Raw genomic sequence first — 113,323 nt, forward strand, 5'->3', positions numbered from 1 at the left:
ACCTCGACCTACCCGCCGCCACCACCCACCTCTTCCCCCACCTCACCCCACCACCACCCGACCCCACACCGTCACCCGCACCCGCCGCGATCCTCGCGACTCCGCCGCTGCCGGGCACGAGCGAGCGCGGCCGGCGGCCCGCCACCCCGCCGAACGCCTTCGTCGTCCGGCCTCTGCGACGCCCGGAGAGACTCCCGGACCAGCTCGAGGCCATCGCGAAGGCCGACGGGCCGTTTCCGGGAGGCTCCTAATGCGTCTTCGCCGTCGCCGCTGCCTGGTCTGTTACTGGCACGAAGGCGCGTTCGTCGCCCACCCCTACCCCGGTGCCCTCGCCGTCACGCTGCCCGCGGTCGGCGCCGAGATCCTTTCCGTGTTCGATGAATGGACCAGCATCGAGCAGGTCGGCGCCCCCTTGGAACACCTGGACGGCACGACCGTCGCGCAGGCCGTCGCCGCCCTACGGGAAAACGGGCTCCTGCTGGAGGAGCACAGCGCCGAAGCCGACCGTGACGACCGCATCGCCCACCAGTGGCGATCCTGGGAACCGGAGGCGACCTTCTTCCACTACGCCACTCAGGACACCCACACCGCCGAAAGCCTGGCCTCCCAGGAACCACCGGAGATCGAGAAGCTCCCGGCTCTGTTCACCACCTACCCCAACGCCGATCGCATCTTGCTGCCACGTTACCCCGCCGCCCTAACGGCACCGCTCGGTGAGGTCCTCTACCGCCGCCGCACCCACCGCGACTTCACCGAGACCCCCGTCGCCTTGCCGACCCTGGCCGCCCTGCTCCAAATCTGCTTCGCCCCGGTCGACTACCTCGACTCCGCCGAGCTCGGCGCGGTGACCCGCCGCACCAGCCCGGCCGGCGGTGCCCGCCAGGAACTCGACCCCTACCTGGCCATCGCCAACGTCACCGGAATCCCCGCCGGTATGTACCACTACAACAGCCTCGAGCACAGCCTGGAACTGCTCAGTGAGGGCTTCACCCGCCAGGAGGCCGTCGCCATGTGCGCCGGGCAGGACCACTTCGGCGGGGCAGCCTTCCTGGTCGTCCTCGTCGCGGTGATCGAGCGCATGCGCGTCAAGTACCGCTCCCCGCGCTCGTACCGCGTCAGCCTCTTGGGCGCCGGGCACCTGGGGCAGACCTTCGCCCTGACCGCCACTGCCCTCGGCCTGGGCCCATTCCAGACCGGTGCCTTCCATGACGCCGCGGTCGTCGAACGACTCGGCCTGGACAACACCTCCCGTACCCCCGTGTACGTACTGGGCGCCGGACACCCACAATCCGACCCAGAACACAGCCCCACGCCCGCCGGGCTTGACGCCTTCCGCCGCACACCACTGACATGAGCCGACCACCCTGAAGGTTCCAAAGAACGTGCCCTGAGCTTCCCCCGTGGTTACGGACGGCTACAGTAGTTGACCTTGTGTCAGCTGGAGGGGGAGCTTCGTGCCCGGACCGCGCCCGACCGAGTTCCGTGAGGGCGCCGTTGCGTTGGCTCGTCTCGGCGATAAGCCTGTGCCCGAGTTGGCGAAGGAGCTGGGGATCAGCGAGTCGTGCCTGCGGAATTGGGTGTCGCAGGCGGATGTGGATGCGAAAGGCGGCCGGGACGGTCGTTTGACGAGCGAGGAGAAGCGTGAGCTGACGTGTCTTCGGCGCAAGAACAAGCAGTTGGAATTGGAGAACGAGATCCTCAAGCGTGCGGCGGCGTACTTCGTGCGGGAGAACGTTCTCCCGAAATAGCGTACGGGCCGGTGCGTGAGCTTTCCGATCAGGGTGTTCCGGCTGCGGTGGCCTGCCGTGTGCTGGAGGTCTCTCGTTCCGGATATCACGACTGGCTCGGACCGGCCCGCTTCCAGGCGCTGTCAGGAGAATGCCGATCTGCTCAAGCAGATCCGCCGCATCCATGCCGATTCGCTTGCGGATCGCGGTCGCCGACATCCCGTACTCGCCGGCCTTGAAAAGCGCCGCGGCCTGTTCATGCTCGGTTTGGGGTGGCGGAGGATAGGTTGACTTGGCCGTAGCTCTCGGCGTGTCTGTCGGGTGTCGCTCCCGGGCGGCGCCCTCGGCCGCGTCGTCCTTAGGCGACGGGGCCGTGGGCGCAGAGGTGCTGAAAGGGCGGAACCGGGAGAACCCTCGAGCACAAGGCTGCCGGGTGAGAGCCCGTTGGTCGCGCCCCAACGGCGCAAGCTCACTCCGTCCAGGACACTGGGCCGAGGCCGTCCGCTTCGCCACCCTCACCCGTCTGGGCGGTGCGGGCGCGGGTGCCCTGCCCGCCGTCGCTCGCAACCCGGTCTCCGGTGCCCGCCCTGCTCAGGCGAGGGCGTCGAGTTCCCAGGGGTCGTGGGCGCTGATCAGGGTGACGTCGCCGGAGTGCAGGCGGGCCAGTTCGCGCAGCCGGGCCTGGTTGGCCATGCGCAGCGGGCGGTCGACCTCGGTAGCCTGTTCCAGCAGGTCCATGCCGGGGTGGCCGTGGGGCTGGTCGGGATCCAGGGTGCCGTGGAAGTAGTAGGCGTCGCCGCAGTGCAGGATCCAGCGGTCTCCGGCGTTGACGGCCACCGCGCTGTGGCCCCGGGTGTGGCCGCCGAGCGGCACCAAGAACACCTCGGCCGACACCCCGTCCAGGGGACGGACGGCGTCGAACCCGAACCAGGACTCACCCCGCAGCTCGGGCGCGGGAACCCAGCGGGGACGGTGGGCCCAGTGCGCGTGCCGGTAGCGGATCCGGTCCTCAGGGTGGCCGGGACCCGGCTGGAACGCCGCCCGCAGTTCGGCTTCGGCGACGTGGACGCGGGCCTCGGGGAAGTCGGGCAGGCCCCCGGTGTGGTCCAGGTCCAGATGGGTCAGGACGATCTCGCGGACGTCGCGGGCCTCGAACCCCAGCGCCTCGACCCTGCTCAGCGCGGTCTCGGCCGGGTTCAGGACCGGCTGGGCCCGTCCGAGGAACTCCTGGCTGAGCGTCTCGTCCGGGCGGGCGACATCGTCGGTGCCGAGGCCGGTCTCGACCAGGATCAGCCCGTCGGAGTCGGTCTCCAGCAGCAGGCAGTGGCAGACCGCAGGCAGGGTGCCCCGGTCGGAGGTGATCTCGCGCATCGACCCGCAGTTCAGGTGATGGATCTTCATGACGAACACCCCTTTAGATAACGAACGATCGTACGTAATTGGCGAACGATCGTTAGGTTAAGCTGAACTCATGAGCCCGCGCAAGTCCGCCGCCGAAACCGTCGCCACCCGCGCCCGGATCCTCGACCACGCCCTGCGGGCGGCCGCCGACCGCGGCCTGGAAGGAGTCACGATCGGCACACTCGCCGCCGACCTGGGCATGAGCAAGGCGGGCGTCATCGGCCATTTCGGCACCAAGGAGGCGTTGCAGATCGCCGTGCTGCAGGAAGCCGTCGACCGGTTCCGGCGGCGGGTCCCAGTACGGGCCGCCGCCGCATCCCCGGGCCTGCCGCGGGTGCTGGCCGCCCACACCGAGTGGTTCGCCCACATGGCCCACGACAGCGCCGGATGCCTGCTGTCGGACGCCGCCGCCGAGTTCGACGCCCGCCCCGGACCCGTCCGCGACACCGTCCTGTCCGCCCTGGACGCCTGGACGTCCTACCTGCGCGGCGAGCTGGAGACCGCACGGGACGGCGGAGACCTGCCCGACGACGCCGACCTGGACCAGATCCTCTTCGAACTCGGCGGCGCCGCCCTGGCCACCGCCCGCGCCATCGGCATAGGGGACGCGGAAGACGGCACCCGCAGAGGACGCCTCGCGATCGAGAAGATCCTCACCGCGCCCCTCCCGACCACCCCCCGCTAGCGACCTGCCGCGGCCATCCGGCCCGCGACGGCCGCGGACCGGATGCACTCGGAGACGCAAACGAGGTGCCGGGAGGCCCAGCGGACATCAGGATCCACAGTGGGGCGGGATACGCCGGATTCGCGGCACAGTTGCCGTGCGTGGCGTTGATGGTGGCGGGGGCAGTGCCTTCGGGGTGGAGCCGACCGCCGTCCGAGCCCCTCTTCCACGTCCCCATGCCAGAGATCGTCGGCTGGAGTGGCGAGCACGAGGGCGCAACCCTTCACGCACAGGTCACGCACAGCGGCGGGGCGGTCGGGCCGGCCGCGGCAGCACCACGGCCTTCCGCGCGGCCGCCACGCTCCTGCCCGCACGCAGCAGGCCCGCCGCACCGGCCGTCCCGCGTGCCGCACCCCGTCGGCGTCCACGAGCCAACGACGGCCCATCAGGTCCCGGTCGGCGTGTGCGCCGAGCGAGGCGCACAGATGGCCGGTGACGTTGAGCGCCACCCCGGCGCTCAACGTCGAGGCGAGCACCACTACCGCCTTGTCGGCCCGGTAGTCGTAAGGCTGGTCCACTGACTGGGGTTCCTCGATGCCGTGCGCACGTTCCTCAGCTTGATCTAGCCGATCTTCATCTGCTGCTCTATCGGGCTTCGCCGCCGTCGTCACGTTCGGCCCTGACTCGCCGCCGCGGCCGGCCTCGGCGACGGCTCTGTCAGGGGCGAGCGGCTCTCGGTCTGCCGGAGGCGGGCTGCTTCGACCTGATGTCCCGGGAGGCCGGGCGGGGCAGGGAGTTCAGGAGCGGTCGCGTGGGGGCGCTTGTTGAGGAGGAAGAGACCGGCGATGATGACGAGTCCGCCGATGACCGCTGCCGGCCGGGGGTGTTCGCCGAGCCAGAGGTAGGAGATGCCCAGTGTGGCGACGGGAACGAGGTAGAGGGCCGCGGTGGCGGTGGTGATGCTGAGCCGTGCGACGGCGTACCCCCAGGCGACGAAGCCCGCGGCCGAGGGCAGAAGGCCGAGGTAGAAGGCGGCGGCGGCCGATCCGGCCGGGGCGTCGAGAAGGGCCCGGAAGGTACTGGGGGCGAGCGGGACGAGCAGGGCCGTGCCGGCCCAGGTGCCGTAGGCGGCGACCTCCAGCCCCGTGTGACGCCGGAGCAGGGGCTTGATCGTGAGGTGGTAGACGGCCTGGCAGAGGGCCGCGCCGAGGACGGCCCAGGCTGCCGCGGTGTACCCGTGCTCCTTGCCGGACACCGCGATGAGCACCGCGCCGGTGAGCGCGACCAGTGATCCTCCGGCCTTGGCCCGGGTGAGCCGCTCCCCGGCGAAGCACACGGCCAGCAGGGCGCTCATCGCGGGGACGGCGGCCACGATCAGGCTGGCGGTACCGGCGGGCACATGGACCTCGCCCCAGTTCAGGAGCAGCTGGTAGGCGCTCATCCCGGTCACGCCGATCACGGCGATACGCCACAGGTCCGCGCGGGCGGGACGTCTCACTCCCAGCACGGGGGCGACGGCCGCCAGGGCGGCGGAAGCCACGGCGAGACGCAGGAGGGACAACTGGGCCGGCCCGAGACCGTCCAGGGCCACCCGGATCGCGGGGAAGGCGGAGGCCCACAGCAGCACGGTGGCGGCCAGGGCGAGCAGGGTCTTGTCGAACTTCACCCCACCGAGCTTGCCGGGTAGAATCCATTAGGTCTAGTTATCTTTTCTTCCCCTAACCTTAATTGGATCTTTTGTGTTGGATGTTCGCCGCCTCCGCGTGCTGGCCGAGTTCGCCGCCCAGGGAACCGTCGCGGCCACCGCCGAGGCCCTCCACCTCACCGGACCGGCCGTCTCCCAGCAGCTGGCCGCGCTGGAACGGGAAGCCGGCCTGCAGATCCTGGAGAAGCGGGGACGGACCCTGCACCTCACCACCGCCGGACAGCGCCTCGTCGACCACGCGCGGATCGTCCTCGGCAGCCTCGCCGCGGCGGAGTCGGACCTGGCGGCCCTGCGCGGAGGCGGACACGGCACCGTCCGCATCGCGGCGTTCCCCTCCGCCGCCCGCACCCTCGTCGTCGGCCTGTGGCCGGCCCCCGGCACCGCACCGGACCCCCGGGACCCCGTCCTGCACCTCACCGAACACGAGCCCCCCGCCGCCGAAGCCGCGCTCCTGCAACGCCAGGCCGACATCGCCATCACCCACTCCTACAGCCTGCTCCCGCGCCCCCTGCCGCCCGGCTGCGAACAACGCGCCCTCTTCGACGAACCGGTCCACCTCGTCATGCACTCGGCGGACGCCGCCAGGCACCACCTCTCCCCAGGCGGCGCGGCGGACCTGCGCGACTTCGCCGACGCCCTCTGGCTGCTCCCCGACACCCGCACGGCCTGCCACGAGATGACCCAGCGCGCATGCGGAGCCGCCGGCTTCGCACCCAAGGCCACAGCCGTGGCCGGCGACTTCGCCGTCCTGTCCGCCCTGGCCCGCCGCGGCGCGGGCGTCGCCCTCATCCCGCACATGGCCCTGCCACCGCACGGCCCGGACCTCAGCGTCCACCCCCTGCGCGTCCCCGTGCACCGCAGCATCCACGCCCTGTACCGCTCGGGAACCGCACAGCACCCCGCGATCCGCAACGTCCTCGACCGCCTCCCCACGACCAGCGGCTGAGACAACACCTCCGGGTCGATCAGGCCCCGGGACTCGACGAAGGGGTGCAGTAATGGTAGGGCCCGGTGATCGAGTGATCGGTGTTCTTTCTCGACCATCACTCTCTGTCATTGATCCTGGTCTGGGCGGGAGCGGGATCCGGCTTCGCATGCACGGCGTGCCTGCTGCCAGACGCTCTCGAACTCCTCCTTGTCGGAGGGCTGCGGATCCTCGTGGTCTCCGCGGGTGAAGCTCCATTCGTCGACCATGCCGTAGGTCTCGTAGTACTGGTCGCTGGAGCCGTCGCGGAGGGCAGCCTCCCACTCGTCCATCGAGCATGCGGTGTTCGCCTCGCGATCGGGGCCTTCCAGCTCGACTTGGCGCTGAATGAATCCTTCGTCATCGAGTTCGAAGTAGCGCCAGAGGTTGTCGTCCGCCCAGTGGTCGCGCATCCATCGCATCTGGCCAGGATCCCACCTAACTCCTTTCAGCCCTCATGGTCGCCGGGGGCGTAGCGGCTCCAGGGGGTGCCGGCGGCCGCAGCGTGGCGGTGGGTGGTCTCGTTGTGGAATCCGAGCATCCCGGCGATGACGGGGGCGGGGGCTTGGAGGACGAGTTGGCGGAGGGTGGCGGCGCGGGCGTTGGTGCGGTGGAGGCCGTGGGAGCCGAGGCGGCCGCTGATGGTCGCGGGGTGTAGAGGCTGTCCGGCGCGGCGGCCGGGGAAGAGCCAGCGGCTGTCGGGGTTGGTGGCGGTGAGGGTGTTCGGTCTGGCCGCGACGTAGTCGAGGAGGAGCGCCGCGAACGGTTCGGGGACGGGGGTCGGCGGGTCGCCGAGGCGGAGGAGGACAGCGCCGTCATCGATGGCGAGGTCGTCGGCCCCCAGCACGGATTCCTCACCATCAACACCAACGGTCACCACCTGCCGGCCAACGGGAGCGACCGGCGCCCCCATCCGACCCGCTGCCGCCATCCCCTGCCCCGCGTCAGACGCCCCCGACACCCCACCGCTCACTGCGACGCCGACCTCACCGCAGCTCCGGTACCATCCGTGTCACTCCGTGAGCTAGCCGTCCTGCTGACCTCAAGCAAGAACTCTTCTAGATCATCGGCACTGGCGAAACCCCTGAAACCAGCACCGCCACCGGCCTGCGCACCCTCGGCAACATCGCCGCCTACACCCTGCTGACCTGGCCCGAAGCCCAAGGCCACTGCCCCCACCCCTCCATGACCCGAGCCCTCCACGAGGAAGTCGCCCGACGCTATGCTCGCATCCGCCGCGGAAACTCCCTGAGCCGGCAGCGCTACGGCCGCAACTCCCCCTTCGCCGCCCCTCCAGCCGAACCGCAGGCCTGCGCAACCGCCCTCTACATCGCCCGGCAAAGTACCAAGATCACTCATCATCGGGCCTATCGGGAACAGATCAGCCGACTCCACCGGGTCGGGAGAGACATCTCCAAGGCCATCTCCAGGGCCATCGAAGACAAGACCGAGCTCCCCGGCCTCACACCAGGGACTGTTCTGCGAAGGGCTCTGACTCACTTTCGGTGGTGACCGAACGTGAGGTCGGACGACGGGGCGAACTCCGGGCGAAATGCCTGCGGTTGGGCTACCGGGCGGAGGTCCCGGACCGGACGAAGCGAGCAAGTCGAGCGCCCGCTGGGCTGCTTGGTCAGTCCTCCGTAGGGTTACGCTCCGCTACCACCGAAAGCGAACCAGAGCCGTTCGCTAAACAGACCCACCGTGGGGCGGGCGAGGCTCCGATCGGTCCGTCAGGGCGGGAGAGGTCGGTTCCGTTCCTTGAAAACCGAATAGTACTTAGCTTTGGGTTGACGTGTGCGCTGTGTCACATCTAAGGTCGCGGGAAGAGGCGTTGTTAAAACGTTTTAAGAAACCTTCGGCTCAACCACCCCATCAGGAGCCACATGTTCCCGTCGCCCCGTGGACGGCTGGTCGGCGGCGCCTTCGCGCTGACGCTTGCCCTGTCCCTCGTCACGGTGCCCGCCGCTGCGGAAGCTCCCTCGACCCCGTTCGGCACCTCTTTCGCACGTGACTTCGCCGCCCCTCCCTTCGACGCACGGCCGAAGATCCGGTACTGGTGGCCTTGCGGCCAGATCAGCCCGGAGGCGATCGAGGCCGAAGTGAAGCAGATCGCGGACCGCGGCTTCGGCACCGCGGAGATCGTCTGCATGTTCAGCACCGACCCCGCGCAGTACGGCTGGGGCAGCCCCGTCCTCTCCGAGCGGCTGGAGCAGGTCGTCGCGGCGGGCCGCGCGCACGGAGTCGAGATCGACCTGACGGTCGGCCCCTCCTGGCCCCTCGTCGTTCCGGGGCTCACACCTGACAGCCCGCAGGCGGCACAGGAGATCGCCTACGGACAGACCGCCGTGGCGGGCGGTGCCGCCTACACCGGCCCGGTGCCCGCCGCGCCCGGCGCACGTCCGGGCGTCACGGAGCAGAAGCTGGTCGCCGTGCAGGCGATCCAGTGCGTCGCGAGCTGCACTGCGAACGCACCGGTGCGGCTGCGCAAGGACACGCTGGTCGATCTCACGGCGTCCGTACGCGAAGGCACCGTGTCCTGGAAGGCCCCGACCGGAGCGCAGTGGCTGCTGCTGGGGTTCTGGCAGCGTGGCACCGGCCAGACGACGGTGGCCGGGCAAGCCGTCTCCGGTCGACCCGCCTATGTGGTCGACCACTTCAGCGCCGCCGGCGCCCGCGCCGCAACCGGGTACCTGGACTCCCACGTGCTGACCCCGGAGCTGCGCGGACTGCTGAAGCAGAACGGCGGCGACCTGTTCGAGGACTCACTGGAACTCGACTCGAACCAGCACTGGACCGGGGACCTGCTCGACCGCTTCCGCGCGCTGCGCGGGTACTCCCTTCGCGAGAACCTCCCGGCGCTCTTCATCGACGGGATCCACCGCCAGTACACGTCCGTGACCCCCGATGCGGCGCCCGCCTTCGAGTTCGACGACGGCAGCGGAACCCGTGTCCGCGACGACTACTACCGCACCCTGACCGACCTCTACGTCGACGCCCATGTGCGACCGCTCCAGGACTGGGCCCACGCGCGGGGTCTGCGGTTCCGCGCCCAGCCCTACGGCACGACCATCGACACACCGACCGTCCAGGCCGCGCTGGACGTGCCCGAGACCGAATCGCTCGGCATGACCGCGGACTACGACGACGAACCGTCCCGATGGATCTCCGACGGAGCGGTGCACCTGTCGGACCGGAAGGTCTACTCCCTGGAGTGCTGCGCCTCCTACGACAACGCCTACGCGCAGACCTGGCCTCAGATGCTTCGGCACTTCAACACGGCCTTCGCGAACGGTGTCAACCAGATCGTCTATCACGGCTTCTCCACCGAACAGGCGCTCGGAGCCCCCTGGCCGGGCTTCTCCCCGTTCACCGCCCAGGGCGGTAACGGCTTCTCCGAGGCATGGGGGCCGCGCCAGCCCACCTGGGAGGACACCGACGAGATCACCGGCTGGACGTCGCGCATGCAGTACGTGCTGCGCAAGGGCCGCCCTTCGGTCGATCTGGCCGTCTACCGGCAGGAGTACGGCAAGAAGGTGCGGGTTCCCGAGGGAGCCGCGGCGTTCACCTACGATTTCACGGGTCCCGATCAATTGGACGGGACCCAGGTGCGGGACCGTCGATTGGCTCCCGAGGGTCCGGCGTACCGGGCGTTGATCCTCGACCGCCAGCCGACCCTGCCGCTCAAGACCGCGCAGAGGCTCCTGCGGCATGCCAGGGAGGGGCTGCCCATCGTCGTCGTCGGAGACCCGCCGACCAGGACGCCCGGCTCCGACCCTTCCGGACAGCAGGACGGAGAGCTCGCCGACCTGGTCGAGCAGATTCTCGGCCAACCGTCCGTCCGCCGGACCGACGACCCGGATCGCCTGCCCGCGGTGCTCGAGGAGCTGGGTGTCCGCGCGGCGGCCGAGAACGCCGGCGGTCTGGCGACCGTGCGCCGCGCCCTGCCCAAGGGCGAGCTGTACTACCTGAACAACCCCACGGCCACGGAGGTCTCCACCCAGATCTCCCTGGAAGGAGGCGGCCGGCCCTATGCGCTGGACGCCTGGACCGGACGGATCACCGCGATCGGCCGGTACGCGACCGAATCCGGACGTGTCCGCGTACCGGTCGTCCTCGCACCAGGAGGCTCCGCCGTCATCGCCCTGGGCGCCGGAAGCGATCGCCACGTCACCTCCGCCTCAGGAGGTGAGATCGCCGTGCGCGACGGCGTCCCGCACCTGCGCGCGAGCACGGCGGGCATCTACTCCGTGACCCTGGCCGACGGCAGGACGACCCGGGTCGCGGTGCCCGAGGTACCCGCGCCCCAGCGGCTGGACGACTGGACTCTGATGGTCGACGACTGGCATCGCGGCGCGGATGGGCAGCGCGAGATCACCCGTCACTCGCTCGATGTCGACGGCCTGAAGTCGTGGGCGGACATTCCGCAGCTCCAGGACGTGTCGGGCGTCGGTACCTACACCACCACCGTCCGGCTCGGCCGCGCCGAAGGCGCCTACCTCGACCTGGGCCAGGTCACCGACACCTTCGAGGTCACGGTCAACGGGCAGGTGCTGCCGGCGGATCAGGTGAGCAGGCGGATCGACCTCGCCGGCCACCTCAGGGCCGGCACCAACACGATCACCGTGCGCGTCGCCACCACGCTGCGCAACCGGCTCCGGGTCACCGACGGCTTTCCCGCCCAGGCGGGCAGGCCCCGCCAGCCGTACGGCTTGATCGGGCCCGTCGTGCTCAGTCCGTACCGCCAGGTGCCTGTCGGGAGTTGACGACGGTACCGCCCGGCTCCGGGTCCAGAACCGGAGCCGGGCACCGTCAGCGCTCCTCCGGGCGAAGCGCCGCCGAGCGGGGGCTTGGGCCGTTCCGGTGATGATGCGAAAGCCGGTGTCGCCGTTGGTGCTGTCGGGGTGGTGCGGCTGCGGGCGGCGACGCGGTAGTGATCGTTCGGGAAGCCGTCCCGGTCGTCGTGCCCATGAGGAAGGCGCCGTCTGGGAGCGTGCCTTCGCTGTCGAGTGTGCGTTCCGACAGCGCGGAGACCGGCCGGTATCTGGCGGCGCTCATCCTGTCCGAACTGGAGGACCGTGAAAGGCCTGAGGCGGTCCCGGTCCTGGGCCTGTCGGTGATTCCTCGCGAGTCCACAGCGGCCCCCGGTTCCTGACCCGCGTCACCTGGGACGGGCGGCGGTTCGATTCTTGCCCCAAGCGGCGGAGTAAGCGTGCTCGACGAGGGCGACGAGGACGTCCCGGGCCGAGGAACGCCGCCGTACATCGCACAAGACCATGGGGATGCCGGGCGAGAGACCGAGGGCGTCGCTGATCTCCTCCGAGGTGTAGTCGGCGGCGTCGTCGAAGACGTTGACGGCGATGAGGAAGGGCGTGCGGCGCTGCTCGAAGTAGTCGATGGCCGGGAAGCAGTCCGTGAGGCGTCGGGTGTCGGCGAGGACCACGGCGCCCAGGGCACCGTAGGCCAGGTCGTCCCACATGAAGCCGAAACGGTCCTGGCCCGGGGTGCCGAACAGGTAGAGGACCATCTTGGACGAGAAGGTGATGCGTCCGAAGTCCATCGCCACGGTCGTCGTCGTTTTGCCTTCGATGCCGGCGACGCTGTCGACGCCCACGCTGCGTTCGGTCATCGTCTCTTCGGTGCGCAGCGGACGGATCTCGCTGATGGTCCCGACGAGGGTGGTCTTGCCCGCACCGAATCCACCGGCGACGAGGATCTTGATCGAGGTCGGCAGATCCTCGGGATCAAAGCGCTCTGAGTCCATCGAGGATCTCCCTGAAGATGCGTTCCGTCGGGGGGTATGAGGTGGGGCCGGATGCACTGACCCGAAGGAATCCGGCATCGAGGAGGTCGGCGAGAAGAACTCGCACGACCGGCAGGGGAAGGCCCATCTCGGAGGCGATGTCGGCGACGGCCGCAGGCATGCGGCACAGATCCCAGGCGGCCAGATGCTCGGGATCGAAGTCGGCCGAGCTCCTCGCGGGCATGCCCACCGCCATGACGATGCTCGCAAGGTCGAAGGTCCGGCCCGTCGGCCGTGTCCGGCCGCGGGTCATCGCGTACGGCCGGACAACGGGGCCTGCCGCGTCGTCAGCCCATCGTTCGCGGCGATCTTCCATCGCTACGGTCTCGCTTCCAGCGCGTCGGATCGTTGCCGTGCGGCGAGGTGGCGACCGACCTTCTGAACCAGCGTCGCCATCTGGTAGGCGATCAGGCCGATCTCGGCGTCCGCGGTGGCGACGACGGCCAGGCAGGTGCCTTCACCGCTCGCCGTGACGAAGAGGAAGAGGTCGTCGAGTTCGACGACGGCCTGGCGAACCCTGCCGCCGTCGAACTGTTCGCCCACCCCGCGGGCGAGGCTCTGGAGCCCTGCCGCGAGAGCGGAGAGCCGCTCGCTGTTGTCCCTGCCGAGCCCGCGAGACGAACCGACAGGGAGACCGTCGCGGGACAGGACGATGGCGTGCTGCACGTGGGCGACCCGCGTGACGAGGTCGTCGAGGAGCCAGTCGATCTGGGAACCTGCGGTGTTGGCGTTCATTGCCCGTCCTTCAAGGTGTCGTCCGTATCGATGTCACGGGCGCGGCGCCAGCTGTTCTGGAGCGAGCTCATGAGCTTCTCGGCCTCCTCTGGAGATCTGTCCGGACGCCGGTCGCGTCGGGCCGCCTGATCGGGGTGTTCGACTCCCGTGAGCGGTTCTGATCGGGGGACCCGGCGCGGGAGCGCGGGCCTGCCTCCTTGCGGTGCCGGTCGCGGTGACGGAGCGGAGCTCTCCTGCCGCGGAGTAGCGGGCACCGCCGCGAGGGCCGTCACGGTGGCGGTGCGGTGGCGGCCCTGCTGCGGGAGGGCGGGCTCGGGTCGGCGTGCCGGAGCGTCAGCCTGATCCTCGCTCTCGGCGACGAGGTCTTTGGGAAGGATGACGACGGCGATGACACCGCCGTACGTCGAGGCGGAGAGCGTGACCTTGATTCCGTGCCGCGCCGCGAGCCGGGCCACGACGAACAGGCCCAGCTGGTTGCTCTCGGAGAGGTCGAATTCGGGAAGGTCGGCCAGTTTGGCGTTCAGCTGCGCGAGATGGGCGTCGTCGACGCCGATGCCGCGGTCCTCGATCTCGATCGCGAAGCCCTTGCCGACGAGTTCGCCGCGGACGCGTACCTCGGTGCTCGGTGGTGAGAACGTGGCCGCGTTCTCGATCAGTTCGGCGACGAGGTGGATGACGTCGGTGACCGCCGCTCCGGTGAGGGCCGCCGTGGTGGACGTGGTGACCTTGACCCGGGTGTAGTCCTCGACCTCCGAGGCGGAGGCGCGAAGAACATCGATCAGCGGGACGGGGTGGCGCCAGGTCCGTCCGGGGGTGGTTCCGGACAGGATGATGAGGCTTTCGGCATGGCGCCGCATCCGGGTGGTGAGGTGGTCGAGTTTGAACAGGTCGTCCAGTGCGTCCGGATCCTTGGTCTGCTGCTCCATCGTGTCGAGAAGCGTCAGCTGGCGGTGGAGCAGCGTCTGGTTGCGCCAGGCCAGGTTGAGGAAGACAGAGCTGATCCCCTTGCGGAGCTCGGCCTCCGCGACCGCCGCGGCGACCGCCGCGTGCTGTACGGAGGTGAAGGCCTGGCCGACCTGACCGATCTCGACCGTCGAGCCGGTCGCGATGGGGGTGAGCTCCGCCGCGGCGTCGACCTCCTCGCCCCGCCTCAGCCGGTCCAGGACCGCGGGCAGGTGCTGTTGCGCCAGCCTCATGGCGCCGGCCGTCAGGTCCGTGAGTTCTCGGGTGAGCCGGCGTCCGAGACGGGAGACCATGAACAGCGACGCGATGACCGCGAGGAGTCCCAGGCCGCTCGCCGCTAGCAGCTTCACCAGCGAGGAGCGGTACGCGTCCTCTCCTCGGGCGGTCAGATCGGTGCCCATGCGGGTGAGTTCGCTGGTCGAAGTGGTGCTGATCTCCTGCACGGTCGACTGCCAGACCGCCGCATCGAAGGGCAACGGGCGTCCCGACGGGCTCTTGACGGCCTTGGCCTGAAGGGAGCGGAGCTTGACGAACGCGGGTGACTCCCGGAGCGAGGTCCACGCCGCACTTCCACGATCGAGCTGGGGAATCGCGATGTCGAGGAGGTAGAGCTGCGCCCCGGCGCTGGTGGTGAACGCGGTTCGGGCGGGAGCGGTGAGGCCCGTCTGCGGGTCCGCGGCGGCGACGAGGGCCTGCTGTCGGGAAAGCATCTCTCCCGACCGCATCAGCGTCGTGACCGCCATGATCTGATGCCGCACGGCCGGGGCCGCGGAATCGATCAGGGCCTCCGACCCGGCCATGACGCCGTCGTAGATCGAGTTGTACTCGTTGAAGGCCTGGAGGACATCTGACGTGCCCGCATCGACCGCGGCACGTACGGCGGCGAGGCGGCCAAGGTAGGAGACGGCCTTGTCGACACGTGCGAGCGTTCCGTTTCCGGTGACCGATTCGCGCAGATCGGCCGATGAGGCCGCAGACCTGGCGATCTCGACCGCCTGGTCGGTCGCCGTGCGCCGCTCGGTGAGAGCGGCGCCGCCGGTCTGGCCCGTCCCGAGCGCCGGGAGCGTGGCCAGGCGTTCGTTCTCGACCGAGATGGCGGCGAGGCCGATGGGCGTGGCGAGTTCGCTTTGCAGGTTGTGCAGCCGCAGGTAGCTGAGGGTGTCTCCGACGGTGATGCTGGTGATGAAACCCCAGAGGGCCGTCAAGGAGACCAGGGGGATCAAAAGCAGAACGAGAATCTTTCTGCCGATCGTTCGTTGACGTTTTCTCATCGCACCTATCGCTGTCGATCTGGTTTTCGCCGCCTGAGTGCCCGGGCGTGATGGGGACACTAGCGAACAGGTGCGAGTGGTGGTCAACCTATCGTCACGAGCGTTTCGGTAGGAGTGTGAATTGGCCATCCACGGTGAGGTCGGGTGCGGAGAATTCCATGCTTTGCAAGCCCTGCATGGTCTGGTTCGCGCAGGTCAAGAGCTGATCCCGCTGAGTGGGAAGGGTGACGGGCGAGTGTGGTCGCTCCGATTCTGGCAGACCTGGTAATGGCTTGAATGGGCTGATTCTCGTGCTCTTTCCCCCTGCTCTCCCGTTGATCGGGAGTGGCCTCGCTTTTCAGTGGAATGCATTGTGTCTCAGGTCGATAAAAGACCGGTGCGGCACAGCCGCAAGGGGTACGAACGGCAGACCCCGAACGTCGAACGCCGGGGTCCTGCCGTAGCGATTCAGGTGACCGATGGGCGCGCCGTAGGCACGGTGGCGGTCCGCCGGCTCCTCGCCTGCCGGCCGTGAGTCAGCGGGGGGCCATGCGGAGAGCTCCGTCCATGCGGATGACCTCGGCGTTGAGGTAGTCGTGGTCGACGATCGCCATCACCAGCGAGGCGAACTCGTCGGGCCGGGCGAGCCGGTGGGGGAAGGGGACGGACGAGGCGAGCGCGTCGAGATAGGAGGGTGAGAGGGTGGTCAGCAGAGGCGTCTCGACGATGCCCGGGGCGATCGCACAGACACGGATGCCGTGGGAGCCGAGGTCGCGGGCGGCGGGAAGCGTGAGGCCGACGATGCCGCTCTTCGAGGAGGCGTACGCGGCTTGGCCGATCTGGCCCTCGTAGGCGGCGATGCTCGCCGTGTTGATGATGACGCCCCGCTGGCCGTGCTCCAGAGCCTCGGTGCGGGAGATCTCCTCCGCGGAGAGCGCGAGGACCGTGAAGGTCCCGATGAGGTTGACCTCGATGGTCTTCCGGTACAGGTCGAGGTCGTGGCCACCGGTCCTGCCGAGGATCCGCGCCGAGGGCGCGATCCCGGCGCAGTTGACCACCGTGCGCAGGGGCCCGGCGGCGGCCGCGGCCGAAACGGCGGCGCGAACCTGCGCAGGCTCGGTGACGTCGGCCGCGACGTAGCGAACGCCGTCGACCTGCGGGGCTTCGGCCATCGCATCGGGCAGGTCGACGGCGAAGACGCGCGCTCCGCGTCTCGCCAGGGCGGCTGCCGTCGCCGCCCCCATCCCCGAGGCGCCCCCGGTGACGAGGGCTGCCGTGTCGGCGACTTGCACGTGGTTCTCCTCCACTGAATCGGCCAGGAACGTTGAGCTGTCTACCCGGGGCTGAGGTGTCGTGTCCCCGGCGATCCCACTGCCCGGGACCGCAGGGGCCGGTCCCACTGAATGGGACCGGCTCCGTTCCTGTGTCAGCCGTCACATCACAGTCATGGCGACGCAGTGCGGAGCGAAGGAGCGCGTCATGAGACACGGCAGTGCAGTGAAGACGGCGGGGGCGGCGTTCGCCTTGGTCGTCCTGGCCGCGGGGTGCGGAGGCGGTCGCTCAGGTGAGGCGGTGACCGGCGAAGGCACCGGTGACCCGGCCGCGGGAGCGGCGGCCACCTTCGGTGAGCTGGCATCACCGTGCGGTCCGGGCGAGGCGAAGACGGCCACCGGGCAGGGGGTCACCGCCACCGAGATCCGGATCGGCTACGGCGACGATCGGGGCTTCGCCGCAGCGCCCGGCCTGGGCGAGGAGAACGGCGACGCCGTCGACGCGATGGTGAAGTGGTGCAACGAGCAGGGCGGCATCCTCGGGCGCACGATCGTCGGCACGCGTTACGACGCGGCGCTGACGAACGCCGCGTCCGTGATGCAGAAGGCGTGCGCGTCCGACTTCATGCTCGTCGGGCAGGGCTTCGCCTACGACGAGGCGGCCGAACCGGTCCGGGTCGGCTGCGACCTGGCCACGGTCCCGTCGTACACGGTCGGGCCGAACGCGAACATGGGCCCCGCCAAGGTCGAGCCGATGCCGTTCCCGGTCGACCGGTTCAATGCGGCGGGCCTGGCGGCCGTGCTGAAGCTCGTCCCGGAGTTCGGGAAGAGCCCCGCGATGGTCCTTTCGGACTCGCCTCCGATCAAGGCCGCGAGCGCCAAGACCGCCAGCGCCCTCGGCGAACTGGGCGTGACGGTGAAGGACTGCGGCATCACGATCAGCCAGAACGGCGAGGCGAACTACGTGCCGTTCGCGCAGAAGCTCAAGGACTGCGGCGCTTCGGCGGTCTGGACGAGCAACGGACCGATCCCGAGCCAGATGGGCTTGTTCGAGGCGTTCGGCCGTGTCTCCTATGCCGCGCCGAAGGTCGCCGAGGCCCAGTGGTACGGCGAGGCCGCAGCCCAGTGGAACGGCAAGTCCGGCGCGGGCGACGGGCTGGTCACCGCGCTGTACTTCCAGCCGTTCGAGAACGCGGCCAAGGTCCCCGCCGTCAAGCAGTATCTGGACCTCGTCCACGCCGACGGAGGAAAGACCGCGACGCTGGGCATGTCCGCCACCTCCGCGTTCCTTCTCTGGGCGACCGCCGCGAAGGGGTGCGGTGACGACTTGACCCGCGAGTGCGTCCTCAAGGGCCTCTCCGAGGTGCACGAGTGGACGGGCGGCGGTCTGCACGCACCGAGCGATCCGGGTGCCAACCTGCCCAGCCACTGCGCGCTCGTGGTCCAGCTCAACGGCGGTGCGTGGAAGCAGGTGTACCCCGAGACGGCCGGCGAGTTCGACTGCGACGAGAGCAAGCTCGTCGAACTCGACCCGAAGCTCTCGGGCGTGACGCTCAACTCCGACCGTCTCTCGACGGCCTTCCTCAAGTAGTGATCCAGCCGTCGGCCCTGGACCGGGCCCCGGCGAACACGGCCCGTGCCCGCGGTGGACACCGCGGGCACAGGGCGAGAATCGGGATGGGACCGTGACCACGTTCCTCACCTACACAGCCCTGGGCCTGGTGCTCGGTGCGGTGTACGCCATCGCCGCCTCAGGCCTGGTGCTCACCTACAACACCTCGGGCGTGTTCAACTTCGCCCACGGCGCCCAGGCCATGATCGGCGCCTTCACCTACTACCAGCTCGACGTCACCTGGGACCTGCCCGCCGGCGTGGCACTCCTGCTGGTCCTCGGCGTGCTGGGCCCGGGCATGGGCCGGCTCCAGCACGCCCTGATCATGCGGGGACTGCGCGACACCGAGCAGATCACCAGGATCGTGGTGACGATCGCGATCATGCTCGGCCTCGTCGCCTTCGCGCAGTGGATCTGGGACCCCGAAGAACCGCGGGTGCCCGAGATGTTCTTCGGCGTCGACCGGACCGTCTCGGTCTTCGGTGTGGTGCTCCGATACCACGAGGTGATCTGCCTCGTCATAGCCCTGGTCCTGGCCGTCGCCCTGCGCACGCTGTTCGTCCGGACCCGCCTCGGCGTCCTCATGCGGGCCACCGTCGACGATCCGGATCTCCTGCGCCTGGCGGGTCACGACCCGGATCGGGTGTCGGCCGCCGCCTGGATGCTCGGCTCGACGCTCGCCGTGCTCGCGGGAGTGCTGATCACCCCGGTCGTCGGCGGTCCGCTGGAGGCCAACGCGCTCACCCTGCTGGTCATCGACGCGTTCGCGGCGGCGCTCTTCGGAAGGCTGAAGAGCATCCCGCTCACCTTCCTCGGCGCGATCGTGCTCGGCCTGCTGAACAGCTACCTCGTCGGCTACGCGCCGACCGAGTGGCCCTGGGTGGGCAACCTGCGCCAGGCACTCGCCATGATCATTCTTTTCGCCGTCCTGCTCATGTTCCGGCACGAGCGGCTGCGCGGAACCGCGACCCGAGCCCGAGAACGTGCCGAGCCGCCCACCGTTCGCCGCGCGGCGCTCTGGGGAGCGGCCTTCGTGATCCTGGTCCTGGCCTTCCGCCAGATCATCGACGACTCGTCGGTCGGCGTGCTCACCCTCGGCATAGCCTTCGCCGTCATAGCGCTGGCCCAGACGCTGCTCACCGGTTATGCCGGCGAGGTGAACCTGGCGCCGTTGGCGTTCGCCGCCATCGCGACGATCGCGGCGTTCCACGTGGGGATCGAAGGACAGGGCCTGGACGCCCGCCTGAGCATCGGCGGCCTCGCCGCCGGAGTCGTGGCGGCGGTCGTGACCGGAGCACTGGTGGCGATACCGGCGTTGCGGCTGCGCGGCCTGTACCTGGCGCTGGCGACGCTCGCCTTCGGAGTGCTCGTCTCCACGATGGTCCTGCGGGACATCCAGGAGCACACCGTCTTCGGTAAGACCTTCGCCCTCTTTCCCAACGGCAACCTCCTCTTCCCGAGGCTCACGGTCGGTCCGGTCGACCTGGCTGACGACGACGTGTTCCTGCTCTTCTCCGCAGTGGTCTTCGCCGGGCTGGGCGTCGGCCTGGTGGCGATCCGCAACAGCGGCTACGGCCGCCGCCTCACCGCGATGAAGGACAGTCCTGCGGCCTCGGCCATGCTCGGCCAGCGGCTCCTCTGGCTGAAGCTGTCGGTCTTCGCCTGTTCGACCGCGATCGCCGGGCTCGGCGGGATCCTGATGGCGATGGCGCTCACCTCGGTCACGAAAGAGCATTTCGTGTTCACGATCAGCCTGTCCCTGGTGATGCTGGGAGTGGTCGGGGGGATCGGCTACGTCAGCGGCGCCCTGTTCGCGGGCCTGGTCGCCGGCGCGGGTCTCACCGCGGTCACCGCGATGCTCGGCGGTGCGGCGACCGCCCATCCCGAGTTCGCCGACTCCCTCGGAGTCGTTTCGCACCTCGTCCTGGTGAGCGCGGCAGTCGCCGGCATCGGCGTCGCGAGAAGCCCGAGCGGCTTCCTGCACGACCTGTTCACCGCCCATCGGAAGCTCGCTTCGGCGCCGTACCTCAGGTACGGCGGCCTGGCGGCCCAGGTCGTGCTCTACGCGCTCGCCTGGTGGGGCGTGCTCAGCACCGCGGCATTCATCGTGCTCAGCGCGGTGCTCTGGTTCGGGCTTCCGAGCCTGGGCGCCCGCAGCCCGCAGCAGGCGCGGGAGACACCGCCGGAACTGGTCGGTGTGGACGAGCCCCTCACTCCCGGCGTCGTGCACCGGATCGACGATCGGCTGGGCATCGCGGAAATGCTGCGTGAGAGTGCGGCCCCCAGCGCCGTCTCCATGGTGAAGGAGGTGACCCATGGGCGTGCTTGAGACCCAGGGCGTGACTGTCAGGTTCGGTGGGAAGACGGCGTTGGAGAGCGTCGGCATCAGCATCGAAGCGGGTGCGGTGACCGGGCTCATCGGCCCCAACGGGGCAGGGAAGACGACCCTGTTCAACTGCATCACGGGCATGCAGCCCGTACGCACGGGCAAGGTCGTCTTCGACGGTGAGGACATCACGAGGCTCGGGTCCGGCCGGCGGGCCCGGATGGGCATGGCGCGTACCTTCCAGCGCCTCGAGTTGTTCCTGTCGCTCAGCGTCCGGGACAACGTCAGGGTCGCCGGGGACATCGTCCGTGCGAACACCCGGCGCCGGTTCGACGTGGCGGCGGAGACGGACCGGATTCTCGCGCTGGCCGGCCTCACCGACATCGCCGACAAGGACGTCTCGGCCATCCCGACGGGCCGGGCGCGCGTCGTCGAGGTGGCGAGAGCGCTCATGACCCATCCCAAGCTTCTGCTGCTCGACGAGCCGGCTTCAGGACAGACGGAGCGGGAGAGCGAGCGTTTCGCCGAACTCGCGCGGAACCTCGCGGAGGACGGGATGGCGGTCTGCCTCGTCGAACACGACCTGCCCATGGTCATGTCGCTCTGCTCGACCATCCACGTTCTCGATCACGGCGCGCTCATCGCCTCGGGAACGCCTGCCGAGGTCCGCGCGACGCCGCAGGTCATCGCCGCCTACATCGGGACGGAGGAGGGCTCATGAGCGCCGGCACCGCGGATCCGGTGATCGAACTGCGAGGGGCGCACGCCGCCTACGGTGAGATCGAGGTTCTGCACGGAGTCGACCTCGCCGTCCCGGCGGGAGCCGTGGTGGCTCTCCTCGGACCGAACGGTGCGGGTAAGACCACGCTGCTCAAGGTGGTGAGCGGCCTGCTCCCGACCACGGCGGGCGCCCTCCTGCTCGCGGGCAGGGACGTCACGGGGATCACCGCCACCGAGACCTCCGGCCTCGGCGTCTGCTCGATCCCCGAGGGGAGAGGCGTTTTCGCCAACCTGACCGTCCGGGAGAACCTGTGGATCGCGGCGGGCGAGAAGACGTCTCTGGCGGAGATCGAGGAAGTGGCGTACGGGCGCTTTCCGAAACTGGGGGAGCGGCGCCACCAGCTCGCGGGGTCGATGTCGGGCGGCGAGCAGCAGATGCTGGCGCTGGCACGCGCCCTCGGCACCGATCCCGCAGTGCTGCTGCTGGACGAGCTCTCCATGGGCCTGGCCCCGCGCATCGTGTCGGAGATGTACGAGGTCGTCGCCGGGCTAGCCGCAGGCGGCGTCTCCGTGCTCGTCGCGGAGCAGTTCGCCCGGGTGGTCCTGCCGATCGCCGATCACGCCGTCCTTCTCGCGGGCGGCAGAGTCGTCTGCACGGGCGCTCCGGGCGAGATCGAACAAGAACTTTCCACCGTCTACCTGGGAGGCTGAAAATGCTCACCGAATCCCGCCGCGAAGAGTTCCATGAGGCCGTCGCGGAACACCGGCTCAAGACCAGCGCGTCACGCGGCGACAAGCCGCTCCTCGTCCTCGGCGGCCTTCTGCTGGCCGTCGGGATGGTGGGGGCCTTCGTCGCCTACAGCGCATCGCTCTCGCAGAGCGATCTGCGCGATGTCGCGTCGAGCCAGGTCCTGGCGACCGCGTTCCTGGTGACCGCCGTCGCGGGCGCGGCCATCTACGTCTCCGCCTCCGTCGCGCGCGTGCTGCGTCTCTGGCTGCTCCGCCAGATCATCGAAGGCCGGGAGCAGGCCGAGCGCATCAGCGCGGCCCTTTCCGCTGAGCAGGACTGAGCGCGCCCGGCGGCGCCGTTGCGCCTAGCGTTCGCACCGGCATCGACCACGATGAGAACGGGAACACTCCACCATGCGCACTGACGCAGACACGACGGCGCCGACCACGGCCGCGCACGACACGTTCGCCGAGATCGTGCGCGCCCGAGCCGGAGACGGCGAACTCGGCCTCATCTTCGAGGACCGGCGCTGGTCCTGGGCCGAGATCATCCAGGAGGGCGCCGACAGAGCCGCCCTGCTGGATTCGGTCGAGACCCCCGGGGGCCGTCCCCCGCACGTCGGTCTGCTGCTGGACAACGTGCCCGACTACGTGTTCTGGGCGGCGGCGGCCGGGATGAGCGGCGCCGTGCTCGTCGGCATCAACTCCAGCCGCAGCGCGACGGAACTCGCGCACGACATCCGGCATGCCGACGTCGATCTCGTCATCACCGAGGCCCGTCTGCGGCACCTCGTCGACGGCCAGGACCACGGGGTTCCGGCCGAGCACGTCCACGATGTGGACCGTCAGGAGTATCAGGCGGTCCTCGGTCCCTTCCGGGGTTCTCCCCTCCCGGACGCCCGCCCCGCTCCTGAGGACCTGTTCGCCCTCATGTACAGCTCGGGATCCACCGGTGCGCCGAAGGCGGTCATCCTCAGCCAGGGGCGGCTGGCGCGGCTGACTCCGGTGCTCACCGGCCGGATCGAGCTGACCCGCGCGTCGACCACATACCTCTGCATGCCGCTCTTCCACGGCAACTCGCTGATGATGAACCTGGTTCCCGCGATGGCGACGGGGGCCACCGTGGGGATGGTCCGCAAGTTCTCCGCCAGCAGGTTCAGCAGCGACGTGCACCGCTTCGAGGCGACCTATGTCAACTACGTGGGACGGGCCCTTTCCTACGTTCTGGCCCACCCCGAGGATCCGCGCGACCGTGCGGGCACGCTGCGGCTCGCCTTCGGAACCGAGGCCTCCGACGCCGACGTCGCACGTTTCTCCGAGCGTTTCGGCTGCCGGGTGCTGGAAGGCTACGGGCTGAGCGAGGGCGTCTTCCGGCTGAACCGGACCTCGGACACTCCGCCCGGCTCGCTCGGCCTGCCCGCCGGCGGACTCGACGTCCGTGTCCTCAACGAGGAGACCGGCGAGGAATGTCCGCGAGCCGCGTTCGACGCGACGGGGCGCCTGACCAACGGAGAGGCCGTCGGCCAGATGGTCGCGATGGGGGCGGCGCACACCTTCGAGGGCTACTACAAGAATACGGCCGCGCGGGCCGACCGCGTCCGCGGAGACGACTTCTGGTCCGGCGACTTGGCGTACCGGGACGCGGCGGGCTACTTCTACTTCGCCGGACGGTCCTCGGACTGGCTGCGCGTCGACTCCGAGAACTTCGCCGCCGCCCAGGTGGAACGGGTGATCCTCCGCCACCCGGACGTGGCCGCGGCACCTGTGTTCGCCGTGCCCGACCCCGTCACGGGGGACCGGGTGATGTGCACGATCGAACCCGCACCGGGCAACGCATTCGAGCCGGAGACCTTCGGTGAGTTCCTGGCCGGCCAGCCCGACATGGGCGCCAAATGGTGGCCGTCGTTCCTGCGCGTCACGCCCGCTCTCCCGCTCACCGGCAGCGGCAAGGTCGACAAGGCGCCCCTGCGCAGAGCCGCTTGGAACACCGACGACCCGGTGTACGTGCGGGTGGGCCGCACCCATGAGTACGTCCTTCTCGATCGTGAGGCGCGTGCACAGCTGGAGAGCGGATTCGCCGAGCACGGCAGGACGGCGCTGCTCCCCGCGGCGTCAGGCAAGTGAACCGGCTCCCACGGAGGTCACCATGACGCAACCGCTGCTCGGGCACCAGAACCGGATCCACCATGTCGGCATCACCGTCAAGGACATCGAGGTGTCCCTGGACTTCTATGAGCGGCTGCTCGGCGGCGACCGCCTGGGCCCCTGGGATCGCAGTGGCCCGCGCGTCGACCAGGTCACCGGGTACCCGGGGGTGGTGGTCCGGCAGGCGTTCGTCCATCCCGCCGAGGGAGACGCGGTGATCGAGCTGCTCCAGTACGTGGGAGGCTCGCCGGTGGTACTCGATCCGGACAACGGCCACGTCGGGGCCGTGCACGTCGCGCTCACCGTCACCGACCTGGACGGCGCGCTGCGGCGGCTGCGCGACCACGGCGTCGAGGCTCTGTCCGACCCGATCATCTGCTCGGCACCTCTGGAAGGCTACCGGGCCGTTTACGTCCTCGACCCGGACCTGGTGCGGGTCGAGCTGCTGGAACCGCCGTCCTGACGCCGGTTCCACGCCGAAGGCCGAAGGCCGCCCCACCTGGTGCTCCGAGCACCAGGTGGGGCGGCCTTCGAGCTGCACCGATCGTCAGGTGCGGAAGCCGGTCAGCCTCTTGAAGTTGCCTGCGGCGACGCCGGCGCGTTCCTCGTCGGTGAGCGGCAGCTCCTTGAGGACCTGGACGGACTTCCAGACCTGGGTGAAGCGCGGGTCCACGCCGTCCGGGGCGGGCCGGTGGGCCGGTCGCTCCGGCAGCAGATCGGAGAACACGTAGTTCGAGCCGAACATGACGCGGTCAATGCCGAGAGCACGCAGGTGCTTCACCATCTCCTCCGCGCCGACGCTCCCGTCGGCCACCTCGTGGAGCCGCAGCGAGGTGTCGGTGTGGACGCCTTCGTAGGCGCGGGCGAGTTCGAGGACCTCCTGGTCCAGCGGGCCGCCGAACTGCTTGTCGTGGCCGAAGTGCGCGAAGACCAGCTGCAGGGAGGGGAACGCCGCGAGCGCCCCGGCGAAGCCGGACGGCCGGCAGTGCGGGCTGTGCCCGCCGGTCTCGGTCAGCACGGGGAAGTCCTGCTCCACGCAGTACTCGTAGACCGGGAACAGACGGGGGTCGGATCCGGCCACGCCCAGGTCGGAGGGGACGATCTTCACCCCGAGCGCGCCCTGACCGCGTTGCGCGGCGATCTCGGCGACCGCCTCTTCGGCTCCCATGACCACGGGATTGACCCCCGCGAAGTAGCCGACCTCGGGGTGCTGTCGTGCGACGGACGCCGCCCAGTCGTTGTTGTCGCGGATCCTGCGCGCGACCCGCCCGCGCAGCGCGGCCTCGCCTTCGGACCGCTCGGCCGGGTCGTCGGGCAGCGTGAAGAGGCCGTGCCGGAAGTAGCGCCCGCTCCAGGTGAACATGAGCGCGTTCATGGCGCTGATGCCGGTCAGGGCCATCAACTCCTGGAACTCTCCCAAGGTGCCGAGGTTGGGGGCGCCGGGCTTCACCAGGTGCGGGGTCAGGAAGTAGTCCCGCATCTCCCGGCCGTGCTCGGCATCGCGCTGGAGGTGGCAGTGCATGTCGATGATCTCAAGGTCGCCCATGACGGTGCGTCCTCCTCGGGGTGGTTCGCCGCTATCGCGCGGCGAGGTGGTTCTTGAGGGCCTCGGGGACCTTCGCCTCGCCGAAGGCCGGGCGGGCGGTGGTGTGCAGGATCCCGCCGTCGGAGACGACGGAGTGCCCGGTCATGTAGCTGGACAGGTCCGAGGCCAGGAAGAGCGCGACCCCCGCGGTCTCCTCGGACTCCCCGAGCCGTCCGAGCGGAGTGACCTTCTCGGCGGTGGCGAAGAACTCGCGTACGGCGGCCGGCGACTCGGGGCTGGTGGCGTTGCGCCGGGTCCCGGCCGTCCAGTGGGTGCCGGGGACGATGCAGTTCACCCGGATCCCGTAAGGGGCCAGTTCGATGGCGGCGGTCTTCGTGAAGTGGACCACGGCCGCGTTGGCCGCGCCGTATCCCGAAAGGTTGGGAGCGGCCGTCACACCGCTCGACGAGGCCACGTTCACGATTGCCGAGGGTCGCCCGGACCGCACCATGGCGATGGCCTCGGCCTGGCAGGACAGGAACGCCGAGTCCAGGTTGAGGGCCATCGGCCGATGCCATTCCTGGAGCGACATGTCGAGGAAGGACTTGGTGACGCCCGCGGTGCCGCCGCACACGTTGACGGCGACGGACAGTTCCCCGAGGGCCTCCACGGTCTCCTCGACCATTTCCGCCGGAGCCGAGGAGTCCGTCAGGTCCTTGGCCAGTGCGACCGAGCGGCGGCCGAGCCCTCGGATTTCGGCCGCCGTGCGCTCGGCGGCCGCTCCGTCGAGATCGACGACCGCGACGTCGCAGCCCGCCGCGGCAAGCCGCAGCGCGGTGGCGCGGGCCATGCCGTTGCCGGCGCCGGTGACGATCGCGACCCGGCCGGCGAGCCCGAAGAGGTCCTGCGATCCCGCGGTCATGCCGACGCCTTCTTCAGCAGCGCCTCGGGGACGGGCGGGGCGGGGTCGTAGCGCAGGTAGTCCGGCAGGAAACCCGCCTCGTCGATGTCGTCCGGCTGCCAGCCCTCGACCAGGCTCTTTCCGTCGAGGGTGCGCACGGGTCGGCGGAACTCCTTGATGAGGGGGAGGCTGTAGGCGATCCGGCCGGTCACCTCGGCCTGGTCCGCGGTGCAGAGCAGCAGCGCCGCCTCGGCCATGGTCTCCTCCGGCTCGGACGGCCATCCGGGCACGGCCGCCGAGGCCTGGGCGGTGGCCACGCCCCGGTTGGGGGCGAGCGTGTTGACGGCGATCCGGTCGTCGTAGAGCTCCATGGCGGCTCCGGTGGTCAGCCGGTCGATGAACGCCTTGGTGCCGCCGTACAGGACGGAGCCCGCAAGAGGATGAGGATCGAACGGGGGGCCGACGCGGGGTGCCGCGAGCCGGGAGGAGAGGTTGACGATCCAGCCGCCACCGTTGCGCCGCATGCCCGGCACGACGGCCTTCATGAGGTCCCAGGTGTTCCAGACGTTGGTCTCGACGGAGTCCTCGAACCACTCGCGCGGGACATCGGTGAAGAGGCTTCCGTGGTGGCGGGCCGCCGCGGCGTTGTTGACCAGGATGTCGGCGGTGGCGTCGAACGCCTCCTCGATCTCGGCTACGAGAGCCGCACGGTCGAGGTCCCGGCGGCCGAGGTCGGCGACGAAGGCCCGGGCGGTACCGCCCTCCTCGTTGATCAGCGCGACGGTCTCCTCCAGGGAGCCTTCATAGGCACCGTCACCCGGGTGGAGGGTACGGGAGACGGCCGCGACGGCGATGCCGTCGGAGGCGAGGCGGCGGGCCATGGCGCGGCCGACGCCGCGGCTGGCGCCGGTCACGATGGCGAGGTGGGTCATGCGGACGCTCCGATCGGGGTGGCCTTGTGCAGGAGGTCGCCGAGTTCCGCCTCCACCGCGCCGGCCGAACCGAGCGTGAAGGCGATCTGGCGGCCCCAGAGGAAGTAGCGGTGGATCGGGTAGTCGAGGTCGGCGCCGATGCCGCCGTGCAGATGCTGGGTGGCGTGGACGGCTCGCAGACCGCCTGTGGACGCCCACCATTTGGCGACGAGCGAGGCCGTCCGGGCTTGGTCCTCCTCGCCCCGGTCGGCATGCCAGGCCGCCTTGTAAGTCGTCAACCGGATGCGCTCGGCATCCAGATGGGCGTCGGCGGCGCGCAACGGGACGGCCTGATTCGTCGAGAGAGGCCGGCCGAACTGCACACGCTGCGAGGTGTACGCGGCGGTCATGGTCACCGCCTCCTCGCACACGCCCGCGGCCAGTGCGGCCAGCGCGATCCGCGATCGGGTGCGGACCTCGTCGACGATCACCGGGCCGTCGCCTTCGAGGACGTCGGCTGCCGACAGCCGCACCCACTCGAAGGTCACAGCGGCGCTGCTCTCCCTGTTGGTGACGGAGAGCGGCGTCAGGGTGACGCCCGCGCGCTGCGTCGGCACGATGGCCACGCGCGTGCCGGAGGCGGTCGAGAACGGAACGACGACCGCCTCCGCGACCGGCCCCGCCGTGACCGCGGTGAGCTCACCCGACACGACCCAGCCGGAGGCTTCCTCGATGGCGCTCAAGGACGACCCTCCGTCCGGCCCGGCTTCGAAGCAGCCCGTGACCAGAGCGGTGCCGTCGAGGATGCCCGGCAGCCAGCGCCGGTGCTGTTCCTCGGTGCCGTGCGCGGAGATGGGAAGAGCCGCGGCGGCGATCACCGACCACAGGGGCAGGGGGGCCACCCGTCGGCCCTGCTGCTCCAGGAGCGCCACCAGGCCGAGCATGCCCAGGCCCGCACCGCCGACGTCCTCGGGCAGCGCGATCCCGATCAGATCGGAGGAGGCGAGGGTCCTCCACAGATCGGCGTCGAATCCGCCGTGGTCGGCCTCCACCTCGCGCACACGCTTTACGTCGGCTTTGCCGGCGAAGATCTCTGCGGCGAGGTCGCGCACCGCCTCGTGGTCGGCGCCCAGGGTGAAATCCATCAGTTCCCGTCCTTCTTGGGCTCCGGCGCGCGGCGTGAGGCCAGGGCCATGCCGAGGGTCTTGGCCGCGACGAGCTCGCGCATGACCTCGTTGGTGCCGCCGCCGAAGGTGTTGTTCTGAGACCGGCGGCCCAGCCATTCGACGCGGCCGGCGATGGCGGCACCGGGGGAGTCGGCCCGGAGCAGCCCGGCCAGGCCGAGCACTTCCTGGAGCAACCCGTAGGCGGCGACCACCGACTCGGTTCCGACGATCTTCGCGGCGCCCGAGCCCCCGCCCGACAGCGTGTTGCCGGCGATGTCCGCGACGAGCCGCAGATTCACCAGTTCCGATGCGCTGAGCAGGGCGTAGGCCTGCGCGAGCTTCGTCCGGACCCAGGAGATGTCGTAGACGGTGCCGTCGCCCAGCGGGGTCGCCTGCGCCCAAGCCAGCGTCTCGTCGAGCAGCTCGTTGGCGATTCCGCCGCGGGCTGCGAGAGCGACCCGTTCGTGGTTGAGCTGGTCGGTGATCAGCTTCCACCCGCGGTGCAGCTCGCCGACGAGGTTCGTGAGCGGAACGCGCACGTCCTCGTAATAGGTGGCCGATGTGCTGTGCCCGCCGACGGTCTCGATCGGGGTCGCGGAGAAGCCCGGCGCGTCCGTCGGGACCATCACGATGGAGATGCCCTTGTGCCGCGGGGCGTCCGGGTCGGTGCGGACGGCGAGCCAGATCCAGTCGGCGAAGTCGCCTCCGCTGGTGAAGACCTTGTTGCCGTTGATCACGAAGGAGTTCCCGTCGATCTTCGCCCGGGTCTGGAGCGAGGCCAGGTCGGTGCCGGCGCCCGGTTCGGTGTAGCCGATCGCGAAGGTGATCTCACCGGCGAGGATGCGGGGCAGGAAGTAGGCCTTCTGCGCGTCGGTGCCGTGCTTCATCAGGGTGGGCGCGACGGTGTTGAGGGTGACGAGTGAGAGCGGGGCGTCGGCGCGGATCGCCTCGTCATAGAAGACGAAGAGCGCCTCGGGGTCCTCTCCCCGGCCGCCGTACTCCTCGGGCCATCCGAGCCCCAGCCATCCGTCCTCGCCCATGCTGCGCAGGATGCGGTCGAAGGTCGGGCCTCCCTCGTTCTGTTCGCGCAGGGCGGCCCGGTCCTCCGGGCTGATGATGTCGGAGAAGTAGGCGCGCAGCCGTTTGCGCAGCTCCTTCGAGGCCGGAGACAGGTCCGGGTACATGGGGAGTCCTTCCTTGTCGTCCTTGCCGTCACCGGTCCGCGCCGAGGATGAGGGCGCTGTGCGGCACGGGTGAGCCGCCGGTGACCAGGACGTTCTCGATCGGCTTCGCCGGCTGGTTGACCGAGGTGCCGCGGATGAGCCGGACGGCTTCGGCTATGCCGTTCACGCCGTGGACGTAGGCCTCGCCGAGCTGCCCGCCGTGGGTGTTGACGGGCAGGAGGCCGTCGAGTTCGAGGTTGCCGTCGGCGATGAAGTACTTCGCCTCGCCGCGCTTGCAGAAGCCGTACTCCTCGAGCTGCAGCAGCAGCATCGGGGTGAAGGCGTCGTAGAGGATCGCGGCGTCCATGTCCTGCGGGCCGGCGCCGGACTGGGCCCACAGCTGCCTGGCGACGAGTTCGGCCTCGGGCAGCACGTCGATGTCATCGCGGTAGTAGCTGCTCATGGAGATCTGCTGCGGTCCCACGCCCTGCGCCGCCGCGGTGATCAGCGCGGGCGGGTGCGGGAGGTCGCGGGCACGCTCGGCACTGACGATGACCAGGGCCTGGCCTCCGTCGGTCTCCTGGCAGCAGTCCAGCAGCCGGAGGGGGTCGGCGATCATCGGCGACGCCTGGTGGTCGGCGAGGGTGATCGGGCGCTGGTAGAACCAGGCCTTCGGGTTGTTGGCCGCGTACTTGCGGGAGAGGACCGACACCGCACCGAAGTCCGCGCTGGTGGCCCCGTACTTGTGCATGTAACGGCGGGCCAAGAGGGCTTCCTGAGCCGCCGGAGTGAGCAGGCCGTACGGGTTGATCCAGTTGCGGTACTCCTGGTCGGTGTTGTGGACGTAGGCGAAGGGCGGAGGACCGGAGCCGAAACGATGCCCGGAGCGCTCGTTGAACGCCCGGTAGACCACGACGACGTCCGCGACGCCGCTCGCGACGGCGAGCGCCGCCTGCTGGACGGGCGCGCACGCGCCGCCGCCGCCGTGCGGGATGCGGCTGAAGAACTTGAGCTCCGGGATGCCGAGCGCGCGGGCGACGGCGATCTCCGGATTGGTCTCCATGGTGAACAGGGCGAACCCGTCCACCTCATCCACGGAGATCTGCGCGTCGGCGAGCGCCGCGAGCACGCTCTCGCAGGCCAGCCGCCATTCGCTGCGACCGGAGGCCTTGGAGAACTCGGTGGCGCCGATGCCGGCGATCGCCGCCCTTCCGGAGAAACCGCTCACGCGCCCACCGTCCCTACGCTGACCCGGGCGGTGACGTGGACACCCCGGGAGTTGGTTCCGACGACCTTGAGGACCGCGCCGTCGTCCGTCTTCTCGATGACCTCGCCGCGAAGGGTCATCGTGTCCCCGGCGAAGTTGGGAACGCCCAGGCGCAGTGAGACCGCGGTGATGCGCCCCGTAGGGCCGGTCCAGTCAGTGACGTAGCGGTCCACGAGGCCGTTCGTGGTGTTGATGCTCATGAAGATGTCCGGCGTTCCGCGGGACTGCGCGGCGCCGGGGTCATGGTGGACGTCCTCGAAGTCCTGGGAGGCGATGGCTCCGGCGATGATCGCGGTTCGGTCGAGTTCGATCACCAGGTCGGGCAGCGCGGTGCCTTCGGAGCTTGGGGGCAGAGTCACGGGATCACCTCGCCGTCGGGCCCCTGGGCTGATACGACGGGCCGAAGGGAAGGCAGCACATCACCGTGGGCGTGTTCGGTGAAGACGACCTCCATCGCCATGCCGATGCTCAGGCCATCGGGCTCCACTTCGCCGATGTCGGCGACCAGCCGGAATCCCTCGGCGAGATCGAGCAGCCCGATGGAGAGGGGGTAGGTGAAGGCGGGGTCCTGGGGGCGGTGGACGACCGTGTAGCTGTGGAGTGTGCCGAGCCGGCCGGATTCGACGACGTCCCAGTCGAACGATCTGCACTCGGGGCAGGCGGGACCCGGCGGGTGCCGGAGCGCTGCGCACTCCGAACAGCGCTGGACGAGCAGCCTGCCCTCCCGCGCCCCCTCGAACCAGAACGCGTTGTCCTGGGTGACGATCAGGGGAGGGACCGAGGTCCGGCGGGTCTGGGCGGCATTCGCGGAGTCGGCCATCAGTCCTCCTTCACGGGGCTGAAGCGAAGAAGGCGGAAGTCCTCTTCGACGACGGTGGACCCGCTCGCGTCGGTGTAGCGCTTCTTGAGCGTGACGAAGTGGCCGGGGCCGAGCGCCGTTCGCTTCAACGGGGAGATGGAGTCGATCGTGAAATGGCAGGTGACGCGGTCACCGGGCTCCAGTTCGCGCAGGTACCGCTGCGTGACGTCGGTGGCGACCACCGAGGTGAACCCGGCCTCGTCGAGTTCCGCCATCAGCCGGGAGTAGGCGAAGTCCTCGGCCTGCCCGGCCTTGCGCATCGCCTGGACCTCGCGCCAGCGCCGGTAGCCGTTCATCACCCACGTGGAGACCATCGCGGGGGGGCAGACGACGCCCTGCCTCCCGGCCGCGCGTGCGGCGTCGGGGTCGACGTAGATCGGGTTGCGGTCGTCGAGCGCCTCGACCCAGTTGCGGATCATCGCCTCGTTGACCGGGTACCGCGCCACCCGTGGAGGTTCGGCTTCGACGCCCAGGTAGGCGTCGAGATCGAGTTGTCGTGCGTCCACCGCCGTCCTCTCTCCTTCCGTGCAGAGGGACCCGGACGGGTCCCGGACCTCGGAGTCTGGGCCTCGCCCCGGTCGGTCAGTAGCGGACTCCCACTGAGTGGAAGGGGCACTGGGCGCGGTGTCGGCCTTCGTCCGACGATGGGGATGCCGACGCGGAACAGCACTGGGGCCTCCACACCCGATTTTGCTTGAGAAACTTCATGGATCGGAGTCTGATCGATTCGGTGACCGTGGGTTCGCGGTCGAAAAGAACCTTGTGTACTGGGCTTACCTTGCTGAAGCGCGTCCAGGCAAGCCGCAAATAATCATTGATTAGTTGCATGTATATCTGGTTAAGTTCGTGTGTCGCCGGTGGCATCCGGCTCCGGTAAGGCTGCCTGAAGGAGGTCTCCATGCATCTTGCGGAGACAGAAGCACAGGTGGAGATGCGCGCTCGGATGCGCGCCTACTTCGCCGAGATCATGACTCCCGAGCTCCGACACGAGCTTCGCGACGGCCACTACGCGGAGAACGCGACGGACGCCTACAAGACGGTCATCCGCCGCCTGGGCGAGGACGGGTGGCTGGGGATCGGCTGGCCGAAGGAGATCGGCGGCCAAGGGCTCTCCATGGTCGAACAGGCGATTTTCAGCGATGAGGCCGCCCAGGCCGACGTCCCCATCCCTTTGCTGACGATCAACAGCGTGGGTCCCGCGATCGCGGCGCACGGCACCGAAGAACAGCGCGCGACGCTCGTACCCGGGATCCTCCGCGGAGAGATCCACTTCGCCATCGGCTACTCCGAACCCGAGTCGGGCACCGACCTGGCCTCGCTCAGGACGCGCGCGGTCCGCGACGGGGACTCCTATGTCATCAACGGGCAGAAGCTCTGGACCGGGATGATGGAGGCGGCCGACTACATCTGGCTCGCCGTCCGCACCGACCCGGACGCGCCGAAGCACCGCGGCATCTCGGTGCTCGTCGTGCCGAGGTACGCCCCCGGGATCTCCTCGACCCGCATGCGGACGCTCGGAGACCACTCGGTGGCCGCGGTGGGCTTCGACGACGTTCGCGTCCCGGTGGAGAACTGCATCGGCGGCGAGAACAACGGCTGGGCGATGATCACCGGGCAGCTCAACTCCGAGAGGGTCGCGCTCGTGACGACCGCGCCGATCGAGCAGGCCTGGGCCGAGGTCCGCGAGTGGGCCGCGGCGACCGAGACGGCCGACGGAGCCCGCATGCTCGACGACCCCTCCGTTCGCAGCACGCTGGCCAGGGTCAGGGCGGAGGTGGAGTTCCAGCGGCTGCTGAACGCGAAGCTCGCCACCGCCGTCGACGCCGGCCGGCTGGAGCCCGCGGAGGCTTCGGCGGCCAAGGTCTACGGCTCGGAGCTGTTCGGGCGCGGCCGCCGTCAGCTGTACGAGCTCATCGGGCTCGACGCGGGACTCGACAGGACGTCACCGGAAGCGGTCGGGGGAGGCTCCCTCGCCAAGGGTGCGGGTTCCTCCAACGTCATGACGTTCATCGGCGGCGCCAACGAGATCCAGCGCGACCTGATCGCCCAGCTGGGCCTCGGGCTTCCGCGCGCGCCCCGATGACCGGAACCAACCCCTTGCACCAGGAGTAGACCCGTGGACTACAGCTACGACGAACAAGAGCAGGATGTCGCCGAGCTCGCGGCGACGATCATCGCGGGGGCCGCTGCGAAGTCGCCGGACCCGTCCGAGCCGTTCGATCGGCCTCTCTGGGGGGAACTGGCGAAGGCCGGCCTGATCGGCATCGGCCTTCCCGAGGAGCACGGAGGCAGCGGCGCGGGCTTCGTCGAGCAGTGCATCCTGATCGAGGAGGCCGCCAAGGCAGCCGCGGTGCTGTTCCTTCCGGAGGTCCTGGCCGGAGCGGCACTGCCGGTCGCCCTCTGCGGGACGGAAGAGCAGAAGCGGCGCTTCCTGCCCGCGTTCGCGGGCGGGGAACTGATCCTTTCGGCCGCCCCGAGGGCGGTCGCGGGACCGCAGGCCGTCACCGCGGCCTCGCCCGGATTCCATGTGAGCGCCGGCGAGGGAGCCTGGCGAGTGAACGGCGCCGTGGCCCATGTCCCCTTGGCGACCGTGGCCGACCGCGTCCTCGTGGAGGCTTCGGACGACGCCGGCAGGACTGGACTGCTCCTGATCGACCCGAACGGGTCCGGAGCGGCCCTGGCGTCCCACACGTCGGTCGACCGGGCGCATCGGTGGAGGCTCTCCCTCGACGGGTACACCGTGCCCGCCGACGACGTCCTCGTCGCACCCGGAGAGCTGACCGAGGAAACGCGCCGCAGGCTCGATGCCTCCCTGACCGTCGCGCGGTGCCTCGCCCAACTCGGGACGATCGAGAACGCACTGGCGATGACCGCGGCCTACGTCAACGAGCGCAAGCAGTTCGGGCGCTCCATCGGTACCTTCCAGGCGGTCTCGCACAAGGTCGCCGACGCCTACATCGATGTCCAGGCCGTGCGCCTCACCTCTTGGCGGGCGGCGTGGCTGCTCGCCGAAAACATCGTCGACCCGGAGGCCGTGGCGATCGCCGCGTGGTGGGCGGCCGACGCACCCACACGGGTCATGGAGGCGGCGATGCAGGTGCACGGCGGAATCGGCGTCGACCTCGACTTCCCTCTGCACCGGTTCTTTCTCGCCGCACGCCAAGGCTCCCTGGCGCTCGGTGGTCCGTCGGGAACCCTCGCCTCGCTCGGCGACCTGTTGGCGGCCTGACATGGCGGCGAACGACCGGGGCGGCAGCGCCCCGATACACGGGATCAGGGTTCTCGAGTGGTCGTCATCGATCGCCGGGGCCTACGCGGGCCGGATGCTCCACGACGCGGGCGCCTCGGTGACCAGGGCGAGCACAGGATCCCTCGGCCGGGGTCAGGCCTTCGAGTCCTACCTGCACTACGGGAAGGAACACACCCCCGCGGACCTCGCGGACCTGCCCGGACTCGCGGCGAGCATAGCGGCGGACATCGTCGTGCTCGAACTCCCCGATGCGCCTTCCGGCGACCTGCTGGACCGCTTCGGCGACACCATCGTCGCGGTCATCACCCCCTGGGGGCTGGACGGCCCGTGGGCGGGCACGGGCCGACCGTGGAGTGAGTTCACGCTCCAGGCCGAGTCCGGCTTCCTCATCAGGCGCGGTTCGGCGACCGGCTACCCGATCATGACGGGCAGCTCGGAGAGCCTCTGGGTGGCGGGCACCATGGCGGCCGGCGCCGCGACGGCGGCGCTGCACGGCGGCCGCGGCGCGCGGATCTTCGACGTGTCCCTGCTGGAGGTGAGCGCCTACGCCACCAATCTCTTCCTCGACGTGGCGGCCTCGGTCACTCCGCCCGAGAAGGTCCCGAGCCCCCGGACGCGGCTGACCCCCAGCGTCGAGCCGGCCAAGGACGGCTGGATCGGCTACAACCTCGCTTCGGCGAAGAACCACGAGGACTTCCTCGTCCTGATCGAGCGGCCGGACTGGCTGGCCGACGAGCAGATGCGGACCTTCCAAGGCCGCTACGCCCGGATGGGTGAATGGACCGAGGCCGTGCGCGCCTGGACGCGTCGGCACACGGTCAAAGAGGGCATCGAGGCCGCGGGGATCTTCAGGATTCCTGCCGCGCCGGTGCACAACGGCGAGACCATCCTGCAGGACCCGCAGATCGAGGCCCGAGGGTTCTACGAGAAGCACCCCGAAGGCAGGGGAGTGGTTCCCCGTCCCCCGTTCCTCTTCGACGGGGTGCGGCCGGAGCGCCGCAGGGACACGCCGGCAGAGGCACGGGCCGAGGTCGGAGGGGAGCAGGAGCAGCCCTTCACAGGCCTGCGCGTGCTCGACCTCAGCACCTGGTGGGTGGGGGCGTACGTCGGCTCGGCGATGGGCTCCTTCGGCGCGGACGTGCTGAAGATCGAGAGCACCCGTCGCATCGACGGGGCACGCACGATGGGGGGAGTCCCGCACTCCCGCGACCACTGGTGGGAGTGCGGGAGTTTCTACCTCGGCGGGAACTTCAACAAGCGCAACGTGACGATCGACATCACCCGTCGCGAGGGGCGGGAGCTGCTCGTCCGGCTGATCGAGGGCGCCGACGTCCTCCTGGAGAACTTCGCGCCTCGCGTGCTGGAGTCGGTCGGCCTCGACTGGGAGGCAGTTCGCGAGATCAACCCGCGCCTGGTCATGCTCAGGATGCCGGCCTTCGGCCTGACCGGTCCCCGGCGGGAGATGGTGGGCTACGCGCAGACGGTCGAGCAGTTCTCCGGCCTCTGCTGGCGCACCGGCTACCCGGACGGCGACCCGACGAACCCGCAGGGACCGGCAGACCCCATGGCCGGAGCGAACGCCTTCTTCGCCCTGTCGGCCGCCCTCCTGCGCAGCAGAGCGACCGGGAGAGGCGCACTGGTCGAGGCCGTGCTCGCGGAAGGGGCGCTCATCATGGCCTCCGAGCAGGTCATCCGGTGGACCGCGGACGGCGAGCTGCTCGACCGGACGGGCAACCGCAGCGAGCAGACCCATGTCCAAGGCGCCTTCAGAACCTTGGGGGACGAGCAGTGGGTGTGCCTCTCGGTGTGCGACGAAGCCCAGTGGACGGCGCTGGCCGACATCGTCGGCGCACCGGACTGGCGTGATGACCCTTCTCTCGCGGATGCGTCCGGGCGGAGGAAGGAGGCGGACCGCGTCGAGGCGCGCATCGCCGCCTGGGCCGCCGGAACGGAGGCCGACGAAGCCGTCGACCGGCTCATCGCGGCGGGGATCCCCGCGGGTTCGGCCACCGACGCCCGGTGGGTCCACGAACATCCGCAGCTGGCCGGTCGTGGCGCCTACGAGGCGGTCGAGCTTCCATGGGCGGGCGAGATCCCCCTGCCGACCCTGCCGTTCCGCCGGAGGGACCGGCCGCAGTGGCTGACCCGGCGTCCCCCCATGCTCGGCGAGCACAACCACGAGGTCCTCGTCGACGAGATGGGGCTGAGTGAACTCGAGTACGCCGCCCTGCTGGAGAGCGGCGTCATCGGTGACGTCCCGGCGGGCGCGTCATGACCGTTCGGCGGACAGAGGTCCGGACCGGTCCGCTCAGCGGGATCCGGGTGGTCGAGCTCGCCGGTCAGGGCCCGGGCCCCTTCACCTGCATGCTGCTGGCCGATCTCGGTGCCGAGGTGGTCGGCGTCGAGCGCGTCGGAGTGCGGAGGCATCCGTCGGACGCGCACGCGCGGGGCCGGCGCTGTGTGTCGGTCGATGTGAAGGACCCACGCGGTCGCGACGTGGTCCTCGAACTCGTCGCCCGCTCGGACGTCCTGGTGGAGGGGTTCCGGCCGGGTGCGGTGGAGCGGCTGGGCCTGGGCCCGGAGGAATGCCTGGCCAGGAATCCGCGCCTGGTCTACGGCCGGATGACCGGCTGGGGACAGGACGGGCCTCTCGCGAGCGCGGCGGGCCACGACCTCAACTACCTCGCGCTCTCCGGCGGGCTGCACGCGCTGGGGGAGCGGGGGCGGGGTCCGGTTCCGCCGCTCAACCTGGCAGCCGACTACGGCGGCGGGGGGATGCTGCTCGCCTTCGGCATCGCCGCGGCTCTCCTGGAGCGGACGGAGTCGGGGCTCGGTCAGGTGATCGACGCGGCGATGAACGACGGCCTCGGGCTGCTTCTCGCCCCCTTCCACGCCATGGCGGCCCGGGGTTACTGGCGCGAGCGGGGCACCAACCTCCTCGACGGCGGCGCGCACTTCTACCGGGCCTATGAGACCTCCGACGGCGCATGGATCGCCGTCGGGGCGATCGAGCCCCAGTTCTACCGTGAGTTCCTGGGGGTGGTGGGCCTGTCGGAAGAAGACCTGGGCCCGCAGATGGACCGCACACGCTGGAGTGCCGCGACCGAGCGGGTCGCCGCGGTCATCGCGACGCGGACCAGGGACGAGTGGACCCGGCTCTTCGAGGGCGTCGACGCCTGCGTACAGCCGGTGCTCGACCTGGCCGAAGCCGTCACCCATCCGCACGCCGTGGCACGCGGCCAGTTCGCGCAGGTCGACGGCGTCCCCCATCCTTCGCCGGCGCCGCGCTTCAGCCGCACGCCCCTGAAGATGCCGCCGCCGGCCGAGCAGCCGGGAGCGAGCACCGACGCCGTTCTGGAAGAAGCGGGCTTCTCCGCAGACGAGATCGCGAAGCTCCGCACAGCGGGAGTCATCGCATGAGAGCCGATCACATGGAGGCCGAAAGGTGAGCCGGATCAAGACTTTGGACGACTTCGAGAAGGAGTACCGCGAGGGGCTCGGGCGACCGATGGCCCCGCGCCCCTGGCGGGAGGTGACGACGGAATGGCTGCGGCGGCACAGCGAGGGAGCAGGAGACTACAACCCGCTCTACCGCGACCGCGACTACGCCGATGGTGCGCGCTTCCACAGCCTCATCGGCTCGCCGTCGTTCCTGTTCTCGATCGATTTCGGCGCCAACGCGTCCATCTGGGGCCACATCCCCCAGGACGAGGTGGCGATGAAGGACCTGAGCATCCTCTATCTGGGCGCGGACATCACCTGGCTCCGGCCCGTCTGGCTCGGCGACCGCGTCCGCTCGATCGAGACTCCCGTCGGTGTCCGGCGACGCCGGATGCCCCAGCTCGGCGAGGCCCTGGTGTGCTCCGGGCAGACGGAGTACTACAACCACCGCGGTGAACTCGTGGCGCGGATGACCAACCACATGCTGCGGTTCGCCAATCCGGGCAAGGGCGTCGCGGCCGCCCCGGCGAACGGTCATCGGCAGGTCGCTCCGGATCCCCTCGTATGGGAGCGGAGCCGACGGGGAGAGACCGTCCTGTACTGGGAGGACGTCCGCGAGGGCGAGGCCCTCCCGGAGCTCGCCAAGGGCACCTACACCACGTCCGAGCTGTACCTGTTCAGCCTCGGCTCGCTGACGATCAGCCGCTCCCGCAAGACGGACGAGGGGACGATCGACATGGGCGCGGGCGGCAGGGCGGATCCGGAGTACGCGCGGAAGAACCGTGCTCAGGCGGCATCGTTCGACTACGGGCCGCAGCGCATCACCTGGCTGTGCCAGATGGTCGCGGACTGGATGGGTGACTGGGGCGACCTGCTCTCACTGAGCGCCAAGCTCCGCCGGCCGAACCTGATCGGCGACACCAACACCGTCGTCGGTTCGGTGACGCGGGTCTATACGGAGGACGGCGAAGGAAGGGCCGACGTCCGCGTCGCGGTCGTCAACCAGGATTCCGTCGAGACGGCGACCGCGGAGGCGACCGTGCGGCTGCCGAGGCGCGACTCCGGTGAGCCGCGCGAGCCCGAGCTGCTCTGGTCCGCCGAGGCGGTCGCCGCCCCCACGATGTACGGCTGACCGCAGCGACGCATCGAAGAACCCACAAAGGAGTCACCACCCCATGGAACTGAAGCCCGGTCTCAAGTTGAAGGCGGCCGGAACGGCGGCCGAGTTCGTCGTGATCCGCGCCCCAGGAGGCGAGAGCGAGATCACCTGCGCGGGCGCGCCGCTCACCGCCGACGGCTCCGGTTCCGCCGTGCCGGACGCCGCAGGCGAGGAGCTCGCCATCGGGAAGCGGTACGGCGACGAGTCTGGCTCGGTCGAGCTGCTGTGCACGCGCAGCGGCCCGGGCCCGCTCGTCCTCGACGGCCGGACCCTCGAGGTCAGGGCCGCCAAGGCCCTGCCGGCATCGGACTGAACGGACCACGATGAACATCGTCATGCTGCTGGACATGGTGGCCGGGGTCGACCCGGACCGCGTCGCCGTCGGGGACCTGAAGTCCGGTCTGACGCTGGGCGAGCTGCGAGAGGCCGCCGGCAGGGCGGCGACGTGGATGTCCGACCAGCCCGGCCGCCCGTTCCTCTACGCGGGTACGGCGACCGAGGTGTTCCCCGTCGCGCTCTTCGGTGCCGCGGTGGCGGGAAGGCCCTTCGCGCCGCTGAACTACCGGCTCGCGGCCGGCCCGTTCGCGGCGCTGGTCGCGGACCAGGCGCCCGCCGTCCTGATCGCGGAGGAGCGAACGACGGGAAGCCTTCCCGCGATCAGCGGTCTCCGGATCGGCACCCCCGCGGAGTTCCTGGCGGAGGTCCTCGAGAACCCGGTCGACACCGCCGAGCCCGGGCAGGATCCGGAGTTCCCCGCGGTCCTGCTGCACACGAGCGGCACGACGGGTAAGCCGAAGGTGGCGGTGCTGCGTCACCGGCACCTTGCGTCCTACGTGCTCAACGGAACCGAGATGCTCGGCGCCGGCACGGACGAGGCCGCTCTGGTGAGCGTGCCTCCGTACCACATAGCCGGTGTCGCGGGAGTGCTCACCGGCGTCTACGGCGGTCGGCGGATCGTGCAGCTGCCGAACTTCGAGGCCGACCGCTGGGTCGAGACGGCGGCCGCGCAGCGGATCACCCATGCCATGGTCGTTCCGACGATGCTCGCCCGGATCGTCGAGGTCCTGGAGCGCACCGGAACCCCGCTGCCCGACCTGCGTCATCTGTCCTACGGCGGGGGCAAAATGCCCCGTCCCGTGATCGAACGAGCCCTTGACCTGCTGCCGCACGTCGACTTCGTCAACGCCTACGGGCTGACCGAGACGACGTCCTCCGTGGCGATCCTCGGCCCGGCCGACCATCGCGCGGCCCATGGGGCCTCCGACGAGGCCGTCGCACGGCGTCTGGACTCGGTGGGCAGGTCCCTTCCGAGCGTGGAGATCATCGTCTGCGACCCCGACGGAAAGAAGGTTCCGGTCGGCGAGGCGGGTGAACTCTGGGTGCGGGGTCCGCAGGTATCGGGCGAGTACGCCGCCGCCGGCTCTACCGACGCGGCCGGCTGGTTCCGCACACGGGACGCGGGACGTGTCGACGCCGATGGCTACGTCTACGTCGAGGGCCGGCTGGACGACGTCATCGTCCGAGGCGGGGAGAACCTCTCGCCCGGGGAGATCGAGGACGTCCTCGTCCAGCACCCCGACATCAGCGACGCCGCCGTCTTCGGTGTCCCGGATGAGGAGTGGGGCGAGGTGGCGGTGGCCGCGGTGGTCCCGCGGGAAGGCTCGTCGCTGGACGAGACGATGGTTCAGGTCTGGGTGGGAGAGCATCTGCGGTCCAGCCGGGTGCCGGCCCGAGTGCGCCTGATGGATCTGCTGCCGCGTAACGACATGGGCAAGGTGCTGCGCAGGGTCCTGCGGGAGCAGACCGTTCCCGCGCCGAGGGACCGGTAGCGGACCGAACGCCGGGAAGGCATGTCGGACCAAAAGGTTGACTAACGGCATTGAATATGTCGTACTAGTACCCGGTATGGCGCACGTCACATCTCTCGTGTGCCCAGGTGTAAACCGGCTTTGATCTCGACAAAGGTCAGCCATGTGCCCCTGTCGAGCCTGAGTGCCACGTCTGCTCGGGCGCAGAAAATACTGAACTCTAAGCATGTAAAGAGGAAGCATGGACATCGCCGAAGTCATCTCAGCGGCCCGGCGGGTTCCCGCCCGCAAGATCGCGACCGGCTTCTCGTGGACCGAGATCCCCCGCTGGCACGAGGGTTCCTTCTACTTCAGCGACATGTACAACCACCGCGTCTTGCGTTGCTCCGAGGCCGGTGAGACCGAAGTCCTCATCGACGGCTCGGGTCGCAAGCCGGTCAGCCACGAGCCGGACTCGGACGCGCCCTCGGACACCGAGGTCGTCTTCGGCGGCATCGGCTGGCTCCCCGACGGACGCATGCTCGTCGTCTCGATGCACGAACGGCTCCTGCTCGTCTGGGACGGCGACGGCCTGGAGACCTACGCCGACCTTCGTTCTGCCGCCACCTCGTCGTGCAACGACATGGTGGTCGACCCGGAGGGGCGCGCCTACATCACCCAGCTCGGCTACGACCTGTTCAAGGGCGAGGAGGCCAAGCAGTCCGCCCTGATCGTCGTCGAGCCCGATCGGACGGTCCGTGTGGCCGCAGAAATCGGCGACCTGAGCTGCGGCAACGGAGTCACCATCACCGCCGACGGGAGCCGGCTGATCGTCGCGGAGGTCGACGCCTACCGGATCACCGTCGTGGACCGGGCCGAGGACGGCTCCCTGTCCAACCGGAGGCTCTTCGCGCAGCTGCCGTGGCTCCCCGACGGCATCTGCCTGGACGACCAGGGCGGCGTCTGGGCGGGGCTGCCGGGCAGCGGCGCGGTCGGTCGCTTCGTTGAGGGAGGCGAGATGACCCACGCCGTCACCATCCCGATGGAGCAGGGCATGGGGGTCGCGTGCGTGCTCGGGGGTGCGGACCGGTCGACGCTCTTCATCTGCGCCGGCCTGGAGGTCTACGACTGGGCCAAGTCCCGGGCCGAGGGTCTCGGCTCCATCTGGGTCGCCGAGACCGAGTTCACCGGCGGCGAAAACCGTCCCTGATACCACCGGAAGAGAGACCACCCCATGGAAGAGCTTTCCTTCGCAGGCCGCAGCGTCATCGTCACCGGCGCGGGCCGCGGCATAGGCCGCTCCTACGCGCTCCTGCTCGCCTCGCGGGGCGCCAAGGTCGCCGTCGCCGACCTCGGTGCCAGCACCGACGGCTCGGGCACAGACGGGGACGACCCGGCCGCTCTCGTCGTCAAGGAGATCGCCGAGGCGGGCGGCACCGCGATCGCCGTGCGCGCCGACGTCTCCGACCCGGACGGTGCCCGCAGCATCGTCGCGCAGGCCGTCGAGGCCTTCGGCGGCCTGAACGCGGTGATCAACAACGCGGGCATCGTTCGCACGGCCTCCTTCGAGGAGGTGTCACAGGAGGAGTACCAGCGTCATCTGGACGTGCACTTCTTCGGGTCCCTGTGGGTCAGCAAGGCGGCCTGGCCGTACCTGCGCGAGTCCGGTAGCGGCCGCATCGTCAACACCATCTCCGGGGCGATGCTCGGCAACCCGCTGATGACCCATTACGGCAGCTCCAAGGGCGCGGTCTTCGGCCTGACCCGCAACCTCGCACTCGAGGGCATGGCCCACGGGATCAAGGTCAACGCGATCGCGCCGGGAGCGGGCACGCGCATGGCCGAGGCCTCGGCGGACTCCCTGACGCCGGAGATCATGGAGTACATGCGTACGGCGCTGCTCCCCGAACTCGTCGCACCGGTCGGCGCCTATCTGGCCCACCCGTCCTGCGACGTCAGCGGAGAGGTCTTCAATGTGGCCGGCGGCGCGGTCAGCCGCATGGCCGTCGTGAACACCGCGGGCATCTACGACCCCGCGCTGACACCGGAGGCCGTCGCCTCCCGCTTCGCGGAGGTCATGGAGATCACCGAGCACGCCCAGCCCCAGGTGGTCGCGCTTCCGGCGATGCCCGAGAGCTGAGTCCGCTTGCTCCCCGGCCTCCTCCTCGGGAGGAAGGCCGGGGAGGTCAGCGAAGGTCGAAGAGCTCGGGTTCCGTGGCTCGGACGACCCCGTCGGGGCCGATGCGATGGCTGAACACGCCGTTGACATACGACTTCACCAGCGGCGTCCAACGCTCCCGATCCGCCTCGGTGATCTGGTCGGTGAGCTGCTCGAAGGTGGACAGCTGAAGCTCGGCGACCTTGGCGAGCAGCGCGGAGCCCTTCCGCGACACCCGGATCAGGCTGCTGCGCCGGTCGAAGCCGTCGACGGCGCGGTCCACGAGCCGCGCGTCGGTGAGCTGACGCAGGCGCTTGCTCGCCTGGGAGGGGTCGATGGCCAGCCGGTCGGCGACCTCGGCGATCGGCAGCGGGCCGCTCTGGCGCACCACCTGGAGTGTGAAGAACCCATGCTGACCTATAGGCGAGCCGATGATCTCCAGAAGGTCGTTGTAGCCCCTGGACTGGCTGACCCAGGTCACGATGGCGATGATCGTGCGGAGGAACGCCCTGGTCTGGGGGTCGTGATCGGCGCCCGCGAGCGCGAGCCAGCGTTCGGCACTGGCGGGCCGAGGCCGGTCCGGCAGGGCGTGCAGGAGAAGGTCATGGACGAGCGCGAACCATCGCGCGGCGGTGGAGATGCTCTCCGGGTCCCAGTGCTCGATCGCGCCCAGGTAGTCGCGGCTCCACTCGACCAGCCATCTGTCGAGGACGGCGGCCGTCGACTCCGACAACGCGACAAGAGTGCGCCTGCGGTCGGCGGGGTCGGTCCGCCGCACCAGATGGCCGGCCGCCTCCAGTTGGCCGGCCTGGCGACTCGCCTGCGTGAGGTCGATCCCGAGCTCGCGCGCGACGACGCTCGTGGGGAGGGGCTCGCGACCGCCGAGGAGTTCGAGGAGCCGAAGTTCGGAGGGGGGCAGGTCGATGCCCGTCGCGGCCTTCATGCGCCGGCTGTGGGCTCGCGTGCCGGAGGTGAAGGCGACGACGTTGATCAACTGCAGCGTCGCCCGCTCCAGCGCGAGGTCCTCACGGCCGATGGCCACCGAGTTGCTCCCTTCCCGTCGGAGCCCTCGCACGGCGCGGTGGTTCCGAGATGCATGACTGCTCACAAGTGTTCCATGCCGGGAAGTCCACGCGTCGTGACGATCCCAGCCAGTGGTAACCAGTCCATTGATAGATCACATGTATGTCTGCACATAGTGAGGGCAGTAGGGCACTACCTTGCTGTTGAACGTGCTTGTAGATTGATTGATTAAAAGCATATATCTCTTCCATTCGTGGGTCTGGCTGAGCTAGAGTCACGCTCGGTTCTAGATTCGGAGGACATCCGATGACGATGGCACTCGTACCCACCCCCGAGAGCGCCGGCAGGCCGCCTTCGATGGTCGAGCGAATGACGCTGATCATGGACTGTTTCGACGGCTCGCACACACGCCTGCTGCTGGAGGAGATCTCGCGACGTACCGGCCTGCCGAGGTCGACGGCTCACCGCATTCTCGACCAGCTGGTCCGCCTTCAGTGGATCGACCATGCCCGTGCGGGTTATGGCCTGGGCCGTCGGGTCGTGCGCTGGGGAGCTCGAGAGAGCGGGCACAGCGATCTCCGCAGCGCCGCCGCGCCGTGGCTGCACGACCTCGCGATGCGGACCGATCTCGTCGCGCACCTCGCGGTCCTGGACGGCACCAGCGTGGAGTACCTCGACAAGGTCGGCGGCCGAAGGGCCGCAGCCGTCGCTTCGAGGGTCGGCGGACGGGCCCCGGCGCACTGCACCTCGCTGGGCAAGGCCATGCTGGCCTGGCTGCCGGCAGAGGAAGTGGACGCGCTGTACGCCGAGGGACTGCCCCGCGCCACGGAGAGCAGCATCACCGATCTTCCCGGCCTGCACCGCGAGCTGGGCTGGATCCGCCGCCGCAGAGGCCTCGCAGTGGAGCGGGAGGAGTGCGTCGAGGGCATCGCCTGCGCAGGCGCCGCGATCAGGAGCCCCGAGGGCCGGCCGGTAGGCGCGATCTCCCTTGTGGGACCCCGCGACACCCCTCTGGACCGGGTCGCGCCCATGGTGCAGGACGCGGTCCTCCGCGTGGCCCGGGAGCTCTCAGGCACCGCGGCGACACGGTCCCCCCGCCATGCCGAACCGGCATGACCCCGGTCCAGCCTCGGAGTCCACCCGGCGGGACCTCGGTATTCCTGTGCAAGGGCTGCGGACCGGCGTGTTCGGGAGGCTCTCCCGGTGAGCGGGAACCAGGGGAGCGCCGCGGGCCGGGCGCGTTTAGGTTCCCGGTGAGCCACCCCGAGGAGCCGAGGAATCCCATGGAGCTGACCCACGCGGCGACGCTGCGCGAACTGCCCACCGACGCAGGAGTCCTGCGCTACCACGAAGCGGGAGACGGGCCTCCCCTGCTCCTTCTGCACGGTTCGGGGCCGGGGGTCACGGGATGGCGCAACTTCAGCGGCAACCTGCCCGTCCTCGCCGAGCGGTTCCGCTGCCTGATCCTCGAGTTCCCCGGCTTCGGCGTCAGCGACCCCACCGACCGGCATCCGATGCTCGCCGCACCCGACGCCGTCACCAGGTTCCTGGACGGCCTCGGCCTCGACCAGGTCGACGTGATCGGCAACTCCATGGGCGGCATCGTCGGACTCCAGTTCGCGCTGGCGCACCCGGACCGGGTCCGCAGGCTCGTCACGGTCGGCGGCATCGGCCGCAGCCTGTTCAGCCCGGCGCCCGGCGAGGGCATCCGGCTGCTCATGGAGTTCACCGACGAGCCGACGCGCGAGAAGCTCGTGCGCTGGCTGCACTCCATGGTCTGGGATCCCGCGGTCGTCACCGAGGAGATGATCGAGGAGCGCTGGGCGCAGGCGACCGATCCCGACACGCTCGCGGCGGCCCGCCGCATGTACTCCACCGCGGTCATGACCGCCGGACTGAAGGCCGCCCAGGACTCCGATGCCCCGCCCTACTGGGCGATGCTGCACCGCCTGAAGGCCCGCACCCTGATCACCTGGGGGCGTGACGACCGCGTCAGCCCCCTGGACATGGCCCTCCTGCCGATGCGCGCCATCCCCGACGCCGAACTGCACGTCTTCCCCGCCTGCGGGCACTGGGTGATGATCGAGCAGAAGGACGCCTGGGAGGCCGCCGTCCTGGCGTTCCTCACGCGCAAGGACGCCTGACCGGAGCAGGCCGGCGGGATCTTTCCCGCCCCGTCGCCGCGCGCACTCGCGCCTGCGGCCGTCCCCACCGCCCGGAGCGGACCACCCCGAAAGCCCGGTGAGAACCCGGCGCCTATCCCACGGGAGAGCACGATGACGCGACGCGTCCTGGACGACATCATGGAACGAGCCGAGGAGATCGCCGCCCACGGCCCGGTGAACGAACGGCTTGGCAGGCTCGCAGACGAGTCCGCCAAGGCCCTGCGGGACTCCGGCGTGATCCGCATGCTCCAGCCCGTCGCCTACGGGGGGCTGGAGGCGCACCCGCGGGAGTTCGCGGAGGCCGTCATGGCGATCGCGGCCAAGGACGGATCCACCGGATGGGTCGCGGGAATCGTCGGCGTCCACCCGTGGGAGATGGCCCTGGCGAACCCGAAGGTGCAGGAGGAGATCTGGGCCGACGACCCGGACACATGGATCGCCTCGCCGTACGCGCCCATGGGCGTGGCGCAGCCCGTGGACGGCGGGTACGTGTTCAACGGCCGCTGGCAGTTCTCCTCCGGGACCGACCACTGCGACTGGATCTTCCTCGGCGGCCTCCTCGGGGACGGGAAGGGTGGCGTCGCCCAGCCCGTCCGAGGACTGCACGTCATCCTTCCGCGCGCCGACTACGAGATCGTCGAGGACTCCTGGGACGTCGCGGGGCTGCGCGGCACCGGCAGCAAGGACATCATCGTCAAGGACGCCTTTGTCCCCGGTCACCGCGTGGTGGAGTTCGCGAAGGTCGTCGACGGTTCCGCGGGAGCCGAAGCCGTCCACGACAACCCGATCTACCGGATGCCCTTCTCCTGCGCCTTCCCGCTCGGCATCACCGCCGCCGTGATCGGCATGGCCGAGGGCGCCCTGGCGCTCGGCCTGGCCTACCAGCGCGAGCGCACCCAGATCACGGGGACGAAGATCAAGGACGACCCGTACACCCTGTACGCGGTGAGCGAGGCGGCCGAGGAGATCGCGACGAGCCGCACCCGCTTCCTGGACAACGCCTGCCGCATGTACGACAAGGCGGCGGCCGGCCGGGAGATCACCTTCGCCGACCGGGCCGCGGGCCGCCGGGTGCAGGTCCGGGCCGCCTGGAGGGCGGTCCACGCCACGACGGAGATCGTGATGCGGTCGGGCGGCAACGCGCTGCGCGCCGACAACCCGATCCAGCGGTTCTGGCGTGACGCGCACATGGGCCTGGCGCACGCCATCCACGTCCCCGGCTCGGTCTACCACGTGTCCGCACTGACCGACCTGGACATCGAGCCGCCCCTCGGCCCGATCCGCTCGATGATCTGACCGGCGTGCCACGACAAGGAGACGACTCATGACCCATATCAAGGGGCTCGGCTACATCTGGATCCAGGCGAGCGACCTGTCCCGCTGGCGCGACCTCGCCCTGGACTGCCTCGGCTTCGCCGAGGGCACCGGACCCGACGAGGATGCCCTCTACCTGCGCATGGACGAGCGCAAGCACCGCATCGCGGTTCTTCCCGGCGACGCCGACCGCGTGCTCGCGGTCGGCTGGGAGGTGCGCGACGGGCACGCCCTCGCTCTGGTGCGCGAGGCGGTGGAGAAGGCGGGCGTGGAGGTCGCCGACCTGTCGCCGGAGGACGCCGTCCGCAGGGGAGTGGAATCGGGTATCGCGTTCCACGATCCGTCGGGCGCGCCCGTCGAGGTCTTCTTCGGCCCGGTCCTCGACCACGGTCCGGTGCGCACCGCGCTCGGGCAGGCGTTCGTGACCGGACGACAGGGGCTCGGCCACGTCGTCCTGCCGACGCCGGCCCAGGAGGAGACCGTCACCTTCTACACCGACGTGCTGGGCTTCCTTCCGCGTGGTGCGATGAAGGTCGCCGAAGTTGCCCCGGGCGTCTTCGTCCGCATCAGGTTCCTCGGAGTGAACGAGCGGCACCACAGCCTCGCGATCTGCCCTGCGCCCGCCGCCCAGGACCCCGGCCTCGTCCACCTGATGGTGGAGGTCGACACGCTCGACGCGGTCGGACGCGCGCTGGACAACGTCACCAAGGCCGGGTTCTCGCTGTCGTCGACGCTCGGCCGCCACACCAACGACAAGATGGTGTCGTTCTACGTGCGCGCTCCCGGCGGCTGGGACATCGAGTACGGCACCGACGGAATGCTGGTGGACGAGCGGTCCTACACGGCCGAGGAGATCACCGCCGACAGCTACTGGGGCCACGACTGGTCCGGATCCGAGCCACTCGCGGCCTTCGCCCCTCCGGCGGGCGCGCAGTGACCTCACCGGCCGAACGGGCTCGGGCCCTCTACGAGGCCAGGGCAGCACGCAAGCCCATCCCGCCGTTCACCGACGACGACCCCTCGCTGGACATGGCCGACGGATACGCCATCCAGAAGGAGCTCGTCGCGCTCATCCTTGCCGACGGCGACCGGATCATCGGGCACAAGGTCGGGGTCACCTCCGCGCCGATGCAGCGCCTGCTAGGCGTCGACTCGCCCGACTACGGCCCGGTGCTCGCGTCCACGGTCTACAAGGACGGCGACACCGTGCCGCTCGACCGGTTCATCGATCCGAAGATCGAGGCGGAGATCGTCTTCGTGCTCGGGGAAAGGCTGGAAGGGCCGGGAGTCACCGTCGACCAGGCCAGGGCCGCCATCTCGGGCGCCGTCGCCGGCCTGGAGATCGTCGACTCCCGGATCGCCGACTGGCGCATCAAACTCGCGGACACCGTCGCCGACCTGGCGTCCAACGGGGCGATGGCGCTCGCACCGGAGGTCGTGCCGTTCGGTGAGCTTCCCGACTCCCGCCTCGTCGGCATGGTGCTGACTCGCAACGGCGACCTCGTCGACACCGGCGCGGGGGCCGCGGCGCTCGGTGACCCCGTCGCCGTCGTCGCGTGGTTGGCCAATGTTCTGGGAGAGCACGGCGTCTCGCTCGAACCGGGGCATCTGGTGATGACCGGCGCGTTGCACGCCGCCGTTCCGATGCGCGAGGGCGACGAATTCGTCGCGGAATTCGACAGACTCGGAAAGGTCTCCCTGCGCGTTTCGGCGTCCTGAACCGCCGACTGCCGTGAGGCCCCGTCCTGGTGTTCAGGGCGGGGCCTCACAGCTCTGACCAGGTCTTCAGAGGCGCATCCCACTCAGTGGGTACGGCGCTTCACCGCCACCTCGCGCACGGCGAGAATTCCGGCATGACCCGGACAGAAAAAGTGAAGGCCGCCATAGTCGGTCCCGGAAACATCGGCACGGATCTGCTCGCCAAACTGCAGCGCAGTTCTGTGATCGAGGTGGCCTACGTTGTCGGAGTGGTGGAGTCCGAGGGGCTTCAGAGGGCACGCGACCGTGGTGTCGCGGCGTCCTCGGAAGGCGTCGACTGGCTGCTGCACCAGGACCCGCTCCCGGAACTCGTGTTCGAGGCGACCTCCGCGAAGGCGCATCTCGCCAACGCCCCGCGCTTCGCCGAGGCCGGCATCCAGGCGGTGGACCTGACACCCGCGCATCTCGGTCCGATGGTCGCCCCGCCGGTGAACGGTGCCGCCCACCTGGCATCGCCGAACGTCTCGATGATCACCTGCGGCGGCCAGGCTACGATCCCGATCGTGCACGCGGTCTCCCGGGTGACGCCCGTGCCCTATGCGGAGATCGTCGCCTCGGTGGCGTCCCGGGGCGCGGGACCGGGAACCCGCGCGAACATCGACGAGTTCACCGAGACCACCGCGCGGGCCGTCGAGCAGGTCGGCGGCGCCGCCCGCGGCAAGGCGATCATCATTCTCAACCCGGTCGAACCGCCGATGATCATGCGGGACACCGTCTTCTGCGCGATCGGCCCCGACGCGGACCACGCTGCGGTCGCCGCGTCGATCCACGCGATGGTCGCCGACGTGCAGGAGTACGTCCCGGGGTACTCGCTGCGGGCCGAGCCCCAATTCGATGATCCGCGGGCCGAATGGGACGGCAACGGCAGAGTCGCCGTCTTCCTGGAGGTCAAGGGCAACGGAGACTACCTGCCGCCTTGGGCGGGGAACCTCGACATCATGACGGCCGCCGCGGCACGCGTCGGCGAGCTGATCGCGACGGCCAGGCTGGCCGGGGCCGAGAAGACGGGAGCGGGCGCATGAGCAGGCCGGAAGTACGCCACGACGTGCGGATCGTAGACACCAGCCTGCGCGATGGCAGCCATGCCATGGCGCACCGCTTCACCGAGACCCAGGTCCGCGACACCGTTCGCGTGCTGGATCGGGCCGGCGTCGAGATCATCGAGGTCGCGCACGGAGACGGCGTCGGGGGCTCCTCGTTCAACTACGGGTTCTCCGCCGTCGACGAGATGAAGCTCATCGCGGCAGCACGGGAAGAGGTGACCGCGGCCCGGATCGCGGTGCTCCTGGTCCCCGGCATCGGCACGGTCCAGGACCTCCGGCGGGCGCGCGACGCAGGGGCCGAGATGGTCCGGGTCGCGACGCACTGCACGGAGGCCGACGTCTCCCCGCAGCACTTCGGCGCGGCCCGCGACCTTGGTATGGAGACGGCGGGCTTCCTCATGATGGCGCATCGCACCTCGCCGGAGGAACTCGCGGCGCAGGCTCGGATCATGGTCGACGCGGGATGCCAGTGCGTCTACGTCACCGACTCCGCCGGCGCCCTGCTCATGGCCGACGCCAAAGCCCGCTTCGACGCGCTGGTGGCCGAGGTCGGTGATGAGGCGCTGGTGGGCTACCACGGTCACCAGAACCTCGGTCTGGGCATCGCCAACTCGGTCCTGGCCTACGAGGCGGGAGTGCTGTCCATCGACGGATCGCTGTGCGCCCTCGGCGCGGGCGCGGGGAACTCGCCGACCGAGGTTCTCGCTGCGGTCTTCGACCGCATGGGCGTCTCCACCGGCCTGGACGTCTCCGCCCTGCTCGACGCCGCGGAGGAGGTCGTCCGCCCCTACCTCCAGCGCTGGCCCAAGATGGACCGCAACGCCGTCGTCCAGGGGTGGGCGGGCGTGTACTCCTCGTTCCTCCTCCACGCCGAACGCGCCGGCGAGCGCTACAAGGTCCCCGCCCACGAGATCCTCCGCCGCTGCGGCGAACTCGGCTTCGTCGGCGGCCAGGAGGACATGATCATCGACGTCGCCCTCCAGTTGGCCGCCGAACGCGACGCCTCCTGACGACCCCAGAGCCCGGACGCATACCGTCCGGGCTCTCAGGCCCATGCCGCAACGCCCGAACAAGCCAGGTCAGTTCGAGGAGCCCACGGTCCAGGGCACCGGGACGACGTCCCCGTACCACCGGTCGAGCTTCGACACGTCCTCCACGGCTCCGTTGTAGCCGACCCAATGCAGAAGGGAGAGACCGAGCCACTGAGTGATCGCCAGCCAGCAGTCCCGGAGCAGCTTCCCGTGCCGGTACACCTCGTCGGGATCCTTGGGATGCGTCAGCATATGGCGCACCTCGGCCACCGCTCCCGGCGCATCAGTGTTGTGCAATCGAGCGAACGCTGCCATCGAGGGCAGGTGATCGGGGACGGCAAACGGGATCCGTGCCCTTCCGAGCAGCCGGCGCATTCTCCAGGCGGCCTTCTTGCCGTCGACCTTCGAGGCGTCCATTGCGTCCTCGTGAACCAGGCGAATGGCCGACTCTGGGATTCGACCATTCTTCCCAGACCGTGCTTCCGTCCGTGCGGCGACCCCCATAGGTGACGCCGACCTCCCGGCCTGCGAGGAATGAGAGGGAGAGCTGGAACGCCGACATGACTTCGGTGGCCGACTGCTGGTCGAACAAGGCGCCGTCAGAACGTCGGACACGCAGGGCGTGCGTTCTGGCGAAACCTCCCGCCCTCTTCAGCGTCTTGAGCGTCTCTGAGATGTCCGGGCGGCCATCGAGCACGACGTCCCACCCGTCCACCGTCCACGCCGTTCGTCCGCACCATGCTCGTGACCGTTCAGCCCACTCCGCGGCAAGGGGCTCACCGAACGCGTCCGTGAAGTTGATGACATGGCCTTCGACGTGTTCGCACCATTCCTGATCGTCTCCGACGAGTGTGCGTGACTCCAGCCACCACGTGATGTCCGTGCCATAGACGGCTGATCAACGAAGGGTCGGGCGCGGTGATGGTGATTTTGACCTGATTGAGCGGCAGCCACTCCTTCGTGGCGAGAATCGAGACCCGTTCACCGAGCGCGGGAACGAATCCCGGGCCTTCGTACGGTGTCGCCTCAGCACTATGGATCCGGCTCTCGGCAAGCCAGGGAAGAGGGTCACTCGTTGTCATGCACGGCATCGTCGACGACGAAGGGCGCCCTCCGCACCCGATTCTGGAACGGGGGAGGGGCGAACGCTCGTTCTCCGGTCCTTCCCCGGATTCCGAGGAAGGACCGTCGTGGGATTGCTATCCTTCGGGGCGCTTCACCCCGTCCTTCTTGCCGAAGTAGGCCTCGCGCAGGACCGAGAGGTCGTCGATCTCGTCCTTGCGCGCGCTGAACAGCACTCGTCCCATGTCGAGTACGACCACGTGATCGGCCACGCGGACGGAGGCCTCCAAGGCCTGCTCGACCAGGAGGACGCCGATTCCGTGCTCGGTGAGCCGAGCGACCTGCTGCATCACTTCTCCCATGACGACGGGTGCGAGGCCGCCGGAGGGCTCGTCGAGGAGCAGGACCTTCGGCTGTGCCATGAGAGCTTGCCCGATGGCCAGCATCTGCTGCTGCCCACCGGAGAGGCTGCCCGCGGGCAAGCCCCTTTTGTCGCCGAGCACGGGGAAGATCTCGTAGATCCGCCCGGCCTCGGCGCGCAGCGCCGAACGGTTCATGCGGCGCGTGTACCCGCCGAGGATGATGTTCTGCTCGACGGTCTGCTTGCGGAAGACCCGTTTGCCCTCCTGCACGTAGCCCAGGCCCTCGCGGACACGCCGGTGGACCGAGGTCCCCGTCACGTCCTGCCCGCCCAGCTCCACGGAGCCGGCGACCGCCCTGTTGAGGCCCGTGATGGCCCGTAGCGTGCTGGTCTTGCCCGCGCCGTTGCGGCCGAGGAGCACGGTCAGTGCACCTGGCCACACGTCGATGCTGACGTCCCACACGACCCGCAGGTCGCCGTACCCGGTTCCGAGATTGCGCGCCCGCAGGATGGGATCGCCGGCCGGCTCGACCGTCATGACTCCTCCTCCATGGTCTTGCGGTTCGTCGAGGCACCGGTGAGAGCCGCGTCGTGGCTTCCCTCCCATGAGGTGTCGCTCCCGAGGTACTCGCTGAGCACCCGCGGGTGCTCAGCGATCTCCGACGGTGGGCCCTGGGCGATGACGCGGCCGTGTGCCAGGACGACGATGTCGTCGGCCAGGTCGAGCACGAGCCGGAAGTTGTGCTCGACGAGCACGATGGTGCCGCCCGCCTCGCGTATCCGTCGGATGAGCTCGGCCAGCCGGGCGATCTCGTCCTCGTCCAGGCCTGAGGCCGCCTCGTCCAGGAGCAGCACGCCCGGACCGCCCACCAGCGCTCGCGCGACCTCCAGCAGGCGCCGCATTCCCAGAGGAAGGGACACCGCCTCGGTGTCGCGCAGATGGTCCATACCGACGAGAGCGAGCATGCGCACGGCCTCGTCCCGGTCGGCGCGGCTGACCCGGCGGTAGCGCGGCAGCCGAAGGATCGCCGACACGAGGGATGCCCGGTCACCGGAGTACCGGCCGGAGGCAACGGCTTCGAGGACCGTGATCCCCTCCGGGATGTTCGGCGTCTGGAACGTCCGGGCGACGCCCGCGCGCGCGACCCGGTGCGGTGTGGCGCCGCGCAGCGGCGCGCCGTCCAGGACGACGCGGCCGGAGTCGATCCGGTAGAACCCGGAGACCAGGTTGAGCAGCGTCGTCTTGCCGGAGCCGTTCGGCCCGATGAGCGCGGCGACCCGGCCGGGGATCGCCTGGAAGCTCACGTCGTCGAGAGCCTGGTTGCCGCCGAACGCCTTGCGGACGTTGTCGACGGAGAGGTTCACTCCGTGGATCCGAGGCAGGTCCGCGGGGTCCCTGGGCTCCGGCGGTTCCTTCAGCCCGGCCATCCGGTCGAGGCGGTCCACCGCTCTGCGTGCCAGCGCGGCGAGACCACCCCGCAGGAGAACGCCGCCCGCGATGAGGAAGACGCCGATGAAGACCATGGCGTACTGCTGGAAGTGCGAGGACTGGTTCGGTCCGGCCTGGATGACGGCCGCTCCGACGGCCGCCCCGTAGACGCTCGTCGGTCCGCCGAGGATCGAGGCGGCGAGGATGGTCGTGGCGAGGGCGAACCCGAACGCCTCCGCGGAGACGTAGAGGTCGAGGTTGGCGAACAGGACGCCGGCCAGCCCCGCGGGCAGGGAGCCGAGAGCGTACGCGAGGAGCTTCATGCGAAGGACCGAGATCCCCATGGACGCGGCCAGGACCGGACTCTGCCTGAGGACGCGCAGAGCCACGCCGTGCCGCGAGACCACGATGTTCCGCATCACCACGAACCAGCCGATCAGGACCGCCGCGATGACGTATGCGAAGGCTTCGGAGTCGAGTGGACTGCCGAAGAACGTCGCGGAGGGGATGCCTGCGAGCCCGTTCCGTCCGCCCGTGTGCTCGTCGAAGATGGCGACGATGTCGGGGATGAGAAGGATGAGAAAGAAGGAGGTCATCGCCAGCGACAGGCTGCCCAGGCGCAGGCCCACGATTCCCGTCACCAGGCCCAGGAGCACCACGACCAGGCCGGCGGTGACGAGCTGGACCAGGATGTCGGTCCAGCCGGCCACGGCGAGGAGCCCGGCCGTGTAGGCGCCGGCGGCGTACATCGCCGCCTGGCCGAGCGCCAGTTCGCCGGCATAACCGAGGCTGAGGTTCAAGCCGCTGACCAGCAGCGCGAGAATGCAGGCCAGCTGGATCTGCCGTGACACCGAATAGTCGAGGCCGAGCGCCGGAAGCATCAGCAGGACGACGCCCAGGACGAGAGGAAGAGCCCAAGAGGGGAGGGATCTCAGCTTCCGCCAGAAGGCCTGCATCAGACCGTCCTTTCCTGGGCGCGGACGAACAGGCCCGACGGCTTGGCGAGCAGGATGACCACGAGCACGACGAAGACGGAGATCAGGGCGTACTCGCTGCCCAGGTAGCGTGCCGCGACCGCTTCGACCATGCCGACCGCCAGCCCGCCCACGAGCGTGCCGGGCATCGAGCCGAACCCGCCGATGGCGACGACGACGAATCCCTTGAGCGCGAGAGAGGCGCCGAGCGTGGCCACCGCGAACGTCTTGGGACCGACGAAGGCGCCGAGCAGCCCGGCGAACGCCCCTGAGGCCGCGAACGCCCAGAACGCCAGTCGGCGGACGTTGATCCCGCGCAGCATCGCGGCTTCGCGGTCCTCGGCCATGGCCAATAGCGCCAGTCCCGTCACGAGTCGGCGGCTCAGCAGGGTGAAGAGCACGACGGCGCCGACCGCGATCGCCGCGAGGAAGAGCTCGACGGGGTAGACCCGGCCGCCGAGCAGGCCGAGCACCTGGTCGCCGCCGAAGAACGGTACGGACAGCGGCTGGGTGCCCCAGATGAGCTGCGTGAGGCCGTTGAGCAGAACGGCGGCGCCAAGGGTGGTCACCAGCAGGGCCGAGGGGTCGTGGACCGGGCGGATCGCCACCCGTTCCTCGATCGACGCGATGATCATGACCGAGACCGTGGCGAGGAGGATCGCCACGACCGCCGGCAGACGCAGTGTCACCAGCCCGGTGTAGGCCACGAACGTGCCCACCATCATGAGCTGCGCCTGCGCGAAGTTGAACGTGTTGGAGGAGATGAAGACGATGTTGTAGCCGATGGCGACCAGTGCGTACACCGCACCGAGCGCCAGACCACCCCAGAAGATCGTCATGCTGCGGACCTTCGTTTCCGCCCGGACGACCGGGCCTGCCGACCGCTCCGGCGCCGGACCGGCGCCGGAGCGGGGATGATCACCGGTACTGGCCGTTCTCGACTTCGGAGGGCGCGATGAACGCGAACTCGTCGGCGGTGAGGTTGGCCCCGTGGGACGTGGCGCTGAAGGCGTACTTCTTGAGGATGGCGACCTCGGCGCCGCTGAGGACCGCGGGGTCCTCCAGCGCGCTGGCCAGCGCCTCGGGGTCGTCGGCGTCGCCGACCTTCTCCGCCGCCGCGGCGATGAGCGGCAGGGCGTCGTAGTTGGTGGCCACGAGCAGGGTCGCCTTGATCTCGCCCTCCGCGGCCATGGACGTGATCACGTCGTTGACGAGCTGGTCGTCCGGGTTCTTGACAGAGGACTTCAGGACCATGACGGAGAGGTTCTTCACCTGGGAGGTGCCGAGGATCCCGGAGGGCGGGGGCGTCGAGACCAGGCCGGTCGCGGCGACCGTGCCGTCGCCGACGACCGGCACGTCCCATCCCAGCTTCTCGATGCCCTTGAGCAGATAGCCCACAGGCGCCCCGTAGCCGTTCATGAGGAGCACGTCGGGCTTCTTCGCCTGGATCGACTGGAGCTGAGGGGTCATGTCGAGGGCCGCGACATCGTACTCCTGGTTGTCCACGACCGTGATTCCCTTGGCCTCCAGGGCCTCGGTGACCGCGGTGCCGAACGTGACGCCGTTGGCCGTGCTGCTGTGGATGATCCCGGCGGACTTGTACCCCTTCTCCGTGAAGTAGGGGAGGAGGCCGTTGATGTAGTCGGCGGGTGCCGTGGTCAGGTCGAAGTTCAGCGGATAGGCCTTCGGGTCGGACGAGTCCGGAGTCGCGGCCACGTTGAAGGAGAGGATCTTGTTCTGCTTCAGCACGGGCAAGGTCGCCGCCGACACCGTGGAGGGTCCTCCGTTGAGCACCGCGTCGGGCTTGTCCTTCGCGATCGCCTCGCGGATCTTGGTGAGGGCGGTGGTCGGGTTGCCCTCGTCGTCCACCACGGTGATCTCGATCTGGCGACCGGCGACGCCGCCGGCCGCGTTCACCCGTGCGGCACCCGCCTTGGCGGCGAGCACCGCGGTGGCGGCGTTGTCCGCCAGGACGCCCTGGGCGCTGAGCCCGGCCGTCATCAGCACCCGATAGGGGTTCTCCCCTCCGTCCCCGCCGTCGGCAGAGCCCCCTCCGCACCCTGCCAGAACGACTACTGAGCTCAAGACGACCGAAGCCGTCACACCGAAACGCCGCGCCATCGACAACCTCCCACTGCGTACCAGCACAAACGCTGGTAACAAACATTTGTTTGGGACAGTAGGTGGTGTGTGTCACACGAGTCAAGACTCGTCACGAAGAAGGAAGTTGCAGGTCAGCGGGGGTCGTCGATGGGACGCGTCGCGGCGACATATGCGGAGTACCGGGTCAGGGCATGCCGAACGACATGACCGTCGGTCATGTGAGGCCCCGCCGCCTGGGTGCAGGTTCTCGTCGTACGCGGCTCTACGGCTCGTCAGTGGATCAGTGCGGCTGTCCCCGCGGGGGTCAGACGAGGGTGCGGAAGACGAAGAAGCCCGGGGTGTGATCCTCGCGCAGGCGGGTGAGGTTGCGGTAGCTGATCAGCCATCGGCCATCGACCCGGCGGTACTCCTCGTGGTAGTGCCCGTAGCCGTGCAGGTGTTCCTCGGTCGCGCCGTTGGTCCACCACAGGTGGTCTTCCATGGCCCAGATACCGCGGGCGGTGGTGTCGGAGGTCAGCTCGATCCGCGGCATGTGGCCGTGGTGGACGGAGGTGACGGGGACGGGCCCGTCGAGGAGCCGTCGGATGGTCGCGGTGACGTTGTCACGGCCGACGACGCGGTGGCGGTCGGAGTCCACCGGAGAAGGGGTCTCTCCGGGAAGGCGGCCGAAGGTGTCGCTGACGACGTCGTCGGTGTGGAGGGTCGGATAGATGTGCCATTCCTTGGCGTCCATGCATCGGAGCCGTTCGGCGAAGACGCCCTTGATCTCCTCGATGGCCAGCAGCCTTTCCACTGCGGTCGACATGCGGTTTCCTCCTCGCGGTCTTGGTCGAGCCGAGTCTCGGGCAGAGCCGGGAACCGGACCACCGGCCTCCCGTTCATCGGGACTGCGGGAGGCCTTGGGGACGGCAGCGCGGTTACGGTCGCCTGCGTTGCCTTGAGGAGGAGAAGCCGATGCGGATGGGGATCGTGAGTCCGGTGGTGACCCGGGTGCCGGGCTCGCACGGACCGTGGGAGCCGTCGGCGGGGATCGAGGACCTGGCGCGGATCGCGCGGACCGCCGACGAGCTGGGATTCGACCATCTGACGTGCAGTGAGCACGTCGCCGTCCCGGCGGCCGACGCGAAGGTGCGCGGTGGGGTGTACTGGGACCCGCTCGCGACCTTCGGATACCTGGCCGCACACACTGAGCGGATCCGGTTCGCCACCCACGTGCTGGTGCTCGGCTACCACCACCCCTTGGAGATCGCGAAGCGCTACGGGACGCTCGACCGCGTGTGCGGCGGCCGATTGGTACTCGGCCTCGGTGTGGGCAGCCTGGCCGAGGAGTTCTCCCTGCTCGGTGCGGAGTTCGCCGACCGGGGCCGCCGTGCCGACGACGCCCTGGCCGCGCTGCGCGTCGCCCTGTCGGAGCGCGAGCCGGAGTACCACGGCGAGTTCTACGCCTTCGACGGCCTGGTCGTGGAGCCGCACGCCGTCCAGCCGCGGGTGCCGCTGTGGATCGGAGGGCGTACCCCGCGCTCCCTGCGCCGTGCCCTGCTGCACGGTGACGGCTGGGTGCCGTTCGGCTTGGCACCGGGCGAGCTCGCGCGGATGCTGGCGGACGTCGATCTGCCCCCGGATTTCGAGGTGGTCCTTCCTGCGGGAGTGCTTGATCCGATGGCCTCTCCGGAGGCGGTCGAGGACTCCCTGGAAGAGCTGCGTTCCGCCGGGGCCACGGTCGCCGACGTTCGCCTCACGGCCGAATCGGCTGATCACTACCGTGAGCAGCTCGGCGCCCTCGCCGCGATCAAGGCGAAACTCGATGGACCTCTCCGGACGGGCACGAACGAGCCTCTGGCCGGCTGAGTGGTGTGGGCGAGGGTGCCCGGGCTCGGGGCCCGGGCACCTGCGCCCTCCGGGAGAGTGGAGTCAGCGGGTCGCGGCGTGCTTGACCGCGGTGTAGGCGAAGGCGATGGCGGGGCCGATGGTGGCGCCGGCCCCGGCGTACTCGTTGCCCATGACGGAGGCCGAGACGTTCCCCGTGGCGTAGAGGCCGTCGATGACGGTGCCGTCGCGGTGCAGGACACGGCCGTGCTCGTCGGTCAGGAGGCCGCCCTTGGTCCCGAGGTCGCCGGCCTCGATACGGACGGCGTAGTACGGGCCGTCGCCGATCACGTCGAGGTTGGGGTTGGGCAGCGTCGGGTCGCCGTAGTAGTTGTCGTAGCGGCTGTCGCCGCGGCCGAAGTCCTCGTCGCGGGTGTGCCGGGCGAAGCCGTTGAAGCGTTCGACGGTGGCCTTCAGGTTGTCCGCGGGGACGTCGATGCCTTCGGCGAGTTCCGTCAGAGTGGAGGCCCGGATGACGAGTCCGGAGCCGTACCAGTCCTTCGGGAAAGGCTGGCCGGGGAGGATCCCGGCGAACTGGTAGCGCGAGCGGGCCTTGGCGTCGAAGATCTCCCAGGCGGGGATGTGGCCGCCCTCGAGCTGCGCGTGCACGAAGTTGACGTAGGGGGCCGCCTCATTGGTGAACCGGCGCCCCTGACCGTTGACGATGACCATGCCGGGGATGCAGCGCTCGGTGACCAGGGGGAAGATGCTCCCGTCCGGCTTCTTGATGGACGGCATCCACCACGCGTCGTCCATCAGATCCAGGGAAGCGCCGATCTCGGCCCCGATGCGGATGCCGTCGCCGACGTTCGCGGCAGCCCCCGCGCTGTAGTCCGGCCGGCCTCCCTCGGGTAGGTGCTCCTTGCGCATCTCGGCGTTGTGGTCGAAGCCCCCCGTGGCGATCACGACGCCGCGACGCGCGCGTACGCGCAGGTCCTTGCCGGCGCGGCGGACCACCGCGCCGGTCACTTCGCCGTCCTCGACGATCAGCTCGGTGATCGGTGACTCCAGCCACAGCGGGATGCCCAGGTCCCTCATGGTCAGGCGAAGGCGGACCGCGAGTGAGGCGCCGAGTGACTTCATGTGCCGGCGGCGGAAGAGGTTGCTGACGACCCGCCAGGCCGCGACGCGGATCATCCACTTGCCGGCCCAGGTCCGCTTGACGAGCATGAGGTGCCTTCCCTCCGAGCCGGTGAACCACAGGCCCATGGGGGTGGGCAGGCTCGCCGGGAGCAGGCGGTGCTCGTCTTCCTTCAGTAGCTTGGCGTCGATCGGCACGGGCTCGATGGTGCGGCCCCTCGGGCGCCCGCCGGGCAGTTCGGGGTGGTAGTCGGAGTAGTCGGGGCACCAGGTGAAGTCCATGTGGCGGCTCACCCGGTACAGCATCTCCAGCGCCTCCGGTCCTCGCTCGACGTAGGCGTCCAGCCGGTCGGCCGCGACGCGGTCACCGACCACCGCGTCGAGGTAGCGACGGACCTCGGCGGGATCGTCACCGCGGCCGATGGCCTTCAAGGTGGGGTTGTTCGGCATCCAGATCCCGCCACCCGACAGCGCCGTCGACCCACCGAAGTGAGCGGCCTTCTCCACGAGGAGGGCGGAAAGGCCCGCGTCCTGCGCGGCGATCGCAGCGGTCATGCCACCGGCACCGCTGCCGGCGACGAGCACGTCGACCTCGTGGTCCCAGGTGGCGGGGGTGGGGCTCATGGGGAACTCCTGTCGTACGGGCTGACGGCCCGGGTGGGGATGCGCTCCGCAATCCGCCGACGGGCGTCACGGGTTCTGCGATTGTCGGCGGCTGCGCGACGACTGGGCAGAGGTGTTCCCGCTCAGCGGGACGGGTGCTGGCTCTTCTGACGGAAGAATGAAGTCGGGACGGGAGATCCCGGGCAACGAACGGGTCCGGGACTTCAGAACCAGTCGGTCAGCCGCGGCCACGTGGCCCAGGCATCGAGCATTCCCGCCGGCCAGTCACCTGGAGACGGGACTTCGCCTTCCCGGCGGGCCGACTTCGGCGCGGCGAGTCCGGCGGCGCGCCAGATGCGCAGTGCGCCCTGCTGGACGGCGGGGGCGAGCTGGGCGAAGTTGAGGCCTCGGATCGGCCCGCAGACCGACAGCGCGGCGACCGCCGGCCCCGGACCGCGCACCGCCGCGGCGACGCACCCGACGCCGCGCACCGCTTCCTCGCGGTCGAAGGCCACGCCGCGCTCGCGCACCCTCTGGAGCTCGCGCAGGAACTGCGATCGATCGGTGATGGTGAACGGAGTGCGGGCTCGCAGGCCCCCCGAGAGGACGTCCTTGAGCACGCTCTCGTCGGCGTAGGCGAGGATCGCCTTCCCGACGCCCGTGCAGTGCGCCGGCGCCCTGCCCCCGATGCGCGAAGGCAACTCCACTGCCGCCGAGCTCCCGATCTTCTCCAGGTACACGATCTCCGTGCCGTCGAGGACCGCGAGATGGACCACCTGGCGGCTGGACGCGTGGAGCCGCCGCATCACCGGGACGGCGGCGGCGTGCAGCGAATCCTGTTGGAGGGCGAGAGATCCCAGCTCCAGCATCCGGATGCCCAGGTGGTAGTCGTTGCCCTCGCGGGCGAGCCACCTGACGGCCACGAGCTGATCGAGGATGCGGTGGGCGGACGAGCGGGGGATCCCGGTGCGCTGCACCACCTGGGCGAGGGTCAGGCGGGCGGCGCCGTCGAACGCGTCGAGGACCCGGACCACCCGTTCGATCATCGATACCGGGATGCCGTCGAGGTCGTCAGCCATGCTCGAATGTTCCGCTCAGTGGGAGATCAAAGGGGGCGGGATGTGACTGAGGATACATACGTTCGGCATGGGACGGCGTGCGATCGAGCTGCCGGGCGCCCCGGCGGCCACCGGGGCGCCCGAGTGTCACGCTGAGAGCGCGGCTTCGATCAGGTCGGCCATCGCGGCCATTCCGGCGGTGTTGGGATGCGCGGGAGAGCTGCCCCCGAGTGAGGGCTCGGTCCAGCGGACGGCCGGGCCCTTGCAGGCATCGTGTCCGGTGCTCGCGGCGTAGGGATCGACGCCGATCGCTCCGTTGGCCTCCGCTCGTTGGGTGATCATGGTGTTGAGCGCCTTCTGCTTGGCGGCGAGCCACGGTACGTCGCCCGCAGCAAAGGGCAGCGCCGGCCAGCAGCCTCCGGAGTCCGGCACGATGCGCAGGTAACCGGTCAGCACGATGCGGGCGTGGGGCGAGCGCGTGCGGATCTGCTGCACCGCCTGGTCGAGCTTGGGCGCGAGGGCCGCGATCTTCTGGTCGATGGCGTCGACCCCTCCGGGGGAGTGCCACCTCTGACAGGGGTTGCCCCACCACTCGCCGAAGGTGAGGAGCGCGCAGGTGGTGAAGACGTCGATGAAACCGACGTCGTTCCCACCGATCGTCAGCGTGACGAGGTCGGTGCTCGTCGTGAGCGCGTCGAGCTGGGGCGGAACTCCTTCCTTCTGGGATGAGGTGAGGGCCGCCGTCGTCGCGCCACCGCAGGTGGCGTCGGTGAACACGGCAGGATCGAGGGACGCCGCGAGCTGGTGGGCGTAGTTGTGGTCCGAGCGCTCACACTCGGGAGCCACCTGGGTGGGGATTCCGGGGCCGGAGGCGTAGGAGTCACCGAGCGCCACGTACTCCTGCACGGGAGCCGCGGCCGCGGCTGAGGTCGGGGCGGTGAGGAGCAGAACGGCGAAGGCCGCCAGGACAAGCCGAACGAGGGTCAAGGGATCTCCTCAGGGGGTGGGAGGGAAGGCCCAGGGCACTGAACTTCACGCGCGTTCGACCGGACGATAGGCCGGGTGGACGGACGGGTCAACACTAAAACCAAGTATCAGTGGGTTTTAGAAAGCCCGCCGGTCAAGGGCGGAAGGCCTCTCGAAGGGCCTGTGCGAACCGGCCCAGTAGATGTCCCAAGGTCGCCACGTCGCTTTCCGGCCAGTCCCGCATGACCTCGTCCAGCATCTCGACGCTCGTGCGGTTGATGAGGTCGGCCGTCTCGTGGCCGGACCGTGTCAGGCGGATCGAGACGGCTCGAAGATCGGCCGCGTCCGTGGAGCGCTCGACGAGGCCGGCCGTGGTCATGCGCGCCAGGACCTTGCTGACGTTCGACGCGCTGGTCCGCGTCGCCTCGGCGAGATGGGACGGCCGGGCCGCCCCGCCGGATCGCTGCAGCTCCAGAAGCAGTGTCATCGAGGCCGCGTCGAGGTCGATCGCCGCGCGTTCGAGAATGCGATCGGCCATGCCGACGGCGGCCCAGCGACCGACTATCAGGCTGAACGCTTCGAGGACTTCCGGTAGGCCCCCGGTCGGGCCCTGCCGCGAACTCATGGGGACGGAGTCCTTCCCAACGGGCGGACCGCGTGCTTATGCTGTCGCACCGACATTGTTTCCAAGCGACGGTATCCGGGCCGGGTGTCCCACGGGTGCCGCCTTGGGCCTGGTGTCGGGCATCCCCGAAGCCTACCGACGCGAGGCCCAGCCCGTCGCGTCGGCCGGCGCGCCACGAACAGCCGCCATCCAACGAAACGGCTCGGCCCGTGTCGGGCCTTACCAAACAAACATTTGATCGATGACGGTGCCGGTGCGCGACTCAGCGTCCCTCGCCGACGCGCCCACCGTCGCGAACCACCCCGGGAGAATCCGTGAAAGCCGAGTACCCCTTCGGTCCGGTCACCGCGTCGGAAGCGCAGGAGATCATGCGCGCGATCCGCGACGACCGCCCGATGACGCGTGTGACCTTCGCCGTCGGCGGCGACGCCTGGCTCGTGCACCGCCACGCCGTGTGCAAGGAGATGCTGGAGAACCGGATCTTCGTCCGTAAGCCCTTCATGGACGGGCGACCGGTGCCCTACGGGTTCGAGTTCCCCGAGTTCCTCACCAAGACCGTGCAGTTCATGGACCCGCCGGACCACACCCGCGTCCGCAAGCTCGTCGCCAAGGCGTTCACGCAGCGCCGGGTCGAGAAGCTGCGGGCCTCCACCCGGGAGTTTGCCGAGACCCTGGTCGACGCGATGACCGCGGACGGCGCGACCTCGGCCAACCTCGTCGAGTCCTACATGCTGCCGCTCCCGATCCGGGTCCTCGGCGATCTCCTGGGCGTGCCCGACGAAGGCCGCAAGAACTTCGTCGAGTGGAGCCACGCGCTCATGGCGACCTCCGGGCTGGAGGAGGCCAAGGTCGTCGAGCACACCACGTCCCTCTACGTCTACCTGGCCGAGCTCATGGCCGCACGCCGTGCCGACCCGAAGGACGACCTGCTCAGCGCCCTGGCCCTCGCCAAGGAGGCCGACGACGCGCTCCGCGACGACGAGATCGTGCAGATCGCGATGCTCCTCGTCATCGGCGGGTTCGACAACACCGCGAACTTCATCGGGCAGGGCGTGCTCGCGCTGCTGCACAACCCCGCCCAGCGCGCCGTGCTCGCCGAGGACTTCGACGGCAGGATCGGCGCCGCGGTCGACGAGCTCCTCCGGCACAGCGCCATGGAGATGGGCCGTCCCATCACCGCGCGGCCCGGTCTCGTGCCGTTCGTCGCGTCCGCCGACACCGAACTGGCGGGCCAGCCGATCAAGGCGGGCGAGGCCGTCATGGTCGACCTGGACTCGGCCAACCACGATGGCGCGGCGTTCGAGGATCCCGCCGCCTTCGACCTGCGGCGCTCCCACAACCAGCACCTCACCTTCAGCCACGGCCTGCACCGCTGCCTCGGCGCTCCGCTGGCCACGATGGAACTCCAGGTCGGCATCGCCACCCTGTTCCGGCGTCTGCCGTCCCTGGACCTCGCGGGCGATCCCGTCTACCTCCAGGGCGTGCTCACCGGCGGGATGACCGATTTCCCGGTGCGCTGGTGACGGCGCGGGCCGCGAACCGGCCCGCGCCACACGACGAGGAGGGCCGACCCGCCGCACCGTGCGGGCCGGCCCTCCTCGTCTCGGTCGTTCTGCCGGCAGCGGTCAGCCGTTCCCCGGCGGGGTCTCTGCGGGAACACCGACGACGGACTCCCGATGGTCCAGGACGACGCGCAGCGACCGGAACACCGCATGCTCCGGGCCGCGCACGGCGGTTCCCGTGACCACTCCGGAGGCGATGGGCACCGGTACACCGCCCTGGGTCTTCGTCACCAGCATGTACGACCGGAACGCGACGGCTCCGCCGTCCTCGGCTCCAGTGAAATGGACGTTCGTGGCGAGGTGCCGCATCGGGAAGGGGCTGTGCCTCCGGTGCCCGGCCTGCCAGGCCGTCACGGCTTCGGCTCCCCGGACGTCGCAGCGGATCGCGGACTCGTACGGCGCGTCACCGCTGTCGCTGTGTGAGACATAGTGCACGTCCTCGTCCAGCAGGCCGCGAAGCTCCGGGTAGTCGGCGTGGTCGTATGCGAACCACCAGCGCCCGATCAGGGCGGCGACCTCGGGTTCGCTCAGCTCGCGGGGCCGGAGATCGGCACCGTCGTCATGCATGGGTTCTCCTCTCGTGGTGCGGGCTCCCCGCGTCCCGGACGCGGGGCAGGGCCACGCTAGGAGAAGCCATCGTCATCCGGCGGGCCCGTCCCGCTCAGTGAACGAGAGTGCCGGCAGAGAGGCGAAGACCACTTGCCGCGATAGCTCCCGTTCAGTGGGAAGCGCTGTGGCAGGCGGCTTCTCGGGCGCTTAGCTTCTGCCGGGGGAGACGCACCTCACAAGCGATCCCCCGGCGGAGCCCCGGACCGCCAGGACACCCGGATCGCCACACCCCACGACCTTGGAGTCAGTTGTGACCACCCCACAGACCGCCGGTCTCGACGAAGTCCGCGTGATCGAGGCCGCGGCGCCCCCGACCCGGTACGCCCGCGGCTGGCACTGCCTCGGGCTCCTGAAGGAGTTCAACGACGGAAAGCCACACGCCGTCCAGGCCTTCGGCACCAAGCTCGTCGTGTTCGCCGGAGCCGATGGCAAGATCAACGTTCTGAACGCCTACTGCCCGCACATGGGCGGAGACCTCTCCCAGGGCGAGGTGAAGGGCGACGAGGTCGCCTGTCCGTTCCATGACTGGCGCTGGGGCGGCGACGGCAGGTGCAAGAGCATCCCGTACGCGCGCCGTGTTCCGCCGCGGGCCCGCACCAGGGCCTGGGAGGTGCTGGAGCGCAACGCCCAGCTCTACGTCTGGCACGACCCGCAGGGCAACCCGCCGCCCGCGGAGGTGACGATCCCGGAGATCCCGCAGGCGTCCTCCCCGGAGTGGACGACGTTCACCTGGAACCGCCTGCTCGTCGAGGGCTCGCACTGCCGGGAGATCGTGGACAACGTCGTGGACATGGCGCACTTCTTTTACATCCACTACTCGTTCCCGACGTACTTCAAGAACGTCTTCGAGGACCACGTCGCCTGGCAGTACATGAACGGCAAGTCCCGCCCCGACGTGGACCTGGGCACCGGCACCTCCGACGACAAGCTGTCGATCTCCGAAGCCGCCTACTTCGGCCCCTCCTACATGATCAACCCGCTCAAGAGCGTCGCCGGCGACGTCACGCGCGAGAGCCTGCTCATCAACTGCCACTACCCGGTGAGCCCGACGAGCTTCATGCTCCAGTGGGGCGTCACCGTCCGCAGGCCGGAGGGCATGTCGGACGAGCACGCCGCCGCGTACTCCCAGGCGGTAGCCAAGGCCGTCGAGGCCGGCTTCCTCCAGGACATCGAGATCTGGAAGAACAAGGCCAAGATCGACAACCCGCTGCTGTGCGAGGAGGACGGTCCGGTCTACCAGCTCCGCCGCTGGTATGAGCAGTTCTACGTGGACGTCGAGGACATCGCGCCGGAGATGACCCGCCGCTTCGAGTTCGAGATCGACACCGAGCGGGCCAACGGGTTCTGGCAGCGCGAGGTCCACGAGAACCTGTCCGCGGGCAAGGTCGTGACCGTCACGGCCAAGGGCTGACCGTGTACCCGGTCTCCTGCCGGTACTGCGGCCTCACCGTCGAGGTGAAGAAGAACAGCCTCGCCCACACCGAGATCCAGTGGACCACCGACACGGGCGAGTGCGTCGAACTGGAGAGCGGCTCTCCCCTCTCCGTGCTGCGCAGCCTGCGGCCCACCTGCCGCCTTCTCCGCGACAGCGTGGAAGCGGCCGTTCGTGACGGTGCGATCCCCGTCGGCGAGGGGACAGAAGAGAACGACCCCGCCGGCACGCGGAACAGCGGCGCGGACGGGACGAAGGAAAGCAAGGAGCGAGTGAGTTGACCCCGCCCACCGTGCGCACATTGCGCGTCATCGACGTCGTCGAGGAGACGGCTGACGCGTGCTCCCTGGTCCTGGAGGTGCCCGGCAAACTCCGCGAGGAGTTCGCCTACCGCCCCGGCCAGTTCCTCACTCTGCGCGTCCCAGGCGCGGAGGGGGCGGGCAGCGCGCGCTGCTACTCGCTGGCGAGCGCCCCGGGCCTGGACACCGACCTGAAGGTCACCGTGAAGAGGGTGGCCGGTGGCTTCGGATCCAACCGCATCTGCGATGAGGTGCGTCCGGGATCGACCATCGACGTCCTGCCCCCGGGCGGGGTCTTCGGTCCCACCACATTGGAGTCGGATCTGCTCCTGTTCGCCGGTGGCAGCGGCATCACGCCGGTGATCTCGGTCATCAAGGCGGTGCTCGCACGACCGCGGGGGACGGCGGTGCTCGTCTACGCGAACCGCGACGAGTCATCCGTGATCTTCGCGGAGGAGTTGCGGGATCTCGTGCGCGCTCACCCCGAGCGGCTCCAGGTCGTCCATGTGCTCGAGAGCGTGCAGGGGCTCCCGACCGTCGAGTTCCTCTCCGGACTCGCCGCTCCGCACGTGAGCCGCGACGAGACCCTCATCTGCGGTCCGGAGCCGTTCATGGAGGCGGCGGCCTTGGCGTTGACCGCGCTCGGGGTGCCCAAGGAGAAGATCGTGACGGAGAAGTTCACCTCGTTGCAGGGCGACCCCTTCGCTGAACCGGAACCCCTTCCCGGCGAGGCGGGCAGCGGGCCGGCCACCAGGCTGGCGGTCACGCTGAACGGAAACGTCCACGAGTTCGCCTGGCCCGCCCAGACCAAGCTGCTCGACCTGTTGCTCGCCCAAGGGCTCAGGGCACCCTACTCATGCGGAGAGGGCCACTGCGCGGCATGCTCGTGCCAGGTGGTGAGCGGCGAGGTGAAGATGCTGGTCAACGACATCCTGGAGGACGAGGATCTCGAGGAGGGCTGGGTTCTCGGCTGCCAGGCCGTTCCGGTCACGGACAGCGTCGAGATCTCGTTCGACTAGGGTCGGCCGCGTCAGAACCAGTCGGTCAGGCGGGGCCACATCGACCACGAGTCGAGTGCGCCCAGAGGCCAGTCGCCCTGGCCTTCGTGGCGCACGGCCGGGGCACCGCCGGTCGCCGCCCAGACCCGGGCGGCCGTGGCCCTGACGGCGGAGACGAGCGGCACCAGATCGGTGCGCCTGGCCGGGACGCACACCGAGAGGGCCGCGACCGGTGCTCCCGGGCCGCGCACGGGCGCGGCGACGCACGCCAGACCACGGCGAGACTCCTCGCGGTCGAAAGCAGCGCCGCGCTCGCGCGCCTGCTGGAGTTCGGCGGTCAGCCGTGCGCCGTCGGTGATGGAGAAGGAGGTACGCGCTCGCAACCCGTGGGCGATGGCCTCCTTCACCGCCTCTTCGCTCGCGTAGGCGAGCAACACTTTTCCGGCCGCCGTGCAGTGGGCGGCGATCCTGCCCTCCGTCGGCCTCACCGCGCGCGGATCGGCGGGCACGCCCAGCAGTTCCAGCGTGACCAGGTCGGCGCCGTCGAGCACCGAGAGGCGGACGGCGTGACCCGTCGCGGCGTGCAGTTCGCGCATCAGCGGGAGCGCCGCCTGCCGGACGGCGTTCTGGTGCTGTGCCCGCGCCCCCAACTCGGCCATGCGCAGACCCAGGCGGTAGCGGTCCTCCTGTCGGGCGACCCAGCCGACGGAGACGAGCTGGTCGAGGATGCGGTGGACGGAGCTGCGAGGAAGGCCGCACCGGCGCGCGATCTGGGTGAGGGTCAGGGGAGCGGGACCGTCGAAGGCGTCGAAGACGAGGATCATGCGATCGATCACCGAGGTGGACGCGGGTCTGTCCGGACCACTCATACCGTCATCACCGTGCGTTCGCTGGGCCTCACGCGGGCCTAGCATACAGAGTCCAACGTCAGAGCTCGTGCGGAGGGAACGCCGGTGACGGACGATGCTGTTGTCGGACGGCTGAGCCATGTCCTGCCCGCACTGCGGGAGAGCTCGGTCGAGGCCGATCGGATCAAGGAGATCCCGCGCTCCTCGATCGACCTGCTTTCCGACGCGGGTGTCTTCCGCATGCTGGTGCCCCGCCGTTACGGCGGGCTCGAGACCGATCCCGTCGCCTTCTTCGAGACGGTCCGGGCCGTGTCGTCCGCGTGTGGATCGACCGGCTGGCTCGCCGGTTGGTTCGCCGTCCACGCCTGGCATCTCGCGCTTTTCCCCGCCGAGGCGCAGGAGGAGGTCTGGAGGGAAGGTCCGGACGTGCTGGTCTCCGCCGCGTACGGCGCGACGGGGCACGTCGTGGAGGTCGCCGGCGGGTACCGCCTGCAAGGGCGGTGGAGCTGGGCCACGGGGTGCGGGCACTCCTCATGGGTCCTGCTGGGAGGCATGATCGCGGCCGCGGACGGGGCCCCGGTGGATCTGGTGACCTTCCTCGTGCCCAGAGCCGACTTGAGGATCGAGCGGAACTGGGACACCGTCGGTCTGCGCGCGACGGCAAGCCATGATCTCGTGGCCACCGACGTTTTCGTTCCGGCCGTGCGGGCGCTCAGCTACGCGCCCTGTCTGCGGTGCGCCACCCCCGGCCAGGAGGTGAACCAGGGCCCGCTCTACCGGATGCCGTTGCCCTCCATGTTCGCGGCCGCGACGGCGGCGCCGGTGGTGGGTATGGCCGAAGGCGCCTACGCGATGCTCGTCGGATGGATGCGCAGCCGGCTCGGCATGGCGTGGGGAGGCCTGTCCGTCGGCGCGGACGACTTCAGCAACGCCCGGCTCGCCGCGGCCAGCGCGGACCTGGACGCTTCGTCGCTCCAGATCATCCGGGACCTGAGCGAACTCTACGAACGGGCCAGGGCGGACGAGCCGATCCCCGCGGACATGCGTCGGCGGATCCGCCGCGACCAGGTCGTGGCCACACAGCGCGCCGCCGCCGCCATAGATCAGATGTTCGAACACTCCGGTGGTGAGGTGGTGCGCCTCGGCCACCCGGTCGAGCAGGCCTGGCGCAATATCCACACCACCCAGGCCTTCGCCCTGAACGACCTCGATCGGACGCTCGCCATGTACGGCGCCGGAGAACTGGCCGTGGACACCCACCCGCCCATGGTGTGAGCCCGGGCGCCACGGCCCGGGCTCGGCGTCAGCTCCCGAATCCGATGGTTCCGCCTCGCAGGACGGTCCGCCCCGCGACCTCGACCGAGAAAGCCGCCGCACGTCCGGAGCGCGAGGCGCCGACCTCGAGGACGTCTCCCGGGATGACCGGAGCCGTGAACCGCACACCGATCTCGCGCAGGTCCGCCGGATGCTCGTCCATCGCACGCGCGAGGCCGACCCCTGCGGCGGCCATCGTGCACAGCCCGTGGAGGATCGGCCGGTCCATGCCGGCCGCGCGGGCCGCTTCCGGGTCCACGTGCAGCGCGTGCTTGTCGCCGCAGAGCCGGTACAGAACGGCCTGCTCGGGGAAGGTCGGCACCGAAGTCCGCAGATCGTCCCCGGGCCCGTCGGGGGAGGAGGCGGCCGAAGGGCCGCGCTCGCCACCGAACCCGCCGCGCCCCGGGGCGAAGAGAGACCAGGTGGCGGTGAAATAGGGGGACTCCACCTCGACTTCGAACACCGCCGCGGTCCCCTTGTCCCAGACCGCCGCGACCCTGGCGCTCAGCGTCGTCTCCCCGCGCGGAGGCAGCGGGGCTGCGACCTCCAGGCGCTGGGCCCCGTGCAGGGTGGTGCCGACGTCGAAGGCGCCGAGGCCGCCGAGCGCGTCGGGCGCCCACTGGGCCAAGGTCAGACCGAACGTCGGCAGGACGCGCAGGCGACGTTCATAGACGAGGTCGAGTTCCTCGGCCTGGGCGCCGACGGCCAGCGCATAGAGGACCGCGTCGCGCTCGGTCCAAGTGACCGTGCGCTCGCCCAGGTGCCGCCCCGCCCAGGCTCCGGCGGACTCGTCCGTGCCGGGAGGCCGGGCGCTCCCGTCGATCATGACAGGCGCTCCACGATGAGGGCCATGCCCTGGCCGCCGGCGGCGCACATGGTGACGGCGCCGTAGCGGCCGTCGTGGCGGCGGAGGCCGTTGACGAGGGTGGTGGTGAGGCGGGCGCCGGTCATGCCGAAGGGGTGGCCGAGGGCGATGGCGCCGCCGTGGACGTTGACCTTGTCCTCGTCGAGGCCGAGGTCGTCGATGGTGGGCAGGACCTGGGCGGCGAAGGCCTCGTTGATCTCGATCAGGTCGAGGTCGGCCGCGGTGATCCCGGCGCGGGCGAGGGCCTGGCGCATCGCGTCGACGGGTCCGAGGCCCATGATCTCCGGGGAGAGCGCGGAGACCCCGGTGGAGACGAGCCGGGCCAGCGGCGTCAGCCCCAGCTCCGCGGCCTTGCGGTCGGACACGACGACGAGGGCGGCGGCCCCGTCGTTGAGGGGGCAGCAGTTCCCGGCGGTGACGGTCCCGTCCGGCCGGAAGACCGGCTTGAGCCCGGCGACGGAGTCAGCGGTGACCCCGGCGCGCGGGCAGTCGTCACGCGCGACGACGGAGCCGTCCGGCAGCGTCACGGGCGTGATGTCGAGGTCGAAGAACCCGTCGGCGAGGGCCTTCTCGGCGAGGTGCTGGCTGCGGACCCCGAACGCGTCCTGCCGCTCGCGGCTGATCCCGCGGACCTGCGCGACGTTCTCGGCGGTCTGCCCCATCGCGAGGTACGGATCGGGCAGCAGGCCCTCCGCGCGCGGGTCCGTCCACACCGGGACGCCGGCGCCGGTCCGACCGGCGCTGCGGGCTTCGGCCTCCGCGTAGCGCGGGTGGTGGGTGCCCTCAGCGCCATCGGACTTGCCGTGGGAGTAGCGGGACACGCACTCGACCCCGGCCGACACGAACGCGTCGCCCTCGCCGGACCGGATCGCGTGCAGCGCCATCCGCGTGGTCTGCACGCTGGAGGCGCAGTACCGCTGCACTACCGTGCCCGGCACCCCGTCGAGCCCGAGCGCGATCGCGGTCTGCCGCGCGATGTTGTAGCCCTGCTCTCCGGCGGGCTGCGCGCAGCCGACCATCAGGTCGTCCAGCGACGCAGGGTCGAGCGCGGGGACCTGAGCGAGGGCCGCGGCGACGATCTGGGTGAGCAGGTCGTCCGGCCGCAGGTCCTTCAGCGACCCCTTGTAGGCCCGCCCGATGGGCGAGCGGGCCGTTGCGACGATGACGGCTTCTGGCATCAAAACCTCCGTGTGGGGGGAACCGAGCGCTCGACGCATCGGTCCGAGCAAACGATAGTTCGGTAATGTTCTCAGGCCGAGCCGTACACCGGCTCCGGCACGGGAGCTTCGGCGAGCAGGCCGCGAACCGCCGCGCCCACGTCGCAGGCCTTCCAGCGTCGACCGAGATCCAGCGACGGGCCGTGGCGCCAGCCCGTCTCCACGCAGATCCGGCCGCCCTCCACTTCGATGACGCGGCCGGTGATGCCTGCGGAGTCGGCCGAGGCGAGCCAGGCGACGACGGGAGAGACGTTCTCGGGGGCCATGGCGTCGAACCCGTCCGCGGGCAGCGCCATCTTCTCGGCGAAGGCTCCCTCCGTCATCCGGGTGCGCGCCGAGGGGGCGAGCGCGTTCACCGTGACCCCGTACCGTCCGAGCTCCTCTGCGGCGACGAGGGTGAGGGCTGCGATACCCGCCTTGGCCACGCTGTAGGTGGTCTGGCCGACGCTGCCCTGCAGGCCCGCGCCCGAGGAGGTGTTGATGACCCGGGCCTGCCGGGCTCGTCCGGCCTTGGCCTCTGCGCGCCAGTAGCGGGAGGCCTCCCGAAGCGGGGCGAAGTGGCCGCGGAGATGCACCGAGATGACCGCGTCCCACTCCTGCTCGGAGGTGTTGACCAGCATCCGGTCGCGCAGGAAGCCCGCGTTGTTCACCAGGACGTCGAGTGCGCCGAAGGTGTCGATCGCCTGCTCGATCAGCCGCGTGGCGCCGGTGAAGTCGGTGATGTCCTCGGTGCTCGCCACGGCCTCTCCGCCGAGGGCGTGGATCTCCGCGACGACGTCCGCGGCGGGGCCGGCCGAGGCGCCGACCCCGTCGGCGCCGGTGCCGAGATCGTTGACGACCACCTTGGCCCCTTGGCGGGCGAGCTCCAGTGCGTGCGCGCGGCCGAGACCACGGCCGGCGCCGGTGACCACGGCGACCCTGCCCTCGCAGATCGTGCTCATAGTTCTCCTTCTGCTCGGCAGCGTGTCCGGTAGCCGGGGGCGGTGACCGGTGGCGTCGCTGCGCGTCCTGCTAGGCTACCTAACAAACATTTGGATGGTAGCGGGACCCCGCCCCTCGAATACGGCACCTCGAACAAAGGACAACCCATGGGCCTCACCTCGGTCGAACAGGATGGCGTCCGCGTCATCACCATGGACTTCCCGCCGGTCAACGCGCTTCCGGTCGCGGGCTGGCACGGCCTCGCGGACGCGGTGCGAGAGGCGGGCGCCGACCAGGGCACCGCGGCGGTCGTCCTCCGGGCCGAAGGCCGGGGATTCAACGCGGGCGTCGACATCAAGGAACTCCAGCGCACACCCGGCTTCGACGCGCTCATCGGTGTCAACCGCGGCTGCTACGCGGCCTTCAAGGCCATCTACGAGTGCGCGGTTCCCGTCATCAGCGCCGTCCACGGGTTCTGCCTCGGGGGAGGTGTGGGGCTCGTCGGGAACTCCGACACCATCATCGCCAGCGAGGACGCCTACTTCGGCGTTCCCGAAGTGGACCGGGGAGCGCTGGGAGCGGGCACCCATCTGGCGCGCCTGGTGCCTCCGCACCTGCTGCGCACCCTGTACTTCACCGGACGGACGATCACAGCGGCTCAACTGGCGTCGTACGGGTCGGTCTTCCAGGTGGTCCCGCGTGAGCGGCTGGACGAGACGGCCCTCGAACTCGCTCGGGAGATCGCGGCCAAGGACACCGTCGTCGTGCGAGCGGCCAAGGAGGCGCTGAACGGCATCGACCCGGTGGACGTCAACAGGTCCTACCGGTTCGAACAGGGCTTCACCTTCGAGCTGAGTCTGTCGGGCGTCGCCGACCGTCATCGCGACGCCTTCGTGGAGACCGGCAAGCCCCTGAGCACGAGCTGAGGGCGGGCATGGCACTGGGCATCGATCTGGCCGGACGCGTCGTCCTGCTCACCGGAGGCACCCGCGGTGTGGGCGCGGGAGTGGCCCGGACCTTCCTGGAGGCCGGTGCCGTGGTGGAGACCTGCGGGCGCACGGTTCCGGAGCACTCCGAGCCGGGCGGCCCGCGGTTCACCGCCGTGGACGTGCGGGACGAGGACCAGGTGGCCCGCTGGGTCGCACAGACCGCGGAACGCAACGGGCGCATCGACGTGGTCGTGAACAACGCGGGGGGAGGGCCCTTCACCGGGTTCGCCTCCGCGTCACCCCGCTTCCACCGGAGGGTCACCGACCTGAACTTCCTGTCCGCGGTCTTCGTCTCGCAGTTCGCCCATCGGCATCTGGAAGCGGCGGACGGCGGCGGGTCCGTCATCAACATCACCTCGATCAGCGCCAGGCGCGCGAGTCCCGGAACGGCCGTCTACGGGGCCGCCAAGGCGGCGCTGGAGAGCCTGACCCGCAGCCTCGCCGTGGAGTGGGCGCCACGTGTGCGCGTCAACGCGGTGAGCTGCGGACTCATCGAGACCGAGGCGAGCGAGGACCACTACGGCGACGCCGAGTCCCGTGCCCGCGTGGCCGCCACGATCCCGCGAGGCGTGTTCGGGACTCCCGCCGACGTCGGCGCGGCCTGCGCACTGCTCGCGTCCCCGCTGGCGGGGCACATCAGCGGCGCGGTCCTCAACGTCGACGGCGGAGGTGAATGGCCGGCGTTCCTCCAGCACGCCCCGGGCACCGAACGCCTGGCCGCGAGCCCCGTCGCCGACGGTTAGATCGAGCGGAAGGCCGGGTGCGCGCAGCGGCAGGCGCCACCCGGCCTTCGTCTTTCAGGACGTCCGAGCGCGAAGGTCGGTCTTCAGCACCTTGCCGCCCGCGTTGCGGGGAAGTTCGTGCACGATCACCACCTCGCGCGGCGCCTTGAAGCCCGCGAGCCGGTGCCGGCAGTGGGCGATGACCTCTGCGGGATCGACCACGGATCCGGGCGCGGCCACGACGAACGCGACGGGTACGGAGCCGAGCCGCGGATCCGGGCGATCGACGACGGCGGCCTCGAAGATCTCGGGGAGGGCGCGGAGAACCGCCTCCACCTCCGCCGGGTAGACGTTGAACCCGCCGACGGTGAACATGTCCTTCAGCCGATCGGTGATCTTGAGGCAGCCGTGCTCGTCCAACCTGCCGACATCCCCGGTGTGCAACCAGCCGTCCGGGTCGATCGCCGCTCTCGTGGACTCGTCGTCCTCGAAGTAGCCGAGCATGACGTTCCGGCCGCGCACGAGGACTTCGCCGTCCGCGCCGAGGGGAACGGGCCCACCGGTGCCCGGGTCGGCCAGGCGGATCTCCACACCGGGAGCCGCCGGTCCCGTGGTCAGGGCCAGATGGTCCAGGTCCTCGTTCGGCCGCGAGCGGCTCACCATCACGCACTCGGTGAGCCCGTAGGCCTGCCCGACTTCGTCGAAGCCGAGGTCGTGGCGCATCCGGTGGAAGAGGTCCGCCGGGACGTTCGCCGCCCCCGCCGTCGCGAAACGCAGCGACGACAGATCATGGTCCGGGCGGCGGGGATCCTCAAGGAGCGATGTGAACATGGTCGGCACTCCGGGGAGCACGGACAGGCCTTCGGCCTCGATGAGGGTGAGCAACTCGCCCGGTTCGAACGCCGCGATGGGATAGAGCGCGGCTCCGGAGCCCAGAGCCGCGATGATCCCGGCCTTGTAGCCGAAGCTGTGGAAGAACGGGTTCACGATGCCGTAGCGGTCGTCCTGCGTGAGACCGGCTCCTTCGGCCCAGATCCGGGCGACGTCCACGGTCTGGCGGTGGGAGCTCATCACCCCCTTGGGGCGGCCGGTGGTCCCGGAGGTGAAGAGGATGTCGCACAAGGCCTCGGGTTCCAGGAGTTCGGCGGCCTTCCGGGCCGCGTCGGAGGGAACGCGAAGCCCCTGGCCGAGGAAGTCCTCCCACGAGAGCGAGGACACCCCTTCCGTGCTCCCGGCACCCGGGACGTCCACGATCGCTGTGAGGTGGGGAAGACCCGGGATCAGCGCACCGCCGCCCTCCCGGCCCGCCGCCTCGCGGAGCATCGAGAGGAAGCCGATCCCCAGGAAGCCGTTCGCGGTGATCAGCGCGGACGCTCGCGACCTCGCCAGGATCTCCGTCGCCTCGTAACCGCGGTACCGGGTGTTCATGGGGACGGCCACGGCGCCCGCGGAGAGGGCGCCGAGCAAGGCGATCACGTACTCGGCGCGATTGGGCATCCACAGCGCCACGCGGTCGCCCGGCCGGATGCCGAGCGCCAGGAAAGAGCGAGCCGCCAGTTCCACCGCTGACGCGAGATCCACGTAGGACCAGCGCCGACCGCCGTCGACGACGGCCAGGCGCTCGCCATACCTCCAGGTGGCCTCGCGCAGCAAGGCCGGCACGGTCGCCGTGTGATCGAAGGCGTTCATCTTACTCCAGACCTTCACCAAATGTTTGTTCAGTATGCTGTGTCCGGGCTGCTGACCAGCCCGTCCACCGAAGGAGGCCGCGATGGCGGGGACCAAGCCGCGTGAGGCGGCACAGAAGCGGACCGGCCGGACCAGTGCCCGGGCCGACCGGCGGGAGCAGCTGCTCGGCGTCGCGGCGGAGCTCTTCGCCACGCGCGGCTACGCGGAGACGACGATGCGCGACATCGCCGACGCCTCGGGCATCCTCGCCGGGAGCATCTACCACCACTTCAGCTCCAAGGAGGCGATCCTCGACGCGATCCTCCAGGAGTTCCTCGTCGGCCTCCACGGGCGGTTCAGCGCGGTGGAGAAGGCCGGCAACGACCCCCGCGAGACGCTCAGTGAGCTCATCCGGATCTCCTTCCTCACCATCCAGGACACCCCGCACGAGGTGGCGGTCTACCAGAACGAGACCGACAACCTCCTGCGGCATCAGGATTTCGCCTACGTCGGCGACTACAGTCTGCGGATCGAGCAGATCTGGTTGCGCGTGCTCACCGCCGGGCAGATGTCGGGCATCGTGCGGCCCGACTTCGACGTGAAGCTCGCCTATCTGTTCATCCGCGACGCGATCTGGTCCGCGGTGCGCTGGTACCGCCCCGGCGGGCAGTTCCGCGGCGACGCGCTCGCCGATCAGTATCTCGAGCTCCTCTACGGTGGCCTGATCTGATCCGGCCGCCCCGCGAGGGGCGGCCGGAGGTACGGCGAGCTCAGGCGGGAACCTCGCGCGAGCGGAGTCCGCGCGGGTCGATCACCTCACGGATCAGCCGCAGTTCCTCCTCGGTCGGGTTCCGCGTCTCGACCGCGGCGCTTCCGTCGATGGAGAACCCGGTCGCCTTCTGCACCTCCTCCACGGTGACACCGGGATGCACCGAACGGATCCGCAGCAGCCCGTCGGCGTCGTAGTCCAAGACCGCGAGGTCGGTGACGACCACGCCCAGGTCGTGGAAGCGCAGCGCCGCCGGTCCGGCCTCCCGCGCCCGGTCGTTCCCGACCCCCGAGACCACGTCGACCTTCTCCACGAACACGCGCGGTGAGTGCCGGGCGACCCAGTAGTTGGTCCGGTGGTTGACGGTGTTGCCGGGAGCTCCGCGCACCCCGATGAGCTGCCGCTTCGGTTTGCGCCAGTCGCCGATGCACGAGATGTTCTGGTTCCCGTGGCGGTCGATCTGGCTGGCGCCCATCATGCTGCGCCGCCGACCGGACTGCAGGACCCCGAAGATGTCGCGGAACGGCACCCATGCCTCGACGACGCCGCCCGCGGCGGCCGTTGCTCCGAGGGGAGCGGGTTCGTTCATGAAGAACGCCTCGCCGTCGGACAGGACCAGGTCGGGCGAGTGGGTCAGGCGGGCCAGCCGGGCGCTGACCATGGGAACGGTGCCGACCGCGTGGGCGAGGACCTCGCCGGCGTCCGCCCAGGAATCGGAGGCGGCGACGACGCAGACCTCGGCTCGGGTGAACTCCATGGCTCAGGCACTCCTTTCGACGTCGCCGCGGGTCGCGACGGCGGTCTGGTAGTCGTCCTCGCTCCCGGCGAGGTAGGTCTCGGAGAACGAGCGCCACTGCTCCGCGTCCCCGGCCGCGGCGGCGTACTCACGTTGGAAGGCCTCATCGCGCTCGTAGTCGGGCACGCAGGAGGTGAAGTGGGCGCCGCGCGGCGTCTCGACGACCCCGCTCACGTACATGCGTCGCACGAGCAGCGACTGGAAGGGGGCGTCGGTGAGGAGGTCGGCGGTCGGCACGACCCGCTCGCAGCTGAGGTAGCAGCGGTCGGCGGCCATCGAGTACAGGTCGTCGAAGTACGGGTCGGGGCCGAGGTACTGGCCGTTGCCGGAGGCGTCCGCCCTGTTGAGGTGGATCAGCGCGGCGTCCATGCGCAGTGCGGGCACCGCCACGTACTCCTCGCCGTCATCGTAGGGCGAGACGACGGTCCTCAGATGCGGGTTCATGGTGAGCACGTCGGAACCGAGCCCGGCCCTGCTCGGCAGGAAGGACAGGCGCTGGGCGGCGGCGCGGAGCCCGGAGACGAACATGCCCTCGTCGTACTCGGAGATCTCGACGGATCCGCTCTCGCGGGCCGCCCGGAAGTGCGGGTCCAGCGCGATGCTGTCCAGGGAGACGAAACCGTAGATCAGTCTCCGCACCTTGCCGGCGGCACAGAGCAGCCCGACGTCCGGGCCGCCGAAGCTGATCACCGTGAGGTCCTTCACGTCGCTGCGCAGCAGCGCGCGCACGAGGGCCATCGGTTTGCGCCGCGACCCCCAGCCGCCCACACCGATGGTCATTCCCGACTCGATCGTCGAGGTGAAGTCCTCAAGGGACATCCTCTTGTCTCTCGACGTAGCTGACATGACACGGCTCCTTGCCGACGAATGTTGATTTGTAGCTTTCGCTCGGGCATCCTGGGGCAGCAGTATGCACCAAACGGTCATTTGTTTGAAAGAGAGGCCGCCGGATGTCCTTGGAATCTGAGCTGCATCCCGCGCTGCGGACGCGGGCCACGGAGTTGTTCGGCGTGGACTATCCCATCGTCCAGACGGGCATGGGGTACGTGTCCGACCCCGGGTTGACCGCCGCCACGGCGAACGCGGGAGGGCTCGGAATCCTGAGCGCCGGGCTGCTGTCGTACGAGGAGCTCGCCGAAGCGATCGACACGGTGCAGGCGCTGACCGAACGCCCGTTCGGCGTCAATGTGCGAGCCGATCAGCCGGACGTCGTCAAGCGGGTCGATCTCATGATCCGCAAGGGCGTGAGGGTCGCCTCCTTCGCGCTCGCCCCCCGCGAGGATCTGATCAAGCGTTGCAAGGACGGCGGCATGGTCGTGGTGCCCTCCACCGGCGCGCGCAGGCACGTCGAGAAGGTCACCGCCTGGGGCGCGGACGCCGTGATCGTGCAGGGCGGGGAAGGGGGCGGGCACACCGGCCCGGTGCCGACCAGCCTCCTGCTGCCGCAGGCACGGGACGTCACCGACATAGTGGTGATCGCGGCAGGCGGCTACTGCGACGGCCGCGGCCTCGTCTCCGCTCTCGCCTACGGCGCGGACGGCATCGCGATGGGGACCCGCTTCCTGCTCACCAAGGAGTCTCCCGTCGCCGAGGTGGTCAAGAAGGAGTACCTCACCAAGCGGGTGGAGGACACCGTGCTGACCCTCCAGATCGACGGAGTGCCGCAACGCGTCGTGCGCGGACCCGCCATCGAGGCCCTGGAACGCAGCTCGGCGCCGGGACGCCTGCTGCGCGCCGCGCGCAATGCCGTGGCCTTCCAGCGGATGTCCCGGACCCGCTGGCCGGACATCATCCGCGAAGGGCTGACCATGCGCCGGGAGCACGGCCTGACGTGGAGCCAGGTCGTCATGGCGGCGAACGCGCCGATGCTCTACCGCACGGCTCTCCTCGAGGGCCGACCGGACATCGGGGTCATGGCCACCGGGCAGGTGGTCGGCCTCATCGACGATCTGCCGAGCTGCGCTGAGCTGCTCTCCCGCATCGTCGCCGACGCCGGGGACGTCCTGAAGCGGCTTGAGGGCGCTCCTCGGCACTGATGCGGAGCAGCCCCGGATGACCGTCGTGATCCGCGTGGAGGCTGGGAGGGCCCGGGGGAGACTGATCCCGGGCCCTCTCGGGCTTCTCAGCCCGGTGTCCCGGCGAGGTTGAGAAGGTCGAAGTAGCGACGCCGCTGTTCGTCGGGCCCGCCGAAGAGCTGGCAGAGTGCGTGCGCCCGTTTGAAGAGCATCTGCGCGTCGTGCTCCCAGGTGACCGCGATGCCGCCGTGCAGCTGCACGGTCTCGCCGGCGACCTCGTTCAAGGCGTCCGAACACCATGCCTTCGCCGCGGCGGCACGTTCGGCCGAGTCCTGGTCTCCCTGCGCGACCGCCCACGCCGCCGCCCAGGACAGGGTGCGGGCGGTCTCGACCTGCACCAGCATGTCCGCCATCCGGTGCTTCAGCGCCTGGAACGACCCGATCGGTCGGCCGAACTGCACCCTTTCGCCTGCGTAGCGGACCGTCATGTCCAGCCCGCGCTGAGCCGCCCCGACCTGAAGCGCGCTGACGGCGACCGCTGCCACATCCCGCACCTCGGCCAGCAGGCTCCGTGCGTCGAGGGCCAGGGTCGTGGCCCGAGCGCCATCGAAGCGGACCTGGGCGAAGCGCAGGGTCCCGTCCATTCCCGGGACAGGGTCTCGCTGTATTCCGGGCGCGGAGGGATCCACCTCGTAGAGGCCCACTCGGCCGGGGGCGTTTCTCGCCACGACCAGGAGGACGTCTGCGGTGGAGCCGTCGAGGACCAGGTGGGCGGTGCCGGAAAGGGTCGTTCCGGTCCACGTGGTCTCGGCGAGCACATCCGAGTCGTCAAGGTGCCAGGCACCGTCGGCGGTGGCCCAGGCCAGCGCGCCGATCCACTCGCCTGAGGCCAGTGCGGGCAGCAGCCTCGCGCAGGCCGTGGCATCGCCGGAGCGCATCAGGGCCTGAACGGCGAGCACGCCCGAGCCGAGCAGGGGGGTGGGGGCGAGCGCGTACCCGAGGCGCTCCAGGACGACATGCGTCTCGAAGTAGCCGAACCCCGCGCCGCCGTACTGCTCGGGGACCGCGAGCGCGGCGACCCCGATCTGCTCGCAGAGCAGCGACCACAGCGCCGGATCGTGGCCGAGGTCCCCGTCGGCCGCCTCGCGGACGGCGGCGCTGTCGGCGTGCCGTTCGAGCAGAGCGCGAACCGTCGCTGACAACTCGGCCTGCTCCTCACTCAATCCGAAGTACATCTGGGGCTCCTCATGCGGGGGAGGGAAGGGGGTTCTGCGCGGTGATCGCTGCGAGGATCCGGGCCCGATGCGCGGCGGGTGTGCCCCACGCCGACACGAGGGCGCGGATCCCGGTGAGCCAGAGCCCGAGGTCGTGCTCCTCGGTGTAGCCGATGGCTCCGTGGACCTGAAGAGAGGTCCGCGCCGCCAGATAGGCGGCGTCCGACGCTGCGACCTTGGCCGCCGACACATCGCGCGCCGCATCAGGACGGCCGGCATCGAAGGTGACGGCCGCTCCGTGCAGGAGCGGCCGGGCGAAGTCGAGGGCCACCCTGACGTCGGCGAGGGCGTGCTTCACCGCCTGGTATTCACCGATGACGCGGCCGAACTGCCGCCGTGCCTTGGCGTAGTCGACCGCCTCGGAAAGGACGCGCTCACCGGCCCCGAGGAGGCGGGCCGAGCAGGCGATGGCGGCGAGGTCCAAAGACCGCTCGGCGTCCTCCGGTGACAGCCGACCGACCTCCGGTCCGGGGAGGACCGTCCAAAGCCTCCGGGCCCGGTCGACCGAACCGAGCATCTCGCCTGCCTCTGCGGTGTGTACTGCGGCGCCGTCGAGCAGGAGGACGCAGCGGGCCACGTCGACGTCCGGCGCGTAGGGCGCCAGCGGAGGGGCGGCCGCCGTGACCACCGCCTTTCCCTCGGAGATGTCCGCGAGCGACGGCGTCGGCTGAGAGCGGGACCGCAGACCGGCCAGAAGAGACGGGGCAAGGACCACGGCCTCGATCCACGGTCCGGGCACGGCGTGCCTGCCCAAAGCCTCGAAGGCCGCGGTCAGGAAGACGGTGTCGGCGCCCAGGCCGCCGTGCTCCTCGGGAACGGCCAGCGCGGTGACGCCGACATCGGCGAGCCTGTGCCAGAGGTCGAGGCCGGGCCGGTGATCGCCGTCGGCCCAGGCCCGGGCCGTTGCCGGAGCATCGGAGGCCTTCAGCAGATCCTCGAGCGACGCGGCGAACTCACGATGCTCCTCGGTCGGTGCAAATCTCATCGGGTTCCCCTCGGCAGGCCGAGCAGGCGCTCGGCCACGATGTTGCGCTGGATCTCGTTCGTCCCGGCGTAGATGGGGCCGGCCAGGGAGAACAGGTAGCCGTCCATCCAGGCGCCTTCGGCTTCGGCACTCGGACCCCTCAGCTCACCGCGGGCGCCCATGAGGTCCAGGGCGGTCTCGTGGAGGCGGATGTCGAGTTCGGACCAGAAGATCTTGTTGACGCTGCCGTCCGCGCCGATGTCGCCGCCGTCCTCCAGCCTTGCCACGGCGCCGAAGGTGTACAGGCGATAGGCCTGCGCCGCGATCCAGGCGTCCACCACCCGCTCGCCCGCGGATGCGCAAGCGTCATCGCTCGCGTTCCAGAGCGCCGTGAGGCGGTCGGCCGCCGCGAGGAAGCGGCCGGGAGACCGGAGCGACAGGCCCCGCTCGTTCCCCGCCGTGCTCATCGCGACGCGCCAGCCGTCTCCGGGCGCGCCGAGGACGTCGGAGTCGGGGACGAACACGTCCTCGAAGAAGATCTCGGCGAATCCCGGATGCCCGTCCAGCTTGACGATCGGCCTGATCGTGATGCCCTCGGCGTCCAGCGGGAAGAGGAAATAGGTGAGGCCGCGGTGCCGCTGCTCGGCGGGGTCGGTGCGGAAGAGCCCGAAGCCGCGATGCGCGAACGAGGCGCGGGAACTCCATGTCTTCTGGCCGTTCAGCACCCAGCCTCCGCGGTCCTCGTCGCGGACCGCGGAGGCGCGCAGCGAGGCCAGGTCGCTGCCGGCCTCGGGCTCCGACCACGCCTGCGCCCAGATCTCGGTGCCGTCGGTCATCGGACGCAGATAGCGTTCCTTCTGCTCGGGCGTGCCGTAATGGAACAGGATCGGGGCGAGCAGCGAGATGCCGTTCTGGGAGACGCGCGCCGGTGCCCCGGCGCGGTAGTACTCCTCCTCGAAGAGCACCCACTGGAGCAACGAGGCGTCGCGTCCGCCGAACGACTCGGGCCAGGAGACCACGGACCAGCGGCCCTCGGAGAGGGCGCGCTCCCATTCCCGGTGCGCGGTGAACCCCTCCGCCGTGTCCATGTGCGGCAGAGGCCCGGTCGGCACATGGGCGCTGAGCCAGGCGCGCGCCTCGTCGCGGAACGCCCGGTGCGCGTCGTCGAGATCCAGGTTCATCGAGCGCCACCCGAACGCTTGTTAGTTTTGGCCATCGCGCGCGCGTCGAGTCCGGCGAGCGAGTCCCCTTCGATCTCGGCGTTGTGCGCATGCGCGGCGTGGTGGAGGCCGAACACCGAGTCCATGCCCGCCCGCATGCCCTGGAGGTCCTCGGCCTGGTTGACGGCCTTCTTGGTCAGAGCGAGCCCGAAGGCGGGCATGCCGCTGATCCGCTCGGCGACGGCGAAGGTCCGCGCCTCCAGCTCCTCGCGGGGCACGACATGATTGACCATGCCCAGCTCACGAGCGCGGGCGGCGTCGTACCTGTCACCGGTGTAGAGGAACTCCTTGGCGGCCCGCGGATTCATCACCCACGGGTGGGCGAAGTACTCGACGCCGGGGATGCCCATGCGGACCACGGGGTCGGCGAAGAAGGCGTCCTCGGAGGCGACGATGAAGTCGCAGGACCAGGCCAGCATGAGCCCGCCGGCGATGCACGCGCCCTGGACCATGGCGATCATGGGCTTGGGGATCTCCCGCCACCGGCGGCACATCCCGAGGTAGACCTCGGCCTCGCGGGCGAGGCGACGGTCGACTCCCGCCTTACCGGTGTGGTCCCACCAGATGACGGCCTTGCGCTCGAACGACTCGTCGATGTCACGTTCGGGGGTGCCGATGTCGTGCCCGGCGCAGAAGTGGTCTCCCGCCCCGGCCAGGACGATCACCTTCACCTCGTCGTCGTCGACGGCGCGGATGAACGCCGCGTCGAGGGCGTAGGTGACCTTGGAGTTCTGCGCGTTGCGGTACTGCGGGCGGTTCAACGTGACCACGGCCACCGGGCCGCGCCGTTCGTAAAGGACGACGGGTTCCGCCGTGCCGGCGTCCGGCGTCTGCCCAAGCTGCTCCGCCTTCTCGGCGGTCTGTTCGGTGCCCATCGATTCTGTCTCCCTCTGAGCGGTCATCGGGGTTGCGTAAAACGTCCCGGTACACGTATACCAAACAAATGTTTGATTAGACATGTGCGTTCCCGCTCAGCGGCGACACCGCGGGTTCGGGACGCGCCATGGGAGGAAGAGGGCCGAGTGGACCTGACCTACTCCGCCGCGGACGAGAAGTTCCGCGGTGAGGTCCGAGACTGGCTGGAGACCAGTCTGACCGGTGAGTTCGCCAAGCTGCGCGGGCTCGGCGGCACCGGACGCGACCACGAGGCGTTCGACGAGCGCCTCGCCTGGGACCGCCACATGGGCGCCCACGGCTGGACCTGCCTGGGCTGGCCGGAAGAGTTCGGCGGGCGCGGCCTGAGCCTTCGCCGTCAGATCATCTTCCACGAGGAGTACGCCCGTGCCAATGCTCCGGCACGGGTGAACCATCTCGGTGAGGAGCTTCTCGGACCCACGCTGATCGCCTTGGGCACCGATGAGCAGCGCGCGCGCTTCCTTCCGAAGATCGTCACGGTCGAGGAACTCTGGTGCCAGGGGTATTCCGAACCCGGCGCGGGATCCGACCTGGCGTCGGTCTCCACCCGGGCGGTCCTCGACGGCGGCTCCTGGGTGATCGACGGCCAGAAGACCTGGACCTCACTCGCCCACCACGCCGACTGGTGCTTCCTGATCGCCCGGACCACTCCGGGGTCGCGTCGGCACGACGGACTGTCCTATCTGCTGGTGCCGATGCGGCAGGACGCCGTCGACGTCCGGCCGATCATCCAGCTCACCGGCACCTCGGAGTTCAACGAGGTCTACTTCGACGGAGCCAGGACCGAGGCGTCCCTCGTCGTCGGCGAGTCCGGAGACGGATGGAAGGTGGCCATGGCCACGCTCGGTTTCGAGCGCGGCATCTCCACGATCGGACAGCAGGTCGGTTTCGCCCGTGAACTGGACGCGGTCATCGCACTCGCCCGGACCAACGGCGCCATCGAAGATCCGCTGGTGCGCGACCGGATCGCCCGAGCCCGCATCGGCCTGGACCTGATGCGGCTGCACGCCCTGCGGACGCTTTCGGGAAGCGGCCCGGACGCCCAGGGGCCCGCGCAGGCGTCAGTGGCGAAGCTCGTCTGGGCGACCTGGCATCGCGGGCTCGGCGAGCTGGCGATGCGCGTCGCGGGGGCGGCGGCGCTCACGGTGCGCCACGCGCCCTACGAACTGGACGACCTTCAGCGCCTCTTCCTCTTCAGCCGCGCCGACACCCTCTACGGCGGCTCGAACGAGATCCAGCGCAACATCCTCGCCGAGCGCGTGCTCGGCCTTCCCCGAGAGGCCCGGCCATGACCAAGCCAGAACAGCCGTCCCCCGCCTACGTCACCGGACACGGCCTGCTCACGGGCCGGACGGTCGTCATCACCGCCGCGGCCGGGGCGGGCATCGGCTCCGCCGCCGCGCGGCGCTGCCTTGAGGAGGGGGCCAAGGCCGTCGTGCTGGGCGACACGCACGAGCGTCGGCTGAAGGACGCCCTGCACGAGCTCGGCGCGGAGTTCGGCGCCGAGCGGGTGGCCGCCGTGCCGTGCGACGTCACCGACGAGGATCAGGTCGCCGCTCTCCTCGACGCGGCGGAACCCTTCGGCGGCGTCGAAGTGATGATCAACAATGCCGGGCTCGGCGGCACCGTCTCTCTGCTGGAAATGACCGATGAGCAGTGGTCACGGGTCCTGGACATCACCCTCACCGGCACCTTCCGCTGCCTGCGCGCCGCCGGAAAGCGCATGGTCGAGGCGGGTGTGCGCGGCGCCATCGTCAACAACGCCTCGGTCATCGGCTGGCGCGCCCAGGAAGGCCAGGCCCACTACGCGGCGGCCAAGGCCGGGGTCATGGCGCTCACCCGCTCGGCGGCCATGGACCTGGCTCCGCACGGCATCCGGGTCAACGCGGTGTCCCCGAGCCTCGCCATGCACCCCTTCCTGGAGAAGGTCACCACGGCGGACTTCCTGGCCGAGCTCAAGGGCCGGGAGGCGTTCGGCCGGGCGGCCCGACCGTGGGAGATCGCCAACGTCATGGTCTTCCTCGCCAGCGACTACTCCTCCTACCTCACCGGCGAAGTCGTCTCGGCCAGCAGCCAACACCCCTGAACCTTCGATCGAACCGCCCTCGCTTGAACAAGGAGACCAAGATGGCCGAGGCCTATCTCATCGACGCGGTCCGCACGCCGGTAGGTCGGCGGCGCGGTGCCCTCGCCGCGATCCACTCCGCCGACCTCGGCGCTCACGTCCTGGCGGCCCTCGTCGAACGCACCGGAGTCGACCCCGGAAAGGTCGACGATGTGATCTTCGGATGCAATGACACCGTCGGCTCGCAGGCCGGAGACATCGCCCGAACCGCATGGCTGGCGGCCGGACTGCCCGAACACGTGCCGGGCGTGACCATCGACCGCCAGTGCGGTTCGAGCCAGCAGGCCGTCCACTTCGCCGCGCAGGGCGTCATGTCCGGGACGGCCGATCTGATCGTGGCCGGCGGGGTGCAGAACATGTCGGCCATCCCCATCAGCACGTCGATGACGGTGGGCGAGCAGTTCGGCTTCACCACTCCCTTCGCCGAGTCGCGAGGCTGGACCGCGCGCTACGGGAACGAGGAGATCTCCCAGTTCCGGGCAGCGGAGATGATCGCCGAGAAGTGGGGCATCACGCGCGAGGAGATGGAGGCCTTCGCGCTGAACAGTCACCGCAAGGCGATCGCCGCCTGCGACGAGGGCCGCTTCGCCGCCGAGACGGCTCCGATCAGCGGCCTCTCCACCGATGAAGGGCCCAGACGCGACACCGATCTGACGAAGATGGCGGCGCTGAAGCCGCTCGCCGAAGGCGGGCGCATCACGGCCGCGGTCGCCAGCCAGATCAGCGACGGAGCGTCCGCCGTCCTCGTCGCCTCCGAACGCGCCGTCTCGGACCTCGGCCTGCGCCCGCGCGCGCGTGTCCACCATCTGTCCGTCCTGGCCGACGACCCCGTATGGATGCTTACCGCTCCGATCCCCGCGACCCGCAGAGCCCTGGAGAAGACGGGGCTGTCGGTGGACGACATCGACCTCTTCGAGGTCAACGAGGCCTTCGCGTCGGTGGTCCTCGCGTGGACCAGCGAGACGGGAGCCGACCCCGCACGGGTCAACGTGAACGGCGGGGCCATCGCCCTCGGACACCCGATCGGGGCCACGGGCACCAGGCTCATGACGACGCTCCTGCACGAGCTGGAGCGGCGCGACGCTCGCTTCGGCCTCCAGGTCATGTGCGAGGGCGGCGGCCAGGCGAACGTCACGATCATCGAGCGGCTCTGACCGCATGCTCCCCCAGACACTCGTCCCGACAGGAGAGACGATGAGCGCTTTCGACGCCCGGCGCTTCCGCGAAGTCCTGGGCCACTATCCGACGGGGGTCGTGGTCGTCACCGCCATCGCCGAGGACGGAGCGCCCACGGGCATGGTCGTGGGCTCCTTCACGTCGGTCTCGCTCGATCCGCCCCTCGTGGCGTTCCTGCCGAGCAGGACGTCCGCCAGCTACGCGAAGCTGCGGACCTCGTCGTCGTTCTGCGTGAACGTCCTCGCTTCCGGCCAGGAGGACCTCTGCCGCACCTTCGCCTCGAAGGTCCCCGACAAGTTCGCCGAGATCGGCTGGACCGGGGCGCCTTCCGGGTCCCCCGTGCTGGACAAGGCCCTGGCCTGGATCGACTGCGACGTCGCCGGAACCGTTCCCGCAGGAGACCACGACATCGTGCTCGGCGCGGTCCGCGACCTCGCGGTGCTCGACGCCACGGCTCCACTGCTGTTCTTCCAAGGAGGCTACGGGACCTTCACCCCGTAAGCCGTGCGCCATTTCATCCACCCCGACCCGAGGAGTTTGCAGTGCCGGTGGACCCCGAACAGAATCTCGAACCAGGCGGCTTCGACCAGATGGCGGATCTCATCGTCGTCGGCTCGGGAGGCGCAGCCCTCACCGCGGCCTACACGGCGGCGAAGAACGGCCTGCGCACCCTCGTCCTGGAGAAGACGCCCTTCTTCGGAGGAACGAGCGCCTATTCCGGCGCGGGCATCTGGCTGCCCGGCAACCAGGTGCTGGCCCGATCAGGAGTCCAGGACACCGTCGAACGCGGGGCCGAGTACTTCCACGCCCTGGTCGGCGACCGGACTCCGCAGACCCTCCAGGACGCCTACATCGGGACCGGACCGGAGCTCGTGGAGTTCCTGGAGCGGGACCCGTACCTGAAGTTCGCCTTCCTGCCGTTTCCTGACTATTTCCCGCTCCCCGGCCGCGCCGAAGGGGGACGGGCGATCATGCCCGAAATGCTTCCCGCCGCGGACCTGGGCCGATGGCTCCCGCTCCTGCGCCCGCCGATCGGCATCGACCAGTTCGATGTTCCCCAGGACCGCGAGAACCTCATCGGAGGCCAGGCCCTGATCGGACGACTCCTCCTGGCCGCCGAGGCCACCGGCAACGTCGATCTGCGCACCGGCGTCGAGATGACGGGGCTGATCGTCGAGGAAGGGCGGGTGACCGGAGTCGCCACCCGGACCGAGAGCGGCGCCGTGCGGTTCGGCGCCTCCCGCGGAGTCATTCTTGCCGCTGGAGGGTTCGAGTGCGACGACGCTCTGCGCGTTCGCTACCACGGCCTTCCCACCGGCCAGTGGACCTCCGCGGCACCCGGATCGAACACCGGTGCCGCCCTCGCGGCCGCGGTCGCGGTGGGGGCCGATGTCGACCTCATGGACGAGGCATGGTGGTGCCCCGCGACGCTGTTCCCCAACGGAAGGGCCGCGTTCACCCTCGGCTTGCGCGGCGGCATCCTGGTGAACGCCGCCGGAGAGCGGTTCGCCAACGAGTCGCTGCCCTACGACAGGCTGGGTCACGAGATCCACCGCGCCCATCGGGCCGGCGGCGTCTCGCACATCCCGGCGTGGCTCGTCTTCGACGGCCGCTTCGATGAGCTCCCCGCCACCTCGCAGCCGGCGCCCGCCCCGGGCGAGTTCCAGGAGGCGGGCCTGTGGCGTACGGCAGAATCCCTCGATGGGCTCGCCACGGTGATCGGCGTCCCTGCAGGGACCCTCGCCGCCACCGTCGAGCGGTTCAACCGGTTCGCCGCCACCGGCACCGACGAGGACTTCCACCGAGGCGAAGACCCCTTCGACCGCTTCTTCGCCACCGGTGACGGCCCCAACCCCTGCCTCGTTCCCCTCGACGAGGGCCCCTATCACGCGGTGCAGATCGTGCTCGGCGACCTCGGAACGAAGGGCGGCGCGCGGACCGACCGGGACGCCCGGGTCCTGGACCACTCGGGAACCCCGATCGCCGGACTGTTCGCCATCGGGAACTCCGCCGCATCCGTAGCCGGCGGCGTCTACCCGGGCCCGGGCACCCCCCTCGGGTCCGGCATGGTCTTCGGATACCGCGCCGCCCGGCGCCTGCTCTCCGAAGCATCATGACTGGCCCTTGTGGGGTGCTCCCGTTCACCGGGAGCACCCCACAAGGGCACCGCGGTCTCCTCGGACGGCCTGGGCGCGTTTGCCGTTCCGTCCGGACAGGGGGCCCGGGAACTCAAGGAAAGGAAGAAATCATCATGCCGCTGGCGGGCGAGTACGAACCGAGCCCCTTATGAGCGCGAGCCATCATGCACGCTGCGGACCATGCTGCCCTGGGCGGCTGGTGCACCATCCTTGACCACACCGCGTCCGGGCTTCATGGCGAGTGAGATGGCAATCGCGAGGACGGCACGTTCTTCGGCGACATGGGGGAATCCCGCCTTACAGATCAAGGGTGGGCGGCATCTGACTGTTCGAGCAGGCTCATGACCTCCGGCAGGTCCGTGAGCGCTCCGCCGCCGACGACGCGTCCATCGGCGACGCGGAGAACGAACTCGGCGGCGCGTTCGACGGATTCGATCGCCTCGGGGAGCATTCCTGCCATCGCTTGCCAGGCATGGTGCATTCCAGGCCAGATCTCCAGGACCGTCTCCACTCCGGCTTGACCCGCTCGCGAGGCGAAGCGCAGCGAGTCATCGAAGAGCAACTCGGTGCCGGAGACGTGGATCAGCAGTGGTGGCAGTCCTGTCAGATCGGCGCGCAGCGGCGAGATGCCTGGATCGTTCGGGTCGCCGACACCCGCGTAGTCCGCGCTCATAGTGCGCCCGCCCTCTGGAGTGAGGACGAGGTCGGTGGCGGCGTTCCGCACCCATGTGCCTTCGACGTCGGCGATGTGTTCGAGACGCAGATCGAAGGTCCCCGAGAACAGCAGGCCCGCGAGTGGACGCTGGTCACCCGCGTCCCGGCGACGGAGCAGCAGGGCCGCGGACAGACCCGCCCCGGCGGATCCTCCGCCTACCACGATGCGGGCGTTCGGCAGCAGCCCGCAGGCGAACAGATACGCGCGTTCACAATCGTCCAGACCGGCCGGATAGGGATTCTCGGGAGCCAGACGATACTTGGGGCACAGAACCCGGGCTCCGGTCCGCAGGGCGAGGAGACCCGCGGCGGCCCTGTCGTTTCCGGGCGTACCTACCCGGAATCCTCCACCGTGGATGAAGAGGATCAGAAGATCGTCACGCGGGTCCGGCGGTGTGAGCAGCAAGGAACCGGGCAATTCCACGACCGCCTCCTCCCGGACCCCGGGAGGCACGGCCACCAGCGTGGCAAGGTGCTCCATCCGTGTGCGCTCTACTTCGAGGGGAGTCGGCGCAGAAGCCTCCTCGCGTTCCTTCAGAAACATGCGGGTGAGCCAGTCATGAGCTCGGCTGGGCACGGTCACCAGCTCCAATCGTCATCGGTGGCGCAGGTCGCAGCGTGCGCCCGGGGAGCATGATTCTTCGTCCATCAAAAAGCTAGTTCTACTCGGTTTTAGGGGCGGGAGGACAGCCACGCGTGGACGGTTTCGATGCTCCGACGGAACCCCGGTTTCTCCGGCCGGTTCAGATGGCCGTGCGAGGTCCCCGACGCGCAGGTCAGTTCCGCTGTCCGTCCTTGGGCTCGCAAGTCCTCGGCGAAGGTCCCGCCAGAGGCCCGCAAGGTGTCTCGCTCATGACGATGAACCGGCTGCGCGGCAGCGCCTTGTGGAAGGTCTCGAAATCTTCTTCTTGCCTGCTATCAGGGCGGCGGCGGCCATCTCCTCGTCCGTGCCTGTGAGGCCCACGTAGTCGTTCGATCCGGTCTGGAAGGCGGCGATCGCCGGTGCAAAGGGATGAAGGAGTCTGTCTGCGTACTGGACGAGGTCGCGGTCGGTGCTTCCGCCGAACCCGTGGTTCTGCACCATGGTGTGCTCGTTCTCCGATTCCGCGGTAGCGCACGAGGGTGGGGCGCGGGCCCCGGCCGGTCAGGGAATCGGTTGGCCGAGGCCCGCGGTCTGTTCAGCCGGCGGTGGCTTGGCCGGTCTCGGCCTGGTCGAGGGTCTTCATCCGGGGGATGAGGGCGATGGACAGGAGGCCGGCGACGAAGAAGCCGGCGGCGAGCAGGAAGGCGTGGGTGTAGCCCGCGTCGAGGTAGAACTGCGTGCCCTGCATGACGGTGCCGTCCTGGGCGAGCACCACGAAGATCAGCTGGGTCACCAGGGAGAGCAACACGCCCTGGATCATGTTCTGCATGCCGTTCGCCCGTGCCTGCTCGTGCGGGGAGACCGCTTCGATGACCATGATGGGCACGAGGGCGGCGATCATCCCGATCCCGATGGCGGACAGGGCGCCGACGAGCATCAGCTGGGTCTCGGTGTGGTGGAACACCGACAGGAGCGCATGTCCTGCCGCGGAGCACAGCGCTCCGACCGCCAGCAGGAGGCGGGTGTCGTAACGCCGGGCGAGGGCGCCGACCGACACGGCGACCACGACGATGAGAATGCTCGCGGGGGCGCCGATGAGCGCGACCTTCGTGGCGGTGAAGCCGAGGCCGTCGGAGACGGTCGGGATCTTCGGCATCAGCGCGAGGAGCTGGTTGACGGTTCCGGCGGAGAACGCGGTGCCGGCGAGGATCGAGGCGGCGAGGAAGACCGACCAGACGGGGCGGCGGGTGAGCATCGACAGCTCGTAGAGCGGATGGGCGACCTTGCTCTCGACCAGGACGAACAGGACGAGCGAGAGGGCGCCTCCGCCGAGGAAGGCGAGCGTGCCTGTGTCGGTCCAGCCCCATTCGGTGCCCTTGCCGATGCCGTAGAGGGTCGAGGTGAGACCGCCGCCCAGCAGCAGCCCGCCGGCCCAGTCGACGGGCGTGCGCTCGCCGCGGACGGGGCTCTCGGGCACGAAGACGAGCAGGAGGAGCAGGCTCAGCGCGGTGGCGACGACGAGGAACCACAGCACGCCGCGGAAGCCGTGGCCGTCCAGCAGCCATGCGGACAGGAACGGGCCGCCGAGGGCGATGAGGCCGATGCCGCCGCCGATGAAGCCGCTCGCCGGGCCGACGAGGCGGGGCGGGAAGACGTCTCGGGTGATCGCGTAGACGAGCGCCACGATGGGGGCGTAGAACCCGGCGACCGCGCGGCCGACCAGCAGCATCTCGTAGGAGGTGGCGAGCGCGGCGACCAGGTCGCCGACGAGGCCGAGCGCGGTGAGGACGACCATCACGCGCTTCTTGCCGTAGAGGTCGGCCGCCTTGAGGACGAACGGCGTGATGAAGCTGCCGACCAGGGCCGAGGCGAGAGTGAACCAGGCGATCTGGGTGGTCTGGAAGTGGACGGCGATCGCCGCCTGGGCGTTGCCCGCGAGCAGTCCGATGATCGACAGCAGCTGGGCGGCCCAGAGCAGCGAGATGAGCAGCAGGGCCAGGCGCGGACCGAATCCGGCGCCTTCGGTCTCCTTGGGGGGCGGCGTCGCAGTGGACGTCATGGGGGGCTCCTTGGGGTGGGGCTACGTGACCGGGGACACTAATCGCAAAAACCGAGTATTACTAGGGTTTTGCTCTGGCCATCTCTGCGTTCGCTCGCCGTGGCACTGTGTGAAAGATCTAAAACCGAGTAATACTTGGCTTTAGACTAGGGTGGTCGCCGTCACACCCGAATCGCGCGGCCACAGGGCTGCGGAAGCCCGCAGAGAGGGACCACATGAGCAGACCGACCCGACTTCGCGTCGAGCACCTCGACGACGGGGCCGCCGGAGTGGCCGAAGCGAAGCCCCGTCTGTCCTGGTGGCTGCCGGCGGGCTCTTCCCGGCAGGTCGCCTACCGGATCCGCACCACCGACGGGGATTCGGGAAGGATCGAGGGCGCGTGCAGCACGCTTGTTCCCTTTCCCGGCAAGGCCCTGGACCCCGGTGGCGTGACCTGGCAGGTGAAGGTGTGGACTGATCTTGGGGAGAGCGACTGGTCCGAGCCCGCGTCGTTCGAGATCTCCCTGCGGGACTGGACGGCGCAGTGGATCGAGCCTGCCGAAGAGGACGTCGCGGCGGCGGGGCGGCGTCCCGCCCATCTGCTGCGCCGCACCTTCACGCTGGACGACGTGCCGCTGCGCGGACGGGTGCACGCGACCGCGCACGGGATCTACGAGCTGTTCCTCAACGGGGTCAGGGTCGGCGACCACGAGCTCTCTCCCGGTTTCACCGCCTACCGGTCACGCCTGCACGTTCAGACCTTCGACGTCACCGGGCTCCTGCGGCGCGGTGAGAACGTCCTGGGAGCCGTTCTCTCGGACGGGTGGTTCCGCGGCCGGACGGGCTTCCACCGGATCCCCGACGGTTACGGCGAGCGCACGGCGCTTCTGGCGGAGCTGCGGAGCGAGGCGCAGGACGGGGTGGTCACCACGGTGGGCACGGACGGATGCTGGCGTTCGCGGCCTGCGGAGATCGTGGCCGCGGACCTGATGGACGGGCAGGAATCGGATCTCGGCCGCGTGTGCGAAGGATGGGCGGAACCGGGCTTCGAAGCCGCAGGATGGGGTTGGGCGACCGCTGCCGATGGCGGCCTGTACGCAGCCTGGCCGAGACTGACGGCGAGCCCGGCGCCGCCGGTTCGCAGGGTCGCCGAGCTCGCGCCCGCGGCGATCACGACCACGCGCTCGGGCGCGCAGGTGGTGGACTTCGGGCAGAACATCAACGGCTGGGTCCGGCTCACCGATCTCGGCCCCCGCGGCACCGTCCTGACCCTTACCCACGGCGAGGCGCTCGGAGCCGACGGAGACGTCACGACCGGGCATCTGGCCGCCGAGGACGCGGCTACCGGGGCGCATTACGACGTGGGGCAGCGGGACAGGGTGGTATCGGCCGGCCGCCCCGGCGACGTTTTCGAACCGCGGCACACCACCCACGGTTTCCGGTACGTCCGCGTGGAGGGCCACCCGGGCGAGCTCTCACCTGGCGACGTGCGCGCCGTGGTCGTGCACACCGACTTCCGGCGCACGGGCTGGTTCCGGTGCAGCGACGCGCGGATTGAGCGGCTGCACGAGGCAGCCGTGTGGAGCTTCCGCGGCAACGCCTGCGACATCCCCACGGACTGCCCGCAGCGTGAACGCGCCGGTTTCACCGGCGACTGGCAGGTCTTCGCTCCCGCCGCGGCCTTCGTCTACGACGTCGCCGGGTTCTCGGTCAAGTGGCTGCGCGACCTCGCCGCCGACCAGTGGCCGGACGGCCGCCTGCCCAACTGGGCTCCCGAGCCCGGACTTGATCGGCGCGCCGACGAGCTGTACCGCTACATGAACGGCTCCGCGGGATGGGGCGACGCCGCGGTGATCGTGCCCTGGGAGACCTACCTCGCCTTCGGGGACACGCGCGTCCTGGCAGACCAGTACGAGTCCATGGTCCGCTGGGTGGAGTTCGCGGCCGGCCGGGCTCGAGAAGGACGCTTTCCCGCAAGGGCCGCTGCGCGTCCCGATCCCCTTCCGCACGAGCGGTTCCTGTGGGATTCCGGCTTCCACTGGGGCGAATGGCTGGAACCGGATGGGGAAGAGGAGATCCCCTTCTTCGCCCAAGACCACGGCGCCGTGGCCACGGCCTACCTCCACCTGTCCGCGCGCCTGCTCTCCCGGTCCGCGGACATCCTCGGTAAGAGTGACGACGCCAAGCGGTACGCGGCTCTGGCCGAGAGCACTCTCACGGCCTGGCGCACCGAGTTCATCCTGCCCGATGGCGGTCTGGCCGTCGACACTCAGGCCACCCACGTCCGAGCGCTGGCCTTCGGGCTGGTCCCGCCGGAACTGCGCCGGGCCACTGCGGCAAGGCTCGTGGCACTGGTGCGCGCCGCCGGCAACCATCTGGGCACGGGATTCCTGGCGACTCCGCACCTGCTGCCCGTGCTCGCCGACGAGGGGCACCTCGATGTGGCCTACGACCTGCTGCTCCAGGACACGCCACCGTCCTGGCTGGCGATGATCGACCGCGGCGCCACGACGATCTGGGAGGACTGGGAGGGCATCGCGGAGGACGGAACGCCCCGGGCCTCGCTCAACCACTACAGCAAGGGCGCGGTCATCTCCTTCCTGCACCGCTACGTGGCGGGGCTCAGGCCGCGCGCGGACGCTCCCGGCTACCGGCGCTTCGAGGTCCGGCCGCGACCGGGTGGCGGCCTGGCCTGGGCGGAGGCGGAGCTCGACTCGCCGTACGGCCGTATCGCGGTTCGCTGGGAGATCGCTGAGGAAGTGTTCCGGCTGGCGGTCACCGTGCCGCCGGGCACGGACGCGATGGTCGTCCTGCCCGACGGCCGCTCCATCGATGCCGCTCCCGGGGAGCACCGGTTCTCCTGCGCCGCCCCCTGCGCCTATCACCAGGGTCACGGGAGGCGGACCCGGTGATCCGTTCCGGTCAGCCCTCCGACGCGCCGTTCGACCCGGCGGAACCGCCTATGGCGCGGCACATGCGGTTGAAGGTCTCCACCAGCGAAGCCATGTCGGTGGTGGGATCCAGGAGCCATTGCAGTTGGAGGCCGTCACTGACGGCCAGGAGGAGACGTGCCATCTCTTCGGCGTCCTCGTCGGTGCGGATGGCGCCGGATCGCTGCCCGGTGTCGAGGCCATGGCGGACGGCCTCGGTGAGGCCGCGGTAGCGCTCGGCGAAGAACGGGCGCGCGTGGTGGGCCGGATCGGTGGCCGAGGCCGCCGAGAGGGCGACGAACAGCTTGACGAGACCGGGCTGGTCGGTGTTGTGCCGCACGGTGCTCGCCACCGCGTCGCCGGGGCTGCGCTCGTCCAAGCCGCCCTCGGTGTCGAGGGCGTCGCGGCGTTCCAGCACCGCCAGCAGCAGTTCCTCCCGGGAACCGAAGTAGTGCAGGACGCCGGCCTGGGAGAGCCCGACCCGGTCGGCGATCTCTTGGAGCGACGAGCCCCGGTCCCCTTGGGCGGCGAAGATCTCCAAGGCCGCGTCGAGGATCTGGTTCCGCCGTTCGATGCCCTTGCGGTAGGGGCCGCGGGGTTTGCGCTGCTGCGTGCTCACCAGGAAAACGTACTCCGTCCGGGCGCCGACTTGAAAACCGAGTAATACTTGGCTTTAGATGGGCGTCCACCCCCGTGAAAGGAAACACCCTCATGCACCCTCCCCCCGGCTCCGAGGCGGACTTCGCCGGACGGCTGGCCGCGATGACGCTGAAGGACAAGGTCACGCTGCTGACCGGTGCCGACGCATGGAGCCTCGCGGAGATCCCCGTGGCGGGCCTGCGCTCCCTCCGCCTGTCCGACGGCCCGTCCGGGCCGCGCGGCACCGCCTTCGGCCCGGACGCCGAGCCTTCCCTGCTGTTCCCCAACACGACCTCCCTCGCCGCTACCTGGGACGTCGAGGCCGCTCGCGAGGCGGGCGAGCTGATGGGCGCCCGCGCCCGGGAGATGGGCCTGCACGTCCTGCTGGCCCCGACCGTCAACCTGCACCGCTCCCCGCTCGGAGGCAGGCACTTCGAGTGCTTCTCCGAGGACCCGCTGCTCACCGCGCGGATGGCGGCCCCGTTCATCGAGGGCGTCCAGTCCGCGGGCGTCGCCGCCTGCGTGAAGCACTTCGTCGGCAACGACACCGAGACCGAGCGGATGAGCTACGACGCCCGCATCGACGAGGCGACGCTGCGCGAGGTCTACCTGCCGCCGTTCGAGGCCGCCGTGCGCGAGGCCGGGGCCTGGTCGGTGATGGCCGCCTACAACCGCGTCAACGGCACCACGATGACCGAGCACACGGGCCTGCTCAGCGGCCTGCTCAAGCAGGAGTGGGGTTTCGACGGAGCGGTGATCTCCGACTGGACGGCCGCCCGCTCCACCGAGCCCTCCGCGCTCGCCGGGCTCGACGTGGTCATGCCCGGCCCGATGGGCCCGTGGGGCGACGCCCTGATCGAAGCCGTAGAGCAGGGCAGGGTCCCGGCCGAGGCGGTGGACGACAAGATCCTGCGCATCCTGCGTCTCGCCGCCAGGGTCGGCGCGCTGGAGGGGGTCGAGGCTCCGCCCACCGCGCCGGTGCCGGTAGACGTCCGTGACCGGATGCGCGAGCTCGCGGTCAAGGGCTCCGTCCTGCTGCGCAACGACGGCATCCTGCCGCTGCGCGGTGTTCGCCGGATCGCCCTCGTCGGCCCCAACGCGGCGCGCCTCTCCGCCCAAGGAGGCGGCAGCGCCCAGGTGAACCCGGAGTACATCGTCGGACTGCCCGAAGGGCTGCGCGAAGTGCTCGGCGCGGACGCCGAGATCACCGTCCACTCCGGTGTCTTCCCCCGTGCGAAGCTCGACCCTCTCACGGCGGTCACCGACCCGGTCTCCGGCGAACCCGGTGTCCGGATCACCTACCTGCGCGAGGACGGCACCGTATCCTCTGCCGAGCACCAGGACCCGGCGGCCTGGTGGTTCCCGCTCATCGTCGCCGACGACGTCGCGGAGATCCGCGTCGAGGGTGTCCTGGATCTGACGGCGGACGGCGATCACCGGCTGTCCGTCCTCGGCGCCGGCGAGTACGCGCTCCGCGTGCCGGGCCAGAACGAGCGCACCTGCGTGCTCGACCTGGACGAACCCGATGTCGGCGCGCTCGCCCTGAACCCTCCCTCGCACACGTTCATCTTCCCGGCGCCTGCCGGACGCCTGCCCGTGCAGATCGCGGTGCGCCCGAACCGCGACCTGCCGTACCCGATCGCCCTGATCGGCCTGGGCTACGCCGAACCTCGGCGCGAAGACGACATCGAGTTCGCCGCAGCGGTCGAGGCGGCCCGGGCCGCCGACGTCGCGGTGGTCGTCGTGGGCAGCGACGAGACCACCGAGACCGAAGGGGCCGACCGCACCTCGCTGGCACTGCCCGGACGCCAGGACGACCTGGTCCGTGCGGTCTGTGCGGTGAACCCGCGGACCGTCGTGGTGGTCAACGCGGGCGGTCCGTGGCTGATGCCGTGGGCCGAGGAGCCCGCCGCACTGCTGTGGGCCTGGTTCCCCGGCCAAGAGGGCGGCGCGGCCATCGCCCGCGTCCTCACCGGTGAGGAGCCGGGCGGACGACTGCCCACGACCTTCCCCGCTCGCGCCGAGGACGTGCCCGTGCTCGGCACCCGGCCGAGCGATGGCGTCCTCGCCTATGCCGAGGGCGACCTCATCGGCCACCGCGCCTATTCCGCCGCGGGCACCGCTGCGCTGTTCCCCTTCGGCCACGGCCTGTCCTACACGACCTGGGAGTACCTTTCCGCCTCGCACGTCGACGGAGTCCTGGACGTGACGGTCCGCAACAGCGGTGACCGCTCGGGCAGCGAGGTCGTGCAGGTCTATCTGGACGCTGGCGACGGCCCCGTCAGGCTCGCGGGATTCGCCGCAGTGCGAGCGGCGGCGGGGGAGACCGTCCGCGCGCGGATCCCGATCACCGACCGCGTTCTCGAGCACTGGACCGATGAGGGCTGGAGGCCGCGACCGGGTGCCGCGGTGCTGCACGTCGGCCGCTCCAGCGCCGACCTCAGACTGCGGGTCGCCCTGTGATCCCGGACCTCGGCGCCGAGCCCGCGCCCGTCCGCGGGCCGGTGAGCCGCCGCTTCATGGTCGTCTACGTGGCGGCGTTCCTCGGGCTCTACCTGGCCGTGATGACACCGCTGCTGGTCTCGCTGGCCGTTCATCTGGAGCGCATGGACGAGGCGGCCAAGGAGACCAACCTCGGCCTCGTCATCGGAGTCGGCACGCTGGTCAACATCATCGCCGCGCCGATCATCGGGCAGCTCAGCGATCTCACGACCGGGCGTTGGGGCCGGCGCAGGCCGTGGATCGCCGCCGGCATGCCGATCCTGCTCGCCGGAACCTTCGCGGTGGCCGCCGCGGACTCGGTGGGCGCGGTGCTCGCCGGATACGCCATCAGCCAGATCGGCCTGTCCTGCATCATGACCGGCCTGCTGGCGATCCTCCCCGACCAGGTGCCCGAGGAGCAGCGCGGCAAGGTCTCGGGTCTTGTGGGATTCACCGCGCAGATCTCCGGGGTCCTCGGCTTCCAGGCGGCCAATGCCCTGGAGGGCTCGCCTTACCTCATGTTCGGTGTTCCCGCCCTTGCCTGCTGTGCGCTCGTCACCCTCGCCCTCGTCCTCCTGCCCGATCCGCGGGTGGCGGCGAAGCGCGCGTCGTTCGACGTCGGCAGGCTCGTGAAGGGCTTCGTCTTCAACCCGCTGCGCCACCCCGACCTCGGCTGGACCTGGGCGGGCCGGTTCCTCATGCAGTTCAGCCTCATGTTCCTGTCGACCTACCAGCTCTACTTCCTCACCGACCACCTCGGCTACGAGCTGTCGGAAGTGACGGGGCTGCTGGCGCTCACCGGAGCGGTCGGCCTGGTCATGACCTCGGCGGGCGCGATCTTCTCAGGCATGCTGTCGGACCGGCTGAGGCGGCGGAAGGCCTTCATCTACGCGGCGGCCGGCCTGTTCGCCTGCGGGTTCCTCGTGGTGGCCACCGCGTCCTCCTTCCCCCAGGTCTTCGCGGGCTCGCAGCTCATCCTCCTCGGAGCCGGCCTGTTCGGCGCCGTCGACCTCGCCATCGTCACCGATGTCATGCCCGACCGGGACACCGAGGCCGCCCGTTACATGAGCGTCTTCGGGATCGCCTCGGCCCTGCCCCAGTCGGTCGCGCCCGCCGTCGCCCCGCTCATCCTCGCCCTGGGCGGAGGGTCGAACTATCCGCTGCTGTTCACTGTGGCCGCCGCAGTGGCGATCACGGCCGGCCTGACCGTCCGTCCTATCAAGAGCGTCCGCTGACTCCGGAAGGGAGCACCTGACCATGAGAGTGACCGGTCTGAGGTTCGAGCACCTGCGCGAGCCGCTCGGCATCGGAGAGGCTCGGCCGCGCCTGTCGTGGCGCACCGAGACCGACGCGGTCGGCTGGTCGCAGACGGCCTATGAGGTCGAGGCGCGGGGAGAGAGGGTCCTGGTGGAGTCCGCTGACTCCGTCCTCGTGCCCTGGCCCTTCGCGCCGCTGACCTCCCGGGAACGCGTCACCGTGGCCGTCCGCGTACACGGGTCCGCAGGCGAACCGTCCGCCTGGACGGAGGCAGAGGTGGAGGCGGGCCTGCTCGACGACGCGGATTGGGAGGCGCGGTTCGTCGGCCCGGGCGACGGTTCGCTTCTGCGCACGGAGTTCACCGCTGGGCCCGGTCTGGTCTCGGCCCGCCTGTACGCGACGGCGCTCGGCGTCTATGAGGCGGAGCTGAACGGGCGCCGCGTCGGCGACCAGATCCTCGCGCCAGGCTGGACCAGCTACCGCCACCGGCTGCGGTACCAGACCTACGACGTCACCGGCCTCATCGAGGAAGGCGCCAACTGCCTCGGCGCAGTCCTCGGCGACGGCTGGTACCGGGGACGCCTCGGCTTCGAAGGGAAGCGGGCCCTCTACGGCGACCGGCTCGCCCTGCTGGCCCAGCTCGAACTCGGCTACGCCGACGGCACGGTTCAGCGCGTGACCACCGGTCCCTCCACGTGGAAGGCATGTTCGGGCCCGCTGGTGGCCAGCGACCTGTACGACGGCGAAGATCACGATGCGCGGAGGGAACGCCGAGGCTGGTCCGAGCCGGGGCTGAACGACGCCGACTGGTGGCGGGCCGAGCCCGTCGACCATGACCTCGGCACCTTGGTCGCACCGACGGGACCTCCGGTGCGCGCCGTCGAGACGCTCGCCCCCGTCGCCACGCTCACCTCGCCCTCCGGCCGCAGGATCCTGGACTTCGGGCAGAACCTCGTCGGCCGGCTGCGCATCACCGCGGCCGGGCAGGCCGGACAGGAGGTCGTGCTCCGCCACGCCGAGGTCCTCCAAGACGGCGAACTGTGCGTGGAACCCCTGCGCACCGCCAAGGCCACCGACACCTACGTCCTGCGCGGGGGCGCCGCGGAGGAATGGGAGCCGCGCTTCACCTTCCACGGCTTCCGCTACGCCGAGATCACCGGCCCGGTGACGGAGGCCGTGGCGGTGGTGTGCCACTCGGACCTGGAGCGGACCGGCTGGTTCTCCTGCTCGGAACCCCTGGTCGAGAGGCTGCACGAGAACGCCGTGTGGGGAATGCGAGGAAACTTCCTCGACGTGCCCACCGACTGCCCCCAGCGCGACGAGCGCCTCGGCTGGACCGGGGACCTCCAGGTGTTCGCGCCGACCGCCTCGTTCCTGTACGACAGCGCCGGGTTCCTGACCTCCTGGTTGGCGGACCTGGCGGCCGAGCAGCGCGAGGACGGTGCGGTGCCCGCGGTGGTCCCCGAGGTGTCGTACACGCCCACGGCCGCGGCCTGGGGAGACGCCGCGGTGATCGTCCCGTGGACGCTGTACCGCCGCTACGGGGACTCGGGCATCCTGGAGGCCCAGTTTCCGAGCATGCGCGCCTGGGTGGACCACGTGGAGGGGCTGGCGGGCGATGGTCTGCTGTGGGACTCGGGCTTCCAGTTCGGCGACTGGCTGGACCCGACGGCCCCCGCGAACAGGCCCGAGGCCGCCAAGACCTACCCGGAGATCGTCGCCACCGCCTACTTCGCCCGGTCCGCCGAGCTGGTCGGCCGCAGCGCGCGCGTGCTCGGCCGCACCGAGGAGGCGGTGCGGTACGAGGAGCTCGCGGCGCGGATCAGGAAGGCCTTCCAGAACGAGTACGTGACCCCGGCGGGCCGCCTGCTGGCGGACTCCCAGACGGCCTACTCACTGGCACTGTGCTTCGCGCTGCTGCCTGAGGGCGAGCAGCGGCGCCGCGCGGGGGACCGGCTCGCCGACCTCGTGCGCGGCGGTGGGTACCGCATCGGGACCGGCTTCGTCGGCACGCCGCTCATCTGCGACGCGCTCGCCGAGTCCGGCCACCCGGCCTCGGCCTACCGCCTACTGCTGGAAAAGGGCTGCCCGTCCTGGCTCTACACGGTGGAGCAGGGCGCAACGACCATCTGGGAGCGCTGGGACAGCCTCCTGCCCGACGGCAGCGTCAACCCCAGCGGCATGACGTCGTTCAACCACTACGCCTTCGGTGCGGTGGCGGACTGGCTGCACCGCACCGTGGCGGGCCTGGCCCCGGCCGAGCCCGGCTACCGCCGCCTGCGCATCGCGCCCGTGCCCGGTGGAGGGCTCACCCACGCCTCGGCGAGCCTGCGCACCCCCTACGGCACCGCATCCTGCGGGTGGGCTCTGGACGGCGGCGAACTCACGGTCGACGCCGTCATCCCGCCCAACACCACGGCCGAGGTACGGCTCCCCGATGGGACGGCCGCCGACGTCGGCTCGGGCTCGCATCGCTGGACCGTCCCGTTCTCAGGAGCCGGGGAACCGCCCGCGCTCACCCTCGACAGCACCCTCGGCGAGGTCGCCGACCGTCCTGGCGGTCTCAAGCTGCTGGCCGACGTCATCATCGCCCGCATGCCGGAGCTGGCCGACTTCATCGAGGTCGGCATGGGCGCGGTGGACCCGAAGACGAAGGTCAGGGACGCGGTCTCGATGATCCCCGATGCCGGATCCTTGCTCAGGGAGGTGGAGGCGGCGTTCGCAGCTCTCTGAGCGGCGCGGAAGGGAGCAGGCACGAGCGAATCTCTTCTCCCGGCCACCGGGAGCGCGGCTTCATCGGACGGCGTCCCGCACGCACACTCGGCGGCACACTGCCGACCGATGATGGCCGGGCCGCACACGCGGCCCGACCGAATTTCCAGATTTCGACGGATGCGAAGGAACAAGATCATGGAGAGATACGCCGATCGGCGGGCGCTGGTGACCGGGGCGGCCTCGGGGATCGGGCGGGCGGTGGTACTGCGCCTGCTCGCCGAAGGCGGACGCGTGGTCGCGGCCGACGTCGTCAAGGACGGGCTGGCGGAGACCGCGGACCTGGCCGCGGCGGCCGGTCACGCGGACCGTCTCACGACGACGGTGCTCGACATCGCCGACGAGGCCGCGGTGAACGAGGGTGTGCGCGGAGCGATCGAGGGGCTGGGCGGCCTCGACGTCCTCGTGAACGCCGCCGGAATGCTGCGCGGAGCTCACACCCACGATTGCTCGCTGGAGCTGTGGAACCGGATCATCGCGGTGAACCTCACCGGCACATTCCTCATGACGCGGGCCGCGCTGCCCGCGCTTCTGGAGTCCGGCCGGGGCGTCGTGGTGAACTTCAGCTCCACCTCCGCCCAGTTCGCGCACCCCTTCATGGCGGCCTACTCCGCGAGTAAGGGCGGCATCCTGTCGTTCACGCACGCGATCGCCCAGGAGTACTCCAAGAAGGGCCTGCGCGCGGTGAACATCGTGCCGGGCGGGGTGAGCAGCGGCATCACCAACAACATCGGATCCCTCGTCCCCGAGGACGTCGACTGGGACCTGTTCACCAAGCTCACGCCCGCCATCGGCCAGGGCTTCGGTCGCCCCGAAGACATCGCGGGCGTCGTCGCCATGGTCGGCTCCGACGACGGAGCCTTCATCACCGGCACCGAGATCCGCGTCGACGGCGGCGCCCACCACTGAGTCGTCTTCCTTCCGTAATCCCGGCAGTGTCCGAAGCCGCGGCCTTTCGAGGCTGCGGCTCCGGACGCCTGCCGTGATCACACCGCGAAAGCGCCGCCGTTTGGAGAACCCGCAATGAGATCTGGCACATCGTCATCGAGATCCGTGGAGGGGGATAGGTGTCGGCGCTGGCCGAAGATCGTCGTGGGCACCGCGGCGCTGTCGGTGGCCGCGGCTGCGGTCGGCTATCTTTCGCAGTTCGGCAGCGGCGGGCCGTACCGGGACGAGAATGGGAAATATACGCACGTCTCGGTCTCCAGCTCCTTCTCCCATATCGCGGACCACCCCGCCTTCGCGGGCTTCGGCGACTACATCGTGCCCTGGGAGAGCGGACCGGTCGCGATGCTCACCGCTCCGCTGTCCGTAGAGAAGATCGCGCCCTATCTCGGAGCCTGGGATCCCCGGACGATGGTGGACGGCGTCAATTTCCTGATCGATCAGGTCAATGCCGGTCGGACCCTGTTCCACCACATCTACACGCCCGAGGAGATCACCGAGGACCCGAGTAAGAAGGCCGCGGGGGTTTTCTTCGTGCCCGGCCGGCCGGACGCGCCGACCACGATCGTCATGGCGGGTGGCGGCTTCACGTCCGTGGCCTCCATCCAGGAGGCCTTCCCGCATGCCAGGGCGCTGCATGCGCTCGGCTACAACGTCTTCGTGCTGAAGTACCGAGTAGGTGCCCACGACGGCGACAAGGCGCCGGACAAGCTCGACAGGATCCGGCGTGCCAACGAGGATGTCGCCCGGGCCATGGCGCTCATCGAAGACCGCGCCGAGGACTGGAAGGTCGACCTGAACGGCTATGCGATCTGGGGCAGTTCCGCAGGCGGTCGGCTCGCCCTGCTGTGGGGCTCGGACTCGGAGTTCGGTGCGGAGGCTCACGGCGCTCCCGAACCCGCCGCCGTCATAGCGGTCTATCCGGGAATCGGGGACCCCTTCCGTGGCTCCGCCGCCTCGCGGCCCACCTTCATCACCGTCGCACAAGACGACGACCTCGTCTCCGTTCCGCAACTCGACGACGTCGTAGCAGGGCTGCGCGCGCTGGGCGTGCCCGTGGAGTACCGCAAGGCCGCCTCCGGGGGACACGGTTTCGGACTGGGTGTGGGGACCGACGCCGAGGGCTGGTTCGACCATGCCGTGGCCTTCTGGGAGCGTCACCGCGCGGACGGCGGGTAAGGCGTTCGGGACCGAGGCCGCAGATCGGAGTGCCGGCTCGGCGGAACGACAGATCGAGGCCGCGGGCACAGGTTCGCGCGCTCGTGGGCCAGGGCACGCAGCAGAGGCGGCAACGCGGGGCCGGCGGAGCTGATGAACGGGCACAGGGAACACGGCCCGGCGCCCCGACTGGTACCGATGCTCCCGGGTGGTCTCCTCATTCGTCTGTCTTGACGATCCCGCTCCCGATCACCGGGAATCGCCCTCCTGAGGCAGACCACGCGCTTCTACGCTGAGCCCGTCCGCCGCACCCACCCCGTCGGCGGGCAGGAGGAGCAGATGATGGCGGACCGTGCCCCAGCACCGTCGCGGCGGCGCCCAGTGAATCCCCTGCGCGCGGCGGACCTCGCCGGCTACGACCACATGACGGACGTCCTCGTCGTCGGATTCGGCTGCGCCGGCGCCGCGGCCGCCTTTGAGGCGGCCACGGCCGGCGCGCGGGTGACGGTGCTCGAACGGCTGTCCGGACCGGGCGGGTCGTCGGCGCAGTCCGGCGGCGAGATCTATCTCGGCGGCGGCACCCCCGTGCAGAGGGCGTGCGGCTTCGACGACACGCCCGACGACATGTACGCCTACCTTCATGCCGCGCTCGGGCCCCACGTCGACGAAGAGAAGCTGCGCCTGTACTGCGAAGGCAGCGTCGACCACTTCGCCTGGCTGGAAGCACGGGGAATCGAGTTCCATCCTTCCCTCTACGACGCGCCCGCCTGGATGGCGCCGACGAAGGACGGCCTGATGTGGCTCGGTGAAAACGCCTGGCCCTTCCCCGAAATCGCACGGCCCGCCCCGCGCGGACACCGCCCTCCGGTCGAGGGCTACGCGGGCGCCCTGCTGATGGAACGGCTGGCGGAAGCCGCGGCCGCCGCGGGAGCCGTCCAGCACGCCGACACCCGGGCCGAGAGGCTCATCGTGGACGACATGGGCCGCGTGGTGGGCGTGGCCGCCACCCGCTTCGGTGTGTCCGTGAGGTACCACGCGCGCAACGCCGTCATCCTCACCACCGGGGGGTTCGTCGATGACGAGGAGATGCTGGCGGACCACGCCCCCGTGCTGCTCGGCCACGGCAAGGTGAGCGACGGAGGGGACGACGGCAGCGGTATCCGCATGGCCGCGGCCCTGGGCGCCGCGACCCGGCGGATGGGCGCGGTCGAGGCCGCGATGGTCGTTGTGCCGGAGGCCGCATGCCGCGGCATCCTCGTCGACGGCCTCGGCCGGCGTTTCATCAACGAGGACGTCTACCCCGGCCGGTTCAGCCACGCGGCCTTGCACCGAGCCGCCCCGTGGTGGGTGATCCTCGACCAGTCGGCCTTCGAGGCCCTCGGCCAGGGCGCTGCGCCGCCCGACCACGTCGCCGAGACGGCGGAAGAGCTCGGTGCGGAACTCGGTATGCCCCCAGGGGCCCTGCCGGACACGATCGCCGTCTACAACCGGCACGCCGCATTGGGCACGGATCCCTACTTCCACAAGCACCCGCGCTGGCTCCGTGAGCTGAAGCCCCCTTTCGCCGCCGTCGACCCGCGCACGGCGGCTCGGCTGGTGGAGCGGCGCAAGAACGCCACCGGCCTGTCCGGCTTCACGCTCGGGGGGTTGCGCACGACCGTGGACGGAGAGGTCCTCCATGTCTCAGGCTCACCGATCCCGGGCTTGTACGCCGCGGGGCGCGCCGCCGCGGGCATCCACGGGGACGGCTACGTCAGCGGCACCTCCCTGGGTGACGGCACCTTCTTCGGCCGCCGGGCGGGTCGCAGCGCCGCCGGCTCGATCTAAGCGACGGGCGGGACGGCCAGGCGATCGATGAGGCCGTGCACCTCCGATCGAAACCAGGCGCGGGCCTTGCGGTCCTGCCAGTCGACGATGGTGCCGTCCAAAAGAAGCATGCCGTCGCTGAGGAACCCGTGAAAAGCCCAGGACAACACGTTCGTCAAGCTCAGAAGAGACCGCTCGGAGAGGCCGACCCTGCCGAGAAGGCGATCCTGCACGACCCGCTGGAGCGGAGCCGCGTATTCCCCTTCCACATCGGGCAGGTCCGCAGCGTCCGAGAGGCCGCGATGCCGCCACAGAGCGACGGTCTCCGGATGGCCGAAGTAGAAGTCGATGAACCGGTCCGCCATGCGATGGAACCCGTCGAGATCCGGGGTGAAGGTGCTCTCGATCTCTTCGACCAAGACCATCTGCTCGTTGAGCACCCGTCCCATCACGGCCTCGTAGAGCCCGCGCTTACCGCCGATCGCGGTGACCTCGGCCAGCGGCACACCCGCCGCTTCAGCGATCATCTGTGCGGTGGCGCCGTCGTACCCGAGTCCGGCGAACACCCTGGTCGCTGCCCCGACGACATCATCCTGCATCTCCTCAGCCTATGGCGACCCCTCTCACCCGATCTGTCACGGACCGCGCATCTTACGGAAGATCTTCACCGAACCGTCGTCCAGGCAGAGCCCTGACAGGTCCCGGTCGGCAGAGGCCGCTTCCACTCCAACCGGAGCCGTCCCCGGCCTTTTCCCACAGACGTCCGCGCCCGCGGCGGAACCTGCCATCATCCGCGAGTCCACGACGGTGATGTTGCTCGCTCGAAGCACCTGGCGCCGGGCTCGGCGGAACATCGGGAGCGCGCATCGATGTTCCCGAGGTGCCAGACCTCGGACCGGTGCATGGTTGAGCGGGGAACATGCCGAGTACGCCCTGGCCCCAAGGCATGGCTTCCCGCGCCCTCCCATCGAGTCGATGGGGCTCCCGACAGGACCACTGCACAAAGGGCTCCCAGCCACGCATCGCCACTGCAGCCCTTGCCGCAGCCGCAGGCAGTGCAAAGGCCTTCGTCGTCCGACCGGACATCGCTCATACCGAAAGCCTCCCGCCACGCGGGAAACGAGCCGCATAGACGCCTATGTTCCGTACCACTTCACACACGGAGCGCCGCGGATGCCGAAGCAGGCCGGCCCGTTTACCGGTCGAAGGTGTCGAAGATCGCTTCGAGGGTGTCGGCGAGGGTGGTGTCGTGTTCGTTGAGGATGGCGGCGTAGCGGCTGGTGATGGAGAGGCTGCCGTGTCCTGCGCGTTGGCGGACTTTCTGGAGGTCGATGCCTTTGTCGATGGCCCAGCTGATGCCGGTGTGGCGGGCGTTGTAGGGGGTGAAGCCTTGGGGGAGTCCCGCTGCTTGGCGGGCTTGGTGCCAGAAGCGGTTCCAGACTTCGTGGCCGAGGCAGTCGTGGCCGTCGCGGGTCCACCGTTTCGTGCGTGCGGGGGATCCTTCGGTTTGGCGTTCTTCGGCTTGTTTGCGGCGCCATTGCTCGTGGTCGGCGACGAGGATGGGTTCGCCGGGGGGTTGGCGGAGTTGGATGGTGCGGATCGGGTTGTCAGCTCGGTATTCCTCGTTGAGGGCCATCTGGCACATCGCCGACAGCACCCGGCGGACGGCGATGGGGACGCTGGCAGCGACCTCTTCCTCGGGCAGGACCTTGGTGAGGAGGTTGTAGAAGGTCGCGCGCTTGACCTCGCTCATCCGCAGGTGGCCGAGGTAGGGGAGGACGTGGTTCTTGGCGGTGTAGGCGTAGCCCTGCATGGTGCTGGGGCTGACGTTGTGGAACGGCAGGAACCGCTGCTCGTAGAATTGCTGGACCGTCGCCTGCGCCTTCTCGGCGGGGGCTGCTCTCCTCATACGAGACCAACTACTACCTGAACACCACAAACCCCCAGGTCACAGCAGTCTCTAGCGAACCCGGGGCGGTTCAGCCTGCTACCGGGCTTCCTGGCAACTACGCGGACCAGACTCCAACCGACAAGCGACGACGAGTTCACGAACAACAAGATCAGCCGCTCATCGCGGCATGACCTCCCGCTCTGCTGGGCGCACGGAGAAGGTTCACTGCTTCCACCATTTGAGACCGCCTCAAGTCGAGGTCCCGGCCTCCAGAATGGAGACGATCGAGAAGAGGGTGAAGCAGACGGCGCCGAGGCCGACCATGACGCGAGCGGCCACGAAGAAGGCCGAATCGGTGTCCGCTGCCTCCGCTAGGAATGCGGAGAAGAAGAGGCAGGTGAGGGCGGTGAGGATCGGCAGGATGGGGATGCGGTTGGCCAGCGGCTCCTGGCGCCGCCAGACCAGGGCGAGCAGCAGCACCTTGGACAGGATGCTGTAGCAGATCAGGCCGAGGCCGATGAGGATGCAGCCGGGGGCGATGCGGGCGGGTGAGCTCGCGAAGATCAGCACGCCGAGGCCGAGCAGGATGTTCACGGTGCCGAGAACGACGACCATGAGGCTCCACCGGAAGCGCTCCGGCTCGCCGAACCCGTTGCGGACCTGCCGGACGATGCTGGCCACCAGGGAGACCAGGCTCAGGCAGATCAGGCCGAGGCCGAACACCACGTGGCCGGCCGTCCAGGACGCGGTGTCGCCTCGGGTCCACAGCACGATCGCCAGGATGATCGCGATGGCACCGCACAGGAACGGGATGGCGATGAGGACCCGCCCCGTCGTCGCCGAATACACCTCCTCGGGCGCCGCCGAGCCGGGCTGCCGGGCGGCGTTGCGCGAGATGAAGGTGAAGTAGGTGGAGGCCGTGGCCACGGTGCTGACGCAGGCGGAGATGAGGCCGACGCCGATGACGACGTGGCCGGCGAGGTCGTCTTCCGGCGCGTGGCCCCGGAGCACGATGGATATGCCCCAGAGGACCGTGATCAGGGCCACCAGGTAGCCGGAAGCCGGGAGCACGATCCGCCAGACGGTGCGGTAGCGCCCGATCAGCTGCCGGATGATCGTCGCGGCGGTGGTGAACAGCGCGTAGCAGATGCCGGCCAGCGCGATGTCGACGTGACCGGCGACGAAGTGGCCGGCGTCGTCAACGCGGAGCAGATAGAGGCCGAACGCGAGGCACACCGCTCCCATGACCAAAGGAATGGCTCGGAAAAGGATGCTGATGCCCAGGTTCATCATCGCTCCAGAGTTATGCGGCGCTGCTTCTTTCGGTTCATGCCTCCGGTGTCCCCATGAGGAACGCTGCCGTGGTCAATCTTGAGCGAAGGGTGCCGTGAGCCGGGCGTTGAAGCTCCCGGCAGATCGAGCAAGCCCACGCCCTGAGCCTGACCCGGGGCCGCTCATCGCCTCGGCCCGAGGACGGGGAGTTGTTGCTGGCACGGGCTTCTTCGTGCCGACGCCCGTCGGTCCGCCGCAGGCAGAAGGAACCGCCGACCGCGCCGGGTCAAGAGTTCTTTGTCGGCTGACCCGCTCTCCACCGCGTTTCTGCGCGGCGCCGACGGCCATGATCACTGGTATCGGCTGTCAATGGAGAGTGCGGGCATGTCAATTGGATTGAACACCGGGGACTCGGCATGGGTGCTCGTGAGCTTTGCGATGGTGCTGCTCATGACGCCCGGGCTCGCATTGTTCTACGGCGGGATGGTGCGGTCGAAGAACCTCATCAGCGTCCTGTACATGAGTTTCGTGTCGATCGCCGTGGTGACCGTCGTCTGGTTCCTCTACGGCTACGGCCTCGCCTTCGGCAAGGACGTCGGCGGTGCGGGCCTCGTCGGCTGGGGGGACTGGGAGTTCTTCAAGACGACCCCTTCCGTCCTCGACGGCCGCATCCCGCTCTACGTCTACTCCCTGTTCCAGCTCGTCTTCGCCATCATCACGCTGGCCCTGGTCAGCGGCTCGGTCGCCAACCGGGTGCGGCTCGGCCCGTGGATGATCTTCGGCGTGATCTGGGTGACGCTGGTCTACCTGCCGATCGCGCACTGGGTGTTCTCCAAGGGCGGCTGGATCAACCGCTGGGGCGTCCTGGACTTCGCGGGCGGCCTCGTCGTCGAGCTCAACTCCGGCATCGCGGGCCTGGCGCTGGCGCTGGTTCTCGGCCCGAGCCTCCGGTTCCGCCGCGAGGGCCCGCCCGAGCCGAAGAACGTCACGCTCGTCATGACCGGCATGGGCCTGCTCTGGTTCGGCTGGTTCGGGTTCAACGGCGGATCCGCGCTGACCGACGGCGCCCTCGCGGCGAACGCCGTGGTGAACACGATGATGTGCGGCTGCGTCGCGATGCTCGTCTGGATGCTGATGGAGCGGTGGCGCTTCGGCCGATTCTCCCGGCTCGGCGGCACCACCGGCGCACTCGCGGGCCTGGTCGCCATCACCCCGGCCTGCGGATACGTCAACCTCTTCGGCGCGACGATCATCGGCATCATCGTCGCCGTCGTCTGCACCTACGCGGTGGAGATCAAGACGTCCGTCGGCTACGACGACACCCTCGACGTCGTCGGCATCCACGGCGCGGGCGGCATCGTCGGCTTGATCCTGCTCGGGCTCTTCGCCACCGGCAAGTACGGCAGCCCCACCGAAGGCCTCTTCTACGGCGGCTCGATCGCCCTGCTCGGCAAGCAGATCGTCGCGATCATCGCCGTCGGCTGCTACACCTTCGTCCTCACCTACCTGATCGGCAAGGTCGTCGACAAGCTGTGCAAGCTGCGGCCGAGCGCCCGCGAGGAGATCGAGGGCCTCGACACCGAGCTGCGCATCGGCTGAGCGCGCACGCGCCGCCGTGACGAGCAGCGAGCGGGACGGGCCCCTGCCCGCGCTGTTGCTCGTGCTGGCGTTCACCACCGGGAGGGTCGACGCGACCAGTTTCCTCGACCTCGGCAGGGTGTTCGTCGCGGCGATGACCGGCAACATCGTCATCCTCGGGCTGGGCCTGGCCGGATACGGGTCGTCCCTGTCCCCGGCCCTGTCCCTCGCCGCCTTCGGTGCCGGAGCGGGCTGCGCGGGGCCGGCCTTGCGGACCGCGGCCCGTCTCGCGCACCGGGGCCTGCGGTTCGCGGCGGGCATCGCGATCCAAGGTCTCCTCGTCGGCGCGGTCGGGCCGGTCAC

The 113,323-nt window shown here is 69.9% G+C and carries 102 protein-coding genes and 1 pseudogene (1 of these 103 cut by a window edge); 54 read left to right on the forward strand and 49 right to left on the reverse strand.

Annotated elements, in window-relative coordinates:
- From ACYVOM_RS24025 to ACYVOM_RS24035, 3 genes and pseudogenes are all read left to right on the forward strand, one after another.
- Positions 1-251: pseudogene (locus ACYVOM_RS24025) on the forward strand (hypothetical protein); the annotation flags it as partial.
- On the forward strand, positions 251-1,354 hold the full coding sequence (locus ACYVOM_RS24030) for a SagB/ThcOx family dehydrogenase (RefSeq protein WP_460305736.1): 1,104 nt from the start codon (positions 251-253) through the stop codon (positions 1,352-1,354). The pseudogene ACYVOM_RS24025 and the gene ACYVOM_RS24030, both read left to right, overlap by 1 nt.
- 100 nt (positions 1,355-1,454) lie before the next feature.
- Entirely contained in the window at positions 1,455-1,748 is a 294-nt protein-coding gene (locus tag ACYVOM_RS24035; protein WP_460305737.1) for a transposase, read from the forward strand.
- Between the two features lie 570 nt (positions 1,749-2,318).
- Here ACYVOM_RS24035 and ACYVOM_RS24040 read toward each other — a convergent pair.
- Positions 2,319-3,128, reverse strand: a complete 810-nt coding sequence (locus ACYVOM_RS24040; RefSeq protein ID WP_460305738.1) for an MBL fold metallo-hydrolase — start codon at positions 3,126-3,128, stop codon at positions 2,319-2,321.
- A 70-nt stretch (positions 3,129-3,198) separates the two neighbouring features.
- Here ACYVOM_RS24040 and ACYVOM_RS24045 point away from each other — a divergent pair, with 70 nt between their 5' ends.
- Entirely contained in the window at positions 3,199-3,813 is a 615-nt protein-coding gene (locus ACYVOM_RS24045) for a TetR/AcrR family transcriptional regulator (RefSeq protein ID WP_460305739.1), read from the forward strand.
- Here the strand turns inward: ACYVOM_RS24045 and ACYVOM_RS24050 are convergent.
- Both ACYVOM_RS24050 and ACYVOM_RS24055 read right to left on the reverse strand, forming a co-directional pair.
- The gene (locus ACYVOM_RS24050; RefSeq protein ID WP_460305740.1) at positions 3,810-4,463 is read right to left on the reverse strand and encodes a DUF2000 family protein; all 654 of its coding nucleotides are present in this window, start codon (positions 4,461-4,463) and stop codon (positions 3,810-3,812) included. The genes ACYVOM_RS24045 and ACYVOM_RS24050 overlap by 4 nt on opposite strands.
- The gene (locus ACYVOM_RS24055) at positions 4,460-5,458 is read right to left on the reverse strand and encodes a DMT family transporter (RefSeq protein ID WP_460305741.1); all 999 of its coding nucleotides are present in this window, start codon (positions 5,456-5,458) and stop codon (positions 4,460-4,462) included. Before ACYVOM_RS24055 ends, ACYVOM_RS24050 begins: the two co-directional genes overlap by 4 nt.
- A 73-nt stretch (positions 5,459-5,531) precedes the next feature.
- Here ACYVOM_RS24055 and ACYVOM_RS24060 point away from each other — a divergent pair, with 73 nt between their 5' ends.
- Positions 5,532-6,443, forward strand: coding sequence for a LysR family transcriptional regulator (locus ACYVOM_RS24060; protein WP_460305742.1), 912 nt, complete (start codon positions 5,532-5,534; stop codon positions 6,441-6,443).
- A gap of 107 nt (positions 6,444-6,550) precedes the next feature.
- Here the strand turns inward: ACYVOM_RS24060 and ACYVOM_RS24065 are convergent, their stop codons facing one another.
- Positions 6,551-6,883 (reverse strand): hypothetical protein, encoded by a 333-nt coding sequence (locus ACYVOM_RS24065; protein ID WP_460305743.1) that lies wholly within the window; start codon positions 6,881-6,883, stop codon positions 6,551-6,553.
- 26 nt (positions 6,884-6,909) lie between these two features.
- Complete coding sequence (locus ACYVOM_RS24070; protein WP_460305744.1) at positions 6,910-7,308, reverse strand: hypothetical protein; 399 nt, start codon at positions 7,306-7,308, stop codon at positions 6,910-6,912.
- Positions 7,309-8,344: 1,036 nt separating this feature from the next.
- On the opposite strand from ACYVOM_RS24070, the gene ACYVOM_RS24075 reads away from it, so the two are divergent.
- A complete protein-coding gene (locus ACYVOM_RS24075) occupies positions 8,345-11,224 on the forward strand; it encodes a glycosyl hydrolase (RefSeq protein ID WP_460305745.1) in 2,880 nt (959 codons plus the stop codon).
- A 203-nt stretch (positions 11,225-11,427) separates the two neighbouring features.
- A complete protein-coding gene (locus tag ACYVOM_RS24080) occupies positions 11,428-11,613 on the forward strand; it encodes a substrate-binding domain-containing protein (RefSeq protein WP_460305746.1) in 186 nt (61 codons plus the stop codon).
- A 6-nt stretch (positions 11,614-11,619) separates the two neighbouring features.
- Here the strand turns inward: ACYVOM_RS24080 and ACYVOM_RS24085 are convergent, their stop codons facing one another.
- From ACYVOM_RS24085 to ACYVOM_RS24105, 5 genes are all read right to left on the reverse strand, one after another.
- Positions 11,620-12,222 (reverse strand): GTP-binding protein, encoded by a 603-nt coding sequence (locus ACYVOM_RS24085; RefSeq protein ID WP_460305747.1) that lies wholly within the window; start codon positions 12,220-12,222, stop codon positions 11,620-11,622.
- Positions 12,203-12,577, reverse strand: coding sequence for a DUF742 domain-containing protein (locus ACYVOM_RS24090; RefSeq protein WP_460305748.1), 375 nt, complete (start codon positions 12,575-12,577; stop codon positions 12,203-12,205). The genes ACYVOM_RS24085 and ACYVOM_RS24090 overlap by 20 nt, the downstream gene beginning before the upstream one ends.
- A gap of 2 nt (positions 12,578-12,579) precedes the next feature.
- Positions 12,580-12,996, reverse strand: a complete 417-nt coding sequence (locus ACYVOM_RS24095) for a roadblock/LC7 domain-containing protein (RefSeq protein ID WP_460305749.1) — start codon at positions 12,994-12,996, stop codon at positions 12,580-12,582.
- A complete protein-coding gene (locus tag ACYVOM_RS24100; protein ID WP_460305750.1) occupies positions 12,993-15,164 on the reverse strand; it encodes a sensor histidine kinase in 2,172 nt (723 codons plus the stop codon). Before ACYVOM_RS24100 ends, ACYVOM_RS24095 begins: the two co-directional genes overlap by 4 nt.
- Positions 15,165-15,745: 581 nt before the next feature.
- Positions 15,746-16,501 (reverse strand): SDR family NAD(P)-dependent oxidoreductase, encoded by a 756-nt coding sequence (locus ACYVOM_RS24105; protein WP_460305751.1) that lies wholly within the window; start codon positions 16,499-16,501, stop codon positions 15,746-15,748.
- Positions 16,502-16,688: 187 nt separating this feature from the next.
- Between ACYVOM_RS24105 and ACYVOM_RS24110 the strand changes: the two genes are divergently transcribed.
- From ACYVOM_RS24110 to ACYVOM_RS24140, 7 genes are all read left to right on the forward strand, one after another.
- Positions 16,689-18,071 carry an ABC transporter substrate-binding protein gene (locus ACYVOM_RS24110; protein ID WP_460305752.1) on the forward strand — a complete coding sequence of 461 codons (1,383 nt, stop codon included), beginning with the start codon at positions 16,689-16,691 and terminating at the stop codon, positions 18,069-18,071.
- A 94-nt stretch (positions 18,072-18,165) separates the two neighbouring features.
- Positions 18,166-20,421: a branched-chain amino acid ABC transporter permease gene (locus ACYVOM_RS24115; RefSeq protein ID WP_460305753.1), complete on the forward strand. Its 2,256-nt coding sequence runs from the start codon at positions 18,166-18,168 to the stop codon at positions 20,419-20,421.
- Positions 20,408-21,139 (forward strand): ABC transporter ATP-binding protein, encoded by a 732-nt coding sequence (locus ACYVOM_RS24120; RefSeq protein ID WP_460305754.1) that lies wholly within the window; start codon positions 20,408-20,410, stop codon positions 21,137-21,139. Before ACYVOM_RS24115 ends, ACYVOM_RS24120 begins: the two co-directional genes overlap by 14 nt.
- Complete coding sequence (locus tag ACYVOM_RS24125; RefSeq protein ID WP_460305755.1) at positions 21,136-21,849, forward strand: ABC transporter ATP-binding protein; 714 nt, start codon at positions 21,136-21,138, stop codon at positions 21,847-21,849. Before ACYVOM_RS24120 ends, ACYVOM_RS24125 begins: the two co-directional genes overlap by 4 nt.
- A gap of 2 nt (positions 21,850-21,851) precedes the next feature.
- A complete protein-coding gene (locus tag ACYVOM_RS24130) occupies positions 21,852-22,208 on the forward strand; it encodes a hypothetical protein (protein ID WP_460305756.1) in 357 nt (118 codons plus the stop codon).
- 73 nt (positions 22,209-22,281) lie between these two features.
- Positions 22,282-23,991 (forward strand): AMP-binding protein, encoded by a 1,710-nt coding sequence (locus ACYVOM_RS24135; RefSeq protein WP_460305757.1) that lies wholly within the window; start codon positions 22,282-22,284, stop codon positions 23,989-23,991.
- 22 nt (positions 23,992-24,013) lie between these two features.
- Positions 24,014-24,475 (forward strand): VOC family protein, encoded by a 462-nt coding sequence (locus ACYVOM_RS24140; RefSeq protein ID WP_460305758.1) that lies wholly within the window; start codon positions 24,014-24,016, stop codon positions 24,473-24,475.
- A gap of 84 nt (positions 24,476-24,559) precedes the next feature.
- Here the strand turns inward: ACYVOM_RS24140 and ACYVOM_RS24145 are convergent, their stop codons facing one another.
- Genes ACYVOM_RS24145 through ACYVOM_RS24185 form a run of 9 tightly spaced genes read right to left on the reverse strand, consistent with a single transcriptional unit; the run spans position 24,560 to position 32,310 of the window.
- Entirely contained in the window at positions 24,560-25,558 is a 999-nt protein-coding gene (locus ACYVOM_RS24145) for an amidohydrolase family protein (protein ID WP_460305759.1), read from the reverse strand.
- A gap of 31 nt (positions 25,559-25,589) precedes the next feature.
- The gene (locus ACYVOM_RS24150; protein WP_460305760.1) at positions 25,590-26,459 is read right to left on the reverse strand and encodes an SDR family NAD(P)-dependent oxidoreductase; all 870 of its coding nucleotides are present in this window, start codon (positions 26,457-26,459) and stop codon (positions 25,590-25,592) included.
- Entirely contained in the window at positions 26,456-27,370 is a 915-nt protein-coding gene (locus tag ACYVOM_RS24155) for an SDR family NAD(P)-dependent oxidoreductase (protein WP_460305761.1), read from the reverse strand. The genes ACYVOM_RS24150 and ACYVOM_RS24155 overlap by 4 nt, the downstream gene beginning before the upstream one ends.
- Positions 27,367-28,494 (reverse strand): acyl-CoA dehydrogenase family protein, encoded by a 1,128-nt coding sequence (locus ACYVOM_RS24160; RefSeq protein ID WP_460305762.1) that lies wholly within the window; start codon positions 28,492-28,494, stop codon positions 27,367-27,369. The genes ACYVOM_RS24155 and ACYVOM_RS24160 overlap by 4 nt, the downstream gene beginning before the upstream one ends.
- A complete protein-coding gene (locus ACYVOM_RS24165) occupies positions 28,494-29,699 on the reverse strand; it encodes an acyl-CoA dehydrogenase family protein (RefSeq protein ID WP_460305763.1) in 1,206 nt (401 codons plus the stop codon). Before ACYVOM_RS24165 ends, ACYVOM_RS24160 begins: the two co-directional genes overlap by 1 nt.
- 28 nt (positions 29,700-29,727) lie before the next feature.
- Positions 29,728-30,906, reverse strand: coding sequence for a lipid-transfer protein (locus ACYVOM_RS24170; protein WP_460305764.1), 1,179 nt, complete (start codon positions 30,904-30,906; stop codon positions 29,728-29,730).
- Positions 30,903-31,304, reverse strand: coding sequence for a hotdog family protein (locus tag ACYVOM_RS24175; RefSeq protein ID WP_460305765.1), 402 nt, complete (start codon positions 31,302-31,304; stop codon positions 30,903-30,905). Before ACYVOM_RS24175 ends, ACYVOM_RS24170 begins: the two co-directional genes overlap by 4 nt.
- Positions 31,301-31,765 (reverse strand): Zn-ribbon domain-containing OB-fold protein, encoded by a 465-nt coding sequence (locus tag ACYVOM_RS24180; RefSeq protein WP_460305766.1) that lies wholly within the window; start codon positions 31,763-31,765, stop codon positions 31,301-31,303. The genes ACYVOM_RS24175 and ACYVOM_RS24180 overlap by 4 nt, the downstream gene beginning before the upstream one ends.
- Positions 31,765-32,310, reverse strand: a complete 546-nt coding sequence (locus tag ACYVOM_RS24185) for an FAS1-like dehydratase domain-containing protein (protein ID WP_460305767.1) — start codon at positions 32,308-32,310, stop codon at positions 31,765-31,767. The genes ACYVOM_RS24180 and ACYVOM_RS24185 overlap by 1 nt, the downstream gene beginning before the upstream one ends.
- 392 nt (positions 32,311-32,702) lie before the next feature.
- Here ACYVOM_RS24185 and ACYVOM_RS24190 point away from each other — a divergent pair, with 392 nt between their 5' ends.
- The 9 genes from ACYVOM_RS24190 to ACYVOM_RS24230 all read left to right on the forward strand — a co-directional run bounded on the left by ACYVOM_RS24190 (position 32,703) and on the right by ACYVOM_RS24230 (position 43,581).
- Positions 32,703-33,887: an acyl-CoA dehydrogenase family protein gene (locus tag ACYVOM_RS24190; protein ID WP_460305768.1), complete on the forward strand. Its 1,185-nt coding sequence runs from the start codon at positions 32,703-32,705 to the stop codon at positions 33,885-33,887.
- A 33-nt stretch (positions 33,888-33,920) separates the two neighbouring features.
- A complete protein-coding gene (locus ACYVOM_RS24195; protein ID WP_460305769.1) occupies positions 33,921-35,033 on the forward strand; it encodes an acyl-CoA dehydrogenase family protein in 1,113 nt (370 codons plus the stop codon).
- A gap of 94 nt (positions 35,034-35,127) precedes the next feature.
- Complete coding sequence (locus ACYVOM_RS24200; protein ID WP_460305770.1) at positions 35,128-37,329, forward strand: CaiB/BaiF CoA-transferase family protein; 2,202 nt, start codon at positions 35,128-35,130, stop codon at positions 37,327-37,329.
- Positions 37,326-38,474 (forward strand): CaiB/BaiF CoA transferase family protein, encoded by a 1,149-nt coding sequence (locus ACYVOM_RS24205; RefSeq protein WP_460305771.1) that lies wholly within the window; start codon positions 37,326-37,328, stop codon positions 38,472-38,474. Before ACYVOM_RS24200 ends, ACYVOM_RS24205 begins: the two co-directional genes overlap by 4 nt.
- Before the next feature lie 25 nt (positions 38,475-38,499).
- Positions 38,500-39,627 (forward strand): FAS1-like dehydratase domain-containing protein, encoded by a 1,128-nt coding sequence (locus ACYVOM_RS24210; RefSeq protein WP_460305772.1) that lies wholly within the window; start codon positions 38,500-38,502, stop codon positions 39,625-39,627.
- Positions 39,628-39,670: 43 nt separating this feature from the next.
- A complete protein-coding gene (locus tag ACYVOM_RS24215; protein ID WP_460305773.1) occupies positions 39,671-39,967 on the forward strand; it encodes a hypothetical protein in 297 nt (98 codons plus the stop codon).
- A 10-nt stretch (positions 39,968-39,977) separates the two neighbouring features.
- Positions 39,978-41,483, forward strand: coding sequence for a class I adenylate-forming enzyme family protein (locus ACYVOM_RS24220; protein WP_460305774.1), 1,506 nt, complete (start codon positions 39,978-39,980; stop codon positions 41,481-41,483).
- Between the two features lie 220 nt (positions 41,484-41,703).
- Entirely contained in the window at positions 41,704-42,651 is a 948-nt protein-coding gene (locus tag ACYVOM_RS24225; RefSeq protein ID WP_460305775.1) for an SMP-30/gluconolactonase/LRE family protein, read from the forward strand.
- Between the two features lie 24 nt (positions 42,652-42,675).
- Entirely contained in the window at positions 42,676-43,581 is a 906-nt protein-coding gene (locus tag ACYVOM_RS24230; protein WP_460305776.1) for an SDR family NAD(P)-dependent oxidoreductase, read from the forward strand.
- Between the two features lie 46 nt (positions 43,582-43,627).
- Here the strand turns inward: ACYVOM_RS24230 and ACYVOM_RS24235 are convergent, their stop codons facing one another.
- Positions 43,628-44,641 (reverse strand): MarR family winged helix-turn-helix transcriptional regulator, encoded by a 1,014-nt coding sequence (locus tag ACYVOM_RS24235; protein ID WP_460305777.1) that lies wholly within the window; start codon positions 44,639-44,641, stop codon positions 43,628-43,630.
- Between the two features lie 287 nt (positions 44,642-44,928).
- Between ACYVOM_RS24235 and ACYVOM_RS24240 the strand changes: the two genes are divergently transcribed.
- The 7 genes from ACYVOM_RS24240 (at position 44,929) to dmpG (ending at position 51,912) form a co-directional block, all read left to right on the forward strand.
- Positions 44,929-45,738: an IclR family transcriptional regulator gene (locus ACYVOM_RS24240; RefSeq protein WP_460305778.1), complete on the forward strand. Its 810-nt coding sequence runs from the start codon at positions 44,929-44,931 to the stop codon at positions 45,736-45,738.
- Positions 45,739-45,905: 167 nt separating this feature from the next.
- Entirely contained in the window at positions 45,906-46,766 is an 861-nt protein-coding gene (locus ACYVOM_RS24245; RefSeq protein WP_460305779.1) for an alpha/beta fold hydrolase, read from the forward strand.
- Between the two features lie 132 nt (positions 46,767-46,898).
- Positions 46,899-48,083: an acyl-CoA dehydrogenase family protein gene (locus ACYVOM_RS24250; protein ID WP_460305780.1), complete on the forward strand. Its 1,185-nt coding sequence runs from the start codon at positions 46,899-46,901 to the stop codon at positions 48,081-48,083.
- A gap of 28 nt (positions 48,084-48,111) precedes the next feature.
- Entirely contained in the window at positions 48,112-49,038 is a 927-nt protein-coding gene (locus ACYVOM_RS24255) for a VOC family protein (RefSeq protein WP_460305781.1), read from the forward strand.
- The gene (locus tag ACYVOM_RS24260; protein ID WP_460305782.1) at positions 49,035-49,820 is read left to right on the forward strand and encodes a 2-keto-4-pentenoate hydratase; all 786 of its coding nucleotides are present in this window, start codon (positions 49,035-49,037) and stop codon (positions 49,818-49,820) included. The genes ACYVOM_RS24255 and ACYVOM_RS24260 overlap by 4 nt, the downstream gene beginning before the upstream one ends.
- Positions 49,821-49,954: 134 nt before the next feature.
- Complete coding sequence (locus ACYVOM_RS24265; RefSeq protein WP_460305783.1) at positions 49,955-50,881, forward strand: acetaldehyde dehydrogenase (acetylating); 927 nt, start codon at positions 49,955-49,957, stop codon at positions 50,879-50,881.
- Positions 50,878-51,912 carry a 4-hydroxy-2-oxovalerate aldolase gene (gene dmpG / locus ACYVOM_RS24270; RefSeq protein ID WP_460305784.1) on the forward strand — a complete coding sequence of 345 codons (1,035 nt, stop codon included), beginning with the start codon at positions 50,878-50,880 and terminating at the stop codon, positions 51,910-51,912. The genes ACYVOM_RS24265 and dmpG overlap by 4 nt, the downstream gene beginning before the upstream one ends.
- A 69-nt stretch (positions 51,913-51,981) precedes the next feature.
- Here dmpG and ACYVOM_RS24275 read toward each other — a convergent pair whose 3' ends face one another.
- The 6 genes from ACYVOM_RS24275 to ACYVOM_RS24300 all read right to left on the reverse strand — a co-directional run bounded on the left by ACYVOM_RS24275 (position 51,982) and on the right by ACYVOM_RS24300 (position 58,667).
- Complete coding sequence (locus ACYVOM_RS24275; RefSeq protein ID WP_460305785.1) at positions 51,982-52,350, reverse strand: hypothetical protein; 369 nt, start codon at positions 52,348-52,350, stop codon at positions 51,982-51,984.
- Positions 52,351-53,132: 782 nt separating this feature from the next.
- Positions 53,133-53,894: an ABC transporter ATP-binding protein gene (locus ACYVOM_RS24280; protein ID WP_460305786.1), complete on the reverse strand. Its 762-nt coding sequence runs from the start codon at positions 53,892-53,894 to the stop codon at positions 53,133-53,135.
- The gene (locus tag ACYVOM_RS24285) at positions 53,891-55,741 is read right to left on the reverse strand and encodes a branched-chain amino acid ABC transporter ATP-binding protein/permease (protein WP_460305787.1); all 1,851 of its coding nucleotides are present in this window, start codon (positions 55,739-55,741) and stop codon (positions 53,891-53,893) included. Before ACYVOM_RS24285 ends, ACYVOM_RS24280 begins: the two co-directional genes overlap by 4 nt.
- Complete coding sequence (locus tag ACYVOM_RS24290) at positions 55,741-56,598, reverse strand: branched-chain amino acid ABC transporter permease (protein WP_460305788.1); 858 nt, start codon at positions 56,596-56,598, stop codon at positions 55,741-55,743. Before ACYVOM_RS24290 ends, ACYVOM_RS24285 begins: the two co-directional genes overlap by 1 nt.
- A gap of 79 nt (positions 56,599-56,677) precedes the next feature.
- Positions 56,678-57,760, reverse strand: coding sequence for an ABC transporter substrate-binding protein (locus ACYVOM_RS24295; RefSeq protein WP_460305789.1), 1,083 nt, complete (start codon positions 57,758-57,760; stop codon positions 56,678-56,680).
- 406 nt (positions 57,761-58,166) lie between these two features.
- On the reverse strand, positions 58,167-58,667 hold the full coding sequence (locus ACYVOM_RS24300; protein ID WP_460305790.1) for a nuclear transport factor 2 family protein: 501 nt from the start codon (positions 58,665-58,667) through the stop codon (positions 58,167-58,169).
- Positions 58,668-58,816: 149 nt separating this feature from the next.
- On the opposite strand from ACYVOM_RS24300, the gene ACYVOM_RS24305 reads away from it, so the two are divergent.
- Positions 58,817-59,710 (forward strand): LLM class F420-dependent oxidoreductase, encoded by an 894-nt coding sequence (locus ACYVOM_RS24305; protein ID WP_460305791.1) that lies wholly within the window; start codon positions 58,817-58,819, stop codon positions 59,708-59,710.
- 63 nt (positions 59,711-59,773) lie between these two features.
- Here the strand turns inward: ACYVOM_RS24305 and ACYVOM_RS24310 are convergent, their stop codons facing one another.
- From ACYVOM_RS24310 to ACYVOM_RS24325, 4 genes are all read right to left on the reverse strand, one after another.
- Complete coding sequence (locus tag ACYVOM_RS24310) at positions 59,774-61,432, reverse strand: FAD-binding protein (protein WP_460305792.1); 1,659 nt, start codon at positions 61,430-61,432, stop codon at positions 59,774-59,776.
- A gap of 203 nt (positions 61,433-61,635) precedes the next feature.
- Positions 61,636-62,490: an IclR family transcriptional regulator gene (locus tag ACYVOM_RS24315; RefSeq protein ID WP_460305793.1), complete on the reverse strand. Its 855-nt coding sequence runs from the start codon at positions 62,488-62,490 to the stop codon at positions 61,636-61,638.
- Between the two features lie 126 nt (positions 62,491-62,616).
- On the reverse strand, positions 62,617-63,456 hold the full coding sequence (locus ACYVOM_RS24320; RefSeq protein WP_460305794.1) for an SGNH/GDSL hydrolase family protein: 840 nt from the start codon (positions 63,454-63,456) through the stop codon (positions 62,617-62,619).
- Positions 63,457-63,589: 133 nt separating this feature from the next.
- A complete protein-coding gene (locus ACYVOM_RS24325) occupies positions 63,590-64,060 on the reverse strand; it encodes a MarR family winged helix-turn-helix transcriptional regulator (protein ID WP_460305795.1) in 471 nt (156 codons plus the stop codon).
- 314 nt (positions 64,061-64,374) lie between these two features.
- On the opposite strand from ACYVOM_RS24325, the gene ACYVOM_RS24330 reads away from it, so the two are divergent.
- The gene (locus ACYVOM_RS24330) at positions 64,375-65,583 is read left to right on the forward strand and encodes a cytochrome P450 (RefSeq protein ID WP_460305796.1); all 1,209 of its coding nucleotides are present in this window, start codon (positions 64,375-64,377) and stop codon (positions 65,581-65,583) included.
- A gap of 102 nt (positions 65,584-65,685) precedes the next feature.
- Here the strand turns inward: ACYVOM_RS24330 and ACYVOM_RS24335 are convergent, their stop codons facing one another.
- Entirely contained in the window at positions 65,686-66,189 is a 504-nt protein-coding gene (locus tag ACYVOM_RS24335) for a nuclear transport factor 2 family protein (RefSeq protein ID WP_460305797.1), read from the reverse strand.
- Between the two features lie 292 nt (positions 66,190-66,481).
- Between ACYVOM_RS24335 and ACYVOM_RS24340 the strand changes: the two genes are divergently transcribed.
- The 3 genes from ACYVOM_RS24340 to ACYVOM_RS24350 are packed head-to-tail and all read left to right on the forward strand — an operon-like array spanning position 66,482 to position 68,981.
- Positions 66,482-67,642, forward strand: coding sequence for a Rieske 2Fe-2S domain-containing protein (locus ACYVOM_RS24340; protein WP_460305798.1), 1,161 nt, complete (start codon positions 66,482-66,484; stop codon positions 67,640-67,642).
- Positions 67,643-67,644: 2 nt separating this feature from the next.
- Positions 67,645-67,944, forward strand: a complete 300-nt coding sequence (locus ACYVOM_RS24345; RefSeq protein ID WP_460305799.1) for a hypothetical protein — start codon at positions 67,645-67,647, stop codon at positions 67,942-67,944.
- Positions 67,941-68,981: a 2Fe-2S iron-sulfur cluster-binding protein gene (locus tag ACYVOM_RS24350; protein ID WP_460305800.1), complete on the forward strand. Its 1,041-nt coding sequence runs from the start codon at positions 67,941-67,943 to the stop codon at positions 68,979-68,981. Before ACYVOM_RS24345 ends, ACYVOM_RS24350 begins: the two co-directional genes overlap by 4 nt.
- Positions 68,982-68,992: 11 nt before the next feature.
- Here ACYVOM_RS24350 and ACYVOM_RS24355 read toward each other — a convergent pair whose 3' ends face one another.
- Positions 68,993-69,796: an IclR family transcriptional regulator gene (locus tag ACYVOM_RS24355; RefSeq protein WP_460305801.1), complete on the reverse strand. Its 804-nt coding sequence runs from the start codon at positions 69,794-69,796 to the stop codon at positions 68,993-68,995.
- A gap of 117 nt (positions 69,797-69,913) precedes the next feature.
- Between ACYVOM_RS24355 and hsaA the strand changes: the two genes are divergently transcribed.
- Positions 69,914-71,083 (forward strand): 3-hydroxy-9,10-secoandrosta-1,3,5(10)-triene-9,17-dione monooxygenase oxygenase subunit, encoded by a 1,170-nt coding sequence (gene hsaA / locus ACYVOM_RS24360; RefSeq protein WP_460305802.1) that lies wholly within the window; start codon positions 69,914-69,916, stop codon positions 71,081-71,083.
- A gap of 28 nt (positions 71,084-71,111) precedes the next feature.
- Here hsaA and ACYVOM_RS24365 read toward each other — a convergent pair whose 3' ends face one another.
- The 3 genes from ACYVOM_RS24365 to ACYVOM_RS24375 all read right to left on the reverse strand — a co-directional run bounded on the left by ACYVOM_RS24365 (position 71,112) and on the right by ACYVOM_RS24375 (position 74,145).
- Positions 71,112-71,948 carry a MaoC/PaaZ C-terminal domain-containing protein gene (locus ACYVOM_RS24365; protein WP_460305803.1) on the reverse strand — a complete coding sequence of 279 codons (837 nt, stop codon included), beginning with the start codon at positions 71,946-71,948 and terminating at the stop codon, positions 71,112-71,114.
- The gene (locus ACYVOM_RS24370) at positions 71,945-73,165 is read right to left on the reverse strand and encodes an acetyl-CoA C-acetyltransferase (RefSeq protein WP_460305804.1); all 1,221 of its coding nucleotides are present in this window, start codon (positions 73,163-73,165) and stop codon (positions 71,945-71,947) included. The genes ACYVOM_RS24365 and ACYVOM_RS24370 overlap by 4 nt, the downstream gene beginning before the upstream one ends.
- Positions 73,166-73,236: 71 nt before the next feature.
- Positions 73,237-74,145: an SDR family oxidoreductase gene (locus ACYVOM_RS24375; RefSeq protein WP_460305805.1), complete on the reverse strand. Its 909-nt coding sequence runs from the start codon at positions 74,143-74,145 to the stop codon at positions 73,237-73,239.
- Positions 74,146-74,292: 147 nt separating this feature from the next.
- Here ACYVOM_RS24375 and ACYVOM_RS24380 point away from each other — a divergent pair, with 147 nt between their 5' ends.
- On the forward strand, positions 74,293-75,051 hold the full coding sequence (locus ACYVOM_RS24380; protein ID WP_460305806.1) for an enoyl-CoA hydratase family protein: 759 nt from the start codon (positions 74,293-74,295) through the stop codon (positions 75,049-75,051).
- 8 nt (positions 75,052-75,059) lie between these two features.
- The gene (locus tag ACYVOM_RS24385) at positions 75,060-75,857 is read left to right on the forward strand and encodes an SDR family oxidoreductase (protein WP_460305807.1); all 798 of its coding nucleotides are present in this window, start codon (positions 75,060-75,062) and stop codon (positions 75,855-75,857) included.
- Between the two features lie 54 nt (positions 75,858-75,911).
- On the opposite strand, the gene ACYVOM_RS24390 is transcribed toward ACYVOM_RS24385, so the two are convergent.
- A complete protein-coding gene (locus ACYVOM_RS24390) occupies positions 75,912-77,525 on the reverse strand; it encodes an AMP-binding protein (RefSeq protein ID WP_460305808.1) in 1,614 nt (537 codons plus the stop codon).
- Positions 77,526-77,607: 82 nt separating this feature from the next.
- Here ACYVOM_RS24390 and ACYVOM_RS24395 point away from each other — a divergent pair, with 82 nt between their 5' ends.
- Positions 77,608-78,234: a TetR/AcrR family transcriptional regulator gene (locus tag ACYVOM_RS24395; RefSeq protein ID WP_460305809.1), complete on the forward strand. Its 627-nt coding sequence runs from the start codon at positions 77,608-77,610 to the stop codon at positions 78,232-78,234.
- 40 nt (positions 78,235-78,274) lie between these two features.
- Here ACYVOM_RS24395 and ACYVOM_RS24400 read toward each other — a convergent pair whose 3' ends face one another.
- Positions 78,275-79,030: a CoA-transferase subunit beta gene (locus ACYVOM_RS24400; protein ID WP_460305810.1), complete on the reverse strand. Its 756-nt coding sequence runs from the start codon at positions 79,028-79,030 to the stop codon at positions 78,275-78,277.
- Positions 79,031-79,033: 3 nt separating this feature from the next.
- Entirely contained in the window at positions 79,034-79,915 is an 882-nt protein-coding gene (locus ACYVOM_RS24405; RefSeq protein ID WP_460305811.1) for a CoA transferase subunit A, read from the reverse strand.
- A 104-nt stretch (positions 79,916-80,019) separates the two neighbouring features.
- Here ACYVOM_RS24405 and ACYVOM_RS24410 point away from each other — a divergent pair, with 104 nt between their 5' ends.
- Complete coding sequence (locus ACYVOM_RS24410) at positions 80,020-81,105, forward strand: NAD(P)H-dependent flavin oxidoreductase (RefSeq protein WP_460305812.1); 1,086 nt, start codon at positions 80,020-80,022, stop codon at positions 81,103-81,105.
- Positions 81,106-81,191: 86 nt separating this feature from the next.
- Here ACYVOM_RS24410 and ACYVOM_RS24415 read toward each other — a convergent pair whose 3' ends face one another.
- The 4 genes from ACYVOM_RS24415 to ACYVOM_RS24430 are packed head-to-tail and all read right to left on the reverse strand — an operon-like array spanning position 81,192 to position 85,417.
- The gene (locus tag ACYVOM_RS24415; RefSeq protein WP_460305813.1) at positions 81,192-82,319 is read right to left on the reverse strand and encodes an acyl-CoA dehydrogenase family protein; all 1,128 of its coding nucleotides are present in this window, start codon (positions 82,317-82,319) and stop codon (positions 81,192-81,194) included.
- 10 nt (positions 82,320-82,329) lie between these two features.
- Positions 82,330-83,343, reverse strand: coding sequence for an acyl-CoA dehydrogenase family protein (locus tag ACYVOM_RS24420; protein WP_460305814.1), 1,014 nt, complete (start codon positions 83,341-83,343; stop codon positions 82,330-82,332).
- Positions 83,340-84,503: an acyl-CoA dehydrogenase family protein gene (locus tag ACYVOM_RS24425; protein ID WP_460305815.1), complete on the reverse strand. Its 1,164-nt coding sequence runs from the start codon at positions 84,501-84,503 to the stop codon at positions 83,340-83,342. Before ACYVOM_RS24425 ends, ACYVOM_RS24420 begins: the two co-directional genes overlap by 4 nt.
- Positions 84,500-85,417 carry an enoyl-CoA hydratase gene (locus tag ACYVOM_RS24430; protein ID WP_460305816.1) on the reverse strand — a complete coding sequence of 306 codons (918 nt, stop codon included), beginning with the start codon at positions 85,415-85,417 and terminating at the stop codon, positions 84,500-84,502. The genes ACYVOM_RS24425 and ACYVOM_RS24430 overlap by 4 nt, the downstream gene beginning before the upstream one ends.
- A 147-nt stretch (positions 85,418-85,564) precedes the next feature.
- On the opposite strand from ACYVOM_RS24430, the gene ACYVOM_RS24435 reads away from it, so the two are divergent.
- The 5 genes from ACYVOM_RS24435 to ACYVOM_RS24455 are packed head-to-tail and all read left to right on the forward strand — an operon-like array spanning position 85,565 to position 90,875.
- Positions 85,565-86,749 carry an acyl-CoA dehydrogenase family protein gene (locus ACYVOM_RS24435; protein ID WP_460305817.1) on the forward strand — a complete coding sequence of 395 codons (1,185 nt, stop codon included), beginning with the start codon at positions 85,565-85,567 and terminating at the stop codon, positions 86,747-86,749.
- Positions 86,746-87,543: an SDR family oxidoreductase gene (locus ACYVOM_RS24440; protein WP_460305818.1), complete on the forward strand. Its 798-nt coding sequence runs from the start codon at positions 86,746-86,748 to the stop codon at positions 87,541-87,543. Before ACYVOM_RS24435 ends, ACYVOM_RS24440 begins: the two co-directional genes overlap by 4 nt.
- A 41-nt stretch (positions 87,544-87,584) precedes the next feature.
- Positions 87,585-88,736, forward strand: coding sequence for an acetyl-CoA C-acetyltransferase (locus ACYVOM_RS24445; protein ID WP_460305819.1), 1,152 nt, complete (start codon positions 87,585-87,587; stop codon positions 88,734-88,736).
- Between the two features lie 40 nt (positions 88,737-88,776).
- On the forward strand, positions 88,777-89,259 hold the full coding sequence (locus ACYVOM_RS24450) for a flavin reductase family protein (RefSeq protein WP_460305820.1): 483 nt from the start codon (positions 88,777-88,779) through the stop codon (positions 89,257-89,259).
- 47 nt (positions 89,260-89,306) lie between these two features.
- Positions 89,307-90,875, forward strand: coding sequence for an FAD-dependent oxidoreductase (locus ACYVOM_RS24455; RefSeq protein ID WP_460305821.1), 1,569 nt, complete (start codon positions 89,307-89,309; stop codon positions 90,873-90,875).
- Between the two features lie 325 nt (positions 90,876-91,200).
- On the opposite strand, the gene ACYVOM_RS24460 is transcribed toward ACYVOM_RS24455, so the two are convergent.
- From ACYVOM_RS24460 to ACYVOM_RS24470, 3 genes are all read right to left on the reverse strand, one after another.
- Complete coding sequence (locus tag ACYVOM_RS24460) at positions 91,201-92,193, reverse strand: alpha/beta hydrolase (RefSeq protein ID WP_460305822.1); 993 nt, start codon at positions 92,191-92,193, stop codon at positions 91,201-91,203.
- A gap of 267 nt (positions 92,194-92,460) precedes the next feature.
- On the reverse strand, positions 92,461-92,694 hold the full coding sequence (locus ACYVOM_RS24465) for a hypothetical protein (RefSeq protein ID WP_460305823.1): 234 nt from the start codon (positions 92,692-92,694) through the stop codon (positions 92,461-92,463).
- A 94-nt stretch (positions 92,695-92,788) separates the two neighbouring features.
- Positions 92,789-94,252, reverse strand: a complete 1,464-nt coding sequence (locus tag ACYVOM_RS24470) for an MFS transporter (protein WP_460305824.1) — start codon at positions 94,250-94,252, stop codon at positions 92,789-92,791.
- 215 nt (positions 94,253-94,467) lie between these two features.
- Between ACYVOM_RS24470 and ACYVOM_RS24475 the strand changes: the two genes are divergently transcribed.
- On the forward strand, positions 94,468-97,143 hold the full coding sequence (locus ACYVOM_RS24475; protein WP_460305825.1) for a family 78 glycoside hydrolase catalytic domain: 2,676 nt from the start codon (positions 94,468-94,470) through the stop codon (positions 97,141-97,143).
- 10 nt (positions 97,144-97,153) lie between these two features.
- Here the strand turns inward: ACYVOM_RS24475 and ACYVOM_RS24480 are convergent, their stop codons facing one another.
- Positions 97,154-97,780 (reverse strand): TetR/AcrR family transcriptional regulator, encoded by a 627-nt coding sequence (locus tag ACYVOM_RS24480; RefSeq protein WP_460305826.1) that lies wholly within the window; start codon positions 97,778-97,780, stop codon positions 97,154-97,156.
- A 92-nt stretch (positions 97,781-97,872) separates the two neighbouring features.
- Here ACYVOM_RS24480 and ACYVOM_RS24485 point away from each other — a divergent pair, with 92 nt between their 5' ends.
- The 6 genes from ACYVOM_RS24485 to ACYVOM_RS24510 all read left to right on the forward strand — a co-directional run bounded on the left by ACYVOM_RS24485 (position 97,873) and on the right by ACYVOM_RS24510 (position 108,240).
- Positions 97,873-100,263, forward strand: a complete 2,391-nt coding sequence (locus tag ACYVOM_RS24485) for a glycoside hydrolase family 3 protein (protein ID WP_460305827.1) — start codon at positions 97,873-97,875, stop codon at positions 100,261-100,263.
- Complete coding sequence (locus ACYVOM_RS24490) at positions 100,260-101,516, forward strand: MFS transporter (protein WP_460305828.1); 1,257 nt, start codon at positions 100,260-100,262, stop codon at positions 101,514-101,516. Before ACYVOM_RS24485 ends, ACYVOM_RS24490 begins: the two co-directional genes overlap by 4 nt.
- 22 nt (positions 101,517-101,538) lie before the next feature.
- The gene (locus tag ACYVOM_RS24495) at positions 101,539-104,271 is read left to right on the forward strand and encodes a family 78 glycoside hydrolase catalytic domain (protein WP_460305829.1); all 2,733 of its coding nucleotides are present in this window, start codon (positions 101,539-101,541) and stop codon (positions 104,269-104,271) included.
- A 177-nt stretch (positions 104,272-104,448) separates the two neighbouring features.
- The gene (locus tag ACYVOM_RS24500) at positions 104,449-105,219 is read left to right on the forward strand and encodes an SDR family NAD(P)-dependent oxidoreductase (protein WP_460305830.1); all 771 of its coding nucleotides are present in this window, start codon (positions 104,449-104,451) and stop codon (positions 105,217-105,219) included.
- Between the two features lie 183 nt (positions 105,220-105,402).
- A complete protein-coding gene (locus ACYVOM_RS24505) occupies positions 105,403-106,434 on the forward strand; it encodes an alpha/beta hydrolase (RefSeq protein WP_460305831.1) in 1,032 nt (343 codons plus the stop codon).
- Positions 106,435-106,794: 360 nt separating this feature from the next.
- Positions 106,795-108,240 carry an FAD-dependent oxidoreductase gene (locus tag ACYVOM_RS24510; RefSeq protein ID WP_460305832.1) on the forward strand — a complete coding sequence of 482 codons (1,446 nt, stop codon included), beginning with the start codon at positions 106,795-106,797 and terminating at the stop codon, positions 108,238-108,240.
- Here ACYVOM_RS24510 and ACYVOM_RS24515 read toward each other — a convergent pair.
- The 3 genes from ACYVOM_RS24515 to ACYVOM_RS24525 form a co-directional block, all read right to left on the reverse strand.
- The gene (locus ACYVOM_RS24515) at positions 108,237-108,818 is read right to left on the reverse strand and encodes a TetR/AcrR family transcriptional regulator (RefSeq protein ID WP_460305833.1); all 582 of its coding nucleotides are present in this window, start codon (positions 108,816-108,818) and stop codon (positions 108,237-108,239) included. The two genes, ACYVOM_RS24510 and ACYVOM_RS24515, sit on opposite strands and share 4 nt — an antisense overlap.
- 596 nt (positions 108,819-109,414) lie before the next feature.
- Positions 109,415-110,128 carry a tyrosine-type recombinase/integrase gene (locus ACYVOM_RS24520; RefSeq protein WP_460305834.1) on the reverse strand — a complete coding sequence of 238 codons (714 nt, stop codon included), beginning with the start codon at positions 110,126-110,128 and terminating at the stop codon, positions 109,415-109,417.
- Between the two features lie 231 nt (positions 110,129-110,359).
- A complete protein-coding gene (locus ACYVOM_RS24525; RefSeq protein WP_460305835.1) occupies positions 110,360-111,403 on the reverse strand; it encodes a DUF2776 family protein in 1,044 nt (347 codons plus the stop codon).
- 363 nt (positions 111,404-111,766) lie between these two features.
- Between ACYVOM_RS24525 and ACYVOM_RS24530 the strand changes: the two genes are divergently transcribed.
- Positions 111,767-112,981, forward strand: a complete 1,215-nt coding sequence (locus tag ACYVOM_RS24530; protein ID WP_460305836.1) for an ammonium transporter — start codon at positions 111,767-111,769, stop codon at positions 112,979-112,981.
- Positions 112,982-112,997: 16 nt separating this feature from the next.
- On the forward strand, positions 112,998-113,323 hold the start of the coding sequence (locus ACYVOM_RS24535; RefSeq protein ID WP_460305837.1) for a YoaK family protein. It continues 454 nt past the right edge of the window; 326 of the gene's 780 nt are visible here — the first part of the coding sequence; its start codon is at positions 112,998-113,000; the stop codon falls past the right edge of the window.

The sequence above is a fragment of the Actinocorallia aurea genome, from assembly GCF_054783995.1.

Excerpts from the sequence above, each read along its gene's own strand:
- ACYVOM_RS24400 (WP_460305810.1), bottom strand. The coding sequence starts at position 79,030 with ATGGAGTTCACCCGAGCCGAGGTCTGCGTCGTCGCCGCCTCCGATTCC.
- ACYVOM_RS24045 (WP_460305739.1), top strand. The coding sequence starts at position 3,199 with ATGAGCCCGCGCAAGTCCGCCGCCGAAACCGTCGCCACCCGCGCCCGG.
- ACYVOM_RS24525 (WP_460305835.1), bottom strand. The coding sequence starts at position 111,403 with ATGATGAACCTGGGCATCAGCATCCTTTTCCGAGCCATTCCTTTGGTC.
- ACYVOM_RS24305 (WP_460305791.1), top strand. The coding sequence starts at position 58,817 with ATGCGGATGGGGATCGTGAGTCCGGTGGTGACCCGGGTGCCGGGCTCG.
- ACYVOM_RS24245 (WP_460305779.1), top strand. The coding sequence starts at position 45,906 with ATGGAGCTGACCCACGCGGCGACGCTGCGCGAACTGCCCACCGACGCA.
- ACYVOM_RS24220 (WP_460305774.1), top strand. The coding sequence starts at position 39,978 with ATGAACATCGTCATGCTGCTGGACATGGTGGCCGGGGTCGACCCGGAC.
- ACYVOM_RS24530 (WP_460305836.1), top strand. The coding sequence starts at position 111,767 with ATGTCAATTGGATTGAACACCGGGGACTCGGCATGGGTGCTCGTGAGC.
- ACYVOM_RS24275 (WP_460305785.1), bottom strand. The coding sequence starts at position 52,350 with ATGGACGCCTCGAAGGTCGACGGCAAGAAGGCCGCCTGGAGAATGCGC.
- ACYVOM_RS24380 (WP_460305806.1), top strand. The coding sequence starts at position 74,293 with ATGGGCCTCACCTCGGTCGAACAGGATGGCGTCCGCGTCATCACCATG.
- ACYVOM_RS24395 (WP_460305809.1), top strand. The coding sequence starts at position 77,608 with ATGGCGGGGACCAAGCCGCGTGAGGCGGCACAGAAGCGGACCGGCCGG.
- ACYVOM_RS24165 (WP_460305763.1), bottom strand. The coding sequence starts at position 29,699 with ATGTACCCGGACCTGTCTCCGGCCTCGAAGGAGCTGCGCAAACGGCTG.
- ACYVOM_RS24140 (WP_460305758.1), top strand. The coding sequence starts at position 24,014 with ATGACGCAACCGCTGCTCGGGCACCAGAACCGGATCCACCATGTCGGC.
- ACYVOM_RS24430 (WP_460305816.1), bottom strand. The coding sequence starts at position 85,417 with ATGGGCACCGAACAGACCGCCGAGAAGGCGGAGCAGCTTGGGCAGACG.
- ACYVOM_RS24465 (WP_460305823.1), bottom strand. The coding sequence starts at position 92,694 with ATGGTGCAGAACCACGGGTTCGGCGGAAGCACCGACCGCGACCTCGTC.
- ACYVOM_RS24240 (WP_460305778.1), top strand. The coding sequence starts at position 44,929 with ATGACGATGGCACTCGTACCCACCCCCGAGAGCGCCGGCAGGCCGCCT.
- ACYVOM_RS24315 (WP_460305793.1), bottom strand. The coding sequence starts at position 62,490 with ATGGCTGACGACCTCGACGGCATCCCGGTATCGATGATCGAACGGGTG.
- ACYVOM_RS24180 (WP_460305766.1), bottom strand. The coding sequence starts at position 31,765 with ATGGCCGACTCCGCGAATGCCGCCCAGACCCGCCGGACCTCGGTCCCT.
- ACYVOM_RS24120 (WP_460305754.1), top strand. The coding sequence starts at position 20,408 with ATGGGCGTGCTTGAGACCCAGGGCGTGACTGTCAGGTTCGGTGGGAAG.
- ACYVOM_RS24385 (WP_460305807.1), top strand. The coding sequence starts at position 75,060 with ATGGCACTGGGCATCGATCTGGCCGGACGCGTCGTCCTGCTCACCGGA.
- ACYVOM_RS24255 (WP_460305781.1), top strand. The coding sequence starts at position 48,112 with ATGACCCATATCAAGGGGCTCGGCTACATCTGGATCCAGGCGAGCGAC.
- ACYVOM_RS24310 (WP_460305792.1), bottom strand. The coding sequence starts at position 61,432 with ATGAGCCCCACCCCCGCCACCTGGGACCACGAGGTCGACGTGCTCGTC.
- ACYVOM_RS24410 (WP_460305812.1), top strand. The coding sequence starts at position 80,020 with ATGTCCTTGGAATCTGAGCTGCATCCCGCGCTGCGGACGCGGGCCACG.
- ACYVOM_RS24295 (WP_460305789.1), bottom strand. The coding sequence starts at position 57,760 with ATGACGGCCGGGCTCAGCGCCCAGGGCGTCCTGGCGGACAACGCCGCC.
- ACYVOM_RS24205 (WP_460305771.1), top strand. The coding sequence starts at position 37,326 with ATGACCGTTCGGCGGACAGAGGTCCGGACCGGTCCGCTCAGCGGGATC.
- ACYVOM_RS24445 (WP_460305819.1), top strand. The coding sequence starts at position 87,585 with ATGGCCGAGGCCTATCTCATCGACGCGGTCCGCACGCCGGTAGGTCGG.
- ACYVOM_RS24325 (WP_460305795.1), bottom strand. The coding sequence starts at position 64,060 with ATGAGTTCGCGGCAGGGCCCGACCGGGGGCCTACCGGAAGTCCTCGAA.
- ACYVOM_RS24485 (WP_460305827.1), top strand. The coding sequence starts at position 97,873 with ATGCACCCTCCCCCCGGCTCCGAGGCGGACTTCGCCGGACGGCTGGCC.
- ACYVOM_RS24200 (WP_460305770.1), top strand. The coding sequence starts at position 35,128 with ATGCTCCACGACGCGGGCGCCTCGGTGACCAGGGCGAGCACAGGATCC.
- ACYVOM_RS24300 (WP_460305790.1), bottom strand. The coding sequence starts at position 58,667 with ATGTCGACCGCAGTGGAAAGGCTGCTGGCCATCGAGGAGATCAAGGGC.
- ACYVOM_RS24110 (WP_460305752.1), top strand. The coding sequence starts at position 16,689 with ATGAGACACGGCAGTGCAGTGAAGACGGCGGGGGCGGCGTTCGCCTTG.
- ACYVOM_RS24085 (WP_460305747.1), bottom strand. The coding sequence starts at position 12,222 with ATGGACTCAGAGCGCTTTGATCCCGAGGATCTGCCGACCTCGATCAAG.
- ACYVOM_RS24095 (WP_460305749.1), bottom strand. The coding sequence starts at position 12,996 with ATGAACGCCAACACCGCAGGTTCCCAGATCGACTGGCTCCTCGACGAC.
- ACYVOM_RS24440 (WP_460305818.1), top strand. The coding sequence starts at position 86,746 with ATGACCAAGCCAGAACAGCCGTCCCCCGCCTACGTCACCGGACACGGC.
- ACYVOM_RS24135 (WP_460305757.1), top strand. The coding sequence starts at position 22,282 with ATGCGCACTGACGCAGACACGACGGCGCCGACCACGGCCGCGCACGAC.
- ACYVOM_RS24040 (WP_460305738.1), bottom strand. The coding sequence starts at position 3,128 with ATGAAGATCCATCACCTGAACTGCGGGTCGATGCGCGAGATCACCTCC.
- ACYVOM_RS24415 (WP_460305813.1), bottom strand. The coding sequence starts at position 82,319 with ATGTACTTCGGATTGAGTGAGGAGCAGGCCGAGTTGTCAGCGACGGTT.
- ACYVOM_RS24375 (WP_460305805.1), bottom strand. The coding sequence starts at position 74,145 with ATGAGCACGATCTGCGAGGGCAGGGTCGCCGTGGTCACCGGCGCCGGC.
- ACYVOM_RS24520 (WP_460305834.1), bottom strand. The coding sequence starts at position 110,128 with ATGAGGAGAGCAGCCCCCGCCGAGAAGGCGCAGGCGACGGTCCAGCAA.
- ACYVOM_RS24145 (WP_460305759.1), bottom strand. The coding sequence starts at position 25,558 with ATGGGCGACCTTGAGATCATCGACATGCACTGCCACCTCCAGCGCGAT.
- ACYVOM_RS24030 (WP_460305736.1), top strand. The coding sequence starts at position 251 with ATGCGTCTTCGCCGTCGCCGCTGCCTGGTCTGTTACTGGCACGAAGGC.
- ACYVOM_RS24265 (WP_460305783.1), top strand. The coding sequence starts at position 49,955 with ATGACCCGGACAGAAAAAGTGAAGGCCGCCATAGTCGGTCCCGGAAAC.
- ACYVOM_RS24125 (WP_460305755.1), top strand. The coding sequence starts at position 21,136 with ATGAGCGCCGGCACCGCGGATCCGGTGATCGAACTGCGAGGGGCGCAC.
- ACYVOM_RS24450 (WP_460305820.1), top strand. The coding sequence starts at position 88,777 with ATGAGCGCTTTCGACGCCCGGCGCTTCCGCGAAGTCCTGGGCCACTAT.
- ACYVOM_RS24190 (WP_460305768.1), top strand. The coding sequence starts at position 32,703 with ATGCATCTTGCGGAGACAGAAGCACAGGTGGAGATGCGCGCTCGGATG.
- ACYVOM_RS24470 (WP_460305824.1), bottom strand. The coding sequence starts at position 94,252 with ATGACGTCCACTGCGACGCCGCCCCCCAAGGAGACCGAAGGCGCCGGA.
- ACYVOM_RS24285 (WP_460305787.1), bottom strand. The coding sequence starts at position 55,741 with ATGCAGGCCTTCTGGCGGAAGCTGAGATCCCTCCCCTCTTGGGCTCTT.
- ACYVOM_RS24365 (WP_460305803.1), bottom strand. The coding sequence starts at position 71,948 with ATGATCGACGGGAGCGCCCGGCCTCCCGGCACGGACGAGTCCGCCGGA.
- ACYVOM_RS24150 (WP_460305760.1), bottom strand. The coding sequence starts at position 26,459 with ATGACCGCGGGATCGCAGGACCTCTTCGGGCTCGCCGGCCGGGTCGCG.
- ACYVOM_RS24370 (WP_460305804.1), bottom strand. The coding sequence starts at position 73,165 with ATGCCAGAAGCCGTCATCGTCGCAACGGCCCGCTCGCCCATCGGGCGG.
- ACYVOM_RS24130 (WP_460305756.1), top strand. The coding sequence starts at position 21,852 with ATGCTCACCGAATCCCGCCGCGAAGAGTTCCATGAGGCCGTCGCGGAA.
- ACYVOM_RS24425 (WP_460305815.1), bottom strand. The coding sequence starts at position 84,503 with ATGAACCTGGATCTCGACGACGCGCACCGGGCGTTCCGCGACGAGGCG.
- ACYVOM_RS24075 (WP_460305745.1), top strand. The coding sequence starts at position 8,345 with ATGTTCCCGTCGCCCCGTGGACGGCTGGTCGGCGGCGCCTTCGCGCTG.
- dmpG (WP_460305784.1), top strand. The coding sequence starts at position 50,878 with ATGAGCAGGCCGGAAGTACGCCACGACGTGCGGATCGTAGACACCAGC.
- ACYVOM_RS24250 (WP_460305780.1), top strand. The coding sequence starts at position 46,899 with ATGACGCGACGCGTCCTGGACGACATCATGGAACGAGCCGAGGAGATC.
- ACYVOM_RS24080 (WP_460305746.1), top strand. The coding sequence starts at position 11,428 with ATGAGGAAGGCGCCGTCTGGGAGCGTGCCTTCGCTGTCGAGTGTGCGT.
- ACYVOM_RS24065 (WP_460305743.1), bottom strand. The coding sequence starts at position 6,883 with ATGCGATGGATGCGCGACCACTGGGCGGACGACAACCTCTGGCGCTAC.
- ACYVOM_RS24515 (WP_460305833.1), bottom strand. The coding sequence starts at position 108,818 with ATGCAGGATGATGTCGTCGGGGCAGCGACCAGGGTGTTCGCCGGACTC.
- ACYVOM_RS24225 (WP_460305775.1), top strand. The coding sequence starts at position 41,704 with ATGGACATCGCCGAAGTCATCTCAGCGGCCCGGCGGGTTCCCGCCCGC.
- ACYVOM_RS24215 (WP_460305773.1), top strand. The coding sequence starts at position 39,671 with ATGGAACTGAAGCCCGGTCTCAAGTTGAAGGCGGCCGGAACGGCGGCC.
- ACYVOM_RS24420 (WP_460305814.1), bottom strand. The coding sequence starts at position 83,343 with ATGAGATTTGCACCGACCGAGGAGCATCGTGAGTTCGCCGCGTCGCTC.
- ACYVOM_RS24230 (WP_460305776.1), top strand. The coding sequence starts at position 42,676 with ATGGAAGAGCTTTCCTTCGCAGGCCGCAGCGTCATCGTCACCGGCGCG.
- ACYVOM_RS24155 (WP_460305761.1), bottom strand. The coding sequence starts at position 27,370 with ATGACCCACCTCGCCATCGTGACCGGCGCCAGCCGCGGCGTCGGCCGC.
- ACYVOM_RS24495 (WP_460305829.1), top strand. The coding sequence starts at position 101,539 with ATGAGAGTGACCGGTCTGAGGTTCGAGCACCTGCGCGAGCCGCTCGGC.
- ACYVOM_RS24280 (WP_460305786.1), bottom strand. The coding sequence starts at position 53,894 with ATGACGGTCGAGCCGGCCGGCGATCCCATCCTGCGGGCGCGCAATCTC.
- ACYVOM_RS24160 (WP_460305762.1), bottom strand. The coding sequence starts at position 28,494 with ATGGATTTCACCCTGGGCGCCGACCACGAGGCGGTGCGCGACCTCGCC.
- ACYVOM_RS24335 (WP_460305797.1), bottom strand. The coding sequence starts at position 66,189 with ATGCATGACGACGGTGCCGATCTCCGGCCCCGCGAGCTGAGCGAACCC.
- ACYVOM_RS24405 (WP_460305811.1), bottom strand. The coding sequence starts at position 79,915 with ATGTCAGCTACGTCGAGAGACAAGAGGATGTCCCTTGAGGACTTCACC.
- ACYVOM_RS24475 (WP_460305825.1), top strand. The coding sequence starts at position 94,468 with ATGAGCAGACCGACCCGACTTCGCGTCGAGCACCTCGACGACGGGGCC.
- ACYVOM_RS24290 (WP_460305788.1), bottom strand. The coding sequence starts at position 56,598 with ATGACGATCTTCTGGGGTGGTCTGGCGCTCGGTGCGGTGTACGCACTG.
- ACYVOM_RS24500 (WP_460305830.1), top strand. The coding sequence starts at position 104,449 with ATGGAGAGATACGCCGATCGGCGGGCGCTGGTGACCGGGGCGGCCTCG.
- ACYVOM_RS24390 (WP_460305808.1), bottom strand. The coding sequence starts at position 77,525 with ATGAACGCCTTCGATCACACGGCGACCGTGCCGGCCTTGCTGCGCGAG.
- ACYVOM_RS24090 (WP_460305748.1), bottom strand. The coding sequence starts at position 12,577 with ATGGAAGATCGCCGCGAACGATGGGCTGACGACGCGGCAGGCCCCGTT.